Origin of the sequence: Rhodococcus sp. IEGM 1305, assembly GCF_030058635.1 — a bacterium.
Taxonomy (GTDB): domain Bacteria; phylum Actinomycetota; class Actinomycetes; order Mycobacteriales; family Mycobacteriaceae; genus Rhodococcus_F; species Rhodococcus_F opacus_D.
In genome coordinates, this window is sequence record NZ_JASHKX010000002.1 from 288,214 (window position 1) to 403,054 (window position 114,841).

The 114,841-nt window shown below is 68.0% G+C and carries 99 protein-coding genes and 3 pseudogenes (1 of these 102 cut by a window edge); 46 read left to right on the top strand and 56 right to left on the bottom strand.

Annotation, left to right across the window (positions count from 1 at the left end):
• The 5 genes and pseudogenes from QM693_RS04970 to QM693_RS04990 form a co-directional block, all read right to left on the bottom strand.
• Positions 1-256 (bottom strand): annotated as a pseudogene (locus QM693_RS04970) (aldo/keto reductase) (it extends 757 nt beyond the left edge of the window).
• Positions 253-684 carry a MerR family transcriptional regulator gene (locus tag QM693_RS04975; RefSeq protein WP_283351598.1) on the bottom strand — a complete coding sequence of 144 codons (432 nt, stop codon included), beginning with the start codon at positions 682-684 and terminating at the stop codon, positions 253-255. The pseudogene QM693_RS04970 and the gene QM693_RS04975 overlap by 4 nt, the downstream one beginning before the upstream one ends.
• Before the next feature lie 66 nt (positions 685-750).
• The gene (locus tag QM693_RS04980) at positions 751-2,154 is read right to left on the bottom strand and encodes an amidase (RefSeq protein ID WP_283351599.1); all 1,404 of its coding nucleotides are present in this window, start codon (positions 2,152-2,154) and stop codon (positions 751-753) included.
• A gap of 31 nt (positions 2,155-2,185) precedes the next feature.
• On the bottom strand, positions 2,186-3,532 hold the full coding sequence (locus tag QM693_RS04985; RefSeq protein ID WP_283351600.1) for an MFS transporter: 1,347 nt from the start codon (positions 3,530-3,532) through the stop codon (positions 2,186-2,188).
• 43 nt (positions 3,533-3,575) lie between these two features.
• A complete protein-coding gene (locus QM693_RS04990; RefSeq protein ID WP_283351601.1) occupies positions 3,576-4,784 on the bottom strand; it encodes a CaiB/BaiF CoA transferase family protein in 1,209 nt (402 codons plus the stop codon).
• A 106-nt stretch (positions 4,785-4,890) separates the two neighbouring features.
• Here QM693_RS04990 and QM693_RS04995 point away from each other — a divergent pair, with 106 nt between their 5' ends.
• Genes QM693_RS04995 through QM693_RS05005 form a run of 3 tightly spaced genes read left to right on the top strand, consistent with a single transcriptional unit; the run spans position 4,891 to position 6,286 of the window.
• Positions 4,891-5,550, top strand: coding sequence for a TetR/AcrR family transcriptional regulator (locus tag QM693_RS04995; protein ID WP_283351602.1), 660 nt, complete (start codon positions 4,891-4,893; stop codon positions 5,548-5,550).
• A gap of 53 nt (positions 5,551-5,603) precedes the next feature.
• Complete coding sequence (locus QM693_RS05000; RefSeq protein WP_283351603.1) at positions 5,604-5,939, top strand: YidH family protein; 336 nt, start codon at positions 5,604-5,606, stop codon at positions 5,937-5,939.
• Entirely contained in the window at positions 5,936-6,286 is a 351-nt protein-coding gene (locus QM693_RS05005; protein ID WP_283351604.1) for a DUF202 domain-containing protein, read from the top strand. The genes QM693_RS05000 and QM693_RS05005 overlap by 4 nt, the downstream gene beginning before the upstream one ends.
• A gap of 22 nt (positions 6,287-6,308) precedes the next feature.
• Here the strand turns inward: QM693_RS05005 and QM693_RS05010 are convergent, their stop codons facing one another.
• Genes QM693_RS05010 through QM693_RS05020 form a run of 3 tightly spaced genes read right to left on the bottom strand, consistent with a single transcriptional unit; the run spans position 6,309 to position 10,288 of the window.
• Positions 6,309-7,736, bottom strand: coding sequence for an amidase (locus QM693_RS05010; protein WP_283351605.1), 1,428 nt, complete (start codon positions 7,734-7,736; stop codon positions 6,309-6,311).
• A 55-nt stretch (positions 7,737-7,791) separates the two neighbouring features.
• Positions 7,792-9,048: an amidohydrolase gene (locus QM693_RS05015; protein WP_283351606.1), complete on the bottom strand. Its 1,257-nt coding sequence runs from the start codon at positions 9,046-9,048 to the stop codon at positions 7,792-7,794.
• The gene (locus QM693_RS05020; RefSeq protein WP_283330853.1) at positions 9,026-10,288 is read right to left on the bottom strand and encodes an MFS transporter; all 1,263 of its coding nucleotides are present in this window, start codon (positions 10,286-10,288) and stop codon (positions 9,026-9,028) included. Before QM693_RS05020 ends, QM693_RS05015 begins: the two co-directional genes overlap by 23 nt.
• A gap of 55 nt (positions 10,289-10,343) precedes the next feature.
• Here QM693_RS05020 and QM693_RS05025 point away from each other — a divergent pair, with 55 nt between their 5' ends.
• Complete coding sequence (locus QM693_RS05025; RefSeq protein ID WP_280784563.1) at positions 10,344-11,417, top strand: Lrp/AsnC family transcriptional regulator; 1,074 nt, start codon at positions 10,344-10,346, stop codon at positions 11,415-11,417.
• A gap of 60 nt (positions 11,418-11,477) precedes the next feature.
• Entirely contained in the window at positions 11,478-11,957 is a 480-nt protein-coding gene (locus QM693_RS05030) for a nucleoside deaminase (RefSeq protein ID WP_280784562.1), read from the top strand.
• Between the two features lie 41 nt (positions 11,958-11,998).
• Here QM693_RS05030 and QM693_RS05035 read toward each other — a convergent pair whose 3' ends face one another.
• On the bottom strand, positions 11,999-13,597 hold the full coding sequence (locus QM693_RS05035) for an ABC-F family ATP-binding cassette domain-containing protein (protein ID WP_283330854.1): 1,599 nt from the start codon (positions 13,595-13,597) through the stop codon (positions 11,999-12,001).
• A gap of 141 nt (positions 13,598-13,738) precedes the next feature.
• Complete coding sequence (abmR, locus tag QM693_RS05040) at positions 13,739-14,305, bottom strand: ATP-binding transcription factor AbmR (protein ID WP_280784560.1); 567 nt, start codon at positions 14,303-14,305, stop codon at positions 13,739-13,741.
• A gap of 95 nt (positions 14,306-14,400) precedes the next feature.
• Between abmR and QM693_RS05045 the strand changes: the two genes are divergently transcribed.
• From QM693_RS05045 to QM693_RS05055, 3 genes are all read left to right on the top strand, one after another.
• Positions 14,401-16,209 carry a penicillin-binding transpeptidase domain-containing protein gene (locus QM693_RS05045; protein WP_283351607.1) on the top strand — a complete coding sequence of 603 codons (1,809 nt, stop codon included), beginning with the start codon at positions 14,401-14,403 and terminating at the stop codon, positions 16,207-16,209.
• Between the two features lie 96 nt (positions 16,210-16,305).
• A complete protein-coding gene (locus QM693_RS05050; protein WP_283351804.1) occupies positions 16,306-17,985 on the top strand; it encodes an NTF2-like N-terminal transpeptidase domain-containing protein in 1,680 nt (559 codons plus the stop codon).
• 90 nt (positions 17,986-18,075) lie between these two features.
• Complete coding sequence (locus QM693_RS05055; RefSeq protein ID WP_283351608.1) at positions 18,076-18,813, top strand: sulfite exporter TauE/SafE family protein; 738 nt, start codon at positions 18,076-18,078, stop codon at positions 18,811-18,813.
• 43 nt (positions 18,814-18,856) lie between these two features.
• Here the strand turns inward: QM693_RS05055 and QM693_RS05060 are convergent, their stop codons facing one another.
• Entirely contained in the window at positions 18,857-20,329 is a 1,473-nt protein-coding gene (locus QM693_RS05060; RefSeq protein WP_283330856.1) for a peptide MFS transporter, read from the bottom strand.
• Positions 20,330-20,385: 56 nt separating this feature from the next.
• Positions 20,386-20,766: a DUF3054 domain-containing protein gene (locus tag QM693_RS05065; protein WP_280784556.1), complete on the bottom strand. Its 381-nt coding sequence runs from the start codon at positions 20,764-20,766 to the stop codon at positions 20,386-20,388.
• Positions 20,767-21,076: 310 nt separating this feature from the next.
• Between QM693_RS05065 and QM693_RS05070 the strand changes: the two genes are divergently transcribed.
• The gene (locus QM693_RS05070) at positions 21,077-22,411 is read left to right on the top strand and encodes a DUF1254 domain-containing protein (RefSeq protein WP_283351609.1); all 1,335 of its coding nucleotides are present in this window, start codon (positions 21,077-21,079) and stop codon (positions 22,409-22,411) included.
• 73 nt (positions 22,412-22,484) lie between these two features.
• On the opposite strand, the gene QM693_RS05075 is transcribed toward QM693_RS05070, so the two are convergent.
• Both QM693_RS05075 and QM693_RS05080 read right to left on the bottom strand, forming a co-directional pair.
• Entirely contained in the window at positions 22,485-23,039 is a 555-nt protein-coding gene (locus QM693_RS05075; RefSeq protein ID WP_009476977.1) for a YceI family protein, read from the bottom strand.
• Positions 23,040-23,187: 148 nt separating this feature from the next.
• Positions 23,188-23,766 carry a TetR/AcrR family transcriptional regulator gene (locus QM693_RS05080; RefSeq protein WP_283330860.1) on the bottom strand — a complete coding sequence of 193 codons (579 nt, stop codon included), beginning with the start codon at positions 23,764-23,766 and terminating at the stop codon, positions 23,188-23,190.
• Between the two features lie 87 nt (positions 23,767-23,853).
• On the opposite strand from QM693_RS05080, the gene QM693_RS05085 reads away from it, so the two are divergent.
• Positions 23,854-24,684, top strand: coding sequence for an alpha/beta fold hydrolase (locus QM693_RS05085; RefSeq protein WP_283351610.1), 831 nt, complete (start codon positions 23,854-23,856; stop codon positions 24,682-24,684).
• A gap of 21 nt (positions 24,685-24,705) precedes the next feature.
• On the opposite strand, the gene QM693_RS05090 is transcribed toward QM693_RS05085, so the two are convergent.
• Positions 24,706-26,409, bottom strand: a complete 1,704-nt coding sequence (locus QM693_RS05090) for a 2-isopropylmalate synthase (RefSeq protein WP_283351611.1) — start codon at positions 26,407-26,409, stop codon at positions 24,706-24,708.
• 168 nt (positions 26,410-26,577) lie between these two features.
• On the opposite strand from QM693_RS05090, the gene QM693_RS05095 reads away from it, so the two are divergent.
• A complete protein-coding gene (locus QM693_RS05095) occupies positions 26,578-27,249 on the top strand; it encodes a FadR/GntR family transcriptional regulator (protein WP_283351612.1) in 672 nt (223 codons plus the stop codon).
• Between the two features lie 32 nt (positions 27,250-27,281).
• Here the strand turns inward: QM693_RS05095 and QM693_RS05100 are convergent, their stop codons facing one another.
• On the bottom strand, positions 27,282-28,415 hold the full coding sequence (locus QM693_RS05100; RefSeq protein WP_283330864.1) for a lysylphosphatidylglycerol synthase transmembrane domain-containing protein: 1,134 nt from the start codon (positions 28,413-28,415) through the stop codon (positions 27,282-27,284).
• Positions 28,416-28,443: 28 nt separating this feature from the next.
• Complete coding sequence (locus QM693_RS05105) at positions 28,444-29,901, bottom strand: adenylate/guanylate cyclase domain-containing protein (protein ID WP_005258596.1); 1,458 nt, start codon at positions 29,899-29,901, stop codon at positions 28,444-28,446.
• Between the two features lie 188 nt (positions 29,902-30,089).
• On the opposite strand from QM693_RS05105, the gene QM693_RS05110 reads away from it, so the two are divergent.
• From QM693_RS05110 to QM693_RS05130, 5 genes are all read left to right on the top strand, one after another.
• On the top strand, positions 30,090-31,340 hold the full coding sequence (locus tag QM693_RS05110) for an AI-2E family transporter (protein WP_283330865.1): 1,251 nt from the start codon (positions 30,090-30,092) through the stop codon (positions 31,338-31,340).
• Entirely contained in the window at positions 31,324-32,526 is a 1,203-nt protein-coding gene (gene macS / locus QM693_RS05115; protein ID WP_283351613.1) for a MacS family sensor histidine kinase, read from the top strand. The genes QM693_RS05110 and macS overlap by 17 nt, the downstream gene beginning before the upstream one ends.
• Complete coding sequence (locus QM693_RS05120; RefSeq protein ID WP_280785234.1) at positions 32,519-33,187, top strand: response regulator; 669 nt, start codon at positions 32,519-32,521, stop codon at positions 33,185-33,187. The genes macS and QM693_RS05120 overlap by 8 nt, the downstream gene beginning before the upstream one ends.
• Positions 33,188-33,248: 61 nt before the next feature.
• Positions 33,249-33,899, top strand: a complete 651-nt coding sequence (locus QM693_RS05125; protein ID WP_283351614.1) for a DUF1707 SHOCT-like domain-containing protein — start codon at positions 33,249-33,251, stop codon at positions 33,897-33,899.
• Positions 33,900-33,965: 66 nt separating this feature from the next.
• Positions 33,966-35,846 carry a DUF2339 domain-containing protein gene (locus QM693_RS05130; RefSeq protein ID WP_283351615.1) on the top strand — a complete coding sequence of 627 codons (1,881 nt, stop codon included), beginning with the start codon at positions 33,966-33,968 and terminating at the stop codon, positions 35,844-35,846.
• Here QM693_RS05130 and QM693_RS05135 read toward each other — a convergent pair.
• The 3 genes from QM693_RS05135 to trmB are packed head-to-tail and all read right to left on the bottom strand — an operon-like array spanning position 35,821 to position 40,344.
• A complete protein-coding gene (locus tag QM693_RS05135) occupies positions 35,821-38,829 on the bottom strand; it encodes an MMPL family transporter (protein WP_283351616.1) in 3,009 nt (1,002 codons plus the stop codon). The two genes, QM693_RS05130 and QM693_RS05135, sit on opposite strands and share 26 nt — an antisense overlap.
• Before the next feature lie 10 nt (positions 38,830-38,839).
• Positions 38,840-39,571, bottom strand: coding sequence for an NYN domain-containing protein (locus QM693_RS05140; RefSeq protein WP_009478204.1), 732 nt, complete (start codon positions 39,569-39,571; stop codon positions 38,840-38,842).
• The gene (gene trmB, locus QM693_RS05145; RefSeq protein WP_283330871.1) at positions 39,568-40,344 is read right to left on the bottom strand and encodes a tRNA (guanosine(46)-N7)-methyltransferase TrmB; all 777 of its coding nucleotides are present in this window, start codon (positions 40,342-40,344) and stop codon (positions 39,568-39,570) included. The genes QM693_RS05140 and trmB overlap by 4 nt, the downstream gene beginning before the upstream one ends.
• A 121-nt stretch (positions 40,345-40,465) precedes the next feature.
• Here trmB and QM693_RS05150 point away from each other — a divergent pair, with 121 nt between their 5' ends.
• The 5 genes from QM693_RS05150 to QM693_RS05170 all read left to right on the top strand — a co-directional run bounded on the left by QM693_RS05150 (position 40,466) and on the right by QM693_RS05170 (position 45,953).
• On the top strand, positions 40,466-41,335 hold the full coding sequence (locus QM693_RS05150; protein WP_283351617.1) for a hypothetical protein: 870 nt from the start codon (positions 40,466-40,468) through the stop codon (positions 41,333-41,335).
• Positions 41,332-42,780: a GTPase Era family protein gene (locus QM693_RS05155; RefSeq protein ID WP_283351618.1), complete on the top strand. Its 1,449-nt coding sequence runs from the start codon at positions 41,332-41,334 to the stop codon at positions 42,778-42,780. The genes QM693_RS05150 and QM693_RS05155 overlap by 4 nt, the downstream gene beginning before the upstream one ends.
• Positions 42,781-42,885: 105 nt before the next feature.
• Complete coding sequence (locus tag QM693_RS05160) at positions 42,886-43,197, top strand: DUF6802 family protein (protein WP_280780629.1); 312 nt, start codon at positions 42,886-42,888, stop codon at positions 43,195-43,197.
• A 274-nt stretch (positions 43,198-43,471) separates the two neighbouring features.
• Positions 43,472-45,301, top strand: coding sequence for a phosphoenolpyruvate carboxykinase (GTP) (locus tag QM693_RS05165; protein WP_009478209.1), 1,830 nt, complete (start codon positions 43,472-43,474; stop codon positions 45,299-45,301).
• A gap of 151 nt (positions 45,302-45,452) precedes the next feature.
• Entirely contained in the window at positions 45,453-45,953 is a 501-nt protein-coding gene (locus QM693_RS05170; RefSeq protein WP_283351619.1) for a hypothetical protein, read from the top strand.
• Between the two features lie 29 nt (positions 45,954-45,982).
• Here QM693_RS05170 and QM693_RS05175 read toward each other — a convergent pair whose 3' ends face one another.
• The 6 genes from QM693_RS05175 to QM693_RS05200 all read right to left on the bottom strand — a co-directional run bounded on the left by QM693_RS05175 (position 45,983) and on the right by QM693_RS05200 (position 52,530).
• Entirely contained in the window at positions 45,983-46,942 is a 960-nt protein-coding gene (locus QM693_RS05175; RefSeq protein WP_280780631.1) for a cation diffusion facilitator family transporter, read from the bottom strand.
• Between the two features lie 73 nt (positions 46,943-47,015).
• A complete protein-coding gene (locus QM693_RS05180; protein ID WP_283351620.1) occupies positions 47,016-48,464 on the bottom strand; it encodes an aldehyde dehydrogenase in 1,449 nt (482 codons plus the stop codon).
• A 28-nt stretch (positions 48,465-48,492) separates the two neighbouring features.
• Entirely contained in the window at positions 48,493-49,638 is a 1,146-nt protein-coding gene (locus QM693_RS05185; RefSeq protein ID WP_283351621.1) for an Rv3169 family protein, read from the bottom strand.
• The gene (locus tag QM693_RS05190) at positions 49,635-50,804 is read right to left on the bottom strand and encodes a phosphotransferase family protein (protein ID WP_283351622.1); all 1,170 of its coding nucleotides are present in this window, start codon (positions 50,802-50,804) and stop codon (positions 49,635-49,637) included. Before QM693_RS05190 ends, QM693_RS05185 begins: the two co-directional genes overlap by 4 nt.
• A gap of 80 nt (positions 50,805-50,884) precedes the next feature.
• Positions 50,885-51,772 carry an ROK family protein gene (locus tag QM693_RS05195; protein WP_283351623.1) on the bottom strand — a complete coding sequence of 296 codons (888 nt, stop codon included), beginning with the start codon at positions 51,770-51,772 and terminating at the stop codon, positions 50,885-50,887.
• A 2-nt stretch (positions 51,773-51,774) separates the two neighbouring features.
• Positions 51,775-52,530, bottom strand: a complete 756-nt coding sequence (locus tag QM693_RS05200; RefSeq protein WP_283351805.1) for a class I SAM-dependent methyltransferase — start codon at positions 52,528-52,530, stop codon at positions 51,775-51,777.
• A 174-nt stretch (positions 52,531-52,704) separates the two neighbouring features.
• On the opposite strand from QM693_RS05200, the gene QM693_RS05205 reads away from it, so the two are divergent.
• The gene (locus tag QM693_RS05205; RefSeq protein WP_280780861.1) at positions 52,705-53,925 is read left to right on the top strand and encodes a glycosyltransferase family 4 protein; all 1,221 of its coding nucleotides are present in this window, start codon (positions 52,705-52,707) and stop codon (positions 53,923-53,925) included.
• Here the strand turns inward: QM693_RS05205 and QM693_RS05210 are convergent.
• Entirely contained in the window at positions 53,866-55,587 is a 1,722-nt protein-coding gene (locus QM693_RS05210) for an MmpA family trehalose lipid delivery protein (RefSeq protein ID WP_283351624.1), read from the bottom strand. The two genes, QM693_RS05205 and QM693_RS05210, sit on opposite strands and share 60 nt — an antisense overlap.
• Before the next feature lie 54 nt (positions 55,588-55,641).
• On the opposite strand from QM693_RS05210, the gene QM693_RS05215 reads away from it, so the two are divergent.
• On the top strand, positions 55,642-56,850 hold the full coding sequence (locus QM693_RS05215; protein WP_349307482.1) for a polysaccharide biosynthesis protein: 1,209 nt from the start codon (positions 55,642-55,644) through the stop codon (positions 56,848-56,850).
• 133 nt (positions 56,851-56,983) lie between these two features.
• Here the strand turns inward: QM693_RS05215 and pgfA are convergent, their stop codons facing one another.
• Complete coding sequence (gene pgfA / locus QM693_RS05220) at positions 56,984-58,138, bottom strand: cell envelope lipid trafficking protein PgfA (RefSeq protein WP_280780638.1); 1,155 nt, start codon at positions 58,136-58,138, stop codon at positions 56,984-56,986.
• A 220-nt stretch (positions 58,139-58,358) separates the two neighbouring features.
• Here pgfA and QM693_RS05225 point away from each other — a divergent pair.
• Positions 58,359-59,405, top strand: a pseudogene (locus QM693_RS05225) (acyltransferase family protein); the annotation flags it as partial.
• Between the two features lie 23 nt (positions 59,406-59,428).
• On the opposite strand, the gene QM693_RS37570 reads toward QM693_RS05225, so the two are convergent.
• From QM693_RS37570 to QM693_RS05245, 4 genes are all read right to left on the bottom strand, one after another.
• Entirely contained in the window at positions 59,429-63,748 is a 4,320-nt protein-coding gene (locus QM693_RS37570; RefSeq protein ID WP_349307483.1) for an alpha-(1->3)-arabinofuranosyltransferase domain-containing protein, read from the bottom strand.
• A gap of 46 nt (positions 63,749-63,794) precedes the next feature.
• The gene (locus QM693_RS05235; RefSeq protein WP_005258546.1) at positions 63,795-63,968 is read right to left on the bottom strand and encodes a DUF2613 domain-containing protein; all 174 of its coding nucleotides are present in this window, start codon (positions 63,966-63,968) and stop codon (positions 63,795-63,797) included.
• Positions 63,969-64,095: 127 nt separating this feature from the next.
• Positions 64,096-65,187, bottom strand: coding sequence for an isochorismate synthase (locus QM693_RS05240; protein WP_283351626.1), 1,092 nt, complete (start codon positions 65,185-65,187; stop codon positions 64,096-64,098).
• Between the two features lie 29 nt (positions 65,188-65,216).
• The gene (locus QM693_RS05245; RefSeq protein ID WP_005243718.1) at positions 65,217-65,684 is read right to left on the bottom strand and encodes a universal stress protein; all 468 of its coding nucleotides are present in this window, start codon (positions 65,682-65,684) and stop codon (positions 65,217-65,219) included.
• Positions 65,685-65,802: 118 nt separating this feature from the next.
• On the opposite strand from QM693_RS05245, the gene QM693_RS05250 reads away from it, so the two are divergent.
• Positions 65,803-66,978, top strand: coding sequence for a glycoside hydrolase family 3 N-terminal domain-containing protein (locus tag QM693_RS05250; RefSeq protein WP_283351627.1), 1,176 nt, complete (start codon positions 65,803-65,805; stop codon positions 66,976-66,978).
• Positions 66,979-67,080: 102 nt separating this feature from the next.
• Positions 67,081-67,680 (top strand): TetR/AcrR family transcriptional regulator, encoded by a 600-nt coding sequence (locus QM693_RS05255; RefSeq protein WP_280780642.1) that lies wholly within the window; start codon positions 67,081-67,083, stop codon positions 67,678-67,680.
• Between the two features lie 48 nt (positions 67,681-67,728).
• On the opposite strand, the gene QM693_RS05260 is transcribed toward QM693_RS05255, so the two are convergent.
• Positions 67,729-68,592 (bottom strand): MaoC/PaaZ C-terminal domain-containing protein, encoded by an 864-nt coding sequence (locus QM693_RS05260; RefSeq protein ID WP_283351628.1) that lies wholly within the window; start codon positions 68,590-68,592, stop codon positions 67,729-67,731.
• A complete protein-coding gene (locus tag QM693_RS05265) occupies positions 68,592-69,938 on the bottom strand; it encodes a 3-oxoacyl-ACP reductase (protein WP_283351629.1) in 1,347 nt (448 codons plus the stop codon). Before QM693_RS05265 ends, QM693_RS05260 begins: the two co-directional genes overlap by 1 nt.
• 130 nt (positions 69,939-70,068) lie before the next feature.
• Here QM693_RS05265 and QM693_RS05270 point away from each other — a divergent pair, with 130 nt between their 5' ends.
• On the top strand, positions 70,069-71,403 hold the full coding sequence (locus QM693_RS05270; RefSeq protein WP_061700443.1) for an acetyl-CoA C-acetyltransferase: 1,335 nt from the start codon (positions 70,069-70,071) through the stop codon (positions 71,401-71,403).
• A gap of 330 nt (positions 71,404-71,733) precedes the next feature.
• Complete coding sequence (locus tag QM693_RS05275; RefSeq protein ID WP_283351630.1) at positions 71,734-74,031, top strand: VanW family protein; 2,298 nt, start codon at positions 71,734-71,736, stop codon at positions 74,029-74,031.
• A gap of 72 nt (positions 74,032-74,103) precedes the next feature.
• On the opposite strand, the gene QM693_RS05280 is transcribed toward QM693_RS05275, so the two are convergent.
• The 4 genes from QM693_RS05280 to QM693_RS05295 form a co-directional block, all read right to left on the bottom strand.
• On the bottom strand, positions 74,104-75,087 hold the full coding sequence (locus QM693_RS05280; RefSeq protein WP_283351631.1) for a hypothetical protein: 984 nt from the start codon (positions 75,085-75,087) through the stop codon (positions 74,104-74,106).
• Between the two features lie 229 nt (positions 75,088-75,316).
• On the bottom strand, positions 75,317-77,152 hold the full coding sequence (locus tag QM693_RS05285; protein WP_005243698.1) for an acyl-CoA dehydrogenase: 1,836 nt from the start codon (positions 77,150-77,152) through the stop codon (positions 75,317-75,319).
• 82 nt (positions 77,153-77,234) lie between these two features.
• Complete coding sequence (locus QM693_RS05290; protein WP_283351632.1) at positions 77,235-77,858, bottom strand: class I SAM-dependent methyltransferase; 624 nt, start codon at positions 77,856-77,858, stop codon at positions 77,235-77,237.
• Positions 77,859-77,879: 21 nt separating this feature from the next.
• Entirely contained in the window at positions 77,880-78,995 is a 1,116-nt protein-coding gene (locus tag QM693_RS05295) for a glycoside hydrolase family 183 protein (protein WP_283330890.1), read from the bottom strand.
• A 285-nt stretch (positions 78,996-79,280) separates the two neighbouring features.
• Here QM693_RS05295 and QM693_RS05300 point away from each other — a divergent pair, with 285 nt between their 5' ends.
• Complete coding sequence (locus QM693_RS05300; protein ID WP_105417277.1) at positions 79,281-80,300, top strand: beta-ketoacyl-ACP synthase III; 1,020 nt, start codon at positions 79,281-79,283, stop codon at positions 80,298-80,300.
• A 34-nt stretch (positions 80,301-80,334) separates the two neighbouring features.
• Positions 80,335-80,958, top strand: a complete 624-nt coding sequence (locus QM693_RS05305) for a DUF3060 domain-containing protein (RefSeq protein ID WP_283351633.1) — start codon at positions 80,335-80,337, stop codon at positions 80,956-80,958.
• Here QM693_RS05305 and QM693_RS05310 read toward each other — a convergent pair whose 3' ends face one another.
• The 3 genes from QM693_RS05310 to QM693_RS05320 all read right to left on the bottom strand — a co-directional run bounded on the left by QM693_RS05310 (position 80,959) and on the right by QM693_RS05320 (position 84,386).
• A complete protein-coding gene (locus QM693_RS05310; protein ID WP_283351634.1) occupies positions 80,959-81,720 on the bottom strand; it encodes an HNH endonuclease family protein in 762 nt (253 codons plus the stop codon).
• 74 nt (positions 81,721-81,794) lie between these two features.
• Entirely contained in the window at positions 81,795-82,955 is a 1,161-nt protein-coding gene (locus tag QM693_RS05315) for an alkaline phosphatase family protein (protein ID WP_283351635.1), read from the bottom strand.
• 72 nt (positions 82,956-83,027) lie between these two features.
• Positions 83,028-84,386, bottom strand: a complete 1,359-nt coding sequence (locus tag QM693_RS05320) for a cytochrome P450 (RefSeq protein ID WP_283330894.1) — start codon at positions 84,384-84,386, stop codon at positions 83,028-83,030.
• 86 nt (positions 84,387-84,472) lie between these two features.
• On the opposite strand from QM693_RS05320, the gene QM693_RS05325 reads away from it, so the two are divergent.
• Both QM693_RS05325 and QM693_RS05330 read left to right on the top strand, forming a co-directional pair.
• Positions 84,473-85,090 carry a TetR/AcrR family transcriptional regulator gene (locus QM693_RS05325; protein ID WP_283351636.1) on the top strand — a complete coding sequence of 206 codons (618 nt, stop codon included), beginning with the start codon at positions 84,473-84,475 and terminating at the stop codon, positions 85,088-85,090.
• A gap of 49 nt (positions 85,091-85,139) precedes the next feature.
• The gene (locus QM693_RS05330; protein WP_011597417.1) at positions 85,140-86,069 is read left to right on the top strand and encodes an alpha/beta fold hydrolase; all 930 of its coding nucleotides are present in this window, start codon (positions 85,140-85,142) and stop codon (positions 86,067-86,069) included.
• A gap of 33 nt (positions 86,070-86,102) precedes the next feature.
• On the opposite strand, the gene QM693_RS05335 is transcribed toward QM693_RS05330, so the two are convergent.
• Complete coding sequence (locus QM693_RS05335) at positions 86,103-86,876, bottom strand: VOC family protein (RefSeq protein WP_283351637.1); 774 nt, start codon at positions 86,874-86,876, stop codon at positions 86,103-86,105.
• Positions 86,877-86,980: 104 nt separating this feature from the next.
• Here QM693_RS05335 and QM693_RS05340 point away from each other — a divergent pair, with 104 nt between their 5' ends.
• On the top strand, positions 86,981-88,267 hold the full coding sequence (locus QM693_RS05340) for an alpha-hydroxy-acid oxidizing protein (RefSeq protein ID WP_283351638.1): 1,287 nt from the start codon (positions 86,981-86,983) through the stop codon (positions 88,265-88,267).
• A gap of 5 nt (positions 88,268-88,272) precedes the next feature.
• On the opposite strand, the gene QM693_RS05345 is transcribed toward QM693_RS05340, so the two are convergent.
• Positions 88,273-88,569, bottom strand: a complete 297-nt coding sequence (locus tag QM693_RS05345) for a response regulator transcription factor (RefSeq protein ID WP_280780657.1) — start codon at positions 88,567-88,569, stop codon at positions 88,273-88,275.
• A gap of 107 nt (positions 88,570-88,676) precedes the next feature.
• Positions 88,677-89,771: a GmrSD restriction endonuclease domain-containing protein gene (locus QM693_RS05350; RefSeq protein WP_283330898.1), complete on the bottom strand. Its 1,095-nt coding sequence runs from the start codon at positions 89,769-89,771 to the stop codon at positions 88,677-88,679.
• A gap of 172 nt (positions 89,772-89,943) precedes the next feature.
• On the opposite strand from QM693_RS05350, the gene QM693_RS05355 reads away from it, so the two are divergent.
• The 3 genes from QM693_RS05355 (at position 89,944) to QM693_RS05365 (ending at position 92,002) form a co-directional block, all read left to right on the top strand.
• Entirely contained in the window at positions 89,944-90,936 is a 993-nt protein-coding gene (locus QM693_RS05355; RefSeq protein WP_283351639.1) for an alpha/beta hydrolase, read from the top strand.
• Entirely contained in the window at positions 90,933-91,394 is a 462-nt protein-coding gene (gene arfB / locus QM693_RS05360) for an alternative ribosome rescue aminoacyl-tRNA hydrolase ArfB (protein WP_164062823.1), read from the top strand. Before QM693_RS05355 ends, arfB begins: the two co-directional genes overlap by 4 nt.
• A 125-nt stretch (positions 91,395-91,519) precedes the next feature.
• Positions 91,520-92,002 carry a sigma factor-like helix-turn-helix DNA-binding protein gene (locus QM693_RS05365; RefSeq protein ID WP_283351640.1) on the top strand — a complete coding sequence of 161 codons (483 nt, stop codon included), beginning with the start codon at positions 91,520-91,522 and terminating at the stop codon, positions 92,000-92,002.
• A gap of 6 nt (positions 92,003-92,008) precedes the next feature.
• On the opposite strand, the gene QM693_RS05370 is transcribed toward QM693_RS05365, so the two are convergent.
• The 4 genes from QM693_RS05370 to QM693_RS05385 are packed head-to-tail and all read right to left on the bottom strand — an operon-like array spanning position 92,009 to position 93,929.
• The gene (locus QM693_RS05370) at positions 92,009-92,359 is read right to left on the bottom strand and encodes a VOC family protein (protein WP_280780662.1); all 351 of its coding nucleotides are present in this window, start codon (positions 92,357-92,359) and stop codon (positions 92,009-92,011) included.
• A 41-nt stretch (positions 92,360-92,400) separates the two neighbouring features.
• Positions 92,401-92,964, bottom strand: coding sequence for an SRPBCC family protein (locus QM693_RS05375; RefSeq protein WP_280780663.1), 564 nt, complete (start codon positions 92,962-92,964; stop codon positions 92,401-92,403).
• Positions 92,961-93,278, bottom strand: coding sequence for an ArsR/SmtB family transcription factor (locus tag QM693_RS05380; RefSeq protein ID WP_009478258.1), 318 nt, complete (start codon positions 93,276-93,278; stop codon positions 92,961-92,963). Before QM693_RS05380 ends, QM693_RS05375 begins: the two co-directional genes overlap by 4 nt.
• Before the next feature lie 33 nt (positions 93,279-93,311).
• Positions 93,312-93,929, bottom strand: a complete 618-nt coding sequence (locus QM693_RS05385; RefSeq protein WP_283351641.1) for a TetR/AcrR family transcriptional regulator — start codon at positions 93,927-93,929, stop codon at positions 93,312-93,314.
• A 125-nt stretch (positions 93,930-94,054) separates the two neighbouring features.
• On the opposite strand from QM693_RS05385, the gene QM693_RS05390 reads away from it, so the two are divergent.
• From QM693_RS05390 to QM693_RS05435, 10 genes are all read left to right on the top strand, one after another.
• Positions 94,055-94,981 (top strand): AurF N-oxygenase family protein, encoded by a 927-nt coding sequence (locus QM693_RS05390; protein ID WP_283351642.1) that lies wholly within the window; start codon positions 94,055-94,057, stop codon positions 94,979-94,981.
• Positions 94,978-96,789 carry a DUF4873 domain-containing protein gene (locus tag QM693_RS05395; RefSeq protein ID WP_283351643.1) on the top strand — a complete coding sequence of 604 codons (1,812 nt, stop codon included), beginning with the start codon at positions 94,978-94,980 and terminating at the stop codon, positions 96,787-96,789. Before QM693_RS05390 ends, QM693_RS05395 begins: the two co-directional genes overlap by 4 nt.
• 51 nt (positions 96,790-96,840) lie before the next feature.
• Positions 96,841-97,983 carry an XdhC family protein gene (locus QM693_RS05400; RefSeq protein ID WP_283351644.1) on the top strand — a complete coding sequence of 381 codons (1,143 nt, stop codon included), beginning with the start codon at positions 96,841-96,843 and terminating at the stop codon, positions 97,981-97,983.
• A gap of 76 nt (positions 97,984-98,059) precedes the next feature.
• Positions 98,060-98,965: an FAD binding domain-containing protein gene (locus QM693_RS05405; RefSeq protein ID WP_283351645.1), complete on the top strand. Its 906-nt coding sequence runs from the start codon at positions 98,060-98,062 to the stop codon at positions 98,963-98,965.
• Positions 98,966-98,967: 2 nt separating this feature from the next.
• On the top strand, positions 98,968-99,552 hold the full coding sequence (locus tag QM693_RS05410) for a (2Fe-2S)-binding protein (protein ID WP_105417316.1): 585 nt from the start codon (positions 98,968-98,970) through the stop codon (positions 99,550-99,552).
• Entirely contained in the window at positions 99,549-101,951 is a 2,403-nt protein-coding gene (locus tag QM693_RS05415) for an aerobic carbon-monoxide dehydrogenase large subunit (RefSeq protein ID WP_283351646.1), read from the top strand. Before QM693_RS05410 ends, QM693_RS05415 begins: the two co-directional genes overlap by 4 nt.
• Before the next feature lie 29 nt (positions 101,952-101,980).
• Positions 101,981-102,874 (top strand): XdhC family protein, encoded by an 894-nt coding sequence (locus tag QM693_RS05420; protein WP_283351647.1) that lies wholly within the window; start codon positions 101,981-101,983, stop codon positions 102,872-102,874.
• The gene (locus QM693_RS05425; RefSeq protein WP_283351648.1) at positions 102,871-103,758 is read left to right on the top strand and encodes an AAA family ATPase; all 888 of its coding nucleotides are present in this window, start codon (positions 102,871-102,873) and stop codon (positions 103,756-103,758) included. Before QM693_RS05420 ends, QM693_RS05425 begins: the two co-directional genes overlap by 4 nt.
• 12 nt (positions 103,759-103,770) lie before the next feature.
• Positions 103,771-104,412 (top strand): SRPBCC family protein, encoded by a 642-nt coding sequence (locus tag QM693_RS05430; RefSeq protein ID WP_280780671.1) that lies wholly within the window; start codon positions 103,771-103,773, stop codon positions 104,410-104,412.
• Positions 104,409-105,626, top strand: a complete 1,218-nt coding sequence (locus QM693_RS05435; RefSeq protein WP_283351649.1) for a vWA domain-containing protein — start codon at positions 104,409-104,411, stop codon at positions 105,624-105,626. The genes QM693_RS05430 and QM693_RS05435 overlap by 4 nt, the downstream gene beginning before the upstream one ends.
• Before the next feature lie 413 nt (positions 105,627-106,039).
• Here the strand turns inward: QM693_RS05435 and ligD are convergent, their stop codons facing one another.
• The 8 genes and pseudogenes from ligD to QM693_RS05475 form a co-directional block, all read right to left on the bottom strand.
• A complete protein-coding gene (gene ligD, locus QM693_RS05440; RefSeq protein WP_105417328.1) occupies positions 106,040-107,011 on the bottom strand; it encodes a non-homologous end-joining DNA ligase in 972 nt (323 codons plus the stop codon).
• A gap of 115 nt (positions 107,012-107,126) precedes the next feature.
• Entirely contained in the window at positions 107,127-107,561 is a 435-nt protein-coding gene (locus tag QM693_RS05445) for a PAS domain-containing protein (protein WP_283351650.1), read from the bottom strand.
• Positions 107,562-107,618: 57 nt separating this feature from the next.
• A pseudogene (locus tag QM693_RS05450) lies at positions 107,619-109,243 on the bottom strand (serine/threonine-protein kinase).
• A 99-nt stretch (positions 109,244-109,342) separates the two neighbouring features.
• Positions 109,343-110,575, bottom strand: coding sequence for a class I SAM-dependent methyltransferase (locus QM693_RS05455; RefSeq protein WP_283351651.1), 1,233 nt, complete (start codon positions 110,573-110,575; stop codon positions 109,343-109,345).
• Positions 110,559-111,368: a glucose-1-phosphate cytidylyltransferase gene (rfbF, locus tag QM693_RS05460; protein WP_283330915.1), complete on the bottom strand. Its 810-nt coding sequence runs from the start codon at positions 111,366-111,368 to the stop codon at positions 110,559-110,561. The genes QM693_RS05455 and rfbF overlap by 17 nt, the downstream gene beginning before the upstream one ends.
• Positions 111,365-112,555 carry a DegT/DnrJ/EryC1/StrS family aminotransferase gene (locus tag QM693_RS05465; protein ID WP_283330916.1) on the bottom strand — a complete coding sequence of 397 codons (1,191 nt, stop codon included), beginning with the start codon at positions 112,553-112,555 and terminating at the stop codon, positions 111,365-111,367. Before QM693_RS05465 ends, rfbF begins: the two co-directional genes overlap by 4 nt.
• Complete coding sequence (locus QM693_RS05470; protein WP_349307484.1) at positions 112,552-113,604, bottom strand: NAD-dependent epimerase/dehydratase family protein; 1,053 nt, start codon at positions 113,602-113,604, stop codon at positions 112,552-112,554. The genes QM693_RS05465 and QM693_RS05470 overlap by 4 nt, the downstream gene beginning before the upstream one ends.
• A 24-nt stretch (positions 113,605-113,628) precedes the next feature.
• Entirely contained in the window at positions 113,629-114,558 is a 930-nt protein-coding gene (locus QM693_RS05475; protein ID WP_283330917.1) for a hypothetical protein, read from the bottom strand.
• Positions 114,559-114,841 lie beyond the last annotated feature (283 nt).

Consider the following 114,841-nt stretch of genomic DNA (forward strand, 5'->3'; position numbering starts at 1 on the left):
TCCCGAACTTGGTTGCCAGCGTGACTTCCTCGCGCCGGTCCCTCAGTAACTGCGCGATCAACCGCTCGTTGTCGCCGGCCCCGTACACGTCGGCGGTGTCGAGGAAACTCACTCCGAGATCCACCGCGTGATGCAGCGTCGCGAGCGCCTTCCCCGGTTCCACCCCGCCGTAGACGGGTGTGAGAGCCATTCCTCCGAAACCCATGTCGGAGACGGTGAGCGAGTCACCCAGGTTTGTCGTACCGATGTCGGTCATACTTCTCCTCGTCGTTGTCGGGCGGGGTCTTCGTCGGTCCCTGCGATGAGGGCCCGGTAGTGATCGACCTTGGTGTCGAGGGCCGCCAGGGCGTCGTCGAGCCTCGCCTGCTGGGCGAGGATGCGTTCGCGATGCGCGAGCAGCAGCGCCAACCGCCGCTCGTGGGTCTCGGCGCCCCCGGCCAGCAGCACCGCGAAACGCTGCATGTCACTGGTCGGCATGCCCGTCGTCCGCAGCTTCACCAGCAGTTCGATCAGCCGCACGTCCCGCTCGCTGTAACGGCGGCGACGGTCCGAACCCCGCGCGATCGTCGGGATCATCCCCTCGCGCTCGTACCAGCGCAGGGTGTCCTGCGTGAGGCCCGTGATCGCCGCGACCTCCGAGATACTCGCGAACGTTCCGGTCGACTGCTCCAACTGGGTGGCCATGACTGAACCGTACGACTTGGAGTGCACTCCAACGCAACAGCCGGGCGACTCCGTACCCTTGCTACGTCACAGAGGGGGTCGCAGCTGACCTGCTTCCCTTTCGAGTGCTGCGCCGACCTGGAGGAGGAGGTCGTCGCGGTGGTGTGGGGCGATGAGTTGGACCGCGCAGGGCAGCCCGTCGGCGCTCAGGCCCATGGGGATGCTGATGGCCGGATTGCCGGTGTCGTTGAATACCGAGGTGTAGGTGATGGGTATCGTCCGGTCGCGCAGCGCCGCGCTCATGTCCGGTCCTTCGGCGGGCCAGGCGGTGGTGGGTGTGGTGGGCGTGAGCAGCAGGTCGTACGGCTCGAACAGGTCGGCCGCCCACACATCGAGCCGGCTGCGGTATTCCCAGTAGCGGGCGAGGTCGTCGAGGGTGGTGGCGCGACCGCGGTCGAGAATCGCCGCGAACCATGGTTCGAAATCTTCTGGACGTGAGTCGAACTCGTCCCGTACCGCAGTGAACCTGATGTACGCGAGGATCTGCTGGCGCAGTTGGAGCGATGCGGGGAACGTTTCCGCGCCGGGGAGTGCAGTGTTGTCGTCCATGACTTGGTGACCGAGTGAGCGCAGCGACTGGGTGGCACGCTCGACCGCGTGCAGGATGTCCGGGTGCGGATTCGCGACGCCGAAGGTCCGGTTGACGCCGACCCGCAGCCGCGGCGACGGCCGATCCAGTGCACCGCGGTAAGAGTATCCAGGATCCGGCACCGAGAACGTGTCTGCGGGATGGTATCCGGCGACGATGTCGAGGTGCAGTGCGGTGTCACGAACGCTGCGACCCATCGGGGTCGGGCAACTGTGATGGGTCCAGGCAGGTGATGCTGCGGGAATGCGGCCACGGGTGGGTTTGAGGCCGACGATTCCGCACAGAGCTGCGGGGATTCGGGTGGATCCGCCGCCGTCGCCCGCGGTGGCGAGCGGTGCGAGGCCGGCGGCGACTGCGGCGGCCGATCCACCGCTCGAACCGCCGGCCGAGGCCATCGGGTTCCACGGGTTTCGGGTGGTTCCGAAGGCGTCGTTGTCGGTGTGGATGGCGGCGCCCATCGGGGGCGCGTTCGTCTTCCCGATCACGATGGCTCCCGCACTACGAAGGCGGGCGACGTGGATACTGTCCGCGACGGCGTCCGGCCCGAGGCAGAACGCCTTTGTCCCTCTGCTGGTCGGGAATCCGCGCGCGTTCTCGAGGTCTTTGACCACGACCGGTATTCCGGTGAGTGGTCCGACCGTGATTCCGCGGGCGATGTTTCCGGTTGCGGTGGCGGCTTCTGCCCGTGATCGATCGGCGTCGAGGGAGACGACCGCATTGATGTCCGGGTTGTGCTTGTCGATCCGGTCGAGAAAGTGCTCGACAAGTTCGGTCGGGGAGAGGGCCTTGGCATGGATCATGGCGGCGAGATCGCTGACCGCGGTGAAGGCGAAGTCGGACATGCTGATTGTGGCTCCTGCTGTCGAATGTCGGTCACTTCGGACTGGATGCGGCGAGTCGGTGGGCGTCCCGCGGGGGATCGACCGTGACGATCGCGACGAGGCCGCCGATCACCATCACCACGGCGGCGGTGAGGAAGGCGTTCTGGTACCCGGCGTGCACGGAGTCCGACCAGCCGATGATCTTGCCCGTCAGAAACGGCGCGATGACCCCGGGCAAGGTGCTCACGGCAAGAGTGATTCCGAAAATTGCGCCGCGCTGATGGGCGGGCATGATTTCTGCCATGGTCAGATAACCGAGGGGGTAGGCCAGCGTGGGTGCACCGAAGGCGATGACCGCCAAAGCAATACACAGGGGCGTGGAATCGACGAACGGGAACGCCAGCATGCAGATGCCGGCGACGGTCACCGCGGTGCCCTGCACGACTCCTCGCATCCATCTACTCGACACACCGCGGCGGATCATCACCCCGGTCAGCGGGACGACGGTGAGCACCAGGACGAGCGACAGCGCCGCCTTGCCGCTGATGACCGACGCCGCACCGCCGGGTGTCATGTCGACCTGAGACTCCAGGTAGGCCGGCACCCACGCCACGGCAATGGCCATGGACCAGTACGCCCCGAAACTGCACGCCAGTCCGCCGAGCACCGTCCCGTTTCCCAGTAGCGTGCGGTACGGCAGTCGCGGGCGGGTCGGGTCACCGTCCGCAGACGCTGCCGGGTCGGCGGTGAACGGTCCGTCCTGGCCGAACCGCAACCACAGAACCGACCACACCATGGCGACGACGCTCAGCGCGATGAATGCGGCGCGCCAACCGTAGTTGGTGATGATGAAGGCCAGGACTGGTGCCGCGAGTAGGAGTCCGATCGAGCCGCCGGCGATTTGCAATGCCGTAGGCAGTGCGCGTTTCCCCTCGGGGAACCACTTGTACAGGGCGTGCATGGACATCGGTGACGCGGGTCCCTCGGCGGCGCCGAGCAGCATGCGGCTGACGACCAGCGTCGGCACTGCCGCCACGAGGAGTACCGGAATCGGTGCGAGTGCCCAGCCCACCGCGAGGGAGAACAGGATCATGCGGCTCGACATCCGAGTGGAGATCAACCCCACCAGGAGTCCGGTGAGGTTGAACAACAGGTAGAAAGCGCTGGCAACCAGGCCATAGGTGCTCTCGCTCATGTTCAACTCGTCCATGAGGGGTATCGCCGCGAATCCGAGCACTGCCTTGTCGGCGAAGTTGATCAGCATGAACACGACGATCAGGCCGAGAACGGTCCAGGAGCGCCGTCGGTCGAATACAGGTTCATCCGGCTGTCTGGGAGTGGGCGGGTGCGGTGTCTTCGTTGTGGCCGCGGAAGTCCGTTGGATCCCGGTGTCGGTCATGGCAGTGTCCTCGAAGTCGTGGGATGCGGTGCGCCGGTCACGTTCAGATGACGCCGTCGGTGCGTAAGCGGGCGAGGTCGTCGCCGGACAGGCCCAGCATCTCGGTGAGGACCGCGTCGGTATGCTCCCCCAGATCGGGGCCGAGGGTGCGGATCCGGCCGGGAGTGCCCGTCATGCGCGGCAGCGGTGCGGCCATCGGCAACACGCCGTGCTGCTCGTCGTCGACGGTGACGACGGTGCCGCGTTCGCTGTAGTGCGGGTCGGCGGCGATGTCGGCGATGTTCATGATCGGAGCGGCCGGAATATCTGCGTCGTTGAGGAGTTTGACAGCGTGGTCGGCGGTCTGGTCGGCCACCCAGTCGGTGATGATCGAATACAGCGCATCCTGGTGGACGACGCGGTCGGTGCGGGTGGCGAAGCGAGGATCGGTGGCGAGGTCCGGTCGCTCGAGGACCGCGGCGAGCTTGCGGAACAGCGGGTCGGTGCCGGCGTGCAACGAGATCCGCCGTTCGTCGGCGGTGTCGAAGTCGCTCGCCGGCACGATGCCCAGATTCTTGTTGCCCAACCTCTCGCGGATCTGACCGGCGGCCCCGTAGGCGAGCAGTGCGTTCTCGCTGGCCCGGAAGCCGGCCTCGTAGAGCCCGAGATCGATGATCTGCCCGGTACCTCCGCGATGGTCGCGGTGGTAGAGCGCGGTGACGGTGGCGAACGCTGCGAGATACGCCGACATGTAGTCGACCACCGAGTATCCCGAACGCACCGGATCCCGATCCGGCTCACCGCTCACATAGGTCAGGCCCGCGAAGGCACTCGAGATCCGATCGAACGCACCGCGGTCGCGGTAGGGCCCGGTCAGGCCGTACCCGGTGATGAACACCAGAACGGCTCGAGGGTTGAGTTGCTGCAGTGTCTCCGGTCCGAGTCCCCACTTCTCCAGAGTCGGTGGCCGATAGTTCGACACCACCACGTCGAACTGCGGGATCAGCTGCCGGACCAGGTCCCGGCCGCATTCGGTGCGCAGGTCGATCGTCACCGATTTCTTGTTGCGCCCCTCCTGGACCCATTGGAGTGAACGGTGACGACCGTCCTCGCTGCCGAGCCCGGCCCGCGTGAAATCCCCGGTGCCCGGCTCCTCGACCTTGACCACCTCGGCACCGAAGTCGCCCAGGAAGGTCGCGGTGACCGGCGCGGCCAGCACCGTGGACAAATCCAGAACCCGAATGCCTTCCAACGGCAACTGAGTGTCCGTCATACCCGCCCCACCTTCTAACGAAGTGTTATTAACGTTTGGTAGTAACGGACTGTATATTGTGAGTGAGGTCACCACAAGGTGCCGAGGAGAAATCGGAGGACGGTCGATGACCGAGGCGGGTGCAACGCAGAAGAAGCCGCGTAGGCGGCGTGGAAGCCGCGAAGACACCGAGAACGAATTACTCGACGCCACACTGCGATTACTCGAACGCGACGGTGTACTCGCCGGCATCACGCTGCGGGAGGTCGCGCAGGAGGCCGGTGTCAATCACGGGCAGATCTACCAGTATTTCGGCAGCAGACAGATGCTGCTGCGGGCTGCGATCAGCCGCCTGGTCGACCAGAACCGCCTCGACCCCGACGAGCATTGGAGCCTTCCGTTCAGTGACCGCCGGCGGGTGATGTGGCAGCGAGCCCGACAGCATCCCGATTTCGTCAAACTCGAGGCATTGCTCGCCCTCGACGGCGACCCCGACTTCACCCTCTTCCCGCTACTCGACCGGACCCGTGCCGCGCTCGACCGAGACAAGGACACCGGGGCGCTGCCACAGGGCGCCGACGGAGAAGTCATGCACGCCTTGACCGCCGCCACCTATCTCGGATACGGCATATTCCGCGACACCATCGCCAGGGACCTGGGCATCTCGCTCGACGAACTCGACGAACGCGCCGGAGCCGTATTCGACCAGATCCTCGACGGACTGCAGAACGCTGACACCCCAGCACGCACCTCCGACCGTGCAACCACACCTCGCGCGGGCAAGTAGGCGACGCCCGTCGCCGCGGCGCCATGTCCAACCGGAAGAATTGGAGGGCGTCCATGCCTGACCACCCCGAACCCGACTACCGCTTCACCCTCGCGAACGAGCGCACCTTTCTCGCCTGGATCCGCACCTCACTGGCACTGATTGCGGGGGCGGTGGCCGTCACCCATCTCGCACCGACATTCGGCAACTCGTCTACCGGCGCTGCCCTCGCGATCGGCTCCACCCTGCTCGCCGTCACCATTATCATCGGCAGTTACTTCCACTGGCGCTCAGTCCAACTCGCCATGCGTCGAGGGCTGCCATTGCCCACGTCCCCGCTGATGCGGATCCTGGTCTGCGGCACCACCGGCCTCGCGGTCCTCACGATGACCACCCCGCTCCTCGGATGACCGATCCGACCGAACGCGATCAGGGTCTGCAACCCGAGAGAACCGCATTGTCGTGGCGCCGGACTGCCCTGTCGTCGGCCACGGTGGCCGGCATCCTCACCCACGCTGCAATACGGACGCAGCACACCGCCGCGATCGTTCCCGCTGCCGCAGCATTGATGACCATGAGCACCATCGTCGTCGTCGCGGGGCTGCGCGGCCGTGCTCTACGTCGGCACACTGCGCGTCTCCCCGACAAGGTCCCCGCCCTGACAAGCCTGGCGGTGCTCACTACCGCACTCGCAGAACTAGTGACGCTCGACCTCCCCCCCATGACACCAACCGATCCGGCGAATGAGGTTGAGTGATCGGGCAAGTCACCTGCGTACCTCACACTCTGGGACGATGCTCTCGCGTGTAATCCCACGGTCGCAGCTGTTCGACGGCCTTGCCGACCCGGAAGACGGTGGCGTCGTCGTAGGTGTGCCCGACGATCTGCACCCCGGTGGGGACGCCGGATGACGTGTGACCGCTGGGGACGGCCAGGACCGGACACCGGTTGTTGATGTTGAACGGGAGGGTGAGCAACGCCTCCGCGGCGTGATCGAGCCGCTGACCGTCGACGACGATCCCGTCGAGCATGTCGTCCCCCGCGGGGTAGGCCGATACGCCGGACGTCGGGCACAGCAGGGCATCGAACCCGGACATCGCCTCGGCGAGCTGTCGGTGCATCCGGGTCTCGATTCGCAAACCGTCGACGAAGGTGGCCCCCGTGCGGGCGCTCGCGGTTTGGGTCGCGAACGCGCGGGTGTAGGGGGCGAGAAGATCCTCGTTCCCGGCCGCGACCTGCGCCACGATCGCACCCATGATCGTGCCGAAATGTGTTGTCACTGCCAGTCGGATCTCCTCGGCGGTCCACGGCAGCTCGATCTCCTCGACGATCGCCCCGGCGGTCTCGAGCGCACGTGCCACCGCGCGGGTGTTGGCCTCGATCTCCGGTTCCACCACGAAGCAGCCCAGCCGGATACTCAACGCCACGCGCATGCCCTCCACCGAGGGGTATTCGGTGGGCAGCGTGATCGCAGGACGTAGTGAGGTGTGGTCGCGGACGTCCGGCCCGATGAGCATGTTCGCCAACAGGATCGTGTCGTCGACGGTGCGTGCCATGGGACCGTCGCCGCGATAGAAGTCCATGCTCATCGGGGGCATCCCGGGGATTCGCCCGTACGGGGCCTTGTATCCGACGGTCCCGGTGAACGCCGCCGGGCCCCGGGTCGAGCCCCCGATGTCCGACGCGGTCGCCAGCGGGGTGGTTCCGGCGGCCAGCGCCGCCGCGGAGCCGCCGGAGGATCCGCCCGGGCTGTAGGCGAGGTTCCAGGGGTTGCGGGTCACGCCCCACATCGGGGTGTGGGTGAACCCGGCGACGCTGAATTCGGGGGTGGTGGTGCGGGCGTGGATGATGCCGCCTGCGGCGTGGATTCGCTCGATCACCGGAGCGCTCTCGGCCGCGACAACGTCCTTGTTCACCAGCGAGCCCTCGGTGAGGGATCGCCCGGCGATAGCGTGCTTTTCCTTGGCGGCCACCGGAATGCCCTCCAGCGGACGCGGCGCCGGGCCGCGTCCGAGATAGCGCTGCTCGGCTTCCTCGGCCTGTACGAGTGCCTCGTCGAAGAGTTGCTCGCAGAACGCGTTCACGTGGGGTTCGACCTGCTCGGCACGGTCGATGAGGGCGTGCATCAGCTCTACCGGGGACAGTTCGCGCGAGTCGAAGAGTGCTCGCGCTGCGGTGGCGCTGAGGTACGGGAGATCGGTGGTCATATGTTCCTCGTCTTTCGTGAACCCGATGGGTTGTCGAAGCTGTTGTAGCGCAGTGCTAACGGGACGCAGCGTGCGGTGAGCGCTCCGTGGCGAGCGCGTGCGTCGCCGCCGCGTGCATTGCTGCGGTCGCGGCGGGCAGCACGGATGCCGGGTCGGGCGCGAATCGTGGTGAGTGGTTCGGTGGGATTCCGGCCGGTGGTTGCCCCGCTGCCAGGGCCGCGAGATCTGCTTCACTGAAGCGCTCGTGTTCCATCCCGCCGATGTGCCAGAACACCGAAGGACACCGCGCCGCGGTCCCGAGTTCGCTGAAGTCCTCGCTGCCGGTCAGTGGATGGGGCAGACGATGTACGGGCATTCCGGCCTCGGCGATTGTCCGCAGCACGGACCCGGTCACGTCCGGAGTGTTGACGGTCAACGGAAAGCTGTTGAACTCCTCGATATCCGGAGACTTCGGCGCATCGGCAGCGGCCGCCTCCGCTTCGGCCAGTCGCCTGATCGCCGTCAGCATCCGCTCACGCGACGCCGGTGTGAACGTCCTGAGGCTGAGGAGCAACTCGGCATCGTCGGCGATGATGTTTGCGGCGGTGCCCGCATGCAATGCACCGGTGGTGAGCACCGGCGCCGGCCGGGCGGAGGCCTCACGGGCGGCGAGAGTCTGGAATCGCAGTGTCAGTGAGGCCGCCATCAGCAACGGATCGACCGCGCTGTGTGGCGTCGACGCGTGGCCACCGCGCCCGAACAGTGTCACTCGGATGCTGTCGGACGCGGCCATCACGGTACCCTCCCGGGAGACGACGACGCCCGCGGGCAACGGCGCTACGTGCTGGCCCAGGCAGATCGCGGGCGTCGGAAACCGTTCGAACAGGCCGTCGTCCAGCATGGCGCGCGCACCCTGCCCCGTTTCCTCCGCGGGCTGGAACACCGCCAGAACCGTGCCGTCGATCGTCGGCGCGCCGGCGAGTCGCGCGCACACCGCGAGGAGCGCAGCGACGTGCACGTCGTGTCCGCACGCATGCATGACCCCGGGCACCCTCGACGCGTAGTCCAAGCCTGTGTCTTCCTGCACAGGCAAGGCGTCCATATCCGCGCGCAGAAGCACCACCGGCCCGGGGCCGCCCCGCAGAACACCGACGACGCCGGTGCCACCGACGCGCTCGGTCACCTCCCAGCCGCCGAGGGCGCGCAACTCGTGCGCCACGAGACCCGCGGTGCGGTACTCGCACGCTGAAAGCTCGGGATGCGCGTGGAGATCGTTGTAGACGTCCCGCCAATGGGACTGCTGTGCGGCATCATTCGACAGTGGAATGCTCATGGGTTTCCTCTCGGTCGGGGGTGCGGTCGAGCCGGACGGCGGCGAGCATGTGGTCGGTGGTCTGGGGTGCGGCGAGAACGGCGGCGATCGCGATGAGCGGGCCGACGGCCAGCGCACCGAAAGCAGTGGTCCAGGACGCGGCGTCGACGATCGCTCCGAAAGCCAAGGGCGCCGCGATGCCGGCGATCATGCCGCCGAACAGGATCATCGAGGACGCGGCCCCGGAAACCGAAGCCGGGAGGCTGCGCAGCGGCACCGCGAACGCGGGCATGTAGCACAGTGCACTGATGCCGCTGAGGACGGTTCCGACGACGACGAACATGGTCACCGATTCCGTGTGGGGCAGGACGATCACGAGTGCGGCACTGACGATCATCGCGGGGACGATGATGCGGCTGGGTCTTCCCTCCCACCGGTCCGACAAACGGCCGCCGACGATCACGGCGATGGCGGCCACGAGGGTCGGGGCGATCGAGAGCAGACCCGCGGTGCCGATCGACACGCCCCGCTCCTCGTGGAGATACGAGACGGTCCAGGAGCCGATGCCCCACACGATCACGTCGTATCCGAAGAACACCAGCGCGAAACACCACATCGCGGGCGCTCGGAGCACGATCCCCACGCCACTCGAACTGCTGCTTCGGTGTGCCGTGGCGGGGTCGAGTGCGGACACGTCCGAGGGCAGTGCCTCGGGCATCCAACGCTTGATCGCAACCACGACCACAACCCCGAGGACGGCGATGACGGCGAACATCGGCCGCCATCCCCACAGTGGCAACAGAATCGACGCGATGATCGCGGCGGCGAACGAGCCGAAGGCGTTCGAACTCAGCATCCACCCGTTGGCTGTCATCCGCTGCTCGGGCACGCTGCGTTCCGACAACAGCTTGATCGCGGCTGCGGGGAACGCGCCCTGCGCGAAGCCGAACAGCAGCCGGATCGCCAACAGTGCGGTGAACGACCAGGCGATCGCCGTGAGCCCGGTGAACAGGGACCACGCGATGAGACCGGCGAGGGCGATACGCACAGCACCGAACCGATCGGCGAGCAGCCCGCCCGGGATCTGCGACAGCGCGTAGGCGACGAAGAACGCCGACACGATCAGGCCGCGCTGCCCGTAGTCGAGTGCGAATTCCGTACCGATCGCGGGCAGGGCGAGATTGATGACGAGTCGGTCGATGTAGTCGACCGCCCACGCCGCGAAGAGCAGTAGCACGGTGATGCGAGTGGAACGCAGCACGATAAATCTCCTCACAAGACGAACTCGATGGGTGGGATGACTCACAATGGACCGCGTGGCACTCGAAACCCCTGACGCGCAGCATTCCGGCGCAGAACACCCCTTCGTGCCGGATTCCGGCGGCGCCTCGTTCAGCGAGTTCGACCTGACCCTGCTCAACGCGCTCCAGATCAGCCCACGCGGGTCCTGGGCCCAGATCGGCACTGCCCTCGGTGTGGACGCCACCACCGCCTCCCGGCGCTGGCGCCAGCTATCCGACGACGGACAGGCGTGGATCACCGCGTACCCGGTCGGGCAACACCACACGAACGCCTACGTGACGCTCGAGTGCACTCCCGAGGCCGTTCACCGCGTCGGCTCAGCACTGTGCGGGCTGAACTGCGCTTATCAGGTCGAACGCACCGACGGCAAGGCGCAATACTTCGCCGCCGTCGCCACCGCCGGCCCCCAGGCCCTCGACGATCTGGTCCACGACCATCTGAGCCGGATACCCGGAGTGGTCTCGATTCGGGCCGAGCTGTGTCTGCACGTCTACCACGAAGGCGGCGGATGGCAGCCGCGGACGTTGGACAGTGCCCAGCGCGCCCAGCTCACCACGCCACCGAGTGATCCGTTCCCGGTTCCGCTGAAGGCGTCCGACCGTCCGTTGCTGGACGCATTGAGCGCCGACGGGCGCTGCAGCTACGCCGAATTGGCCGACCGGTGCGGAGTCAGCGAGACGACCGTCAGGCGCAGGCTCGGCAAGCTCACGCGATCAGGCCAATTGGCCTTCCGATGTGACATGACCCAGCAGGCAGCAGGCTGGCCGCTCAATGCAATATTCGAGGTCGACGCGGGTGCCGATCTCGACCGTGTGGGCCGTGCCGTGTCCACGTGGCCCGAAATCCGGCTGTGCGCCTCGACCAGCGGGCGATACAACCTGCTCGTGTACCTGTGGCTGCGCTCGGCGCAGGACTGCCGCCGCATCGAGGAACGGCTCGTTGCCCTGTCCGACAACGTTCGCGTCGACAGCCGCCGGGTGACGCTTCGACCGCTCAAACGGATGGGGCGGTTGCTCGGCCCGCACGGCGCCGCAGTCGGCCACGTTCCCTTGGATGTGTGGCGCGACAGTTCGCCGAGATCGGCGTAGACGAACAACCCACACGATTTCGCTGTTGTGGTGGCCGCGTCCCGCAGGGAAGGTAGAGGCATGTCGATTCCTCTGAACTCCGCGCGGGCGGCGCTCGACCCCGAGGAACTGCTGGCCGTGGCGATCGCCGAAGCCGAACTCGGCAAACGTGAGGGCGGAATACCGATCGGGGCTGCATTATTCGCCGGCGACGGAACCCTGCTGGGCAGCGGTCGCAACCGACGAGTCCAGCACGGCGACCCGTCCGTCCACGGTGAGACGGACGCCTTCCGCGCGGCCGGGCGCCAACGTGACTACCGCTCGACGATCATGGTGACGACCCTGTCACCGTGCTGGTACTGCAGCGGTCTGGTCCGGCAGTTCAACATCGGCGCGATCGTGGTGGGGGAGAGCGTGACGTTCACCGGCGGTCACGAATGGCTCCGCGAGAACGGCGTGGACGTGACCGTCCTGCGCGATCAGCACTGCATCGACCTGATGGCCGAATTCATCGAGACCCAGCCCGAACTCTGGAACGAGGACATCGGCGTGGCCGAATGACCGGCGCCTCCGGCACCCGTGCGCCTTTCCGGTAGCGGGGGCTACCCGAAAGGCGCACGGGTCCGAAGGGCCTCGTCGGTCAGTTCCAGCCACCGGGTGACGCCGATGTCGTGGAGGAACTGCCGGTCGTGGCTGACCACGATCAACGCGCCGCGGTAGCTGCGGAGCGCCTGCGTGAGGTGAATGAGACTCGGCAGGTCGAGGTTGTTCGTCGGCTCGTCCATCAGCAGCAGCCGCGGGGCGGGTTCGGCCAGCAGGATGGTCGCGAGCGCGGCCCGCAACCGTTCCCCACCCGACAATGCCGCCGCGAGCACATCGGAATCGTTGCCGCGGAACAGGAACCGGGCCAGTTGGGCACGGATCTGTTCCTGCGACGCGTGAGGCGCCGCCGCGGCCACGTTCTCGGCGACCGTGAGCGATTCGTCAAACACGTCGAGTCGCTGCGGCAGCGCCTTGAACGGAACTCGCGGTCCCGCGGCCACGACGGCGTCGAGCAGGGTCGTCTTGCCGACGCCGTTGCGTCCGACGAGGGCGATCCGCTCGGGGCCCACGACGTCCAGCGACACCTGCTGTCCGCTGAGCAGGCTCACGTCCCGGACGGAGACCACCTCCTGGCCCGAATGCACTTCCGTGGCCGGGAGGTCGATGCGCACCTCGCGGTCGTCCCGCAGGGCACTTTCCGCTTCCGTCAACGACTCCCGCGCTTCGTCGACCTTCGCGATGTGGTTGTTCCGCAGCTTCCCCGCGGATTCCTGCGCCTGACGCTTCCGCAGCCCCATCACGATCTTCGGTTCGCGCTTGTTCTCGAACATCTTCTGCCCGTACCGCTTACGACGGTCGATCTTGATGCGGGCCTCGACGAGTTCCCGCTTCTGCTTCTGCACATCGCTGCGGGCATCGCGCACCGCGGCCCGCGCAGCCTCCTGCTCCGCCTCGACGATCTCCTGGTAGGCACTGAAGTTCCCGCCGAACATGCGGATCTCACCACCACGCAGCTCCGCGACGGAATTCATGAGATCGAGCAGGTCGCGGTCGTGGCTGACCACCAGCAGGGTGCCCGGAAACTGTTGCACCACCTCGTAGAGCTTGCTGCGGGACGCGCTGTCGAGGTTGTTGGTGGGCTCGTCGAGGAGCAGCACCTCCGGTTCCTTCAACAGTTGCGCGGTGAGGCCGAGCAACACGGTCTCACCGCCGGACAGGGTGCCGACGGTGCGATCGAGGTCGGACGTGCTGCCGAGCACGCGTTCGAGACCGAGCCGGTGCAGGGTCGAGACCGCCCGCTCCTCGATGTCCCAGCGGCCGGTCGCGGCATCGAAATCGTCTGGTGTGCCGTCGCCGGACTCGATGCGGTGCAACGCCGCCCGGAGGTCGGCGATGCCCAGGATCCGGTCGACCTTCAGTGTGGGATCGAGCGTGATGTCCTGCGGCAGGTACGCCACCTCGCCCTGCGCCGTCACCGACCCGCGGTCGGGGTGCAGGCGCCCGGCGATCAGCCGGAGCAGGGTGGATTTACCGGAACCGTTGAGACCGACCACCCCGGTGCGTCCGGGGCCGAAGACGGCATCGAGGCCGTCGAAGACCGGCTCGCCGTCGGGCCAGGTGAACGTGAGGTCGGACAGGGACAGATATGACTGGGCCATGGGGTACTCCCGAGGTGTGTGCGGATGAAGACTCGCGTGACTACCTCGTCAGGAGCAATGGACCGTTCCCCTCTGTCTGACACGCCCGGTGCGCATCGGTGACGTCCACGATAGGACGCCGCCGATGCCCGCGCAATCGAATTAGATCTGAGGGCCGTCGGCCCGGAGTTCGTCCACCTTCGCCATGGCGTCGCGGAGTTCGGCGAGCCACTGTTCGCTGTGCTGGCCGGCCAGGCGCACCGTCCACATCAGGGCGTCCGACCGCGACCGCGCCACACCGGCGTCGACGAGCGTGTCGAGAACCTTGCGTTCGGGTTGGCGCAGCCGGGTCATCACCGGAACGGCGAGGTGGGTGAACAACGTCTTGTGGCCGTCGAGGCTGACGCCCCACGCGACCTTGCGTCCGTAACGCCTCTCGGCCTCGTCGGCGATGCGCATCCGATCGCCCCGGGTCGTTTCGCGGAACCGGGAGATGCGTCCGTCGATCGCGGCCTCCGAACCGGAGTCGGCGGACTCGACGGGCGGCAATTCGCCGACCACCACGATCTCCTCGCGGTCGACCTCGACGGTCGCGGGGCCGGTGAACCAGTCGTCGGGAAGACGGCCGGTGAACCATTCGGCCGCGTCGCTCGCATCGGGGACATCCGCCTGCTGCCATCCACCGGGCCGGCCGAAGCGGCGCGGGCCCGGACCTTGTGTGTTCCTCATGGCGTCCTCCTGGGGACCCTGGTGCCGCGATCACTGTGATGCAGCACTGATTACATGATTACACCGATTATTCGAAGCGCGCCACCACGTCAGGCATGATCGAGTCCGTGCGCACCTCAACCGTTCGTCACAGCCCCATCCGTCCCACCCCCACCCGGAAGGCAGCGGCCGGAATCGCCGTCCTCGCGTCCGTGCTCTCCGCCTGCGGACTCTTCGGGCCGGACCAGCCCGACACCGTCTCGCAGCAGTTCGCCGACGCCCTCAACAGCGACGACGTGCAGGCCGCCGCCGAACTCACCACCGATCCGGTCGCCGCAACCGCCGCGATCACGGCGATGTACGACGGGCTCGGAAACAAGGACGGGACGTTCACCCGCACCGACGTGCAGGAGGCGGGTGACAACGGCGGCACGTTCACGATGGACGTGTCGTGGCCGTTCGCGCCGGGGCAGGAGTGGAAGTACAGCACCACCGGCAACGCCACCAAGGAAGGCGACGACTGGAAGATCGTCTGGGACCCGGCCGTCCTCGCACCCGGCCTCACCGACGACACCACCGTCCGGTACACCACCACGACCGGGGCGCCGCCGAAGGTCCTCGCGGCGGGCGGGGCACCGATCCTCGAGCAACAGGTCGTGACGCTCGTCAACCTCGAACCGGGTGCGGACACCGCGGCGGTGGCCGCGTTGCTGTCGCCCATCGCCCCGACGATCACCGCCGCCTCGCTCCAGCAGGATCTGGCCGGCGCCCAGGGCAAGCCGGTGACGGCCATCTCGCTGCGCGCCGAGGACCTCGCGCCGATCGAACCGCAGTTGCGGCAACTCGCCGGCGTGACACTCGCCCCGCAGACCAGACTGCTCAGCACGGACAAGGCGCTGGCCTCACCCACCCTGGCGGGCCTCGGCGACCTGTGGCAGGAGGGACAGGACGCCTCCGCCGGCTGGGCGGTGCAGCTGGTCGGCCAGGACGGCGCGGCCAAGAGCATCGCCGGCGAGCAGGGCCCCGACGCCCCCGACATCGCGACGACCCTCGACCTCCCGATGCAGATGGCTGCCGAGCGGGCGCTCGCCGACGTCCCGCAGCAGGCCGCGATCGTCGCCCTGCGACCGTCCACGGGCGAGGTGCTGGCGGTAGCGCAGAACGCCCCGGCCGACGCACTCGGGCCGATCGCGCTGACCGGCCTCTACCCACCGGGATCCACGTTCAAGACGGTGACGACGTCCGCGGCCCTGCAGGCCGGCGCCGCCACACCGGACACCGTTCTGCCCTGCCCCGGCACCGAGAACATCGAGGGCAGGCAGATCCCCAACGACGACGAATTCGACCTCGGCGCGGTCCCGCTGCACACCGCCTTCGCGCGGTCGTGCAACACCACCATGGGACGGCTGGCGGTCGGCTTGCCGCCCGACGCCCTGCAGCAGGCCGCGCTGCAGTTCGGGCTCGGCGTCGACTACGTGACGCCCGGGCTGACGACCGTGACCGGCAACGTGCCCGTCGCCGACAGTCCGGCGGCCCGCGTCGAGTCCGGGATCGGGCAGGGGCAGGTGACCGCGACGCCGTTCGGGATGGCCATGGTGGCCGCCTCCATCGCGAACGGTTCGACGCCGTCGCCTATGATCGTGCAAGGCCAACCGGGAACCGCCGACAAGGCGGCGCCCACCGTGCCTGCGAACGTCACCTCCGACCTCCGGACGATGATGCGCGAAACTGTGACGGGCGGTACCGCTACTGCGCTGCAGGACATTCCGGGACTGCTCGGCAAAACGGGGACGGCCGAGTCGGGAAATGGTCCAGCGCACGGCTGGTTCGTCGGAATCAAGGACGACCTAGCATTTGCCGTATTTATAGCAACAGGTGACAGTTCGGCCCCTGCTGTGCAGGCTGCGGGGCGTTTTCTTCGATAAACCCGTTCGCGCTTGGCTGTTCGGGGATAAGTTGTGGCTCAACCGTAACTCCTTCGTAGGCAAATGGTGCTTGTTACGCATGTGACTGAAAGCAAGATGGTGGACATGGGGAATGGACGATCGCTTGGCCGCCGCAACAGATACGTGATCGCCCTGACGTCGGCTGTCGTTCTGGCGGTGATTCTGGCGTCGTGTGTGCTGTCGAAAGAGGAGGCGACCGCTCAGTCGGTCGTCGACGACTTCGTCAACGCACTGAACGAGGGCGACGCCGCCGCTGCTGCAGCGCAGACCTCTTATCCCAACGCCGCGGAGACGGCGATTCAGCAGATGTTCGACGGTCTCAAACCCGAGGACGCCAAGTTCGACCTGACCCAGTTCATGGATCTCGGCTCGGACTCCGGCTTCTTCACCGTCGGTGCCGCTTGGCATTTCGGTGAGGGCAAGGATTGGACCTACCAGGTTCAGGGTGGCGTGCGGAACCTGTCCGTCGGCTGGCGGATCTCCTGGGATCCGTCGATCCTCGCGCCCGACCTGGGCAACGGACGGGTCGTCCGCTACGACCGGACGGACGCCGCTCCGCCGCGGGTCTTCGACGCGTTCGGTGCGTTGCTCATGAACGAGCAGACCATCAACTCGGTCACCCTCGATCCCGCCACGATGCCCGATCCCGTCGCGACCACCCGGCGGCTCGCGGAGGTCCTCGAGCCGGTGGCGCCCCTCGTGACGTCCGACACGATGATGGCGGAGATGGCCGAGAAGCCCGGCCAGCAGGTCACCGCCGTGCTGCTGCGCGACCAGGACTGGGAGTACCTCGAGCAGGATCTCGCGATCCCCGGCGTCGTCACCATCAAGACGCCGAAGCTCATCACGGCGGATCGGCGCATCACGACGCCGCTGCTGGATCCGCTGCGCAAGGTGTGGCAGGCCAACCGGGACGCCACGGCCGGCTGGGCCGTCCATCTCGTGGACCCCGACGGCACGCTCATCCCGCAGGCAGGCTTCCAGGGCCCGCCTGGACCGGACATCGTCGCAACCATGGACTCCCGCCTGCAGCTGGCAGCCGAGGAAGCCGTGGTCAGTGTCGGCACCCCTGCGACGATCGTCGCGATCCAGCCGTCCTCCGGCGCCGTGCTGGCCGCCGCACAGAACAATCAGGCGATGGAGCAGGGGCCGATCGCGTTCCAGGGCCTGTATCCCGCCGGGTCGAACCTCGACCTGGTGAAGAAGGCCGCCGGACTGCAGAAGGGCGTCGACCCGTCGTCGCTGTCGATCGAGGACATCGAGAAGGTGGGCAATCAGCTCGGGCTCGGCATGAACTACAAGATCCCGGGCCTCGACCATCAGACGGCCGTCTTCACCGCCGACCAGTCGGGCATGAACCAGGTGATGAACCGTAAGGACAGCGACCTGCCCGCCGTGACGCCGTTCGGGATGGCCATGCTGGCCGCGTCGATCGCGCGGGGCAGTGCGCCGGCCCCGATGATCGTCCAGGGACAGCCGGGCACCACGGATGTGGCCGCTCAGCCGCTTCCGGCGAACGTCAACGACCAGCTCCGCGGCATGATGCGCGACAACGTGGTGCGGGGCGGAGCGTCGTTCCTCAACGGCTACCCGGACCTCATGGGCATGAACGGGGCGAGCGGCGACGACCGCTGGTTCTACGGCTCACGCGGCGACCTGGCCTTCGCGGTCTTCGTCGCCGACGCCGATGGTGGCGACCGGGCGGTGAAGATGACCGACATGCTGTTCCGTGAGATGGCGAAGCCGGCGAACTGAGGACACGGTGATGGCGAAGCCGGCGAACTGAGGACACGGCGGGACCGTCCGCGCTGAGGGAGTAAGTGAGCAAGGGTAAGTTTCTACCTTGTGTCCCTGCTTGATATCGGTCTTCTCGTCGTAGCGGGGTTCTTCGCGGGACTGGTCGGCTTCGTCACCGGCCTGGCGTCCATCGTGTCGTATCCCGCACTCCTCGCGGTCGGTCTGCCGCCGGTGACCGCGAACGTCACCAACACGGTCGCGATGGTGGCGGTCGGCGTCGGCGCCCTGTCCAACTCGACGCGGGAGGTCGCCGACACCGGTCCCAAGCTGTGGCGCTGGGCGCTGTACTCGGCTGCGGGCGGCCTGGTCGGCGCGGGAATCCTGCTGGTGGCCCCGGCGGGGTCGTTCGAGGCGATCGTCCCGTTCATGGTGGCGTTCGCCGCGCTGGCGCTGCTGCTGCAACCCCGGCTCCGCGCGCTCGCGGGCGAGCGCGACATGCCACGCGCGTATTCGGTGTCGCTGTTCGTCGTCGCCATCTACGGCGGGTACTTCGGCGCCGGCGCCGGCGTGATCTTCCTGGCGATCGCCTTGATCCTCACCTCGGAGAAGATCTGGCGCGCGACCATCCTGAAGAGCTTTCTCCTCGGCGTCGCGAACCTGGTGGCGGCGATCGGGTTCGCGGTCTTCGGTCCCGTCCACTGGGGCGCCGCCGCCGCGATGGCGGTCGGCGCCCTGGCCGGTGGCTGGTGCGGGCCGCCTGTCGTCAGGCGGATACCACCGTCCGTCCTCCGCGTCGTCATCGCGATCGCGGGATTCGGGTTGGCCGCGTGGTTGTGGGTGCGCTGAGACGACGCTCAGTGCATCGTCAGTGTCGTAATGCCGCCATGCGTCAGTGCACGCCCTTCATCAGACGCCGGATCCACGGTGAGCCGATGGCGAGGAGCACCCCGACTGCGATCGAGCCCAGCCCGACCGCGGTGAAGTACGGGACTTCGTTGTTCTCGTCGTAGTAGCCGGCCAGTGTGCCCGCCATGGCGGTGCCCAGGGCGACGGACAGGAAGAACAACGCCACCATCTGGGTGTGGAAGGCCTCGGGCGCCAGTTTGGTCGACAGCGACAGCCCGACCGGGGACAGCAGCAGTTCGGCGAACGTGAACAGCAACAGGATTCCGGCCAGGCCCAGCAGCGGTGCACTGTTCGCGCCGCCACCCGACATCGGGATGAACGCCAGGAACGCGATACCCATGATGACGGTGCCCGCCGCGAACTTGATCGGCGACGACGGCTGGCGGGGTCCGAGCTTCGTCCACGCGGCTGCGAAGACGCCCGCGAAGATGATGATGAAGACCGGGTTGATGGACTGCACCCAGGACGGCGGGAAGTCCCAGCCGAACAGATTGCGGTCGAGTCGCTTGTCGGAGTACACCGCGACGGTGGTGAACTGCTGCTGGAACAGCGACCAGAACACCGCGCTGGCGATGAACATCGGGATGAACGCGTAGACGCGGCTGCGCTCGACGGCCGTGATGCGGCGGCTCGACAACATGATCGCGAAGTAGCCGATCGCCGCGACGATGGTGAGGCCGACCACGATGTCCGACATGTTGGCCGCGGTGATCACCCCGGTCAGGGACAGGGCCGCAATGACCACGACCGCGGCGGCGCCGATCGCGATCCACTTGGGTCGCTGGGCGCGGGGGAGGGGATTGGGCGGTTCCGCGCCGATGCCGCGGAGGTGCTTGCGGCCGAGCGTGTACTGGATCAGTCCGAGCGCCATGCCGATTGCGGCGAGCGCGAAGCCGGCGTGGAAGCCGATGGAATCCTGCGCCCAGCCCGTCAGCAGCGGGCCGACGAGGGCGCCGAGGTTGATGCCCATGTAGAAGATGGAGAATCCGGCGTCCCGGCGCTCGTCGTTTTCGTCGTAGAGATCACCGACGAGGGATGTGGCGTTGGCCTTGAGCCCGCCACTACCGAATGCGACGCAGACCAGGCCGATTCCCACACCCCACAGTCCTGGGAACACGGCGAGGGCGATGTGGCCGAGCATGACGAGGATGGCGCTGTAGAACAGGGTCCGTTCGGAGCCCAGGAGCCGGTCGGCGATCCAGGCTCCGAGAATGGTGGACAGATACACCGTTCCGCCGTAGGCGCCGACGATGCTGGTCGCGGACGATTCGGCGATTCCGAGGCCACCGTCGGCGGCCGAATAGTAGAGGTAGTAGATCAGGATGCCTTGCATCCCGTAGAAGGAGAATCGCTCCCACATCTCGACGCCGAACAGGTTCGCGAGGGCGAACGGCTGGCCGAAGAAGCCGCGGTCGGACCGCTTCTCGTCCCGGGCCGGATCGATGGTGTCACTCATGGGAAAACTGTCTCACCTCGAGCGGGTGTGCGTGTGCCGTCGGGGCGGATTCGCCGCTATCGGGTGGTGGCGCGCGACTTCGTCACGATCTTCGCGACGGCACGCCAGCCGAGGAGGAACACGGCGAGCACCGTGCCCGCCACGAGGACGAAGCTGAACGCCGTTCCCTGGCCGCTGACGACGCGCAACAGCATGCCCACCGCGAGCGTCGACAGCCACACCACGATGCCCGTCGGGACGATGAGGAACGCGTCGAACTTGTCGCGGTAGAGCGCGACGGTGGCCAGCCAGCCGACCGCCAGGCCGGTCAGGAACGGCCACGCCGTGGTGGCCAGACCCGTCAGTGCGTTGGCTTCGTCGTGACTGCGGCGGCCGATGGCGCAGAACACGATCACGAGGACGACGTCCAGGACGAGCGCGGGGAGGTACTTCTTCACACGGCCAGCCTAGAGGTGGTGCCTTCTCGCAGTTCCGGCCGATCGACTTCGCGAGACCGCGCTGGCCGGAACGCGTCGCGAGCTGACGGTCGTGCGGTTCACCGATCGTGGAAGGGCACGGCGTTCATACGATGACGCGGTGCGGGTCGGTACGTGGGAACGTTCGCAGGTTCCTCATCCGCATCGGGTGATGCGGACCGGGGCTGATCACCGCAGTGTTGTCAATCGTAGGGCTCGCCCACAGTCGGGGCCGGTATGGAGACCCGACGCGTATCCGAGACGAAGAACAGGGACGAAGAAAAGGATTGCCGTGACGAACCAGACGTTGTCCGATCTGGCATCTCATGCCTACATCTACGGATTTCCCCTCGTCTTCAACGTGGACCAGGTCCACCGGTATGTCCACGAGGGAGTCGGAGCGAATCCCGCAGCAGGGTTCAACACCTTCAGCCACGCGCGAGCCTTGGCCGGCCCGGCAGACACGTTCGTGACCATCAACAACGACACCGTGTACTCGATGGCCCAGATAGATCTGTCCGTGGGACCTGTCGCCCTGCACGTTCCGGACACTGCCGGCCGGTACTACGTGCTGCAGTTCGTCGACGCCTGGACCAACAACTTCGCGTACGTGGGCCACCGCGCCACCGGCACCGCCGCCGCCGATTTCCTGCTGGTGCCGCCGGGCTGGAACGCCGGCGATCCGGGCGACGCCACCGTCATCACGTTCCCTACGACGGTTGCCTCGATCGTCGGCAGGTGGGGATGCTCGGGCGACGACGACCTTCCGGCTGTTCATGCGTTGCAGGATTCGACCACTCTGACCGTGCTCGACCCCGGCACCCGACCCGCGGGTCTCCCGTCGCCGGATCCGACGGTCGGCACCGACCTCCTGTTCTTCGAGAAGCTACGGCTGTGGTCACAGGCCTTCCCGCCGGCTACACGCGATCGCGCATTGCAGGACTCGTTCGCACCGCTCGGAATCGACCGATCCGGCCCCACTCCCTACTCGTCACCGGACGACGAGACGGCGGCAGCTCTGCGCGCAGGCTTGGCTGCCGGTCGTCAAAACCTGGACACGGCACTGACAAAGGGGTCGAGTCCCGAAGTCAACGGCTGGAAGCTGACGTTCCACGCCTTCGACTACAACCTCGACTTCTTCGAAGTCGGGGCGCTCGACGACGCACGATTCAAGATCGAGGACCCGACCTTGCGGATCATCGAGCGGGCTGCCGCAGCCAAGGGAGGGCTCTGGGGGAATCACCCCTACGAGGCGGCATACATCATGACCTACCTCGATGATCGGGGCCGGCAGCTCACCGGTTCGAATACGTACACACTCCGCCTCGATCCGACTCCGCCCGTTGACGCATTCTGGTCGCTGACCATGTACTCGGTGCCGGACTTCTTCCTGGTGAGCAACCCGATCAACCGCTATTCGATCGGTGATCGCACTCCCGGGATCGTGCGCGACGAGGACGGGTCGTTGACCATCACCATCAGCCACACCAAACCCGCGAGTGATGCCGCAACCGCGAACTGGTTGCCCTCTCCCGCAGGAGACTTCCGGCCCGTACTCAGAATGTACGAGCCCGCACCATCAGTGCTGGATCAGACGTACGTCGTCCCACCGATCACCAGGATCTGAGACTGCGAGCGAACGACAGTCCCAGGTTGGAACGGGCACTCGTTTCAGTACCACTGATATCGACGCCCATGGGTCAGGCCTGCAGGCCGGCCTCGATCTCGAGGGTGATGGTGATCTTGTCGCCGACGACGGCTCCGCCGCCTTCGAGGGGCATGTCGATGGTGATGCCGAAGTCCTTGCGGTTGAGGACGGTGGTGGCTTCGAAGCCGGCGACCGGGCCGTTGCCCATGCCGGGGTTGACGCCGTTGAACTCGAGGGCGAGCTCGACGGGGCGGGTGACGCCGTGGAGGGTGAATTCGCCTTCGACCACGTAGTCGTCGCCCTTGGCGCGGACGGCGGTGGAGGTGAAGGTGGCGGTGGGGTACTGCTCGGCGTCGAAGAAGTCGGCGGACTTGATGTGGGCGTCGCGGTCGGTGTTCTTGGTGTCGATGGACGCGACCTGGATTTCGGCGGTGACGGCGGCGGTGCCGTCCTCGGCGACGGTGATCGCGCCGGTGAAGTCGTTGAAGGTGCCGCGGACCTTGCTGACCATGAGGTGGCGGACGGAGAAGCCGACGGTGGAGTGGACGGTGTCGATGGCCCAGGTTCCGGCGGTGAGGTTGGGCAGGGTGGCGGTGGCGGTGGTCATGTGAACTCCTCGGATCGTCGACTCAAGTAGTTGAATGTTCAAGTTCTTGTATCTTCAACTATGAACCCGGTGAATTTCTTCCGCAACCCGAATGTGTTGCCTGTCACATGACGCACGTGAGTGGCACGGTGTGCCCGGGGGCGCTTTCTCACTCACGTGGGGGAAGGCAGGCGCGTGCCGCGGCGAGGACCGTGGCGCCGGCGGCGTCGAGCGGTTCGGTGCTGCGCAGTGCACGGGCGAGGACGAACGCCCCCTCCAGGCTGGTGACGAAGCCGAGGATCAGGCGCCTCGCATCGGCCTCGTCGAATCCGCGCTCGCGCAGCAGGGCGCTGCCTGAGTCGATCCAGCTCGTGAACACGTCGGCCGTGGCCACGCGAAGCACCTCGTTGGTGCTCGCGACCTCGAGTGCGACCGTGGCTATGGGGCAGGCGTCCGCGTAGTCGGTGGCCACCAGGGTCTCGCCCGCCAGCCGGAACCCGACCTCGATCCCCTCGAGGATGTCGGAATGTGCGTCGAGGATGGAGAAGACCAGCCGGGCGTACTCCTCGCCCGACGAGCGGATGACCTCTTCGCCGAGTTGCTGCTTGCCGCCGGGGAAGAAGTGGTAAATCGACCCGAACGGTGCGCGGGCCTCCGCGGCGACCTGCTTGAGTCCGGTCCCGGTGTAGCCGTTGCGGCGGAAGAGGTCGCTGCTGGTGCCGAGGATCCGGGCCTTCGTGTCGTTCACTTTTCTGCCCTCCGACCGTTGCGCTCGGTGCGTACCTCATCGTAACCTGATTCTCAGTAGAACGATCTATCAAATGGAGTGAGTGCCATGAAGCAGATCGAGCTCTCCGCAGGCACCGTCGAGTATCGGGACACCGGGGGCGACGGCCCCGTCCTCGTGTTCATCTCCGGCCTGACCATCGACGGCACCGTGTGGCGACACGTGGTGGAGCAACTCGCCCCGGACTTCCGCTGCATCGTCCCGAACCTCCCGCTCGGCGCGCACCGCATTCCGATGCGCGAGGACGCCGACCTCTCGTTACGCGGGCTCGGACTGCTCATCGGCGAATTCCTCGAACGCCTCGACCTCGCCGACGTCACCCTCGTGCAGAACGACTGGGGTGGCGCGCAGGTGCTGATCGCCCTCGGCGACTCGAGCCGCATCGGGGCTCTCGTCCTCACCCCGTGTGAGGCGTTCGACAACTACCCGCCCGGAATTCCCGGTCGCGCAATCGGTCTCGCGGTGGCGATCCCCGGTGGTCTCACGTTGGCCATGCACGCGCTGCGATTCCGGGCGATGCGACGGGCGCCCGCAGGCTGGGGCTGGATGAGCAAGCGACCCGTACCGAAGTCGGTGATGGACGGCTGGTTCCGGCCCGCGACCACCGACCGCCTGGTGCGACGAGATCTGCGCAAGTACACGACCTCGGTGCCGCCGAAATCGACGCTGCGGGAGTGGGCGGAAGCGAACCGCAGCTTCGACCGCCCGGTCCTCGTGCTGTGGGCTGTCGAGGACAAGGTGATGCCCCGCGACCACGGCCGGCGCCTGGCCGAGCTGTACCCGCACGCCGAACTGCAGGAGGTCGAGGACAGCTACACGTTGATGCCCGAGGATCGCCCGGACGTGGTCGCGGAGGCTTTGCGGCTTCGCCGCCCGTGAGTACTTATTAACCGCGGGAGGTTAACAAGTACTCACGGCTCGATACACCGCCCGGATCGCGGAGGCCGTCACCGACTGGTGTGAGCCCATGCCCCACACCGTCCGATCCCCGACGCGGCACTCCGCCAACGTAATCGCCGCGCTGTCGCTGCCCGACCTCTGCGAGTGCTGGGTGAGGGAGAGGACGTCGACGTCCATGCCCTTCGACGTGAGGACGTGGGTCATCGCCTCGACGGGGCCGGTGGCGACCGCCTCGCCCGACACTTCCACGCCGTCGACGTCGAACACGACGAACAGCCGGTCGCCGTCGGGGCCGTGCTCGACGGACCAGCGGCCGATGCCGCCCCGGTAGCCGTACTCGGCGCAGAACAGCGTCCACAGTTCCTCGGCGGTGATCTCGAGCCCCGACGAGTCCGCCGCTTCCTGCACCTTCGCAGCGAAGTCGATCTGGAGCCGCCGTGGCAGCGTGACACCGTATTCGCTCTGCAGCAGGTGCGCGATGCCGCCCTTGCCGGATTGGCTGTTGATGCGGATGACGGCCTGGTAGTCGCGTCCGACGTCCGCCGGGTCGATCGGCAGGTACGGCACCGCCCACGGTGCGGTCTCCGCATCCAGCCCGGCTGCCGCCGCGGACGCCCGATGCTCCGCGAATCCCTTCTTGATCGCATCCTGATGGGTGCCGGAGAATGCCGTGTACACGAGGTCGCCGCCGTAGGGGTGCCGCTCGTGAACGGGAATCCTGTTGCAGTACTCCACGGTTCGCCGTACCGTGTCGATGTCCGAGAGGTCGATCATCGGGTCGACGCCCTGTGCGTGCAGATTCAGTGCCAGCGTCACCAGATCGACGTTGCCGGTCCGCTCACCGTTGCCGAACAGGCAGCCCTCGACCCGCTGCGCACCCGCCAGCACCGCCAGTTCGGCGCAGGCGACGCCGGTGCCGCGGTCGTTGTGCGGGTGCACCGACAGGATGACCGAATCCCTCCGCTCCAGATGCCGGTGCATGTACTCGATCTGGTCGGCATACACATTGGGCGTCGAGACCTCCACCGTGGCAGGCAGATTGTGGATCACCGGACGGTCGGGGCTCGCGTCCCACAGCCGGGTCAGGCTGTTGCACACGTCGAGCACGAAGTCCGGCTCGGTCAGGTTGAACACCTCGGGTGAGAACTCGAAGCGCCGGCCCGAATGGTCACCGGCGCCGCGTGCCACCTCCTGTGCTGCATCGAAGATCAACCGGTGCAGCGCTTTCCGATCCTTGCCGAGAACGACGGAGCGCCACGTCGGCGCCGTCGCGGTGTACATGTGCACCACGACGTTCCGCAGTCCCTCGACCGACTCGTACGTCCTGGCGATCAGATCGTCGCGGGCCGCGGTGAAGACGACGATCGTCACGTCCTCGGGCACCAGGTCCAGACGCACGAGGTCGCGGACGAAGTCGAAATCGGTCTGGCTCGCTGACGGGTATCCGACCTCGATCTCCTTGTAGCCGATCGAGATCAGCAGTTCGAAGAATCCGCGTTTGCGCTCCGGATCCATCGGCTCGGCGAGGGCCTGGTTGCCGTCGCGCAGATCGACGGGCACCCACAGCGGGGCGGTGGTGGTGCGTTGCGTCGGCCAGGTGCGGTCGAGGTCGGGGACGGGAACGCGGTCCCAGATCGCGCGGTAGCGATCGGAGGGCATCGGTGAGGGTTGCTGGGTGTTCCACGTGGGGGCGGTGCCGGTCATGACGGTCTTCTCCTCGGAAATGGGATGCACGAGACGACCGACGCGGTGAAACCCCGCGGCAGGGTGCCGGCCTTCAGGCCCCGCCGCGGCAGTGGAGGAGAAGTCCACGGAACGCCACGGCGCTAGACTAGGAGAAATTCACTCATCAGACAACCTGAGGAGTTCTGCGTGACTTCGTCGATACGACGCCACCTGCTGACGGACCAGGCGGCGGATCTGCTGCGCGCGCGGATCGCGAGCGGAGAATGGGAGGTCGGTGCCAAGCTCCCCGGCGAGACCACGCTGGCGGCCGAACTGGGCGTCGGACGGTCGACGGTGCGTGAGGCCGTCCGGATGCTCGCGGGCCTCGGCATGGTCGAGTCGCGGCAGGGGGCCGGCGTGTTCCTCCGCAGGTCGTCGCCACGGCAGGACTGGGACCGGGTGCTCCGGACCGAGGAGATCCGGCACGTCGTCGAGGTGCGCCACACCGTCGAGATCGAGGCGGCCCGACTGGCGGCGTCCCGGCGCGACGAGGCCGATGTCGCGGCGCTCCGTCGGGCGCTGGACGCACGGTCCGCGGCGTCCGGGGCCGGTGCTGCCGCGTTCGTCGACGCAGACATCGCCCTGCATCGCGCGGTCGTGGTCGCCGCGCACAACCCGGTGCTGACCGAGTTGTTCGAGACGTTCGTCCCCCGGCTGCGGGAAGCGATGCTCGATCTGACGGCGGCGCTGGACCTGAGTGCGGGCAACGAGCCCGACGCGGACGCTCACCGACTGCTGGTGGAGGCGGTCGCCGACGGCGACGCCGAGGAGGCCGTCCGGATCAGTACCGCGCACCTCGAGCGGCTTCGCCCCCCGTGAGTACTTATTAACCACCGGCGGTTAATAAGTACTCACGGCTGGGAGTCGGGCTCGGGGTCCCCGGTGTGCTTCGTGCGCTTGGTGGTCGGTGACGATTGCTCCCGGCGCTCGAACTCGAGGTCCATCTCCAGGTCCTCGTGTTGGTTGTGCCGGAACAGGATGAAGAAAACCACCCAGCCGACGATCGCGACGAGGATGTAGCTCACGACGCGGTAGACGAACACGGCCGCGAGGGCCTGCGACGCGGTGGCTCCCGCCGCCGTCAGCGTCGCGATCAGGGTGCCGTCGACGAACCCCAGCCCGCCCGGGGCGAGTGGAATGCTGCCCACGGCCTTGGCCGCGGCGAACGCGATGAGCAGACCCGCGAACGACGGTTCCGCGCCCACCGCCCAGCACGCGAAACCGAGGCAGGCGACGTCGGCGAGCCGGTGCACCGCCGACCACCCGAACGTGATGACGGAATCCTTGCGGCTCAGCTCGACCGAATCGAGCTGGCTCAGGATTTCCTTCCACCGCTCGACGCCCGTCTCGGGGGGATTCTTGCGGAACTTGTTGTACCGGGTCAGCACCCAGTGTCCGATCGACTCGATCGAGTCGGGATTACGTGAGATGTAGCGCAGCCCGTAGAACAGGGCGAACGCGGCCACCAGCGACAGTGCCAGCGTGACCGGACTCACCTTCGTGCCCACCGCGAACGCGCCTGCGGCGCCGAGCAGTGCGAGGCTGCCCGCGGCGATCACTCCGGAGATCGCCAGTTGCCAGGACGCGACGATGGGGGTGGCACCCCATTTGCGGGTCTGCTTGTAGGTGAAGGCGGTGGAGAACACCTGACCGGCCGGCAGGCTCACGGCCATCGCGGTGCTCGCGTAGATCACCGACACCGACTTCAGCTGACTGACGACGACACCGCCCGCCTGCAGCAGGCGCTGCTGGACCGCGCCGTACCCGCTCAGGGAGACGGCCTGGGCTGCGATACATGCCGCGACCCACCCCCAGTGGATCTCGGTGAGTGCTTTCCACGAGTCGCTGAGCGTGGGCCACAGGTAGATGCCCTCGACGGTCAGCAGGGCCAGGAGGCCGGCGCCGAGTAGCCATTTGATCCACCAGTATCGGCTTCGCTGCCGAGGAGGCTCGGCAGTGGGCGGGTCGGATCGAGGCTGGGCCACCTGGCCAGCGTAACCAACGGGTAGCGGATTACTCCGGATAGTCCTCCGGCCAAGCCAGATGGGTGTTGCGGCGGCGGCCCCGCAACTGGACCTGTTCGCCGAGTTCCCAGTGCGCCTGTTCGTCGTCGTCTGCGAAATACAGGGCGCTCGTCGAGGCCAGCACGCGGCTGGGGTGGAGCTTGGCCAGTTCGGTGAGCCGCGACGCCTCGTTGACGGGATCGCCGATCACCGTGTACTCGAAGCGTTCGGCGGCGCCGATGTTGCCGGCGACGGCGAGGCCTGCGGAGACGCCGATACCGACGTCGAGGCCGGTGATCTCGTTCAACGCGAACCGCAGTTCCCGGGCCGCCGCCAGCGCCGCCGTCGGTGCGTCGGGGCGGTCGAGCGGGGCGCCGAAGATCGCGAGCGCCGCGTCACCCATGAACTTGTTGACGAAGCCGTGGTGCCGGTCGATCACGTCGACGACGACGCGGAAGAACTCGTTGAGCAGGTTCACGACTTCGCCGGGGGGACGCTCCGCGGCGGCACCGGTGGAGCCGACCATGTCGACGAACAGCACCGCGACGAACCTCGTCTCTCCGCCGAGTTCGGTACCGAACTGCAGTGCCCGCCGCGCGACGTCCTCACCGACATGCTGGCCGAACAGTTCGCGCAGCAGCCGCCGTTCGTCCGATTCGCGCATCATGCGGTTGAACCCGACCTGCAGTCGCCCGATCTCACTGCCGTCGAACACCTCGACGCGGACGTCGGTGGCACCGCGCTGGACGCGTTCGATGGCCCGCCGCAGCTGTTTGATCGGGTCGGAGATCTGGCTGGCCGTCAGCATCGACAGCGCGAAGGCCTGCGCGATCGCGATGATCGACAGCAGCATGATCGCCCACGCGAGCGCGTTCGGGGAGAACACCAGGTCGGTGGTTATCTGCGTCACGCACAGCAGGATGATGCCGATGACGGGCATCAGCGTGCCGAGCCCCCACGTCATGGCCATCCGGGTGCCGACGCCGGGCGCCATGGTCCGGTCGAACTCGCCCTCGCTGAGCGCGCGGGCGGCCACGGGACGCAGGATGCGTTCGCCGAGCATGTACGTGAAGCCGAACGTCGTGGTCGCGGCCATGCAGACGGTGACAATCACCGCCACCGCGAGTTCCGGCATCTCGGTGATGGTGAGCAGCACGAAGATGATGCCGCCGAGGATCCACAGCACCAGGTGCACGATCGCCTGCCGCAGCGGTGCGTGCAGCGCCGACATCTGCTCGCTGCGCGTCGGCGGACCCCCACGCAACTGCCAGCGGACGACCGACCTCAGCATCATCGCGGCGGCCGTGAGACTCACCACGGCGGCGAATGCGAGGTAGCCACCGAAGATCGCGACGTTGCGCACCCGGTCGGCGATGATTTCCTGCGATTCGGGGATCGGCACGCCGTACCGCACGAACGCGAAGACGAGGATGGCGCCGATGAAATTGGCGAGGAGCATCGAAACCATATAGAGCGGCCATCTGCTGCGGACCGTCGCCGCGATCGCTCTATAGGATTTCCGCACGCCGTTCAATTTAGCGGGGGGTGTACCGGGTGGCGTAGGACACGTCCCCTAAAGGGCGCATATGCGTGCCCCGCGTGCGTGTTTCCCACGCGAATCGCCCGGCACTGTCCGAACCTCGATACGCTCCGCACGTGAACGCGAACGAGCAACGCTCGGACACTGCCGCGGTAACACAGGGCGGGGGCCATCCCTCGGCGTCCGTGCACCCGGTGGTGCGGGTGGCGGCCGAATGGACGTGGCGGCTCCTGGTCATCTTCGCGGGCCTGCTGACCCTCGGCTACATCGTGACCAGGCTCGACACCGTTCTCATCCCGGTGGGTCTGGCGCTGCTCTCGTCGGCGCTGCTGCTGCCGCTCGTCGACTGGCTGCAGGCCAAGGGCGTGCCGCGGTCGGCTGCCGTCCTGGTCGTCCTCATCGGTTCGATCGGCATCGTCGCCGGGATCATGACGTTCGTCGTCGAGCAGTTCATCGAAGGTCTCCCCGGCCTCACCGAACAATTCGAGGCGAGCGTCACACAGATCCAGGGATGGCTCACCGACGGCCCGTTGCACTTCAGCGAGGATCAGATCCGGCAGGCCGGCGACTCGGTGGTGAAATCCATCCAGGACAACCGCCAGCAGCTGACGAGCGGGGCACTGACCACCGCCACCGTCGTCGGCGAAATCTTCACCGGTGCCCTGCTGACGCTGTTCACGCTCATCTTCTTCCTCTACGGCGGATCTCAGATCTGGGAGTTCGTCACCCGCCTCGTCCCCACCGCGTCACGGCGACGGGTCCGGCTGGCGGGGAGTCAGGGGTTCGGCTCGCTGATCGGGTACGTCCGGGCGACGGTGGCGGTGGCCGCCGCAGACGCCATCGGAATCGGCGCGGGACTCGCGATTCTGGGGGTTCCACTCGCCCTGCCGCTGGCGTCGCTCGTGTTCATCGGTGCGTTCATCCCGATCGTCGGTGCGTTCCTCACCGGGTTCCTCGCGGTGCTCGTCGCCCTCGTCACCAAGGGATTCCTCACCGCGCTGATCGTGCTCGGCATCATCATCGGGGTGATGCAACTCGAGGCCCACGTGCTGCAACCCCTGCTGCTCGGCCGCGCGGTCCGATTGCACCCGCTCGCAGTGGTGCTGGCGATCACCACCGGCATCGTCCTGGCCGGGATCGTCGGCGGCCTCCTGGCGGTGCCGATCGTCGCGCTGCTGAACACGGCGGTGCGCTCGCTCATGTCCGAGGATCCCGACGCCACCTACGACGCACTCGAGGTCGACGACCCGGCAGTCCCGCTCTATCCCGCCGAGGCCGACGGCCCGCACCCGCCGCATCCCGCCGACCCGCATCTCGACGACCCGCATCTCGACGGCACAGCGCAGACCCATGACCGACCGGAATGAGCACCGCACCCGCCTGCACTACCGGCCGCGGGCCGCGACCGAGCTCGACACCCAGCCGGACGCACCGCTGTGGCGGGCGGCGCAGGCCTTCCGCCTCGTCACGCTGGTGTACGCGATCAGCTACCAGATCGTGTCGGTGCAGTACTACACCCATCAGCGGCTGAGCTGGTTCCTCGTCGCCCTGATGGCGGTGTGGTCGGGACTCTCGGCCGTCCTGCTGTCCCACGGGAAGGTCCCGCGCTACCAGGTGGTGATCGCCGACCAGCTGATCGTCATCGCCCTCATGGCGTCGACTCGCCTTGTCTCCGATCACGATTGGTACAACCACCATCAGACGCTGCCGACGACGCTGTGGGTCACCAACGCGGTGATCTCCGCCGCCGTGTTCGGCGGTCCGTGGCTCGGGATGGCGTCCGGTGTGCTGATGGCGACGGTGAGCGCGGTGGTGCGCGACCAAGTCAACCTCGACCTCTGGCGGGACGCGACGGCGCCCGTTCTGGTGTCGGTGGGTCTGGCACTCGGGCTCGCCACCACCACCGCGAGGCGTGCGCAGGCCCAGCTGGAGCAGGCCGTGCGGTTGGCCGCCGCCACCGAGGAACGGGAACGACTCGCCCGCGAGGTACACGACGGCGTCCTGCAGGTGCTCGCGCTCGTCCGTCGCCGCGGCAACGAGATCGGGGGACCCGCAGCCGAACTCGCGGATCTCGCCGGCGAGCAGGAGGTGGCGCTGCGCATGCTCATCTCCGAGCAGGGCGCCGGTGTGGTGTCGGATCTGGGTGGAAGCGCGATCGATCTGCGACTGCTGCTGGGCACGCGGGCGAGCACCACCGTGTCCGTGTCGACCCCGGCGGATCCGGTGACGATCGAGCGCGGCCGGGCGACGGAACTCGTCGCAATCGTCGACACCGCACTGTCCAACGTCGCACTGCACGCGGGGACCGGTGCCCGGGCGTACGTGCTGCTCGAGGATCTGGGCGGCGAGGTGATCGTCAGCGTCCGCGACGACGGCAGCGGAATCGCTCCGGGACGGCTGGCCGAAGCGGAGGCCGAGGGTCGCATGGGAGTATCGAAATCCATTCTGGGTCGCGTCGGTGCGCTCGGCGGCACCGCCGAACTCGACACCGATCCCGGTCAGGGCACCGAATGGGAGATCCGCGTGCCGAAGGGAGACGAAACGCATGGGTGACACGGAGACTGACGAGCAGATCACCGTGATGGTCGTCGACGACCACCCGATGTGGCGGGACGCCGTGGCCCGCGACCTCGAAGGCGCCGGGTTCACCGTGGTCGCCACGGCCGACGGCGTCGCCGCCGCGGGACGTCGGGCGGCGGCGACCCGACCCGCCGTCGTGCTCATGGACATGCAACTGCCCGACGGAAACGGTGCCGCGGCCACCGCCGCCGTCCTCCAGGTGTCGCCGGACAGCCGGGTGCTGGTGCTGTCGGCGTCGTCCGAGCGTGACGACGTCCTCGACGCCGTCAAGGCCGGTGCGTCCGGGTACCTCGTGAAAAGCGCGTCCGTGGAGGAGCTGCTGGACGCGGTGCGGGCCACCGCGGCCGGGCAGGCAGTCTTCACACCGGGGCTCGCCGGACTCGTGCTGGGGGAGTACCGCCGGATGTCGAGTGCGCCCGCCGACGAGCAGGGTCCCGCCGTCCCCCAACTCACGGAACGGGAGACCGAGGTTCTGCGGTTCGTCGCGAAAGGGCTCAGCGCCAAGCAGATCGCGACCAAACTGTCGCTCAGTCACCGCACCGTCGAGAACCACGTCCAGGCGACCCTCCGCAAGCTGCAGCTGGCCAACCGCGTCGAGCTGACCAGGTACGCCATCGAGCAGGGCCTCGAGTAGCCGTGAGTACTTGTTAACCGCCCGCGGTTAACAAGTACTCACGGGCGCTAGCCTTGTAGGTATGGAGGCACGGGACCTACGCGTATCGGATGCGGAGCGCGAACACGTCGGCGAATTGTTGCAGCGGGCGGTGGGCCAGGGGATGCTCTCGCTCGGTGAGTTCACCGAGCGGATGGACACGGCACTCGCCGCGAAAACACGCGCGGAACTGAACGTCGTCCTGGTGGATCTGCCGGGAATCCAGCTGATCTCCGAGTTCACGCCGCCGCCGTACCCCGACCAGCCGTACGTGTCTCGCCCGGCGCCGCCGGTTCCGCCGGTCGCGCACCGGTTGCCCGCGCCGCCGCCGGGCGACGTCATCCGGGGCCGGATGTCGTCAGTCAGCCGCACCGGCTCCTGGAACGTTCCCCCTGCCCTCGAGGTGAACACCCGGATGTCGACGGTGACGCTCGACTTCACGCGGGCCGTCATGTCCACGCAGGTGGTGCACGTGACGATCGACGACTACGCGAGCACGATCTCGCTGGTCGTGCCGGAAGAGGCGACGGTCGACCTCAACGGCGTCGAAACGGTCGGTGGTTCCGCGACCAACAAGGTGCGGACCGGCCCTCCCATCGGCCCGCTGCACGTCGTCGTCCGGGGCAAGGTCAGGTTCGGGAACGTGACCGCCAAACACCCGTTCGGCACCTCGATTCGCCGAATGTTCGGGTAGCACGACGCAGGCCTCTCGAGTAGGCCTACTCATGTGTGGGGGCCGTCGCCGCAGGACGATTGATCCATGTCCACACCTGGTACTCCTTCGATCGACCCGCGGCTGGTCGCGCAGCTTTCCGGCGACTTCTCGGCGCTCGGGCAGCAGATGCGCCACGTGGGTGAGAACCTCGCGGTCCTGCAGGCTCAGCTCGCAACCATCCAGAGGCCCCAACCGCAGCCCCAGCCCCAACCGCAGCCGGCGCCGCAGCCGATGTACCGACCACCGGTGCCGCAGGCACCCCAGGTCGCCCAGCCGCCGCCACCCGTACCGGCCGTCCCGTACCGTCCCGCTCCGCCGCCACCGCCCCGGGCGGCTCGCGAACCCTGGTGGCAGCGCGACGGGGTGATCAGCCGCGTGCTGGCCGTCGCGGGTGTGGCCGTCACTCTGATCGGTGTCGTGATGCTGCTCGTGCTGGCGGCGCAGGCCGGCTTCTTCGGTCCGGAACTGCGCGTCGTGGCGGGCGGGTTGTTCTCGGCCGGTCTCGTCTACACCGGTGCCCGTGTTTTCGGACGGCCCGGCGGCCGGGTCGGCGCGATTGCGCTCGCAGCAACGGGTATCGCCGGCGCCTACCTCGACGTCGTGGCCGTCGCGGTCGTCTATCACTGGTTGCTCCCGGTGCTCGCGATGGTCGTGGCACTCGGGATCGCGGGAGCTGGTGTCGCACTCGCGGTGCGGTGGGGTTCGCAGCCCCTCGCGCTGCTCGTGGTGACCGGCGCTGCCGTGCTCGCACCCGTCCTCACCGACGGCATCACGCTCACCCTCATCGGGTTCCTGTTCGTCATCCAGGTCGCCAGCTTCCCCGCGCAACTCGGTCGCGACTGGCTGTACCTGGCGGTCGCGCGGACGTGCCCGGTGGTGATCGCGTTGCTGATCGCGATCGCGAGTTCCGGACTGTCCGACCGGCCGGAGAGATTCTGGCTGCTCGCGTCCGCCGCGCTGGTCGCCCTGTTCGGGCTCGTGTCGTCGATCATCCTGTTGCGCAGCAATTCTCGTGACGTCACCGCGACCGCGATGATCGTCACGACGGCCGTCCCGACGCTGGTGATCGGCCACCTCTTCGACCGGCTCGGGTCCACGGTGATCGCGCTGGTACTGGCCGCAGCGACGTTCGCCGCGTTCGCGGCGGCGCGGTCGTTGCCGCGACACGCACGGATCGCGCTCGCGGGCGTGGGTGCCCTAGCTCTGCTCGAGGCCTGCCTCATCGGATCGAGCGAAGACCTCGCGCCGCTCGTCCTGCTCGGGGTGGCGGCACTGTTTCTCACCATCGGCGGGCAGGCGGAGTCGCGGATCGCGTACGCCGTCGGCGCGGTCTTCACCGTCGTCGGCGGATTCGCCTTCGTGATCACCGCGCCGCCGTTCGTCCTCGTCGACGAGTACAGCGCGCTCGACTCGCTCGGGGTGACCACGGTGCTGTCCTCGCTGGTGCTGGCGGGAACCGTGTTCCTGTTCGTCTGGTATGCGCACACGCTGAAACTGTTGAGCGACAGCACCGCCCAGCCGTGGTGGGTGCTCGCCGGACTGGTGATCCTGTACGCTGTCACCACTGCGACGGTGTCCGCGGGCACGGCGCTCACCGGGACGTCCGCAGGATTCATCGCCGGACATTGCGCCGCGACCATCGCGTGGATGGCGGCGGCGACGGCGGCACTGGTGTTCGGACTGGCCCGCCGCGACTACGCGCACACGGCACTCGGCGTCGGGCTCGGACTGACCGCTGCGGCGCTGGCCAAACTGTTCCTGTTCGACCTGGCCACCCTCGACGGCCTGTTCCGCGTCCTCGCGTTCCTCGTGGTCGGCCTGCTGTTGCTCCTCGCCGGCACCCGCTACGCGCGTGAATTCGCGGAGCGGGAGGCCGGACGGGGAACGCCGAACGGCTCCGTCAGCGCCGGTTCTGCCGAGCGATGAGTTCGCTGACGCTGACGGCGTTGCCGTCGTCCGCGCGGTGCCTGCCGCTCGCGGCGTCGTCCGGATCGACGGGCGGCTCCTCGACGCTGCGGCGGCGCGAGCCGTTGGCCGGCGTTCCATTGGCAGGGGCGCCGTTGGACGGGGTTCCGTGCGCAGGCGAGCCGTTGCTGCGCCTGCCGCCGTTCACGGGTTCCGAAGGCTCGGCGGCACGACGCCTCGACGGAATCGGCGGCACCGGGCGGGCAGGAGACGACTGGGGGGTCTCCTGCTCGTACGGTGCAGGCACCGAGCGCGGCGAGCGGGTCGGCAGTGACGGCGCCGACGCACTGGGTCGCGGTTCGGCGGGCGAGGAGATCGGCCGCGGTTCGGCGGCCGACGTGGACCGGAGGTCCGCGAGCCAACTCTCGATCGGACGTGACTCGGTGGCCGGACCCGGACCCGGGGCCGGGGCGGGGGCCGCCGGACGGGGCCGCGGAGCAGGACGCGACTGCGGCGCGGGCCGCGACGGGGGTGCGGGGCGCGACTGCGTCGGGGCCGGACGCGGCGGAGCAGCCTGCGGCAGCACCGTGGTCTGCGGTTCCGCGGTAGGCGTGTCCTCGATCTCCTCCGGTGCCCGGGCGGGGCGGCCGGTCGCCGAGCGGCGGGCCTCGTTCTGCGCCCGGCGTGCCTTCGCGTCGTCCTCGGACATCTTCGCGGCCAGCGCCCGCGCGGTGACCAACGGGATCGGCTCGGTGAGCGGTTCCGGTTTGCGGGGTGCGGGCGGCGCCGCGAGCTTGCGCTGCGGCGGGACGGCACCGATCGGGGTGAGCTCCGGGACGTCGGTGGGCATCAGCTCGTTGTCGAGGATGGGCTCACCGAGACCCGTCTTCTCCTGGATTCGCTTCATCCACGCCGGCGCCCACCAGCAGTCGTCGCCGAGGAGTTTCATCGTGGCCGGCACGAGGAACATACGGATGAGGGTCGCGTCGATGATCAGCGCGGCGATCATGCCGTAGGAGATGTACTTCATCATCACCAGTTCCGAGAACCCGAACGCACCGGTGACGACGATGAGGATGAGTGCGGCCGCGGTGATGATGCGGCCCGTGTGCGCCGTGCCGATGCGGATCGACTCCGTCGTACTGGCCCCCTGCGCCCGCGCCTCGACCATGCGCGAGAGCAGGAACACTTCGTAGTCGGTGGACAGGCCGTAGACGATCGCGATGATCAGCACCAGCACCGGCGACATGATCGGGCCGGGGGTGAAGTTCAACCACTCCGAACCGTGACCGTCGATGAAGATCCACGTCAGGATGCCGAGCGTGGACCCGAGGCCCAGCGCGCTCATCAACGCCGCCTTGATCGGCAGCACCAGCGAGCCGAACGTCAGGAACATCAGCAGCGTCGTCAGGACGAGGACGGAGATCACCATCGTGGGCAGGTGGTCGAGCAGCGCGGCGATACTGTCCTGCTCGATCGCCGGGGTACCGCCCACCAGCACCTGCACGCCGTCCGGACTGTCCATGGCGCGCAGATAGTCGATGGTCGGCTTGGACTCGTTGCGGTCGACGAGGCCCGCCTTGAGGACGACCACACCGTCCTTGGCCGCACCCTCCGGAGTGAATCGCTCGATCAGCCCCGGCGCGCCGCTGGCTTCTTTGATGATCTGGCCGAGCGCCTTGTTGTCGGCGTCGGACACAACCAGCTTGACCGGTTCGGTGCGCAGGTTCGGGAAGATCTCGTCGAACTGTTCCTGCGCGGCTCGCGTCGAGCTGTCCGGGGGAAGGTAGGTCTCGTTGATGCCACCGAACTTGATGCCTGTGAGGGGCACGATCAGCAGGAGCAACCCCACGACGATGGGGATGGTGACTTTGAGCGGGTTACGCATCACCCATCGGGTGAGCCGGCCCCAGATGCTCGCCTCGATCTCTTCGGTGTTCTTGGTCTGACGGAAACGGTCGAGGCTGAGGGCGTCGATGCGCTTGCCGAGGATGCCGAGGATCGCGGGCAGGATCGTGATCGACGTCAGCGCCGCCAGGCCGACCGTGGCGATGGCGCCGTAGGCGACGGACTTCAGGAAGCCCTGTGGGAACAGCAGCAGACCGCCGAGGCTGGCGACGATCATCGTCGCCGAGAAGACCACGGTGCGGCCCGAGGTCATCACCGTTCGGCGGACGGCGGAGCGGGTGTCGTACCCCTCCGCCATCTCTTCTCGGAACCGGCTGACGATGAACAACCCGTAGTCGATGGCCAGACCGAGCCCCACGAGGGAGACCACGGGCGCGACGAACGAGTTGACCTCGGTGAAGTTGGTGATCAGCCGGACGACGCCGTTGGCCCCGACCACGGTCAGGCCGCCGATGATCAGCGGCAGCGCCGCCGCGACGACACCACCGAACACGAAGAACAGCAGGATGCCGACGGCCGGGATCGCGAGGATCTCCATTCGCCTGATGTCCTTGGCCATCGTGTCGTTGAGCGCACCCGACACGGGCTGGAGGCCGGCGAGCTGCACGTCGACGCCGTCGATGTAGAACTCGTCCTTGACGTCGCGGAAATTGGCAGTGACCTCGGTGTCGTTGTCGCCGACGATCGCGATGCTCTCGATCGCGTGCTGCTTGTCGGCGTCCGCGGCGGACGCCAACTGTGGTGCGTTGCCGACCTTGAAGTAACCGCCGTTGATCTTGAGGATCTTGTCCGGGTGTTCCGCGGCCAGCCGCTCGAGGTTCTCGACGACCTTCGCCTGGAACTCGGGGTCCTCGATCGTCTTGCCCTCGGGCGCCGTGTAGAGCGCCACGACGTCGCTGTTGGTGTCGCGACCGAAGGTGCCGTCAGCCAGCTTGGCCGCGGCGACCGACTCCGAGCCCGGATCGTCCCAGCCGCTCTGGCTGAGATGCTTCTCGAGGCCCAGGCCGTACGCGGCCGAACCGAGCAACAAGGCAACCATGATGCCGATGACGGTGAATCGGGCCCGGTAGACGACGCTTCCCCAGCTCGCGAACACTGATCAACTCCTACTCGGCAGCACTCTTCCGCCCGACGAGCAGGGCGGAAAGCGGTCGGAACGGCTGCAACCAGGCACCCTCGTCGGGCAGTGTGTCGAGGCTGACCCGAGGGAGTGGCTCCCGGAACACGCCGGGGATGTCCTCGAGATCGACGAAGTCCAGAAGGTCGGACGCGACCGCCCAGCTGGCGTGCTCGCGGAACCCGAGTATCTGGACCGGAATGCCGGTCGCGGCGATGTCTTCCAACGGTTCGCGAAACGCTTGACCGTCGGCGGAGGCGACCATGACACCGGCCAGCCCCTCGCCGTGACGAAGGGCGATGTGGTCCAGCATGTCGGAATCGACGTCGCTGTCCTCATCGATCTTCGGCTTGGCGAACACCGCGAAGCCCACATTACGCAAGGCTTCGACCCACGGTCTCACGACATCGGCGCTGCCAGCTGCGATGTTGGTGAAGACCGTCGCCTCGGGTTCGAGTGTGTCGGTGCCGGACGCGGACAGTTCCGCGGTCCGGGAGAGCAGCCAGCGGCCGAGTGCGTCGAATCGTGGCCGGTAGGCAGCCGTGGGCCGGCCGCCGAGGATGGCGCCGAGACCCATGTCGAGGTTGGGTGCGTCCCAGACGAGAAGGACCCGCTTCTGGTGGCGTCCGTCACGTGCACCCACCACGGGAGATCCTGACGACACCGCGGTGCCTGCCGGGGCCGCACCGGCTATGTCGGAGTACTGCTCGCTGACGCTCATGACCTGATCTTCCCCCAAATCAACTCGGTGATCGCACTGCCGACCTGGTGGGCCTTGTCCTCGAACTTCGTCACCGGGCGCTCGTGCGTCATCGGCGATTCCCAGTCGAGGGAGGTCAGGAGGGGTTCCGCGTTGCCTGCCTCGGCGATGGCCTCGGCGTACTCCGCGTGATCTGTTGCGACATGCAACACACCACCGGCCTTCAGGCGGCTCGCGATCAGGGCGAAAGTGGGGGACTGCAGCAGGCGCCGCTTGTGATGGCGGGCCTTCGGCCACGGGTCCGGGAAGAAGACACGGACTCCGGTGAGCGATTCCGGTTCGATCATGTTCTCCAGGACATCCATGGCGTCGCCGCGCAGGACCCGGATGTTCGGGATCTCGTCCCGTTCGATCTGTTGAAGCAGCTGTGCGAGCCCGGGCCGGTAGACCTCGACGGCCATGAGGTTCACGTGCGGTTCGGCCTTCGCCATCGCCGCGGTGGCGGTGCCCGTTCCCGAGCCGATCTCGAGGATCAGAGGGGCGTCACGGCCGAACCACGACGGCGCATCCAGGAGATGGTCCGAGACGTCCGCGCCGATCCGGGGCCATTGCCGGTCCCACGACTCCTGCTGCGCAACGGTCAGAGCGCCCCTGCGCGAGCGGAAACTTGTCACCCTCGGGTGGAGACGGGACCCCTTCGAGTCCTTCGTCTGCCCCTCCTCGGGGACGGCGGGTGCATCCTGATCAGCGTGGTTCACCGGACCATTGTCACGCATGAGGGGCGTTTCTGGCATACGGGTCTGAAGTTCACCTTGAGGCTTTTTCGGTAATCCGGTGCCCAGCCTGCACGGTTGCCCACGCCGATTCGGGGTCGGTCTGACAGAATCGGCGCGGGACGAAGGGGGTGACTGCGTCATGGGCACTGCAGATGCCGGGGGCGGGGAACTGGCGGATCTCGCCGAACTTGTGGCGGCACTGGACGGGGTTTCCGGCGACCGTGTGCGCGACGCCGTGGCCGCGTTTCGGGCGCCGATCCGGGTCCAGACCGCGGGTCGAGCGGGTGTGGGCAGGTCGACCGTCGCCGCGGCACTGACCGCGAACGGGATCGCCGGCGCCGTCGTGGAGGAAGCGGACGCCGTCGACGTGCCCGGCGCACCCGACCCCACGCTGGACGGCGACGTCGTGGTCTACGTCCTCGTCGAGTCGGTGCGCGACGCCGACCGGGACGCCGTGCGGACGCTGGACCCGGCGCAGGCACTGTTCGTCCTCAACAAATCCGACACGTTGGGCGCGTCGCGCGCGGCGGCCGACGCCTGGGCGACGGCGACCGCGCGTGCCGCCGAGTGCTCGGACGAAGGCGGCCTCCCGACTCTGCCCCTCATCGGAACGCTCGCAGGAACGTCACCGGAGTCCGGAATCGACGCGGTGTCGGCTGTCGTCACCGACCGGGTCGCACGCACCCGGGCGCGCCGCGGCGAGACCCTGCTGAACGCGCTGCGGTCGCAGGCGGCGCGCAGCCCCGCGTCCCGCGACGCGCTGGAGCGGTACCTCGCCGGCGACCATGCCGTCGCGCTCGCCGCCGCCGCGGCCCGGCTTCATCTCGACGACTGCGCCGCGGAGGCGCCGGAGCCACCGCGCAGCGCCGCGGACGCCGCCCGGTGCGCGGACTGGTGGAGGGCGCAACTCGCCCGGCAACCGACGGCCCGCCGCCGCCGGGCGGTCGTCGACGTCCGGCGTCACTACGTTCGCATCTGGCAGCAGCTGAGCGGCAGCCCCGGAACGTGACGACGCAACAGCTGTCGGATCTGCCCGCCGAAACCGTCGACGTGGTGACGCGATGGAACCCGGACGGCGTCGCCCGCCTGAAGTCCGGTGAAGCCCCGCAGCCCGGTGTCTTCGTGGCGGGGCCGCGGCGCGCCGGGAAGTCCACGCTCGTCGGCGGGCTCCGCGCACTGGACGCATCCGCGCTCGCGTTCGTGGAGGACCCGATCGACGCCCGAGTGATCCTGATGGTGCTCGATGCCGCGGCACCACTCGGACGGGAGGAGCTGTCCGTTCTCGACGTCGTCGCGCGACCGGCCCGTCCCGTGGTCTTCGCGCTCACCAAGACCGATGTCCACCGGAACTGGGCAGGTGTGAGCGAACGCGACCGGGCCCTGCTCGCCCGGCACTCGGCGCGATTCGCCGACGTGGAGATCCACCCGGTGGCGGCGGGTGACTCCGGGGCCGAGGCGCTGCTCGCGGCACTCCTGCGCGCCGCCCGCGCCCACACCCCCGACCCGCGCTCCGCCACCGAGACCGTGCTCGAGCAGACCCGGCGGATGATCGTGGCCACCGCCCGGTCCGTGCGGGAGACCGAACCCGGCGCCGAACTGCGCGCCGAGCGGGTTCGCGCGCTGACGCTGCGGGACGGCAGGCGCACCGAACGGGTCGCGCAGCTCCGCGGTCAGGTCCAGCTCGCGAAGGTCGAGTTGATGCACGAGGTGGCCGCCCAGTGTCGCGCGGCCGGCACGACCGCACGCGCCGAGATCGACCGCGCCGGCCGCGGGATGCTCGAGGGTTACCCCGACCGGCTCGCCGAGATAGTGCGCGAGAGAAGTGGTGCGGTCGATGCCGCGGTCACCGCGCGCCTCGACGACCTACGGTCGCGGGTCGGCGTCACCGTGGCCGCGCCCGAAAGCGACGTTCCGCTGCCGGAGCCGGTTGCGCCGGACGGTCTCGAACCGCGACACCGCGGACTCGAAGACCGGATGACGATCCTGATCGGTGCGTCCGCCGGGCTCGGTCTGGGCAGGCTGGTGGTCTCGCCGCTGTCGATGGTGCCGGCGCTCGACATCGCGACCATCCCGCTCACCCTCGCGCTGGGAGCCGTGGCGGCGTGGTGGCTGACGCGGGCGCGCGGGCACGTCGCCGAACGTGCCCACGTGCGGCAGTGGGCCGCCGAGGCGCTGGTGCACGTGCGGTCCCAGTGGGAGCAGTTCGTCCTCGGCCGGCTGCTGGCGGCCGAGGCTCAGGTGAGTGAGGCGATCATCGCCGAGAGCCGGGTGTGCGCCCGGGACGTGGACGAGCGGGTCGCGCGGATCGACGGCGAACTCCGCCGCCTGGCCGCGAGACGCAACGGGCAGCTGTCGTCCTGCGAACGCGACCTCGGGGCCGTCGATCGGGGTCTGCGGGAGGTCCGCCGGCAGCCGGGGGAACCGAATCGCCGCAGCGAACGTCTGAATACATAGATGCCTGACCGAGGTTCGCCCGCTTTTGTGTGGAATCGTGTTGAATTATCTTGATATGTCTTGATTTGTGCGGGAAACTGGTCCGAAATGCGAAGGGAGACCGCGGTGGCGACGACTGAGAGTTTTCTGGTCCCGGACGTGCCGGACCTCGATACGGACACTTTCGGTCCCGATTCCGGGGCGGTCGCGCTCACCGGTCCGACCCACGACATCGACGGAGACGGCGTCCTCGACACCCAGACCTTCGACGCGGGCGACGCCGTCGTCATCGCCTCCGACCTCGACTCGGACGGCGACGCAGACCATCTGACGATGATCCACGAGGACGGCGCGTACGCGTCTTGGGAGTTTCGCCGCGACGGCGACGGCGTCGTGCACTGGCAGCAGACCGATGGTGGGACTCTCGGTAACGGCTGAACACCTCCGAAATCCGCACTGCAGACGCGGGAAAGGCCCCTGGTAGCTCTACTGAATCGTTTCTGTGACCATTCCAACCGCACCCGATTCCCCGAGACGGGACTCGCGGCGTTAACCTCTAGGGATAGGACACCCGGCGCCCGCGTCTTCCATGTGGCATGGACGGCCTGGCTGGACCCCGCCGAGAGGGGAAATCGGACCGTCTGGCACTCGCTGCGAGGTTCTCTCAGCGGACGGCAGATGGTCCGGTTCCGGCTCACCCCAGGAGAGTTTGATGACCTCAGCGACCATTCCCGGTCTGAACGGAACTGACGGCACGCCCCCCACGGAGCACAGTGAGCTGCTCGCCTGGGTTCGAGAGGTTGCCGAACTCACTCAGCCCGACCGCGTCGTCTTCGCCGACGGCTCGGACGCCGAATGGGATCGACTGACCGAGCAGCTCGTCGAGGCCGGCACGTTCACGCGACTCAACGACGAGAAGAAGCCGAATTCGTTCGTCGGCAACTCCGACCCGTCGGACGTCGCACGCGTCGAGTCCCGCACCTACATCTGCTCGCGAGAGGAGATCGACGCCGGGCCCACCAACAACTGGATGGACCCGACCGAGATGCGGTCGCTCATGACCGACCTCTACCGCGGCAGCATGCGCGGACGCACCATGTACGTGGTGCCGTTCTGCATGGGTCCCCTCGGTGCCGACGACCCGAAGCTGGGTGTCGAGATCACCGACTCCGAGTACGTCGTCGTGTCGATGCGCATCATGACGCGCATGGGTACCGCCGCGATGGAGAAGCTCGGCACCGACAAGCCGTTCGTGAAGGCACTGCACTCGGTCGGCGCACCTCTCGAAGAGGGCCAGGCCGACGTCCCGTGGCCGTGCAACGACACCAAGTACATCACCCACTTCCCCGAGGATCGCGAGATCTGGAGCTACGGGTCCGGCTACGGCGGAAACGCGCTGCTCGGTAAGAAGTGCTACTCGCTGCGCATCGCGTCGGCGATGGCCCACGACGAGGGCTGGCTGGCCGAGCACATGCTGATCCTCAAGCTGATCTCCCCGGAGGACAAGCCGTACTACATCGCGGCCGCGTTCCCGAGCGCCTGCGGCAAGACCAACCTCGCGATGATCCAGCCGACCATCCCCGGATGGCGCGCCGAGACCCTCGGCGACGACATCGCGTGGATGCGCTTCGGTGAGGACGGCCGCCTGTACGCCGTCAACCCGGAGTACGGCTTCTTCGGCGTCGCGCCGGGCACCAACTACGGGTCGAATCCGAACGCGATGAAGACGCTCGAGGCCGGCAACTCGCTGTACACGAACGTCGCGCAGACCGACGACGGCGACGTCTGGTGGGAGGGTCTCGAAGGCGACCCGCAGCACCTCACCGACTGGAAGGGCAACGAGTGGACGCCCGAGTCGGGGGAGAAGGCCGCGCACCCCAACTCGCGCTACTGCACCCCGATGTCGCAGTGCCCGATCCTCGCGCCCGAGTGGGACGACCCGCAGGGTGTTCCGATCTCCGCGATCCTGTTCGGTGGACGCCGTAAGACCACGGTTCCGCTGGTCAGCGAGTCCTTCGACTGGCAGCACGGCACGTTCCTCGGTGCGACGCTGTCGTCCGAGCAGACCGCTGCCGCCGAGGGTGCCGTGGGCACCGTCCGCCGCGACCCGATGGCCATGATCCCGTTCATCGGCTACAACGCCGGCGACTACCTGAACCACTGGATCAACCTCGGCAAGCACGCGGATTCCGAGAAGCTGCCGAAGATCTTCTACGTCAACTGGTTCCGTCGCGGCGACGACGGCCGCTTCCTGTGGCCCGGTTTCGGCGAGAACTCCCGCGTGCTGAAGTGGATCGTCGACCGCATCGAGCACAAGGCCGGCGCCGAGTCCACCCCGATCGGATTCGTTCCGACCGCAGCCGATCTGGAGCTCGGCGGCCTGGACGTCGACGCCGACGACGTCGACGAGGCGCTGAAGGTTGACGTCGACGAGTGGAAGCAGGAGCTGCCGCTCATCGAGGAATGGTTCGAGTTCCTCGGCGAGAAGGTTCCCTCCGGCATCCGTGACGAGTTCGAGGCCCTGAAGCAGCGCCTGAGCTAGTCCCTCCCCGGTGACCGAATGTCACAGTGGTTCAGTCCGACTGAACCACTGTGACATTCGTCGTTTCAGGGGAGGATTCTGCAGTAAACGCATACCATTCGGTTTGTAAAGCCTCGATTCTCGAAGCTCGCACCCGACGAAAGGATTGCAGATGCAGACAGGGACCAGCAGGGGCATGAAACGACTCGCCGGAGGTGCCGCACTCGCTGCCGCTGCCGCCGCCACCGTAGCCGTCGCAATGCCGGCGACCGCTTCCGCAGCGCCGGAAGTCCAGCCTCCCACCGTGGTGACCGCGGTCGACGGAAACACCCTAGACATCACCGTCACCAACCCCAACGTCTTGAATCTGCTGGACGCCCAGTCCTGCGGTGCCGTGGCATTCGACGCCACCAAGCTGCCCGCCGTCCTCGCCGATCCCGCTGTTGTCCTCGAACCGGGATTCGTCGCGTGGGCCACCAACCCGATCGAGCGCGTCGTCGCGAACGCCGCAGGCAACGCGGTCAAGACGTTCACCACGCCGGAACTTCCCGACGGCGCGTACGCGGTCCTCGGCGAATGCCTGTCGCTGACCACTGTCGCCAACCCCCAGACCACGATGCCGCAGATCGTCCTCGTCGGCGGTCCTCTGGGCGGGATCCAGTTCGGCAGCTAGACCGCAGAAACGGCGACGAGCCGGCGATCTCACACGGTGATCGTCGGCTCGTCCTCTGTCGACAGGGTGAGTATCGCGCGGACCACGTGCGAGCTCCGTTCGAGCCGGGCCTCGAGGTCGCGGAGGGTATGGGCGACACGGGACTCCGCGTAGTCACCGACCAGGTCGACGCTCGCCACCAGGTACGCCTGTCGTGGTCCCAGGTACTCCATGCGCAGAAACGTCACCCGGTCGACCTCGGGCAGCGCCTCGAGCGCCTCGATGCCGGCCTGGCGCAGGGCGGGGGATGCCTCCTCGCCGATCAGGAATCGCCGGTTGCGGTCGATCAGAATCAGCGCGATGACGCCGAGCAGGATCCCGACCAGGATGGAGCCAATTGCGTCGGGGATCGCCGATCCCGTGATCTGGTGCAGCAGAACGCCCAGGAACGCGATGACCAAACCGATGAGCGCCGCGGCGTCCTCCGCGAACACGGCCCGGGTGGTCGGATCGGACGTGCGGAGTGCGTGGGCCAGGACGTCGCGGTCGATGGCGATGGCCTCGGCGCGCAACTGTCGGTACGCCTGCTGGAAGGAGATGGACTCGAGCACGAACGAGACACCGAGCACGACGTATGCGACGGCGAAGTTCGTAGCCGGCTCGGCGTGCACGAGCTCCTGGATGCCGTGCGTGACGGACACCCCCGCGCCCAGCGCGAACAGCCCGAGCGCCGCGAACATCGACCACACGTAGGCCTCGCGCCCGTACCCGAGCGGATGGATGCGGTCCGGCGTGCGCTTGGCCCGCGAATTGGCGATCAGGAGCAGGATCTCGTTGCCCGAGTCGGCCCACGAGTGGGCGGCCTCCGCCACCATCGACGCCGAGCCGGTAACCACGGCGGCGACGGTCTTGGCCAGTGCGATCAGAATGTTCGCGCCGAACGCGAGAACGACGGTGAGTGCACTCTCACCGTCGGCGTCGCGGGTGGTGTCCGGGGTCGATGCGGTCACCCGATCACGCTAACGCCTGTGCGCCTTTCTGGTAGCTGCAGCAACCAGAAAGGCGCACGGGCGGCGAAGCCGCCTACCCCGTGTAGCCGGGCGGCATGAGGACGGACTTGGTCTCGCAGAACGCTTCGAGCCCCTCCGGTCCGTTCTCGCGACCGATGCCGGAGGCCTTGTAGCCGCCGAACGGTGAGCCGGGGTCGAACGCGTACCAGTTGATGGCGTAGGTGCCGGTGCGGATCTGCTTCGCGACGGCGAGACCGTGATCGATATCGGTGGTGTACACCGAGCCGGCGAGTCCGTAGTCGGAGTCGTTGGCGATCTTGATCGCCTCGTCCTCGGAGTCGTAGGGGATCACGGACAGGACGGGTCCGAAGATCTCCTCGCGGGCGATCGTCATCGAGTTGTCGACGTCCGCGAAGATGGTCGGCTCCACGTACCAGCCCTTGTCGAGGCCTTCCGGACGGCCGCCGCCGAGCACCACGCGGGCGCCCTGTTCCTTGCCCTTGGCGATGTAGCCCTCGACGCGGTCGCGTTGCTTCTCGGAGATCAGCGGACCGAGTTGCGCGGCCGGGTCGGACGGATCGCCGACGGTCATGAATCCGGCACCCGCCACGAGGGCGTCCAACACCTCGTCGTAGCGGGAACGCGGGGCGAGGATCCTGGTCTGCGCGACGCATGCCTGCCCGGTGTTCATGAGTCCGGACATCACCAGCATCGGCATCGTGGACGCGAGGTCGGCGTCCTCGAGGATGATGGCCGCCGACTTGCCGCCCAGTTCGAGGGAGCAGCGCTTGAGGTTCTGTGCGGCGATCGCCCCGATCTTGCGGCCCACGGGACTGCTGCCGGTGAACGTGATCTTGTCGATGCCGGGATGCGACACCAGGTATTCGCCGGTCTCGGCGCCGCCGGGCAGGACGGAGATGACACCCTCGGGAACCCCCGCCTCCGCGAAGATCTCGGCGAGAAGGTGCGTGGAGAGCGGGGATTCGGGTGCCGGCTTCAGCAGGACGGTGCAGCCCGCGAGCAGCGCCGGGGACAGCTTGTTGACGGCGAGGAACAGTGGCACGTTCCAGGCGAGGACCGCGGCCACCACACCGACGGGCTCCCGCAGCACCTTCGTCTGCCCGAACGCGCCGGTGCGGGTCTGCTCCCACTCGAACTCGTTCGCGAGACCGGCGTAGAAGTTGAGGGTCGCGAGCGACGGCGTCTGCTGCATCATCCCGACCATCGCGGGCGGCTGACCCATCTCGGACGAGATCAGCGCGTTGAGGGCGTCGCCGCGCTCCTCGATGAGTTTCGCCGCCTTCGCGAGGATCTCGCCGCGCTCGGCGGGAGTGGTCTGCGGCCACGGACCTTCGTCGAATGCCCGCCGGGCCGTGGCGACGGCGTCGTCGATGTCGGCCGGCGACGCGACGGGACAGCTGCCGACGCGTTCCTCGGTTGCCGGGGAGAACACTTCGAGCACCTGATCGGTGGCCGGGGCCACCCACTTGCCGCCGATGTAGAGCTTGTCGTAGTCGGTCATGAGTCCATTCCTCGTGTCGTTCCCCCGGTCAGGAGGCGGTGTCGGTGAAACTGTCGAATCCGTACCGTGCGTGTGGGCCGATCGCCGCGACCTCGAACAGCCCTGTCCCGACGACGGTCTCGCCGCCGTCCTCGAGCCGGAAGCGGGTGAGATTGTCGACGGGGCAGAACATCCGGAGTCCCGGTTCGATCTCGGACGCGCGTTTGCGCAGTCCCTGCACCACGAGTTCGCCCTGCCACATGCCGTGACGCCAATCGGCTTCGAGGCCGTACCCCGTGCCGATACCGATGTAGTTGGGAACCAGCAGGTCGCAGGTGACGGTGACGACCTCGCCGGTCGGGCGGTGGAAACTCAGCGACGCCGACGTGACGTCGCGTGTCCCCGGTTCGAACTTCAGCTCGTGTTCGGGTCGGCCCAGCCATTCGGGTTCGCGGTCGGCGTCCGGCCAGACGCGGACGGCTTCCTCGACGATGCGCCTGCCGAGTTCGTCCTCCTGCAGGACGACGGAGACGGAGTAGTCGTCGAACTGCATCACCGAGTAGATCCAGAAGAAGTTCTGGATCCCGTCGACCGCGCGCCGTCCGGGCGGCTCGGACTCGCCGACGGGGCGCACCCCCCACGACCGGTCGCGGTTGCCGCGCCAGGTGTCGGGGGTGACGGGGCGCCTCTGCCCGTCGATCGTGAGTTCGCCTGCCCAGGTGCCGGTCTGGACGAATCGGCTCGTATCGAACGTGACGCGCTCGAGTTGCCTGCGGAAGTGGCGGGGCTCCAGCGTCGCGGGGATCGCGCCGTCGAAGGTGAGATCGAAGGAGAGGTCGTAGTCGCCGGGCTCGAGCACCACCCGCAAGCGTTGCAGACCCTCGAGGACCTCGACGCGGAACGGACCGACGGTGCTGACGGCGCGGTCGTGACCCAGCGCCGCCGACCCGCGGACGACGATGTGGTCGTCGCCGCGGCGGAGCACCGCGAACGCGTCCGTCACCCCGAGATTGGGGTACTGACCGAGACCGATGATGAGGAAGAGGTCGGACTCGGCCGAGGGATAGCAGTTGAAGTAGTAGCGGTCGTAGAAGTTGCGGTCGGACGTGGCGACGCGCCGGATGGGTTCGGCCACCTGATGGATGGGGTAGTCGTCCATCGGGGAGAGCGGATTTCCCGCGTAGTCGGCGGTCATCGGATCTTCTCCCAGTACGTGCCGTCGAGCATCGCCTCCAGCGACGCGCGGTGCATGATCATGTCGTCCGGGTCCTCCGGAGCGACGGCCTGTCCGAAGTGGATGGCGCGCTCCTGGATCCGCAGCATGATGGTGGCCTGCCGCAGTGCCGCGTAGGCGGTGTAGTACTCGAGATCGCGGGGCGTGTGGCCCGTCAGCTCCTCGTACAGGGCGGCGAGGTCGTCGAGGCGCAGGAAGTCGGGCATCCCGTCGAGTCCGGCGGCCGCGGCGATGTCCTCGAAGAACCGGTGCAGGTACGTCATCCAGCCCAGGTCGAGTTCGCGGGGCCCGAGTGCGACCATCTCCCAGTCGAGTACGGCCACGGGCCGGAAGTCCTCGAACATCATGTTGCCGATACGGGCGTCGCCCCAGCAGAACACGGCGGGGGAGGGGTCGTCCGGGAGGTTCTCCTCCATCCACGCGAAGCCGCGTTCGATCAGCGGGGACCGGGGACCGGACAGCGTCGTCCATTCGTAGTAGTCGCGTTGCTGCCGGATGTGCGCGGCGAGCGCCTCGGTGACGGTGGGACCGGAGCCGGGCAGTCGCAGGAACGCGAACCGCTCCCACGGTCGGTCGATGTCGTGCAGCTGCGCAAGCACATTCACCGCACTGTGCTGCAGCAGCGCGCGCTGCTCCTCGGTCGCCTCCGTCACCCACGACCCGAAGTTGTAGGGCATCACGTCCGGCGGGACCTGCCCGGAGACGCGGGCCATGACGAAGAACGGGGCGCCCAGCGGACCGGGATCGGATTCGGACCAGTAGACGACCGGGACCGGGACGGCGGAGTGTTCCCGGACCTGTGCCATCACCTGGAACTGTCCGTCGAGGTCGTACTCCGGGAAGACGGGCATCGTCGTGTCGGCAGGCGCGACCCGCGCGACCAGTGGGTGAACCTCTCCGGACCAGGTGGCGTCGAACAGGATGGTCTCGCTCGACATGCCGTTGGCGTCGGGGAGGTGGACGTGCGTGACCTCTGGTGCGGCGTCGGCGGGCAATTGGGCGGCGAGCCAGCGTTGCAGCGCGTCTCGCAGCACCTCCGGATCGCGGCGGGAGTCAGTGGGCCGGGCGACTTCGGACGAGTGATCGGAGTCGTCGGCGGATCGGGCAGTGCTCGCGCTCACGGTCACCTCCTCTCCTGAACGTGGTGTGACCCTGAACACTAGAACACGTTACAGAATTTCGGAACAGGTGAGGAGATCCCGCTGCGTCAGCCCTCGTCGACGGCCAGGACTCCCGCCCCGACGAGGGTTCCGGAGGCGCCGAGTTCCGCCGGGACCACCCGCAGATCCGCGACGAACGACAACCGGGCGTGGCGGGCGGCGGCCCTGCGCATCGGGTCCCACAACGCGGGTCCGGCCTGCGCGAATCCGCCACCGATCACCGCGAGATCGACGTCGAGGAGGGCTGCCGCGGACGCGATGGCCTGCCCCAGTGCGGTCCCCGCGCGGTCGAGGGCGGCCACGGCGACGTCGTTCCCGTCCGCGGCGGCCCTCGCCAATTCGACGCCCGTCGTGCCGCGCCATCCCCGGGAGCGGGCCCAGCGCACGGACGAGGGTCCGCTCGCCACCGTCTCCAGACACCCCACCCCGCCGCACGTGCACGGCTCGGTTCCGCCGGGGACCACCAGGTGACCGATGTGACCCGCGTTTCCGGTCCGGCCGGTGGCGATGCGGCCGCCGAGGACCACTCCGCCGCCGATACCGGTGGACACGACCAGGCTCAGCAGGTCGGGGGCACCGCGCCCGGCACCGTGGTGATGCTCGCCGAGAGCGGCGGCGGCACCGTCCATCGCCAGCCTCGCGGGGACGCCGGGAAAAAGTTCCTGCACCAAGCCGACCAGGCCGAATCCGCCCGACCACTCGTCGATGTTGATGGGTGACGCGGTGCCGGCGACCGTGTCGACCGGTCCCGCGCACGCGATGCCGACCGACGTGATCGTCGCCGCTCCCGCAACCTCGCGCAGCAGCGCGGCGCACGCGTCCGCGACGCCGGTCTCCGGCGTGGGGGTGGTCGCCGGATGCGGCACCGTGCCGGCCGCGTCGACGATCCCGGCGGCCATCTTGGTGCCACCGATGTCGAGAGCCAGCGCGACCACGGTCAGTGCTTCCGCAACACGAGAACGAGGTTGCTCACCAGGAACTCCCGCAGTCCGGGGACGCGCACCATCCACCACGCCCAGCGCGGGTGGTAGCGGGGGAAGGCCGCCAGGAAGTCCGCGCCCGGGGCGCGCCGGGCCCACCGAAGTCCGTCGGCCGCACCCACTTTGAACAGCGAGACACCGTAGCGGTTCTTGGGTTCGCGGCCGTTCTTGCGCAGGTAGCGGCGGGCGGCGTACTCACCGCCCAGTACATGCCACGGCCCGGTCTCGTGGCCGCCGAACGGGCCCCACCACAATGTGTAGGACAGCACGATCAGGCCGCCGGGTTTCGTCACCCGGACCATCTCGTCCGCCATTGCCCACGGTTCGCTGACGTGTTCGGCGACATTGGAGGAGAAGCAGATGTCCACCGACGACGTCCGGAACGGCAGCGCCAACCCCGACCCGCGGACCGCGCCGCCCACGGCGAGGCCCGCCGCATGCATCTCGGACGGATCCGGCTCCACCGGGACGTACCGGGCGCCGGCCTGCTGGAACACGTCCGCGAAGTAACCGGGGCCGCCGCCGACGTCCAGGACCGTCGTCCCGGTGAGATCCGAGTCGGTGAGACCGCCGTACAGGTCACCGATCAGTTCGACGGAGTCGCGGGCGAGGGCGCCGTAGAACAGGTCGGGTGCGGTCTGTTCGTGCCGGAAGTCGCTGAGCAGGCCGAACGACCGCTTCAGCGTTGCCCGTCGACCGAATCGCCGGGTCACGGGAGGCGTCGTCACGAGACTGAACCTTAGCGAGTGCAGCCGCCGGGGCCGCAATCCGTTCGCGGTGGCTGCAACATCCGGTGGAACGCGACCGATAGGGTGTTCGGGGACTACAGCGCGGAACGTCCCGCCCCGAGACCACATGTACCGCACCGACCACAGGAGTATATGAACGTGCGAGAGGTTCTGCTGCTCTGCTGGCGCGACACCGGTCACCCGCAGGGCGGCGGCAGTGAGCGGTACCTCGAGGAGGTCGGCGCCCAGCTCGCGGCGCGGGGAATCAAGGTCACCCTCCGCACCGCCGGTTACCGCGGCGCCGCCAAGAAGGAGACCGTCGACGGCATCGAGATCAGCCGGGCGGGCGGACGGTACAGCGTCTACCCCCGCGCCCTCGCCGCGATCGCCGCGGGCCGGCTCGGCTTCGGGCCGCTGCGAGGCATCCGGCCCGACGCCGTCATCGACACCCAGAACGGCATCCCGTTCTTCTCCCGCGTCGTCGCCGGTGCACCCGTGACGCTGCTCGTGCATCACTGTCATCGCGAGCAGTGGCCCGTGGCGGGCCGGTTGATGGGCAAGATCGGCTGGTGGGTGGAATCACGGTTGTCGCCGCGCACCCACCGGGACGACCAGTACCTCACCGTGTCGCTGCCGTCCGCCGACGAACTCGTCGAACTCGGTGTCGAGCGCGAACGGATCGCGGTGGTACGCAACGGCGCCGACGACATTCCTGTCGGCGTGGACATCGGCGGCGCCGACACCCGTACCGTGCACCCCAGTGTGTGCGTCCTGTCCCGGCTGGTGCCGCACAAGCAGATCGAGGACGCCCTCGAGACCGTCGCGGCGTTGCGTCCCACGATCGCCGATGTGCACCTCGACGTCATCGGTGGCGGCTGGTGGGAACAGAATCTCCGCGACCGCGCGCACGAACTGGGCATCGGCGACGCCGTCACGTTCCACGGGCACGTCGACGAAACCCGTAAGCACCAGTTGCTGTCGCAGTCCTGGGTGCACGTCATGCCGTCCCGCAAGGAGGGCTGGGGTCTGGCCGTCATCGAGGCCGCACAGCACGGGGTCCCGACCGTCGGTTACCGCAGCTCCAAGGGGCTGACGGATTCGATCGTCGACGGCGTGACCGGTGTGCTGGTCGGCAGTGCGGAAGCGGCGACGGCCGACGTCGGCGAACTCACCGCGGCCGTCAACACCCTCCTGCTCGACCCCGAGACACGCATGGTCCTCGGGGAGAAGGCGCGGGTCCGCGCGGGTGAGTTCTCCTGGAAGCACACCGGTAACGGCGTCCACGAGGTGCTGGCGGGCACGGCCGCGGGCCTGCGGACGTCAGGGCTGGTGTCGCCGGCGCTGGCGCGTCCGGGCCTCGAGCACGCCCGCGCCGAGTAGACCGCCGGCCAGCAGCAGCGCCCACAGCACGTGGGCCGCGACCACCGTCGCACGCGCGCGGTCGGACGCCTCGTGCCGCGCGACGTCGCCGACGACGCGGTACAGCTCCAGATGCCCGTCCGAGAACTGTCGCTCCAGACCGGCCAGGGTGGTCGCGGATTCGCCGCGCGGCCCGGGCGTGTCGCGCTCGACCAGGACCCACCGGACGCCCAGCGGCGCGAGTTCGGCGGCGGAACCGCCGGTGAGCAGCACCCGTTCCACCTGCTGCGCCCGGGACCCCTCGCCCGTCACCGTGCCACCGGCCACCACCAGCTCGCCCGTCTGCAGCACGTCATCCGGCAGCATCCTCGGGGCGGGGTCCAGAACGGGAGCGGCACCGCTGTAGGAGAACTTGCGGAACATGCCGGTGGGCAGCACGGCGACGTCCCCGCTGTCCGACTCGTGCGCCACCTCGGCGGCCACCTGCTCCCACGACGGCGGATAGTGGACCGGGCGCAGCGCGCCCCCGACGCCCCACGCGAGGTCGGGGAGGGCGAGCAGCACGACCAGGACGGCCGAGACGGACCACGTGCCGGGGCGTCGCAGCACCGCGGCCGCGGCGGCGAGCGCATACAGCGGCGCCGCGAGCGCCACCCACTTCTGCGCGTCCCGGAGCAATCCCGCGCCGGGCACGTTCTGCACCAGCCAGCGGCCGACGTCGAGTCCCCACGCGGTCGCGCCGAGTGCGGGCAGCAGCACCGCCACCAGCGCGAGCGCTGTCAGTGCGGCCACCACGGGATGCCGTCGCCGCCGCCACAGCGCCGGGAGTCCGCACAAGACGACCCCGAGCAGCAGGACCGTTCCGACGAGGGCGAACAGTGTGGTCCGGGTGTCCGGGACGGCGGTCTCGTTCCACACGCCGCCGAGTCCGGCGAGACTGCCCAGCGTCGCCAGCCCCGGCTCGGCGCGCGCCGCGAACGCCGCGACCCCTGCGGGATCGGAGCCGTCCCCGCCGCCGCCGGCCAGTGCCGTGGCCGCCAGCCACGGCGCGCTCGCGACGACGAACAGGCCCAGCGCGCCCGTCACCCGGAGCCACGCGGCCGATCGTCCGCCGAGGAGCGCGAGGACGGCCACCGCCGTCACCGCCGCGAGCAACGCCCCGGTGGGGGTCAGACCGGCCGCGGCGAGGCAGGCCGCGAGGGCGAACCACCCCCGGCGGTGACCCCGTCGAATCGCGACCGCCGCGCACACCGTCCACGGCAGCGCCGCGTACCCGGTCAGCAGGCTCCAGTGCCCCTGCAGCAGTCGCTCGGCGACGTACGGGTTCCACACCGTCACCGTCGCGGCGACGAGCTGCGGTCCGAGCCCCGCCGTCGGCAGGACGGTGCGGACCACCCGGGCGGCACCCCAGCCCGCCGCCCACAGCGCCAGCAGCAGGATCGCCTTCACCACCAGGCCGCCGTCGACGAAAACGCTCAGCGTCGCGAGCAGAGCGTCCTGCGGCACGGCCCGCGCGGCGGCGTCCGTGAGGCCGAGCGCCGAGTCGGTGAGATACGAGCGGGGAGTGCTGACCGCGTCCCGCAACAGCAGATAGCCCGGACCGAGCAGCGGCCCGAGGATCAGCAACGCCAGAAGGAGGCTGTAGACCGGCGCGACGAACGATGCTCGGCGCCGGGCGGTCATGGGCCGTCACGATACGTGGTGCATCGACCCGGCTCGCAGGGCACGTAGTGCATCATGGGGCGCATGCCACGCCAGACCCTCACCAGCTCGGCGGTCGCCGGGGTGACGATGGTGACGGCGGGCTCGATGATCGCGAACATCGCGTCCTACCTGCTGCATCTGCCGGCGAGCCGCTGGCTCGGCCCGGCCGGCTACGGGGAGTTCGCGAGCCTGCTCGCGGCCCAACTCGTCCTCGCCGTCCCCGCTCTCGCGCTGCAGACCGTCGTCGCCCGCGAGGTGGTCCGGGGCAAGGGAGCCCACGCGGTCCGCCTGCTGGGGTACCGCTGCGCGGTGATCGTCGCGGTCGCCGCGATGCTGCTCGCCCCCCTCGTGTCGTGGGCCCTCGACACCGGCATGCTCGCCACGTTCTCGGCGCTCATCACGGCGCCCGTCCTGGTCCTGCTCGCCACCGAGCAGGGACTGCTGCAGGGCGCGGCACGGTTCGGTCCGCTCAGCGTCGTCCTCGCGGCCGCGGGTATCGCGAAGGTCGTACCCGCGGTCGTGGTTCTGGCCGTCGGCGCCGGGCCGGGCCTCGCCCTCGCCGCGAGTGCGGTCGGCACGGGGCTGGTGGCCCTGTGTGCGCGCCTGTTCGCCGATTCCGCGATCACCGGGGAGTCGAGCACCCGGATCGGCGTCGCGGCCGTGCTGAAGGCGTCGCAGGTGCAATTGGCGCTGATCGCGTTGTCGTCGATGGACCTGGTGATCGCCCGGATCGTGCTCAGCAACGACGACGCCGGCCTGTACGCGCTGGGCGCCGTCGCCACCAAGGCCGCGTTCTGGCTGCCGCAGGCCGTCGGGGTGGTGCTCTATCCGCGGATGGCGAATCCCGCGCACTCCGTCCAGGCGATCCGGTCGGCGCTCGCCGTCCTCGTCGGACTCGGTGCGGTCCTCGTCGCGGCCGTCGCGGTGGCCGCCCCCCTCGTCCCGCTCCTGGTCGGCGACGCATACCGGCCCGTCCAGTCGCTGTTGTGGCTGTTCGCGCTCCACGGTGCCTGCCTGGCCGTCCTGCAGGGCGCCCTGCTGTCCGCCATCGCGGGGGAGCGGACGCACCTCGCCGTGATCGCCTGGATCGGCTTCGCCGTCGAGATGACCGGCATGCTGACCCTCGCGTCCACGATCGGGCAGTTCATCGCCGTCGCCGTGACGGTCGCGTCGAGCACCGCACTGGTCGCCAGCGTCCTCGCCGTGCGCAGCGCGCGGCGCGATGCCCCGCGCCCGATGTGACATCCGTTCGGTCCGACGAGCCGCCTGTGGCATCGGGCGACACAGCACAGGCCCCCGGGAACGACGAAGGGGACCTCGGTGCACTACCGCGGTCCCCTTCGCACCGGACTACGTGGCGTCCGGCTCCTTACAGCTAGCGCTCGTCGTACCTGCGCGGATCTTGCACGGGAATCTCTTCCGTCTTGTCCGTGGTCCAGTCGTGCTGCTCGGTGGGAGCCTCCGACTTGTCCAGGTCGACGTGGCGGCCACCGTCGCTCGGCGGGTAGTCGTCGCCAGCGGTGTGCGCGGGCTGCCTGCCCTTGCCGCCGCGCAGACCCAGGACGAGTCCCGCGATCAGTGCGATGACACCGAGGATGCCGGCGATGATCGGCACGGTGCGACCGAACGTGCTGATCTTGTCCATGCCGTCCTTGGCCTGCTGGACCTGGTATTCGATGGTCTGCTCGTTGAACGGCAGTTCCACCTTCAGGACGTCGATCTCCGGCTTGTCCTTGTTGCGGGCGTAGTACTGGTGCAGCTGCTCCTGGCCCTTGACGACGACACCGGTCTCGGGCTCGACCCACAGGTCGCGCACGTTGGTGTACCAGCGGGTCATCGTGACGGGGAGGGTGCCACCGGGGACGCCCCACGCCTCGGCGGGCAGCGTCAGCTTGTTGGTGGGCGAGCTGACCACCTTCGACAAGTCGACCGGATCGATCGTCTGGTTGTAGTGGTACACCTTCAGGCCGTTGATCTCCGTCTCCTCGACGAAGTTGATGTCCTGGGTGGCGCGCGCGTTCAGGTCGAAGTAGGGGTAGCTCTGCTTCTCCGAGTTGAACGGGAACTTGTACTGCAGTCCGTCGCGCGGAACTTCCTCGGCAGGCTGGTTGGGCTGCGTCTGGATGGTGCCCACCGGGTCGTTGGTCGGCATCGACGTCTTGCGGTCGACGGTGTTGCGGTCGACGATCGCGGACAGCAGTCCGGTGTCGCCCTGCTTGTCGGTGCGACGCAGCGTCTGCCCCGCCTGGAGAGTGACGACGTCCGCGTCCGCGGGGTCTTCGGTGGTGACGTAGCGCTGTGACACCAGTGGAACGTTCGTGTTGACTTCGGCCTTGCCTGCGAGAAGAGCCTGCGAGTTGAGCACGCTGCCGGAACCTTCGGCGATCGTGGTCACTTCGAGGTCCAAGGGCGTCTTCTCCAATTTGCCCACCGTGTAGGTGGGAATGAGAATGGCGACGGCCAAGAGGAAGGCACCGAGGCCCACCAGAATGCAAGCAAGTATCCGGCTCGGCCCTGAGCGCTCCGCCATGCTTTCTCTCCTAACCCAATTCTGTCGATTGAGATTCCCCCACCGGCAGCACGGCTGCACGGATCGCATGGAGCCCACATCGACACCACGTGAGGCAAAACACTAACAGTCTCGAATGCGCATTTGCCCCATCGGATAGTAAACGCATCGGCCGTTCGCCAGCGAAGTGACTCGAACGGAGTTTTCCGTCACAGCCCCCGGACCAGGCACACTGTTGGTGATGAGCACCTCGGCCACCACCACGAGCACGACCGCACCGCCGCGCAGTTTCATTCCCGCACTCGAGGGAATGCGCGGTCTCGCGGCGCTGGGGGTGCTCGTGACGCACGTCGCGTTCCAGACCGGTGCGACGCACGTGCCCGTTCTCGGGCGCATCTGGGGACGATTCGATCTGGCGGTGGCGGTCTTCTTCGCGCTGTCCGGATTCCTGTTGTGGCGCAGCCATGCCGGGGCGGCGCGGGGGATGGGCCCCGCCCAGGGAATCGTCCGGTACTGGATCTCGCGGGCGACGCGCATCCTGCCCGCGTACTGGGTCGCCGTGGCGGTGGTGTTGACGTTCCTGCCCACCGCGAACGCGAGTTACCGCACGTGGTGGGCGAATCTCGGTCTCGTGCAGGTGTTCGTGCCCCTTACGCTCACCGACGGTTTGACCCAGATGTGGAGTCTGTCGGTGGAGGTGGCCTTCTACCTGGTGCTTCCGCTGCTGGCGTTCGCGCTGGTCCGGTTGCGGGGTCCGGCTGCGCGGCTGCGGGTTCCGGCGATTCTCGCGTTGATCGCGGTGAGTCTGACGTGGGCATTCGTGCCGGTGTCGACGCCGGGTGGCATTCATCACGACAACTGGTTACCGGGGTACCTGCCCTGGTTCGGAGCCGGGATGTTGCTCGCCGAGCTGGCGGTGAGTCCGCCCGGGCGAATGCACCGCTGGGCGCATCATCGCGTCCGGATGTTTCTCGTCGCCGCAGTGGCATTCGCGCTCACCGCGACCGATCTGGCCGGCCCGGAGGGGCTGGTGCGTCCCGAACCGTGGCAGTACGCCGTCAAGATGGCGCTCGGCGCCGTCATCAGCTTCGCGCTGATGGCCCCGCTGGTGCTGTCCGACACGTCCACCCACCGTTACCTCGCGAGTCCGCTCGCTCTCGCAGTGGGCCGCTGGTCGTACGGCATCTTCATCTGGCACCTCGCGGTGCTGTCGATCGTCTTTCCGGTGTTCGGGCTCGTTCCGTTCACCGGCCACTTCGTCTACATCCTGTTCCTCACGACCGTGATGAGCGTCGCGGTCGCGTCGGCCAGTTACGCGTTGGTGGAGGAACCTGCTCGCCGCGCCGTCAAGCGCTGGGAGGCGCGTGCCAGGAGCACGGACCGTCCGAGCGGCAGCACCGCCAGCCCGGTGGCGACGAGCGCCAGCAGCAGCGGGAACTGAACGAGGAACGAGTGCCCCACGTACCCGCCGGGTGCGCGCCACGGGCCGGTGGAGAGCATCGCCATGCCGAGCATCGTCGACGCTCCGGCGACCCCCACCAGCACGCGCGCGGTGGTGGCGGTTCCGCGTAGGCGGACGAGGGTGACGGCCAGTAGCGTCACCACGACCGTCGTCGCCGCGCCGACGGGACCACCGATCACGGTGGCGGCAGCGAGGATTCCCAGCCACCCGACCGTCGCGCTGCCCCAGGTCCGCGGTGCCGGGCCGGGATCGCGCTCGCGTGCGCGGCGCGGCCACAGTGCGGCGGCGATCAGCGGAATCAGCAGGAGTAGACCGCCGAAGATCCCCAGGCGGTACCAGTGGTCGGTGGGGAAGTCGAGGGTCACCGTCCCCTCGGTTCCCGCGGGCAGGATCCACCCCTGCTGCCAGCCGTCCACGACGATCGGTGTCAGTTCGCTGCCGTCCGGTGCGGTGGCCACCCAGCCGACGTTGGTGCTCTCGGGGACGACGACGACGCGCTCGGCGTCCGAGCGGGGCACCGTGAGTTCCCGGTGGTTCTCCGTCCATGCGGTGGTCGACACCTGCTCGGTCGGAATGGCCTTGGCCTGCGGTCCGGCGTCGAGGCGGAGACTGTCGACGAAGAACGCCGACCCCGGGTCGACGGTCACGTCCTGGGATCCGGCTCCCAGCGGGACGGGGCCGGGGGTGTCACAGAGGGTTGCGGGAACCGGGTCACCGGAGAGCACTTGCCCGACGGTTGCCGTGACGCTCGTGCGCACCGGCTGCCCGCCGATCGTCACGACCGGCCCCTCCTCGCAGGGCACCGTCACCGGGCGGGCGCCGGCGTCGTCGGCCGGACCCGAACCGGGCAGCAGGACGCCGTCCTCGCCCAGCACCCCGACCTCGGCGAGGCCCGCCGGCTGCAGCTGGGCGAAACCCAGCGCGTTCTGATCGAGGGTGCTCTTCCAGGACACGAGGCTGAGCACTATCCGGTCGGTCACCCGGGGTTCGACCGTCACGGTCCCGTCGTCCTCGTCCTCGTCGACGTCGCGCACCTGCGGTCCGTTCCCGAGGTCGACGGCGACCCGGTCGGGGGCGGCGGGCACGGCGCCCGCGCTGGGCGTCAGTTGCAGGCCGGTGACCAGCGTGGGTTGGGGAAGGTCGATCGTGAGGGTCGGTTTCGCGCCCTTGCCGCTGGTGGTGTCCTGCTTCGCCGACCAGCTGGTACGCGGATCGTTGTCGGTGGCGGCGAACGCCGACCCACGAAGGTCGGTGATGTTGCTGGTCCCATGGGCGGACGGCGAATCCCGTTGAGTGAGAATCTCTTCCAGTGGTGCGCCATGCCGTGCCCGCAGCACGAGCTGCGGCGTGACCGCGGTGGGTTCGGGCACCGACAACGTTCTCTCGAACGTGCCGACCTCCTCGGGCGGCAGGACGAAGGCGTTACTGCACCGCACGCGGTCCGGGGACTCGGCGCACGAGTTGCGGCCGGGGAGTTCCTGGCTGAGATCCCAACCCGAGACGGACGCACCCTGAGGAGTGGAAGGCAACACGGTCCGGTACCGGATCGGCACGGTTACCGGGGCGTCACGCTGGGAGAAGTCCTCGACCGACACCTCGCTGATGCCGAACTGCGTTCCCGCGGAACCGTTCTCGGTTCGGGTCGCGGTGATCCGCACCCACGGGGTGACACCGCCGGGAACGGACACGGCGATCGGTTTGCCCGGGGCATCCACCTTCACGGCCGTGCTGCCGTTGGGGGTCGACACCTCCATCCAGCGGACGGGGGCGCCGATCGCCGCCGGGCTGGTCGTGATGTGCAGCAGAGAACTCGTGGGTGGGGTGTCGAAGTCGATCTGGAGCCACTGGCCCAGCGCCCGCTCGATGCCGTTGCTGAACCAGCCCGTCGCCGGGTCACCGTCGACGGTCGCGGCGGCGCTGCTGGCCGGGGAGGTGCCGCCGAGTTGCGTGGCGTCGGACGCCGCACTCGACACGCTCAGCGTCGCGCCCTCCCACTGCCCCTCCACCAGCGGGGTGTCCGCCACCGGATAGTCGGGGACGAGATTGAACGTGCGGCGGGCGTCGTCCGCGGTGCGCAGTGCCGAACTGTGATTGTCGACCTGGCCGTAATCGGTTTCCCGGTTCCGGGGCGTGTCCGTGACGGTGACGTCGTCGACCGGTAGTCCGGCGCGCGTCGCGTCCGCGGCCAGCAGTACCGGTCCGGCTCCGGGCAGGGCGCCGTTCTCCCGCAGGCGTTGCAGCGATTCGGGCCCGCCCTGCACCCGGGGGATGCCGTCGAGGTTCGCGGTGTACGGCCCGCTCGTCGTCGGCGAACCGTCCGGCATCGACACCTCGAAGATCTCGATCGCCGGGTACCGGGGACGCAGGTCGCTGTCGATCACCAGGCCTTCGACATCGCCGGGACCGATGTCCTCGCCGAATTCCGCGACCTGCGTGAATCCGGGCGAGCCGGTAACGGCCTGGTGCGCGAGCAGTGGGCGCGTCGACCGCGACGTCTCGGGGTCGAGGTCGTTGCGGAGGACGAGGTAATGGATGCCCTGGCCGAGCAGGGTCTGCGCCATGCCATCCGACGGGCGGCCGTCCGTGATCAGCCGCTGGATCGAGTCCATGGCCCGGATGGTGCCGGGCGGGGTGAGAGGGACGGCGTCGCGGGACGCCCACGGCGTGGACGCCAGCGCCTGCATCGGCTCGTCGCGGGTGAGACCCCAGAGCTGGCTGCCGAACGGTGCGCCCGGCACCACGAGCGCACGCTCCGCGTCGGAACCGTCGGGGCTCGTGCCCCCGGCGTTGTCCTCCAGCCACGAGGCGGCCTGCTGCCAGTAGTCGGGGACCTCGGAATACGTGCCCCGCGGTGCGAGCTTGCCCGTCCACGCCAGCGACGTCGCCAGGGTGAGGGCGACCAGCACCAGGCTCGTCACCGCGACCATCGGTTCGCGCTCGGGGTGCGCGAACGCGCTGCGCCACCGCGCGACCGGCACGGACCCGGGCAGCGGCACCTTCGCCAGCAGGTGCGCCAGCCCGAGCACGAGGGGCAGTCGGACGAGCGGCTCGAGTTTGTGGACGTTCCGGAGGGGTGCCCCGGTGGAGTCGAGGAACAGTCGCACCTGCTCGGCGAACGGGGAGCCCAGTTCGCCGATGTACCCGGCCGCGAGTCCGGCGACACCGACGAACAGGATCAGAGTGAGGCGACCGCGGGCCGGCATCGACCGCATACACAGTCCGGCGAGCCCGGCGGCGGCGATCAGCCCGGTCGCCGCGACCGCGGCGGGCTGGGTGACGAGGACCGCGCCTGCGATGCGCTCAGGGGAGACGAACGGCGTCCAGCTGTCGGTGCCGCGGAGGATCTCGGCGAGGGACGTCCACTGCGTGGTCACCCCGGACGACTCGATGTAGTCGAGGAACGGCGGGCTCACCTTGCCGAGCAGCAGCAGCGGCACGATCCACCACAGCGTGGCCAGCGCCAGGAATGGGAACCACCAGGCGGTGAACACCCACCACCGACGGTTCGGCCGGTGCGCGATCCACCACAGACCTGCGACGAGACACGCGGCGACGGTCGCGACGGCGTTCACCGCACCCATCAACGCGACGGCGAGCGCCGACTGGGCCGCCAGCCGTGCAGGTGAGTGCCACCGTGTGTCCCGGGACGCATTGTCACTCACATGGGCGAGGGCGACGACAACGGGCAGAAGGACCCACGGCGCCAGCATCATCGGGAGGGTTTCCGACGAGATCGAACCGAGGGTGGTGAGGACACGGGGGGAGAACGCGAACGCGACACCGGCGATGATCCGGGACGAACGGCTGCCGACGCCGAGCGCCTCGGCGAGACGGACGATGCCCCAGAATCCGGCGACGAGCAGCAGGGCCCACCAGATCCGCTGGGTGATCCACGGCGGGACGCTCAGGATGTCGCCGAGCGCGAAGAACGCGCCGTGCGGAAAGAAGTAACCGTAGGCCTGGTTCTGCACCTGACCCATGGGGGCCTGGCTGCTCCACTGATGCGCGGCCCGTTCCAGGAATCCGATCGGATTCTGGGACAGGTCGTACTTGGTGTCAGCGGCGAGCCGGCCGGGGGTTTGGAGAAATGCGAGAAGAAACGCTACGACAGAGGCGCCGAACAGCCACCGCCGTGACAGAGGCTCCGCCGAGGGCGCCATGGACGACATGGCCGCCGACTCGGGGGAAGTGCGGGAACTTGTTGAGCCGGCGCTCTCAGCGGCTGCCGTACTCAACCTGGTTCAGGAGCGAGGAATCCGCGTTGCCGCTGCGGTCGATCTCGGGACGCGTGTTGTCCTGTGCGGCTGCGGTGATGCCGAGCGTCGCCACGGTGCCGAGAGCGACACCGACCACGGCGCTGACCACACCGGGCACAAGGAACTTCCCCATCAGACATCTCCCACCGTCGTGCCATCGACGCACACGGCTACTCCCGCGTACGAATTGCTCGGGTCAAGGTATCACCCACGGGCCGCCGAACTGCTGATTGGTGCTCGTGGGCCACCGTTTCTGCAGTTCACAGGCTCTGCTGCACTCCGAGCGCCCGGAGCAGCGTGCGCAGTTTGGTGGTCGTCTCGTCGAGTTCGGACTCCGGGTCGGACTCGGCGACGATGCCCCCGCCCGCCGTCGCCCGTGCCTCGAGTCCGTCCGCGGCGATCTCGGCGCAGCGGATGGCCACCACCCAGTCGCCGTCGCCGTCGCCGTCGCACCACCCGACGGCGCCGCCGTAGAACCGCCGATCCTCCTCGGCGTCCCGGATGGTCGCGAGGGCGAGGTCGGTGGGGGTGCCGCACACCGCGGGGGTCGGGTGCAACCGGGTGGCCAGGCTCAAAGCGCTGGTCGACGCGTCGCGCAGCACGCCTTCGATGGGGGTCGCGAGATGCCACACCTCGTGCGTGCTCGTCAGAACCGGGGAGTCCGGGACGGTCAACTCGGTGCAAAGCGGCGCCAGGACCTCCCTGATCCAGGCAGTGACGAACGCGTGCTCGGCCAGGTTCTTCGTGGACTCTAGGAGGCCGCGACCTTCCTTCTCGTCGGCCTCCGGATCGGCGCGCCGCGGGGCTGTTCCGGCGAGGGGACGGCAGGTGACGCGTCGCCCGCGCCGACTGAGCAGCACCTCGGGGCTGGCGCCGACGAGGCTGCGTCCGCGGAAGCCCTCGCCGGCCGCGGAGAGGTCGACGGCGAACCCGTTCGCGGTGGGATTCTGGTGAATCATTCTCGCGGCCAACGCTTCTGCGGAGATAGGGGTGTCCGAACGGAGAGTGACGCTGCGTGCGGCCACCACCTTGCCGAGGATGCCCTCGCGCAGGCGGTCGACGAGGGACCGCACCCGCACCACGTGCTCGGCGGGGTCGGGGATTTGTCGCGTGAGGCGTACGGGCGGGAGGTCGGGAACGGTGCCGGGCCGCCACGGACCGTCCGTGAACTCCCACGATTCCGGGGCGGTCAGCGCGGCAGGACGCTGGGGATCGAACGGCAGCGCTCCGACGATCAACTCGGTATCACCGTTCGCGAGGGCCGCGACAGCGGCTGCCGCGGTGTCGTACCCGTGCCGCGCACCGGACGTACGCAACGTCCGGTCGGCGCGGGAGAGAAGGAAGCCGTCCATGGTCACCCGACAGTAGTCGGGCGTCCGGACTACTTCCCGGGAGGCACGATCAGCACCGGGCGGTGACTGTGGCGCAACACGTGGTCGGCGACGCTGCTCTGCAGCAACGACCGCAGGCCGGTGGTGCCCCGGGTGCCGGTGACGATGATGTCGACCGCGAGTTCGTCGGACGTCTCGACGATGGCCGTCCAGATCGTGCTGGTGCACTCGATGCAGCGACCCTCGGTGGCGAGTCCGGCGGCCTCGGCGAGTTGGACACCCTCTTCGTTGGTGACCTTCGCGTCGGAGAACGCGACGTCCTCGGTCTCCTCGTCGGGCACCCACTCGGGTTGCATCACACCGGACAGACCTGACATGCGGGCGGCCTGACGGACCATCGGCTCCCACACCGTCACCAGCACAGCGCGATTGGAGGCGAGGAAACGACCTGCGCACTCCACCGCACGCTTGGCGTTGTCGGATCCGTCGTAGGCGATCAACATCAAACCACCGGGCACTACGACCTCCTGAGTACGGGCTTCCTCTGTGTCCAGATTACCAAGACGGGCGGCAGCGGTCGTCGATTCGGCGCCTGCCGCGGGGGTGCCGACGGCGAACTGGGCTACCGTCGAACCCATGCGGATCAAGTATGCACTCGCGCTCGCTGCCTGTACCGGCCTCGTCGCCGGATGTTCGTCGGGTGGTGGCGGGACGGTCGCGGAGTCGTCCTCGACGGCACCGTCGCCGTCCTCCGTCGAGCCGGCGTCGCACACCGGCACCGCAGCGCCCGCCGCCGCGCCGGCGTCGTGCGAGACGGAGTTCCTGCAATCTTTGCCGTTGCGGCGCAAGCTCGCTCAGCTGCTGAACGTCGGAGTGACCGGGACGGCGGATGCGGCTCAGGTGGTCCGTGACGAGCAGATCGGCGGCATCTTCGTCGGAAGCTGGACCGACGAGGCCATGCTCGCGAACCGTGAGATTCCCCAGGTGGCGTCGGCTTCGTCGCTGCCCCTGATGGTGACGATCGACGAGGAGGGTGGGCGCGTGTCGCGCGTCGAGAACCTGCTCGGAGCCGATCCGTCCGCCCGGCAGACCGCAGCCACGATGACGGAGGAACAGACGTACCAGATGGCGCTCGAGCGCGGTCGCGGACTGAAGGACCTCGGTGTCACCGTGAACTTCGCCCCCGACGTGGACGTGAGCAGCCAGCCGGACGACAGCGTGATCGGCGACCGCTCCTACTCCGACGATCCCGCCGTGGTCACCCGCTACGCCGACGCGTATGCGCGCGGAATGCGGGACGCGGGAATCCTGCCCGTCATCAAGCACTTCCCCGGACACGGATCGGCGTCCGGCGACTCACACACCGGGGCCGTCACCACCCCGCCGCTCGAGCAGTTGCAGACGAAGGACCTCGTCCCGTTCCGGAACCTGGTGTCCACGGGTGTCGGCGTCATGCTCGGCCACCTCGAGGTGCCGGGTCTGACCGCACCCGGGATTCCCGCCAGCATCAGTCCCGACGCCGTGGCGCTGCTGCGCGGCGGCGCCGGATACGGGGCGCCGCCGTTCGCCGGCCCGATCTTTACCGACGACCTCAGCGGCATGCAGGCGATCACCGACCGCTACGACATCACCGTCGCCGTCGAGACCGCGCTGGAATCCGGTGTCGATGTCGCCCTGTGGCTCACCACCGACGACGTCCCGCGGGTGCTCGATCACCTCGAAAGCGTTGTGGCCTCGGGCAAGCTGCCGCAGCAGCGTGTCGACGAGGCGGTCCTGACCGTCGCGCGCGCCAAGGGCGTCATCGCCTGCTAGTGCGGAGTCCGCGACCGGGTGCTGGTATTCTTCTCGTCCGCCGGTCGGGCCCACTTTATTACCGTAGAGTAAGATAGCGGGTTCGACGATGATGGAGGACGAATGGCCGGCGGCACCAAGCGACTGCCGCGCGCAGTGCGCGAGCAGCAGATGCTCGACGCTGCTGTCGACGTCTTCTCCGACAGAGGTTTTCACGAAACGTCCATGGACGCGATCGCGGCCAAGGCGGAAATCTCGAAGCCGATGCTGTACCTCTACTACGGTTCCAAGGACGAACTGTTCGCGGCGTGCATCCAACGCGAGGGCCTGCGCTTCGTCGAGGCGCTCGCTCCGGCGGGCGATCCGGGGCTGAGTCCGCGCGAACAGCTGCGCCGGGCCCTCGAAGGGTTTCTCGGATTCGTGGGCAAGCACCGCAAGTCGTGGATGGTGCTGTATCGCCAGGCGATGGGGCAGCAGGCGTTCGTGGGGTCGGTGCAGTCGAGCCGCGACCGGCTGATCGAGCTGACCGCGCACCTGCTCGAGTCCAGCACCAAGGATCCCCAGCCTGGACAGGATTTCGAACTGATCGCCATCGCCCTCGTCGGTGCGGGTGAGGCCGTGGCCGACCGCGTCGCCGGCGGCGAGATCGAGGTCGACGCCGCCGCCGATCTGCTGGAATCCCTGGCGTGGCGCGGCCTCGCGGGCAAGAAGAAGCCGGAGTGAACGGGACGTTCGTTCGATCAGATCGAACGAACGTCCCGTTCGTCCCCGTCAGCGCAGTGTCGCGGTGAGGTGCGGGTACCCCTTCTTCGGGTGCTTGATCGACAGATCCCAGCCGTCGCCGGTCTGATCGGCGTACACGTTCAGCGTGGACGGCAGCAGGATCGGCTTGCCGAAGCGCACGCTGTACGTGACGGCGTCCGGGATCCGGCCCTCCACCGACCCGAGGACGGCGGCCGCACTCCACATGCCGTGCGCGATGGTCTTCGGAAACCCGAAAGCCTTGGCGCCCAACGTCGACACGTGAATCGGGTTCCGGTCACCGGACACCGCGGCGTACCTGCCGATCGTCTTCTGATCAACCCGCAGCGTCCGCAGCGGGCGCGGCGGCTCCTCCTCGGCCTTCGGCTCGGGGCCGGGCTGACCGGACAGCGACGTCTTCTGCTGACGCAGGAACGTCGACGTCTGCTTCCACACCAGTTCGCGTCCGACCCGGATCTCGCTGATCACGTCGATCAGGAGTCCCTTGCGGTGCTCACGCAGATTCTCCGCGTGCACCGACACGTCCAGGGGCTCGATCACCGAGATGGGACGGAACTGTTCGATGACGTTCTCCGCGTGCACCGAACCGATGGCGGGGAAGGGGAAACCGTCGGACACCATCAGCTTCATCACGACCGGAAACACCAGCGTGAACGGGTACGTCAGCGGCAGGTGGTCGCCGAACCGCAGCCCCGTCACCCGGTCGTACGCCGCCAGGTTGTCGGGGTCGACGCGCACCCCGTTCAAGACCAGCGTCGTGTCCGGGGCACTGTGCCCGCTCGCGCCGATGACCGGCAGCGCGCTGCGCACGGCCCGGGTGTAGATGTCGAGCGTGCCCGGCTTCTCCGTGAGTTGCACGACCTTGCCGGACATCACGCCCCCAGCAGGCTCTGGCCGCAGACACGGACGATCTGTCCGGTGACGGCGTTGGACGCGGGGCTCGCGAAGTAGGCCACGGTCTCGGCGACGTCGACGGTCTCGCCGCCCTGCAGCAGGGAGCTCATCCGACGTCCGGCCTCGCGGGTGGCGAAGGGGATCGCCGCGGTCATCGCCGTCTCGATGAAGCCCGGTGCGACGGCGTTGATCGTGATCTTCTTCGCCGCGAGCACCGGCGCGGAGGCCTGCACGAGTCCGATGACACCGGCCTTGGAGGTGCCGTAGTTGGTCTGGCCCCGGTTGCCCGCGATACCGGCGATGGAGGAGACGTCGATGACGCGGCCACCTTCCTTCAGTGCACCCTTGGCGACGAGGGCATCGGTGATGCGCTGCGGTGCAAGGAGGTTGACGCCGATCACCATGTTCCAGCGGCCTTCGTCCATGTTGGCGAGGGTCTTGTCGCGGGTGATGCCGGCGTTGTGGACGATGATGTCCGCGCCGCCGTGCCGTTCGAGGACGAACTCGGCGAGCTTGTCGGCCGCGTCGTCCGCGGTCACGTCCAGCGCGAGGGACGTGCCACCGACCTTGTTGGCGGTTTCCGACAGCGCCTCACCGGCGGCCGGAATGTCGGCGCAGATGACGTGCGCGCCGTCGCGGGAGAGGACCTCGGCGATGGTCGCGCCGATGCCGCGGGCCGCACCGGTGACGATGGCGACCTTCCCGTCGAGCGGCTTGTCCCAGTCGGCGGGTGCGACGGAATCCTCGGCGCCGACCCGGATGACCTGGCCGCTGACGAACGCGGACTTGGCCGACAGCAGGAACCGCAGCGTGGATTCGAGACCCGACAGTCCTGCGGAGGCCTTCGGCGAGACGTAGACGAGCTGAGCCGTGGCGCCGCGCTTGACCTCCTTGCCGACGCTGCGGGTGAAGCCCTCGAGCGCGCGCTGGGCGATGTGCTCGTCGACGCCGGACGTCTCCTCGGGGGTGGTGCCGATGACGACGACGCGCGCGGACGGCGCGAGGTTGCGGACGACCGGCTGGAAGAACTCGAACAACTGCTCGAGTTCGGTGACCGAACCGATGCCTGTGGCGTCGAACACCAATGCGCCGTACGTGTCGTCACCCGATCCCGCGGCGGGGTAGTCGGACAGCAGTTCGCGCAACGGCTCGACGAGACGGCCCTTGCCGCCGATCAGGACCGGGCCGGCGAGCGGCGGTTCGCCGTGCTTGTATCGCCGCAGGTTCTCGGGTCGCGGCAGTCCTGCTTTCGCGGCGATGAATGCGCCGGGTGCGGATGAGAGGAACTGGGAATAGAGGTCGGGAGCTCCCTTGCTGGCTGCCACGGTCCTACCTTCTGTCGTCGTTTGGCGGTCAGTCACCGAGCACCGAGTGAAGTGCGGTGTCGACAAGTAACTTACTCCTGAGTAAGAATAGTAGCCAACAGGTAATCGCACCAGATCCTTGGAGACGTCAGTGACCAGCAAAGCTCGCACCAACTCGAACTCCGCAGCGGCGCCGAAGCCAGGCGGAAAGCAGCAGCGTCCCGTCGCGATCGTCGGCGGAAACCGCATTCCGTTCGCCCGCTCCGACCGGAAGTACGCGCAGGCGTCCAACCAGGACATGTTCACCGCCACCCTCGACGGACTGGTGAGCCGCTTCAACCTCCAGGGCGAGAAGCTGGGCCTCGTCGCAGGCGGCGCCGTGCTCAAGCACAGCCGCGACTTCAACCTGATGCGCGAATGCGTCCTCGGCAGCGCCCTCAGCCCGTACACGCCGGCCTTCGACCTGCAGCAGGCATGCGGCACCGGACTGCAGTCGATCGTCGCCGTCGGTGACGCGATCGCGGCCGGCCGCATCGATGCGGGTGTCGGCGGCGGCGTCGACACCACGTCGGACGCGCCGATCGGCGTCAACGACGAACTGCGCGAGTTCCTGCTGTCGCTGAACCGCGCGAAGAGCACCGGCGACCGCATCAAGCTCCTCGGCAACGTCCGCCCGTCCATGCTCGGCATCGAGATCCCCCGCAACGGCGAGCCCCGCACCGGGCTGTCCATGGGCGAGCACGCCGCCATCACGGCCAAGGAATTCGGCGTCCGCCGTGAGGACCAGGACGAACTCGCCGCCGCCAGCCACCAGAACATGGCCGCCGCCTACGACCGCGGATTCTTCGACGACCTGGTGACGCCGTTCCTCGGACTCACCCGCGACGACAACCTGCGGCCCGACTCCAGCGCCGAGAAGCTGGCCAAGCTGAAGCCGGTCTTCGGGGTGAAGGCGGGCGACGCCACGATGACGGCGGGTAACTCCACCCCGCTCACCGACGGCGCGTCCGCAGTCCTGCTGTCCACGGACGAATGGGCCGCCGAGCGCAAGCTTCCGGTGCTCGCACATCTCGTCGACTCCGAGACCGCGGCCGTCGACTACATCCACGGCAAGGACGGGCTCCTGATGGCGCCGACGTACGCCATCCCGCGCCTGCTGGCCCGCAACGGCCTCACCCTGCAGGATTTCGACTACTACGAGATCCACGAGGCGTTCGCGTCCGTCGTGCTGGCGACGCTGCAGGCGTTCGAATCGGACGAGTACTGCAAGGAACGCCTGGGCCTCGACGGCGCACTGGGGTCCATCGACCGCAGCAAGCTCAACGTCAACGGGTCCTCGCTGGCGGCGGGGCACCCGTTCGCCGCGACCGGCGGCCGCATCGTCGCCTCGCTCGCCAAGATGCTGGCGGAGAAGGGCTCGGGCCGCGGCCTGATCTCGATTTGCGCCGCCGGCGGCCAGGGTGTGACGGCAATCATAGAGGCGTGATCCGACTGGCCTTTCCGGTAGCTGGGAGACCGGAAAGGCCAGCGTGCGCGCAGTGCGAGCGGGGATCCGGCAACGAGGGGTGGCCGGATCCCCGAAGTCTTTTCCGACAGGTGTAACGCTGGAGATTAGCTGGCGATATCCCTGTCAGCCCCGTGTTGCTGCCTGACCCCCGACCTGGCAGCAGCGCGGGGCTCTTGCATTTCCGGCGGCCGGTACGCTGACGTGGGGGTCTCGACCGGGCCTCGCTCGGATCGGATCGCGCTTGAAATGCAACGAGCACCGACGGCAAGCTGAGGCCCGCACGAAGGACAACTCGGTGAGAGGGCCACGGTGAACGACGAAGACGGCGACAAGGGGAGCAAGGCACCCGAACGGTCGACGCCGGACCCTTCCGCGACGCCCGAGAGTGTCGAACCCGAGAATGTGGCCGACCCGGCCGCCGAGGTCCCCGCTCCCGACGATGCCCCGGAACCCGAAAACGCTCCGGCTCCCGAGGACGCTCCGGCCGTCGACGATGCCCCGGCTCTCGAGGATCAGGCGGAACAGCCGAGTGCCGACGACGCCCCGACGGCGCAGCTGAACCTCGGTGACCTCGGGGAACGCTCCGAGGAGCAGGCTCCCGACGCGCCGTTGTGGGTGGAGCCCCCGGCCAACGAGGACGTCACGCAGGTGATCCCCGCGATTCCGCCGGGACCCGTCCCCGGGCCCACGGCGGCGTACACCACACCGGCGGACGAGCCGACCGTGGTGGCTCCGGCTGCCGCGGCGCAGGTCCCGCCGCAGCCGGCACCGGAAACTTCCGCGCCCGCCGAGCCGTCAGCGGAACCGACCAAACCTGCCCGTGCTCCCTGGGTGAAGATCGCAGCGGTCACCGGTGGTGTGATCGCCCTGATCGGCATCGCGTACGCCGCGGACCTCGCGGTGTCCTCCGGGAACGTCCCGCGCGGGGTGACGGTGGCAGGCGTCGACGTGGGCGGTTCGTCCCGCGAGGAGGCCGAGGCCATTCTGCAGGCGCAGGTCGGCCCGCGCGCCGATCAGCCGCTGACGGTGACTGCCGGCGACGTGTCGACGCAACTCGTTCCGTCGGCCGCCGGGCTCGGTGTCGACTGGGAGGCCACCCTCGACCGGGCCGATTCGCAGCCGCTCAACCCGTTCACGAGGCTCACGTCGTTCTTCACCACCGACGAGATCGGTGTGGTGTCGACCCGTGACGAGGCCGCGCTGGCCTCCGCCGTCGACGGCCTCCGCAGTGAGACCGATCGCGCGTCCCGTGAGGGGACCGTCGTGTTCGAGGGCCCGACCCCGGTTCCGGTGGACCCGTCGACCGGGCAGAACCTGAACGGCGAGGGCGCCGAGGCGGCGTTGACCGAGGAATGGGCGTTCGGCCGGACCGTGGACCTGCCTGTCGACGTCGTGCCCGTGACGGTGACGAAGGAAGGCGTCCAGCGGGCGCTCGCCGAGGTGGCGGTGCCAGCTGCCTCCGCCGATCTGGTGGTGACCGGTCGTGACGGCAAGGTCGCGACCGCGGCGCGTCAGCAGATCGGTGCCATCGTCGGCTTCGAACCGGACGGCAACGGTGGGCTGAAGCCCACCTACAACACCGAGGCTGCGATCGGCATCCTGGCGCCGCAGCTCGTCTCGACGGAGATCGCACCGAAGGACGCGACGATCACGCTCGACGGCGGATCGCCCGCCGTCGTCCCCGCGGTCGTCGGCGACCTGGTGCAGTGGCCCAAGACGTTGGAGACGTTGCCCGAGTTGTTGCGCGGCAACGGTTCTCACGCCACTGCCGCGGTGTACGGACCTGTCCCGCCCGCCCTCACCACGGAGGCCGCGCAGGCGCTCGGCGTGAAGGAAGTGATCGGCGAGTTCACGACCGGCGGCTTCTCTGCGGCGTCGGGTACCAACATCCGCCTCGCCGCCAGTGAGATCAACGGGGCGCTCATCAAGCCGGGCGACACGTTCTCCCTCAACGGGTACACCGGCCCGCGCGGCACGGCCCAGGGCTATGTGGAGTCGGGCATCATCAATAACGGTCGCCCGGACACCGCGGTCGGCGGCGGTGTGAGCCAGGTGGCGACGACGCTCTACAACGCCGCGTATTTCGCCGGCATGGAGGACGTCGCGCACACCGAGCACTCGTACTACATCTCGCGTTACCCCGAGGCGCGTGAGGCCACCGTCTTCGAAGGCGCCATCGACCTGCAGTTCCGCAACACCGCCAAGACGGGCGTGATGATCCAGGCCATCGGCGGCGCCTCGGATCTGACCATCCGGTTCTGGGGAACCAAGACGGTCGACGTCGAGTCGATCACCGGTAACCGGACCAAGCCGACGGAGCCCGACACGGTCACCCTGCCCGCCGGCGATCACTGCATCGCCTCCAGTGGCGCACCGGGATTCACCGCCAGCGACACCCGGGTGATCTCCGATCACGCGACCGGTCAGGAAATCTCCCGGAACACCAGGACGGTCCGCTACGACCCCGTCCCGATCGTCAAGTGCGAGGAACCCGCCGCCGCACCCAAACCCGACGAGCGCACCCCCGCCGCCTCGCCGGCCCCCTCCGCCCCGGCGGAAAGCCCGAAGCCCACCACCCCGAAGCCGAATCCGAACGACGGCGAGTAGCCGCACCACTTCTCGGTTCGCGCACCGCTTTTCGGGCCCGAAAAGTAGAGCGCGAACCGAGAAAGGGTGCGACTACAGCGACCGCACCGTAAGCCGCTGGGCGGACGGGAGCGGTGCCTGCGTCACCCAGCCTCGTGGCGACCCGGCACGCGCGATCGCGCGGCGGACACGCTCCGCCACCAGCCGCGGTGACCCGAGGTCGTCCCAGATCCACCGCACCACCTGGAATCCGAGGTCGCGCAGCGCGTCCTCGCGTTGCTTCTCGGCGAAGACCGCGTCGCCGGGGGATTGCCCGGGTTTCAGCAGCCGTCCGTACTTGACGCGTCCGTCGAACTCCCCGAGCACGATGCCGTCGAAGTGGAAGTCGACGCGTCCGATTCGGCGCCCGCCGGGTTCGAACACCTCGCCTTGCTGGGACGGGGCGGGCAGCCCGGCACGCGACAACATGACCCGGCTTCGAGATTCACCGACGCTTTCGCTGTGCCCGCTCACGAAGCGGACGACCCTCCGCGCCGCATCGACGCCGTGACGACGCGCAGCGCGGGCGATTTCGGCGTCCAGGTCGTCTCGGCTGATGCCGAACCTCCGGACGGCCGCGTCACCCACCACGACGGCCTGCTCGAACGGCAGAGTTCTCGCGAGGTCGATGAGGGTCCGCACCGGGAGGGTCAGCGAATGCCCGTCCACCACTGCCACACGCTCTCCGATGGGCGCGCAGTGCACCGTGGTCCGCCGCTTGATCCGGCCACCTCCGCGTCGGTTTCTGGTGACGTGCACGCGGTCGAGGGGCGTCTTCCACAACGGCAGCCCGTACACGACGGCCGCGGATTGGTGGCTGAGCACTGCGTCGTCCGACACGGCGTGAATTGTCGAGTCGATGAGGAAGCGATGACGTTCCTCCTCGCCGAGCGCCGAGTACATCGACGCGGAGAGATATGCGCCGCGCCCGATGCGCTGCCATTCGCCGCGTGTGTACAGGCGTCGGATCTCGTCGTCGCTGTAGCCGCGGTCCAACGCCTCCTGGCGTCGCAGCATCGCCCCCGGGTCATGTTCCATGGGAACGATTCTCGCCGGAGCCGCCTGAAGAATCCGGTCCGAAGGACCCGGCTGTGGATGAACTGAGGCTTGTGGACAACTCCCGCACTCTCTCTCGGCTCGCGCACTACCTATGGGAGCCGAAAAGGGGTGCGTCGACCGGGAAAGAGTGCCGGAGTCCACATGGTCGGGACACGAAAAAGCCCGGCGGCCGGGGAGCTACCCCGGCCGCCGGGCCGTCTGAAGCCGATCAGAACGCTGCTTCGTCGAGCTCCATGATGTCGTTGTCGATGTTGGCGACGATGCTGCGGGTGGCGGTCAGTTCCGGCAGAACGTTCTTCGCGAAGAAGGACGCGATGGCGACCTTGCCCTCGTAGAACGCCTTGTCCTTGTCGGAGGCACCCTCGTCGAGGGCCTTGATCGCGATCTCGGACTGGCGGAGGAGCTGCCAGCCGATGAGCAGGTCGCCGACGGACATCAGGAAGCGGACGGAACCGAGGCCGACCTTGTACAGCTCGGACGGCTGCTCCTGCGCACCCATGAGGTACCCGGTGAGGGTGGCGGCCATGGTCTGGACGTCCTCGAGGGCGGTGGCGAGCAGGGCGCGCTCGGCCTTGAGGCGACCGTTGCCTGCCTCGCTGTCGATGAACTTCTTGACCTCGCCTGCGACGTGGGCGAGTGCCACACCGCGGTCGCGGGCGATCTTGCGGAAGAAGAAGTCCTGCGCCTGGATGGCGGTGGTGCCCTCGTACAGCGAGTCGATCTTGGCGTCGCGGATGTACTGCTCGATCGGGTAGTCCTGCAGGAAGCCGGAGCCACCGAAGGTCTGCAGGCTGTCCGTCAGGTACTGGTACGCCCGCTCGGAACCGACGCCCTTGACGATGGGGAGCAGCAGGTCGTTGACGCGGAACGCGAGGTCCTTGTCGGCGCCGGACACCAGCTTGGCGGTGGCCTCGTCCTGGTGCGCTGCGGTGTACAGGTACACGGCGCGCAGGCCCTCCGCGTACGCCTTCTGCATGGCGAGGGCGCGACGGACGTCGGGGTGGTGCGTGATGGTGACGCGCGGCGCGGCCTTGTCCGTCATCTGCGTGAGGTCTGCGCCCTGGACGCGTTCCTTCGCGTAGTCGAGGGCGTTGAGGTAGCCGGTGGAGAGGGTGGCGATGGCCTTGGTGCCGACCATCATCCGGGCATGCTCGATGACGTCGAACATCTGCGCGATGCCGTTGTGGACCTCGCCGACGAGCCAGCCCTGGGCGGGAATGCCGTGGCCGCCGAAGGTGACCTCACACGTGGCGGAGACCTTCAGGCCCATCTTGTGCTCGACGTTGGTGACGAATACGCCGTTGCGCTCGCCCAATTCGTTGGTCTCGAAGTTGAAGTGCGTCTTCGGGACGAAGAACAGCGACAGTCCCTTGGTGCCGGGGCCTGCGCCCTCGGGGCGGGCCAGGACCAGGTGGAAGATGTTCTCGAACAGGTCGTCGGAGTCGGCGGAGGTGATGAACCGCTTGACGCCCTCGATGTGCCAGGAGCCGTCGTCCTGCTTGATGGCCTTGGTGCGGCCTGCGCCGACGTCGGAGCCGGCGTCGGGTTCGGTGAGGACCATGGTGGCGCCCCAGCCGCGTTCGACGCAGGTGGCGGCCCACTTCTTCTGCTCTTCGGTGCCGTTGTGGAACAGCACGTCCGCGAACGCGGGTCCGGCCTGGTACATGTGCGCGGCCGGCTGGGCGCCGAGGATCAGCTCACCGATGGCCCACACGACGGACCGGGGGACGGGTACGCCGCCGATCTCCTCGGAGAGTCCCATGCGGTACCACTCGGCGTCCCACAGTGCGCGGAACGACTTCTTGAACGATTCCGGCAGGGTGACGGTGTGGTTTTCGGGGTCGAAGACCGGAGGGTTGCGGTCGGCGTCGGCGAAGGACTCGCCCAGCGGTCCCTCGGCGAGGCGGGCAACTTCGCTGAGCATGTTGCGGACGGTGTCGGCGTCGAGATCGCCCCACACGCCTTCACTCAGCGGCTGCTCGAGACCGAGTACCTCGAAGAGGTTGAACTCCAGGTCGCGGACGTTGCTCTTGTAATGGCCCATGTCTTCTGTCTCTCCCAGTGAGATGGTGCGGTCTATCCGTTAGTACCGCCCAAGTTATTACTCGTCGGTAACATCAGCGATATTACGCCCGATTTACCTGACTGCCAAGACTCGGGCGGTGGGCGACGACGAGCGCGTCGATCGCCGTTCCGGCGTCCGTCTCGCGGAATCGTCGTTCGGCGACGTCGACGGAGAGTTGCCCGCCGAGCGTGTTCACCAAATCGTCTGGTGTGTATAGGATTTCAGCGTCCTGGGGACCCCCGACTCCCTGCGACAAGTTAACGGCGTCATGCCCCAAAATCATGAGGATTCCATCAGGTTTCAGCGCAGATATGGCGCGGTTCACAACCTGCAGACGCTCCTCGGGGGCGAGATGGAGGTAGATCATGAGCACGAGGTCGTACTCGCCGCCGAGGTCCGTATCGGTGACGTCGGCGACGCGGTAGTCGAGCCTTTCGCGGACCGAGCGGGGTGCCTCGGCGGCCACCCGGCGGGCCTTGTCGACGGCCACGGCCGAGTAGTCGAGCCCCGTCACCTCCCAGCCGCGGGTGGCGAGCCAGTGCGCGTTGCGGCCCTCGCCGCATGCGAGGTCGAGTGCGCGGCCGCGGGGGAGCGAGGTGACTCGCTCGACCACGACGGCGTTGGGTGGCGCGCCCCACACCAAGTCGCTCTGTGAATACCGTTCGTCCCAGGCAGCTGCATCCATGCCCCGACGCTAGTACGCGGGCTACGGAGTGAGTGTGGTCCGCATGAGGAGCACGTTGTAGTTGTTGTGCACCGTCGTGAGGAAGTAGAGGTCGCGGCCCGACGACCACGGGTGGATGTAGGCGCCGTACGCCGTGGGCAGCTCCCGGGTGTCGACGAGCACCTCCGGTGGGCCCCACGGTCCGGTGACCGACGGTGAGCGGCGCATGACCACGGAGTTGTACTGGTCGGTGGTCAGCATGAGGTATTGGCCGAGGTACTCGTTGTACGCGACGGACAGTTCGCCGACTCCGCCCGGCATGATCGGCTTGGCGACGTCGGGGTTGCCCTTGATCCACTTGGCGCCGTCGAAGTATTCGTACGCGCCGAGGTCCATGATCTGGGGTTCCGGAACCCGCGCGATGTGGACGAGTCCGCCGCGGCCGGCGGGTGTTCCGTACTGGTAGACGAAGCCGTCGGCCTTGACGAAGGCGCTCATCTGGAAGTTGGCGTTGCCGCCGACGTTCGGGCGCTGCGTCTCGGGGGCGACGGTCCAGTTCTCGCCGTTGTCGTGTGAGTACACGAGACCGGAGTAGTTGGTGTCCCACGTTCCCGCCGGTCCCCAGTTCTTCACCGACATCATGCTCAGAACCTGGGTGTTGCCGACGGCGACGCCGGCGGTGGGGATGCGGCTGATTTCGACGAACGGGATCTTCGGGCTCGGGACGAGCTCCTTGGACTGGCCGAAGATGTCGCGGGGAGAGCTGTCGAAGTTCATCCCGTCGGCAAGGATGCCGTCCGTGCTGCGGAACAGTGTGCTGCTGCGCCAGGCCCACAGGCTGCCCGACAGCAGGTTGGGCAGTCCGAGCCCGGCGGAGTCGCCGAACGCCGTGAGGACCTGCCCCTGGCCGTTGTCCCACATGATGCCGAGGTCGGTGCCGAGGACGTTGGCGTCCTGGGTGCGGTTCGGGCTGAGCATGCCGGTCTGCTGTGCGACCGCCTGGGTGCGTCCGGTGAGGTGCGGAATCCCGTTGGTGCCGTTGAGTCCGGGGATCGGATTGATGGCGTTGGGATTCGCGGCGGCCGGGCCGGCGAATGCGATCAACGTCACGGCCGCGCCGACGAGTGACGCTGCTGCAAGAGCTCTGGTTCGCTTCACGAAGGACACTCCATCTCTAGCAGCAGGCGGCACTGCGTGGCCCGAAGAGACCACTCCCCCTACCGGTGATCAACTGCTGGAAATCGCCAGAAGTCTAACAAGTCTGTTCTTACGAAAGTGTCGGTTTGACCGCAGTGTTCGTTTCATCGGCACCCCCGCCGAACCGATATTACCGACGAGTAACAGGAACCGGTGCTACCCGCTGGGCGGTCGCCGACGTAACGTGTGCTGGCGACAAGTCCACACTGCGCGTAACCACGCGGGACCTGATGAGGAGATCGATCGATGGGAAAGCAGATTGCCACCGTGGCTGGAGGTCGGCAGTCCGCCCTTCTCGGGCTCGGCGTGTACCGGCCCGAACGGGTCGTCACCAACGACGAGATCTGTGAACTGATCGACTCGAACGACGAGTGGATCCAGTCGCGCTCGGGTATCCGCAACCGGCGGTTCGCGGCGGAGGACGAGAACGTCGTCACGATGTCCATCGAAGCCGGGCGTAAGGCGATCGAAGCGAGCGGGATCGATCCCGAGCAGATCGGCTGCGTCATCGTCGCGACGTCGACGTACCTCCTGCTGACCCCGCCCGCCGCGGCGGTGGTGGCCGACGCCCTGGGCACCAACGGGCCCGGAGCGTTCGATCTCGGCGGTGGCTGCGCGGGCTTCTGCACCGCGCTGACCGTGGCGTCGGATCTGGTTCGCGGAGGGTCCGTCGACTACGCCCTCGTCGTGGGCGTCGAGAAGATGAGCATCACCACCGACCCCACCGACCGCTCGACGCGATTCATCTTCGGTGACGGCGCCGGCGCCGTGGTCGTGGGCAAGAGCGACGTCGCCGGCATCGGTCCGGTGGAGTGGGGTTCGGACGGCGCCCAGGCCGACGCCATAGTGCAGGACCTGGATTGGTACGAATACATCACGACGCCGGGTGCCACGCGCCCGTACATCAAGATGGCCGGTACCGCGGTGTTCCGCTGGGCCGCCTTCGAGATGGGCAAGGTGGCCCTGCGGGCGATCGAGAAGGCCGGCATGTCGGTCGACGATCTCGACGCGTTCGTCCCGCACCAGGCCAACTCGCGGATCACCGAGGTGATCGCCCGCAGCATGAAGCTCCCCGAGAACGTGCCCGTGTCCGACGACATCGCCGAGAGCGGCAACACGTCGGCCGCGTCGGTGCCGCTCGCCATGGAGGAGATGCTGCAGTCCGGCGCAACCAAGCCCGGCGACACCGCCCTGCTGCTCGCCTTCGGAGCCGGGCTGTCCTACGCGGCCCAGGTCGTGACGATGCCGGTACTCGCGAAGAACTGACCCGGGCCCGTCGGGGTCAGGAAAGCAGGGGTCGATGAGTGTCACCCGGCAGTCGGTCGCCGTCGCGGTGCTGATGTCCGGCGCCGTGGCCCTCGCGGGCTGCGGCGGCGGGAGCACCGGCGGCGGCAGCACCTCGACGGTGTCCGGCTCCGCGGTGGAACTGAACTCGGGCGGTGACTGCGCGGGCCGCGACGTGATCGTCGACAGGGACGGTGCCGTGGTCGTCCTCGACGGCGAGTGCGGCACCGTCACCATCGAGGCCAACGGCGTCTCGGCGAACGTCGCGACGTCGAACGCGGTCGTCGTGAACGGTCAGGACACCAACGTCGTCGGCGGGCAGACCGGAACGCTCACCATCTCGGGACGCAGCAACAGTGCCATCATCGACGTCGTCGAGTCGATCGACGTGCAGGGCAACGCCGTCACCGTGCTCGGCAAGCAGGCGGGGCGGATCTCGGTCGGCGGCAGCGGGAACTCCGTGACCGTGGACGACTCCGGTGCGATGACGGTGAGTGGCAACGACAACTTCGTGCGCGCCGTGTCCCTCGACTCCCTCGAACTCACCGGGTCCAACAACTCCGTCGACTGGGATTCCGGTGCGCCGGCCCCGTCGGTCGACACGGGCTCCGAGAACCGGCTCACCCCGCCCGGCGCGTGATCACCGGGCTCCGCAGCCGGTGAGCACCGCGGACATCGCATCGCGCTCGGGCGGCGTCACCCAGAGCCGGTACGCCACTTTCACTTCCACCTGCCGCGCCACGTAGGTGCAGCGGTACGCCGCCAGCGGGGGCAGCCATGTCGACGCGTCGGCGTCGCTCTTGCGCTGATTGGTGGGTCCGTCCACCGCCTGCAGATTGCGGGGATCGTTCGCGAGGTCCGCCCGGGTCTGCGCGTCGAGGAGCTGAGCGCCCTTCTGCCACGCGTCCGAGAGTGCCACCACGTGATCGATTTGCACGGCGTCCGACGTCTTCGTGCCCCGGGTGAACGCAATGATGGTGCCCGTGTAGAGATCCCGCAACGTGCCCGACTGCACCACGCAGTTGCGGGTGCGGTCCCGTGACGTGATGTCGACGAGGTCGCGTCGCAGGATGTCGTTGCGGGTGTCGCAGCCGTTGCGTCCGAGTTCGACCGACACGTTGTCGGTCCAGCTGGCGCCGAACAGTTCCCGGTCGTAGCCCGTCTTGGGTGCCCGGCCCTTCACCTCGAGGGTGGACAGTTGCGTGAACGCCGTCTGTATCTGTTGTGCGTCAGTGACTTCCGAGGGTGCGACCGGTCCGGTTCCGGCGGCAAGGGTGTCGTCGGGGTCCGGAGTGAGCATCGTGACGAGCACGACGACGAACAGCCCGGCGAGGATCCAGGCCCACTTCGTGCGGATGGTCGTGATGATGGAGCCGGTATTCGGTACCGCAGAGCGGGGCATGAATCTCTCCTGAAATCAACGCTGTTCGTCATTTCTATCAGGAGTGGTCGCGCGGACCGGTGAGCGACCCGGGTTTACGTGGTGGCGCCGTGCAGCAGAGGAATCAGCAACTCGTCGTCGCTGAGTGCGCCGTGCTGCCCGGGCAGGGCGGACAGCCTCGACTCCGCCTTGCGGCGGACCACCGCGACCCCGCCCTGGGCGATGGCGACGACGTCCCCGATACGGCCCTGCACCTCGGACCGCACGGCCGGGCCGAACAGTCCCGCCGTGACGGCCTCGTCCCTCGTGCCGATCCACATTCGGTGTCCCAGTTCACTCCTCCACCGGTCGGCGACGTCGTGCCCGGCTCCGGCGCGGGTGTGGACGTGCCTGCACCGCGGTTCGCCGGCGAGCGCCACCACGTCGTCCGACAGGACGGGAGTGGCGTCGAAGTCGATCTTGTCCGCGTCGTCGACGATGACCATGCCGTGGTCGGCGGTGACGTACAGGTGGGTGTCGGGTTGTGCCGCCGCGAGTCCCGCGGCGAGCCTCTCGACGAGCCGGTCGACGAGGGCGACCTGGTGCAACCAGGATTCGGATCCCGGTCCGTAAATGTGACCGAGCGTGTCGATTTCGCTGAGGTAGCAGTAGGTGAGGGTCCGGTCGCCTGCCCGGGCCGCGGTGACGACGTGCGCGATCAGGTCACCGTATGCGTGTATTCCTGCGAACGTGCCGCCGCGGAGGACGGCGCGGGTGAGCCCGGACCCGTCGAACTTCGCGGGAACCACCGTCGTACACGTGATACCGGCTGCCGCGGCGCGTTCGAACACGGTCGGAGCGGGCTGGACGACCTCGGGCACCAGCCGGGTGAGTTCGTCGCCCTTGTGGCCCGCGCGCCACGACAACCAGTTGAGCGTGCCGCGAACCTCACGAACGTATGACTGGTAGCCGGTGATGCCGTGACTACCGGACGGCAACCCCGTGCCGAACGACGCGATGCTGGTGGCGGTCGTGGTGGGGAAGCCGGCCCGGATCGGCCGTCCCGTCAGGCTGTCGAGAAACGGGGCGTGTTCGCGGTGGCGACGCAGCGATGTCCAGCCGAGGCCGTCGATCAAGAACACCACGGTGTGCCTGCTGTCCGGCAGGTGCAGCCGGTTGGGTTCGCCGGCAACGCCGAGTGCGGCGAGGACGGACGGCATCAGGGCGGACAGCGTCGGCTGCGAATACACGTCGAGCGGGGGCGCCGTAACGGTCATGACTTCCACTATGGTGTATCGGCTCAGGCTGCACTTGGGATATCGGCTCAGCCCGCAATGTGGAGAGTCGGCTCAGCCGACACGGTGGTACAGGTCCACGGGCTGGCCGTCGGAGGGAAACGGCAGCGAGGTGTAGTTGAGCGGGGCGACGTAGCCGGGGCTCACCTGCCAGTCGAATCGCCGCAGCAGGTGGTGCATGACCGTCTTGATCTCGGCGCCCGCGAAGTGCATCCCCAGGCATTTGTGCACGCCGCCGCCGAACGGCTCCCACGCGAACCGGTGAACCTTGTCCTCGCGGCGTTCGGGTGCGAACCGTTCGGGGTCGAACCTCTCCGGATCGGGCCAGTACTCGGGCATGTGATGGGTGAAGTGCACGACCACCGACATGTACGTGCCCCGGGGGATGTAGTGGCCGAGCACCTCGGTGTCCTCGACCGCGCGGCGGGCGACCACCGGGACCGGCGGAACGAGGCGCAGGCATTCCTTCATGACGAGGTCGAGGTCGGTCAGTTCGTCGAGTTGACCGTAGGTCGGGGTGGACGTGCCCAGTGCCGCCGACTGCCGTCTGCACCGCTCCTGCCAGTCGGGGTGCTGACCGAGGTACTGCATCATCGTCGACAGCGTGATGGTGGACGTGTCGTGCGCCGCCATCAGCAGGAAGATCATGTGGTTGACGACGTCGTCGTCGCTGAACCGTTGCCCCTCTTCGGATTCGATGTGGCACAGCGCGGAGAACAGGTCGTCGCCGGCGCCCGCTCGCCGCGCGGGCAGGTAGCGGCGGAAGAACTCCTCGAGTCGTGCGCGCCCGTCGATGCCGCGCTTCCACCGCGTTCCGGGCAGGGGATACCGCACCACCGACGTGGCGGCCTGCACGCTGTCGATGAACGCCTTGTTGATCTCGGCCATCTCCCGGGGCGTCGACCCCTCGGCGCCGCCCATGAAGATGCTCGTGGCGAGATCGAGCGTCAGCTCCTTCAGCGCGGGGTACGCGGCGAAGCCCGGGGTGGGCTGCCAGCCGTCGAGCCCCTTCTCGACGGCCGGATGGAGTGCCTCGGTATAGCGCGACAGCCGGTCGCGGGTGAAGGCCTGCTGCATGATTCGCCGGTGGGCGAGGTGTTCGTCGCCGTCGAGCAGCATCAGCCCGCGGTGGAAGAACGGCCCGATCAGCACGCTCCATCCGTCGCTGTTGACGAAGGCCCGGTCCTTGTTCTGCAGCACCGTCTGGCAGCCGTCCGGTCCGAGCACGGTGACCCACCGTTTGCCTGCCATGCTCAGCCACGACACGGGGCCGTAGCGATCCCAGCGACTCTGCAGCAGTCCCATCGGGTCGCGGAAGTAGTCCAGTGAGTGTCCGATGACGGGGAATCCGGCATTGCCCGAGATGGGTTGCAGGGTGCTTTGTGGTGGGGGAGCAGCGAGAACTTTGGGCATCGGCCCTCCTCGTGGCGTATGTGACAGGACTCTCTGTCAGATGTGTGTAGTGTGCGTCACACCTGTAGGTCTGTCAACATCGAGTCATGAGTTCACCGGCGCGCCAGTACCGCGGTCGAAGTTCGGAGGAACGCGCCGCGGACCGGCGCGCGCGACTGCTCGAGGCAGGACTGCAGGTGTTCGGCACCGTGGGTGGCGAGAAGGCGACCATGACCGCGATCTGCGCCGAGGCGAAACTGACGGAACGCTATTTCTACGAGGGCTTCCGCGACCGGGACGACCTGCTGGTGCAGGTGATCGAGGGCATTGCCGCGGAGATCGCGGAGGCGACGCGGGTCACCCTCGAGACCGTGACCGGCGACCCCGAGGTGCGGGCGCGGGCGGCGATCGCGACGTTCGTCGACATCCTGACGGCGGACCCGAGGAAAGGGCGGGTGTCGATCATCGAATCGGCGGGCGCCGAACCGCTGCGGACGCGACGGCGTGAATTGTTGCGGGCGTTCGCCCTGCTGGTCGCGGAGGAATCGAAGGAACTCTACGGCGACCGGGCGTGGTCGTCGCCGCAGGACGAGATCACCGCGCTGCTGTTCGTGGGCGGGCTCGCGGAGCTCATGACGGCGTGGCTGAACGGCGAGATCGAGGTGTCTCCCGAGCAGATCGTCGATGCCGCGACCTACCAGTTCACGTCCACCGCACACCGCTGATCGGGTCCCGGGCGGAAACGTGACGGGTGTCACGTGCGAAGCTGTGGGCATGGTGGATATCGCACGCCCGCAGTTGGAGGGCACGGTCGCGGTAGGCGAGGGGCGTCGGCTCGGCTTCGCGGAGTTCGGTTCGGCACAGGGCAGGGCGGTGTTCTGGCTGCACGGCACACCCGGTGCGCGGCGTCAGGTGCCGATGGAGGCTCGGGCGTTCGCCGAACGCGAGCACGTCCGGCTGATCGGGATCGACCGGCCGGGGGTCGGGTCGTCGACGCCGCACCGCTACGGCGCCGTGATCGACTTCGCCGAAGACCTGCGGACGGTCGCCGACACGCTGGGCGTCGACCAGATGGCCGTGGTCGGCCTGTCCGGTGGCGGGCCCTACACACTGGCCGCGGCGTACGCGATGCCCGACCGCGTGGTCGCGACCGGAATCCTCGGGGGTGTCGCGCCGACGAAGGGTCCCGACGCGATCCGCAGCGGGCTGATGGATCTCGCCGTCCTGGCGGCTCCGGTGCTGTCGGCGGGCGGTGTCCCCGTCGGGTTGGCGGCGAGTTCCGTGATCAGGCTGGCGAGACCGTTCGCGTCGCCGATCATCGACCTGTACGGGCGGCTGTCGCCGGAGGGCGACCGCCGTCTGCTCGCGCGGCCGGAGTTCAAGGCGATGTTCCTCGACGATCTGCTCAACGGCGGCCGTAAGCAGCTCAGTGCACCGTTCGCCGACCTCGTCCTGTTCGCGCGGGACTGGGGATTCCGGGTGAATGCGGTGAAGACCCCGGTGCGGTGGTGGCACGGCGACTGCGACCACATCATTCCGCTCCGGCACGGGCAGCACATGGTGTCGCTTCTTCCCGACGCCGAGTTCCACACGATGCACGGGGAAAGCCATCTCGGGGGTCTGGGCATGTCGGAGGAGATTCTCCGCTCGCTCCTCGACATCTGGGACGCCAAGGAGGCGCAGGCGCCGTTCGGCCCGGTGTGACGGTGGCGCGTTCTGCGCGCCACCGTCACCGGATCAGGACTGCAGCGTCGTGATCTGAAAGGTGGCGCCGAGCGGGTCGGCGACGGACGCGAGCCGCCCGAACGGGGTGTCCTCCGGTTCGCGCCGGACGCTGCCGCCCAGTTCGGTCACCTTCGCGACCGCCGCATCCGTGTCCTCGACGCCGATGTAGAACTGCCAGAACGAGGGGACGCCTTCGGGCAGGAACGAGTCGGCGTCCATGACTCCGGCCACGGTGCGGTCGCCGAGGTTCGCCTGCGAGTACCGGAATTCGTCTGTGTCGCCGAGGGTCCGGAAGGTCCAGCCGAAAACGTCCGCGTAGAACGGGAGCGCCGCCGCGTAGTTCCGCGACAGCGTTTCGTGCCAGACGGGCGCGCCGGGCTCGTCCACGAGACCGAATCCGTCGTGCTGATCGGCCTGCCACACGCCGATCACGGCGCCGGCCGGATCACCGAGGATGGCCATCGTGCCCTGGTCGCCCACGACCATTGCGGGCATCATCACCTGGCCGCCCGCCTCGGCGGCCTTCGCCGCGGTGGCCTCCGCGTCCTCGGACGCGATGTACGTGGTCCACACGTTGCCGTACGGGTTGCCCTGCTGTTGCGGGCCAAGGCCCGCAATGGGTTTGCCGTTCATGCTGAAGATGGAGTAACCGCCGTACTGCGGATCCTCGTTGGTGTCCGACCTCCACCCGAGCAGTCCGGTGTAGAACGGAATGACCTGTCGTGGGTCGGAACTGGTGAGATCGATCCAGCAGGGAGCGCCGGTGAGGGACGGGCGGTCGGGCATCTCGGTCTCCTGGGATGTCTGGGGTTCGGTGTGGTGCCGGTCACAAACCTACGCGTCCCGGCGACCTGCCGTCGGTTCGTGCCGGCCTGTGGAAGACTCGGCGCATGTCTGCGAGCGAGAACCAGGACAGTCCGGGCCGGGCCCGCCAGAATCTGATCTACCGCGACGGCGTCCTCGGCCGCACACCCTCCGTTCCCACCGACTTCGACACGCTGGAGCGACGCGCGAAGAGGAAGATGAGCGCGAAGGGGTGGGCGTACGTCCACGGCGGCGCGGGGCTGGGTCGCACGATGCAGGCCAACCGCGATGCGTTCGACAAGTGGCAGATCGTTCCCCGGGTGTTGCGCGACGTCTCGAAGCGCGACATCGGGGTCGAGTTGTTCGGGCGCAGGATTCCGGCCCCGGTGCTGCTCGCCCCGGTGGGCGCGGCCGAACTGGCCAGGCCGGAGGCGGATGTGGCGATCGCGGCCGCGGCCGCCGAACTGGGTGTGCCGTACATCTTCTCCAACCAGGGCTGCGCACCGATGGAGGAGAGTGCGGCGGCGATGGGCGACGCACCCCGGTGGTTCCAGCTGTACTGGAGCACCGACGACGATCTCGTCGACAGCCTGCTCCAGCGTGCCGAGAACATTCGTGCGGACGCCGTCGTCGTCACCCTCGACACGACCATGCTCGGCTGGCGCCCGGAAGACCTCAACCTCGGCTCGCTGCCCTTCGCTCAGGGGCAGGGGATCGCGCAGTACACGTCCGATCCGGTGTTCCGCCGGATCGTGCACGAGCGGATCAAGGCCGCCGCAGGCAAGGCGGACGTCGAGGTGACGCTCGGCGCGATCCGGTCGCTGGTGTCGATGACCCGGCGCTTCCCGGGCCGCTTTCTCGACAACCTGCGGTCGCCGGAACCGCGGGCCGCCGTGGAGACGTTCCTCGACATCTACTCCCGGCCGTCGCTGAGCTGGGCCGATATCGAGACCCTCCGCAGCAGGACGTCGCTGCCGATCCTCCTCAAGGGTGTGCTGCACCCCGACGACGCCAGGCGCGCGCTCGACGCCGGGGCGGACGGTATCGTGGTGTCGAATCACGGTGGGCGGCAGGTGGACGGCAGCGTATCGTCGCTGGACGCGCTCGTGGACATCGCGCCCGTCGTCGACGGCAGGCTGACGCTGCTCCTCGACAGCGGAATCCGCACGGGAGCAGACGTCTTCAAGGCCCTCGCCCTCGGTGCGGACGCGGTGACGCTCGGCAGACCCCACCTGTACGGCCTGGCCCTCGCAGGTCAGGCCGGTGCGCGGGACGCCACCGCCAACGTGATCGCCGAGTTCGACCTCACGATGGGTCTCAGCGGCCTGACGTCGGTGGCCGAGATCGACCGGAACGCCCTGCGCAGGGCGTAGACACGTCAGAGTTCGGCGATCGTGATGATCCCGTCCTGAAGGGCCCGCACCAGCAGCGCCGTCTTGGTGGACGCATCACGTCCGACCAGCGCGTACTTCTCGCGGATGCGGGTCAGGTGCGTGTTGACCGTTCCGAGCGCGATGTGGAGGTCGGCGGCGACGGCGAGCTTGGAGTCGCCGCGCAACCAGTGGCGGAGAACCTCGATCTCGCGCGCCGACAACGCCGGCTTCGAATACGTGCGGGCGACTGCCGGTTCGTCGGTATGTGGGGGGTGCCCGAGTGCGTCGGGTGCAGTGGTCATGCCGATCTCATCTTTCTGACATGTACGAATGCGCTACAGGTACCCGACGTCCCTGCAGGCAGTTCAGGTTAACTGGTGGCGGAGGTGCTTGTCGCGTCAGGCCCGGATCAGCTCTCACAGCCGACGCCGTCGCCGTCGCGATCGAGGTGGGTGCCGTAGCCCGGCTCGCCGATGCGGACCGGCGCGGCACCGGCCGCCTTGGCCGCCGAACAGTTCTTGTAGTAGACGTCGCTCGGCGGTGCCGTGTCGACGAACGGGACCGGTGCGGGTGCCGGAGCGGGAACGGGAGCGGGAGCGGGCGCAGGTGCTGCTTCCGGGACCGTGCTGGTAGTCGGAGCGGGCGCGACCGCAGGCGTCGCCGCCCCGCAGTCCTGGAGAACCCGGGCGATCGCATCGTGCTCGGCCTGGGTCACCCACAGCCCGTACGCGGCCTTCACCTCCACCTGATCGGCCACGTAGGTGCACCGATAGCTCTTGTTCGGGGGCAGCCAGGTTGCGGCGTCTCCGTCCGACTTCTGCTGGTTGGTGGGGCCGTCGACGGCTTTCAGGTTCCGCGGATCGTTCGCGAAGTTCGTCCTGGTCGCGGTGTCGAGCTGCTGCGCCCCCTTCTGCCAGGCGTCGGACAGCGCGACGACGTGATCGATCTGCACGGCATTCGACGTGCCCTCACCGCGAACGAAGGAGATGGTGTTGCCCGTGTACGGGTCGAGCAGCGTTCCGGTCTGTACCGCGCAGTCGCGGCTGCCCGGCTTGAACACGATCTGTTCGAGGTCGCGCCCGAGGATGTCGTTCCGCGTGTCGCACCCGTTGTGACCGCCGTCGACCGTGACGTCGTCGGTCCACGCCTGGCCGAAGAGATCCCGGTCGTAGCCGGTCTTCGGTGCGCGTCCCTTGACCTCGAGGCCGGCGAGTTGCTGCAACGCGGCGGTCGCGTCGGCGCCGCCGGCCGCGGCGGGTTCGACGGGTGAGAGGGCGAGCGCAGACGAAACCGGCACCGGTGGCGACGAACTCCACGCGGCACGCGCCGTCGTCGAATCGGCGACCGTAGGCGTCACGGACGCGGATACCGCTGTGGCCTGGGCCGATTGGTCGTCCTGTCCGGGGCTGAGGAACGAGACCGCGGCCACGACTACGACGATCCCGCCGGTGATCCAGGGCCACTTCTTACGAGTGGCAGGTGATGAGGGCGGGGGAAGCGTCATGCCGGTCCTTCAATGAACGTGGGGGGTCGGATGTTCATCGCGCGGAAGGGCTCTTCCGTTACTCGGCATTGCGGGAACTGTTAGCATGCCCGGGACCGGAATTCGTGCGGGTGGAGGGCGGTACTCGGTCGTGACACGACAGATCTTTCGGGGGAAATTGCGAACAGCGGCCGTGACGGCTGTGACCGTGGTCTCTCTCTGCCTCGGCGGCACCGTCGCGGCGGCCGCCGATCCGATCGTCGACACCGGTCAGGCGCTAGGTTCCGCGGTGGCGCCGAACGGGTCGACGCTCGATCACGTCACCGTGATCGATTCGAGACACCTGACGTTGCACGTCTTCTCGGCGTCGATGCAGCGGGTCGTTCCGGTGTACGTGCAGCGCCCCGCCGACACCAGCGTGCCGAGGCCGACGCTGTACTTCCTCGACGGTCAAGTCCGTCGGGAGAAGACCGATGTCGAAGAGTTCCTGGACGACCAGAACGTGAACGTCGTGAGCCCGTCCGGCGGCGAGAACGCGTATTGGACGGACTGGAAGAGCCCCGACCCGGTGATGGGGGTGAACAAGTGGAAGACCTTTATGACTCAGGAACTTCCGCCGGTCGTCGACGCGGCCCTCGGCACCAACGGAGTCAACGCGCTCGCCGGCATGTCACGGGTGGGTACTGCCGCTCTGCAGTTGGCGATTGCCGCTCCCGGCCTGTTCCGCGGTGTGGCCGCCTACAGCGGTTGCGCTCTGACCAGTGATCCGCTCGGTCAGCTCTTCATCAAGATCACCATGGACAACTACGGCTACGGCAACCCGGCCAACATGTACGGGAAGGCGGACGATCCGGCGTGGGCGGCGAACGATCCCTACGTTCACGCCGCCGAACTGCGCGGAACGGAACTGTTCCTCTCCAACGGCAACGGTCTGCCGGGGCGCCACGAGACCCTGGACGGCCCCGGGATCGACGGGAACGTCGCGACGCTCGCGCGTCAGATCTACGCGGGTGGTCCCATCGAAGCGGTGACCAACTACTGCACCCATCGATTTACGGATCGCCTGGGGGAACTGGGAATACCTGCAACCGCAAGTTTCCGTAACTCGGGCACACACTCGTGGGGATACTGGCAGGACGACCTGCACGATTCCTGGCCGGTGCTCGCTCGGGCGCTGGGAGTGTGAGCGAAGTTCCTCCGGTGTTTCCCGGCGGCGAGGTCACCGACGACCTCGAGATCACGCGGTCGCTCGTCGTTCCGGCCGCCGAGTTGCAGTGGCGGTTCTCCCGCGCCGGCGGTCCCGGCGGTCAGGGCGTCAACACCACGGACTCGCGGGTGGAGTTGCGGGTGAACCTGTGGACGTTGTCGACGCTGTCGCCGTCCCAGCTCGAACGCATGCAGGTTCAGCTGGGACACAGGCTCATTGACGGGGTGGTCACCGTGACGGCGTCCGAAACCCGTTCGCAGCTGCGCAATCGGCGCGCTGCCCGGGCCCGGATGGCGGCGTTGTTGCGCGCGGCGGTCCTCGCCGAAACCCGCACTCGGCGTCCGACCAAGGCGACCAAGGGTTCGCACCGACGAAGACTCGACGCCAAGAAACAACGCGGCCAGACCAAGAACCTGCGGAGGAAGCCGGACATGTAAGGGGTTTCACGCACCGGGAAATGGGGAACCTCCCGGATGTGCTGACCCCTGGTGTGCCGGAAGATGAGTACGGGAGCGCCGTGACGGATGACCGGAGGCGGCGAGGTCGGGGGATCGAGGGCAACATGAGTGTGCTTGACGAGGAATTGCATTCGGCAGCGACGGCTGCCGCGGCGGGGGATCGCAAGGCCGTCGAGCGAGTGATGACGACGCTGTGGCCGCAGGTAGTGCGCTATTGCCGTACCCGCGTGGGGAATTCCACGCAGGTCACGCGGCCGGCGGACGAGGTGGCGCACGAAGCGCTGCTCGCAGTGGCGCGCGAACTTCCGGCTCTCGCTCGCAGTGACCATCCGGTCCGCGAGGTGTATCGCGTCGTGAGCCGGACCGTCGCGGACGCCCACGGCAGCGCGGTCGGAAGTCCGGACATTCCGGCGGAAGTGGCCGTGCTGCTACGCCATCTCGACGCCACCGCCCGGGAGATCGTCCTGCTGCGGGTCATCGACGGGCTGTCCGTGCACGACACCGCGGGCCTGCTCGGGCTCCCGGTGGGCCGGGTCCTCGTCGTGCAGCACGAGACGCTGCGGACCCTGCGGGCGAAGGTGGCCTGATCGGCGTCAGCGCCGGCTGGACAGGACGCAGAACTCGTTGCCCTCGGGATCGGCGAGCACCACCCAACTCTGCTCGCCCTGACCGACATCCGCGTGCCGGGCGCCGAGCCCGAGAAGCCGCGCGACCTCGGCCTGCTGATCGTCGGGCTGGAAGTCGAGATGCAGGCGGTTCGGTATCTGCTTCCGGTCCGGAACCGCCACGAACAGGATCTCCGGGTGGCTGTCGGCCCGGGGCCGGATGTGGACGTCGCCGTCCGAGTCGGTCACGGCGCCCCAGCCCAGGGCCTCGGCCCACCAGCGTCCCAGGGCTGTCGGATCGAGAGCGTTGACCACCACGGCTTCCCATTGCAGTCCCATGCGTCAACGGTACGGGGAGCGGCGGACGCCCGTCTCCGATTTCACTGCAGCGTTGGATCGATCGGTTCGACGCCGAAGCGTTCGGAGTACTGCTCGTTGAGTTCGCGCCAGCCGTAGTTCATCGCCTCGGCGCCGACGATCGGTCCGATCGGATTGCCGCCGAGTAGGGCCTCGGCGACGTCCAGGCACATGTGCCACCCGGCGGCCGTCATCGCCGCGGTTCGCTGGTCGTCGACCGTGTGGCGCAGGGTCAGTCGGGTGCCCGCGTCGGTTTCCTCGATCGTCCAGAGCAGGACGTCGTCACCCCAGGCGTGTTCGAGGGCGTGAGGTGAGTCGGCCCGGGTCACGGTGCCGTCGAGTTCGGTGCGGTTCTGCCCGTCGACCATGATCAGGGTCGCGGGACCGACTGTTCCGAGGTTCCGGTCCGCGGTGTACGGCGCCCACTGTGGAAGTTCGCCGGGGTCCGTGAGCGCGGTCCACAGCGCCGCCGGCGAGTGGGTGAAGTCGCGAACGAAGGTCAGAGCCCATCGAGTGCCGTCGGGTCGTGCTTCGACGTGCCGCAGTGGGCCGGGGCGGTAGTCGCGGCGTGCGTCTGATTCGGTCATGACGGGGTCTCCTTCGATTCGAGGTGCCGCTCGAGCGCATCGAGGTGATTCGCCCACAGCCGGCGGTAGGGCTGCAGCCACGCGTCGAACTCGTCGAACGGTTCGCGGTGCAGGCTGTAGATGCGTTGCTGGGCCGCGGTGCGGCAGGTGACGAATCCGGCCTGCCGCAACACCCGCAGGTGTTTGGACACGGTCGGCTGGGGCAGGGCGAGTTGGTCGACGAGTTCGCCGACGCTGGCGTGGCCGGCCCGCAGCCGTTCGAGGATTCTGCGGCGCTGTGGTTCGGCGACCACGGTGAACACGTCCGGTGCCATGACCCCGAGTATGCGCCTACGTGTATATACGCGTCAAGGAATATGAACGTCCGGTTGTGGCATGAATGCGATCGCCAGAAGGGACCGGACGAACTCTCGCAGAGCCCGCTCGTCGGACGTGTCCACGATCCCCTCCGTGATGATGAGCGAGCCGATGATGCGGAACGCCCACTCGGAGATGGCGGTGGGGCTCACTCCCGACAGTTGCTCGGGAGCGAAAAGGCGCTCGAAGTGGGGGGTCAGAAGTTGCGCCCCGAGTTCGATCATCGGCTTCGCCTTGATCGTGAACCAGCGGAGCACCACGTCGGGGTCGTCGCGCAATCCCTTCTGTAGCAACCGGTGTCCGCGTGCGTACTGGACGGCGAACACGACGGCGTCGACGAATCGCACCTGGAGTTGGCTCTGCCGTCCCCGCAGCACCGGGTCGAGCACGACGAAGAACCGCGAGATCTCCCGTTGGAAGAGGGCCTCGAGGATGGCGGACTGATCGCCGACGTGTTTGTAGAGCGTCGGCCGGGACAGTCCCGCTCGCTCGGCGATGACCGCGTGAAGCCGGGTGCTGTAACCGAGTTCGATCAGGCATTCCTCGGCCGCGTCGAGGATCCGTTCCCGGAGTTCGCCGGGGGTCGGTGTCGTCGGCTGCGTCCTCACGGCCCTGATTGTGCTGTTCGGGTGTGGTGGGCGCAAACAGAAGCCACAAATGTGAACTCGGGTCACAGATAACCATTGACCTGCGTCACACCCGGGTTTACGTTTTACCTATAAACGGCAACGAGATGGAATCGCGCTCGACGAAGGGATCAGCGATGTCTCAGCGTTCACACACGATCGGTCGGGAGGAAGTCGCCGGCCGGCTCCTCGCAGGCTCCGTCAAGCGTTCGTACGCCCCCGTGGTCGATATCGACTGGGACGCGCCCCTCGAGGACGGCAAGTACTTCCTGCCGCCGCAGGTCCTGTCCCTGTGGGGAACCGAGATGTGGGACCGGATGAGCGAGGCGCAGCGCATCGAGCTGTCCCGGCAGGAATCGGCGAACATCCTCAGTGTCGGAATCTGGTTCGAGAACATCCTCAACCAGGCGCTCCTGCGTGCGCTGCTGCACAACGACCCGAGCTCGCTGCACACCCGATACACGCTCACCGAGATGGGCGACGAGTGCAGGCACATGACGATGTTCGGGCGCGCCATCGAGCAGATGGGCGCCAAGCCCTTCCAGCTCCGGTGGTATCAGGCAGTCGTGGTCAACGTGCTGCCCAAGACATTTCGCGGGACCATGCTGTGGGTGGCCGCGCTGATCGGTGAGGAGATCTTCGATGCCACGCAGCGGCGCGTCCTCGAGGACCCGCAGTTGCAGCCGATGATTTCCCGGCTGATGCGGATCCACGTCACCGAGGAGTCCCGGCACATCCGATTCGCGCGCGAGGGGGTGCGTCGCCGCGTCGCGGAAGGCCACCGGATCGACCGGCTGTGGGTCGGAACGCTGCAGGGGATCGGCGGCCCGCTGTTCCAGCGGCTGTTCACCAACCCGGCCATGTACGAGCGGGCCGGGCTGGATCCGAAAGAGGCACGTCGACAGGCACTGGCAAATCCTCACTTTCGCGAAAATCAACGACGCGGGTTCGAGTCGCTGGCCGCGTTCCTCGAGGAGAACGGGCTGATGCGAGCGACGTCCCGCGCGCTGTGGCGGCGCGGGGGATTCCTGTGACAACCGGAATCACCGAGCCGGACGTCCTCGTCGTCGGCACCGGATTCGCCGGACTGTGCATGGCGATCAAGCTGAAGGAGGCGGGCGAGGAGAACTTCGTCGTTCTCGAGAAGGCCGATCGGGTGGGCGGAACGTGGCGGGAGAACACGTATCCCGGATGTGGTTGCGACGTGATGTCGCTGATGTATTCGTTCTCCTTCGCGCCCAACCGGAAATGGACCCGGATGTACGCGCGGCAACCCGAGATTCTCGACTACATCGAACGGGTGGTCCGCGACTACGATCTGGCACCCCACATCCGGTTCGGCTCCGAGGTGATCTCCTACGAGTTCGACGACACCACCGACCGGTGGCGGGTGGAGACCCGGTCGGGTTCCGTCTATCACCCCCGCATCGTGGTCGCCGGTCCGGGACCGCTGCACAAACCCAGCGTCCCGGATTTTCCCGGCCGGGAGTCGTTCTCGGGTGTGGCATTCCATTCCGCCGAGTGGGATCACTCGGTCGACATGAGCGGTAAGCGGGTGGCGGTGATCGGCACCGGAGCGAGTGCCGTGCAGTTCGTCCCGGAGATCGCGAGGACGGCCGCGCACGTCGACGTCTTCCAGCGGACGCCGCACTGGATCCTGCCGAAGCTGGACCGTCCGATCACCGCCGGGGAGAAGGCGGTGTTCAAGGCTGTTCCCGGAGTCCAGAAGGCTTACCGCGGTGCGATCTACTGGAGTCACGAATCGCTGATCGCCGGGTTCCTGCACCCGCGACTGATGACGGTGCTGGAGTCGGCCGCCCGGGGTCTGCTGCGCAGGCAGGTGCGTGATCCCGAACTGCGTGCCACACTGACCCCCGACTACATCATCGGCTGCAAGCGGATTCTGGTGTCCAGCAATTTCTACCCGGCCCTGCAACGCGGGAACGTCGATCTGGTCACTTCGGGTATCTCGGAGGTCACCGAACGCGGGATCCGCACCGAAGACGGAACGATGCACGAGGCGGACGTCATCGTCTACGGCACGGGATTCGCGGTCGGCGACCGGTTCGAGAACGAGCACATCGTGGGACGCCGCGGCCTGACGATCCAGCGGGCCTGGCGCGACGGCATGGAGGCGTACCTGGGCGTCGCGGTCGCGGGGTTCCCGAACTTCTTCCTCATGATGGGGCCGAATTCCGGTGGCGGCAACCAGTCGATCGTCTTCGTCATCGAGGCCCAGGCGCACTACATCACCCGATGCCTGGCGCTGATGAAGAAGCGCGACGCGACCCGGATCGAGGTGCGCGCGGGCGCGCAGCGCGAATTCAACCGGGTGGTCCACCGCAAACTCGCGGGCTCGGTGTGGAATTCGGGGGGTTGCGACAGCTGGTACCTCGATTCCACCGGCCACAATCGGGCGGCGTGGCCCGGGTCGAGCGCATCCTACTGGCGGCACACGCGCACCCCCGACGACCGGCACTTCGAGCTGAGTTCGCTCGCCGAGCGCGAGGACGACACCGAGTACCTCGGGCCCGGCGTGCTCACGTCCGGCGACCTGACCGTGGCCGTCGAGGTCTTCCTGAACGGTCATATCGAACCACTGGACGGCCTCTACCACTGGTACGGCCGCGTCGTCGGCGCCGGCGTCGACGAGGCGAAACGCCGCAACCGCGCCCCGTTGTTCCTCACGATCGGGGACGGTCCCGAAGTGCCCGCGGCGCTCGCCGAGCGCGACCCGTGGGGCCACTTCCGGATCGCCGGGGTGGGCACGCCCCCGTTCCCGCTGTCGCCGGTCGAAGTCGAGGTTCCCGTCTCCCGGGCCAAACTCGCCTCGGCGGAATAAGCTTGGTGCTGAGCGTGTATCACACGTCGGACTCGAGCGGGAAGGGTGCTGATGCGCGACGTGCTGGCGGACCTGATGGCGGTGTGGACCGCCGGCGGAACGGCGGGTGTCGGGACGGTGGTCCGCACGTTCCGCTCCGCGCCGCGACCGCCGGGGGCGTCGATGGTGGTGGCGCCCGACGGCAGCGCGTCCGGTTCGGTGTCCGGCGGGTGCGTCGAGGGAGCGGTCTACGAACTCGCATCCGAGGTCACGGCGTCCGGCACGCCGGTGCTTCAGCGGTACGGGATCAGCGACGAGAACGCGTTCGAGGTGGGTCTCACCTGCGGTGGAATCATCGACATCTTCGTCGAGCCCGTGTCGCGGGATAGTTTTCCGGAGCTCGGTGAGATCACCCGGGACATCGACAATCACCTGCCGGTCGCGGTGGCGACCGTGGTGGCGCATCCCGATGCGGCTCGGGTGGGGCGCCGGCTGGTCGTCCGGCCCGAGAGCGTGAGCGGTTCGCTCGGCTCGGACCGGGCCGATTCCGCGGTCACCGACGACGCCCGGGGCCTCCTCGCGGCGGGCGGCAGCACCGTCCTGACGTACGGCACCGACGGTCAGCGACGCGGCGAGGGCATGGAGGTGTTCGTCGCCAGTTACGCGCCGAGGCCGCGCATGCTCGTGTTCGGGGCCATCGACTTCGCCGCCGCGGTGGCCCGGCAGGGTGCTTTCATGGGATACCGGGTGACGGTCTGCGACGCCCGTCCGGTGTTCGCGACACACGCGCGGTTCCCGACGGCCGACGAGGTGGTGGTGGACTGGCCGCACCGGTATCTCGCTGCGCAGGCCGATGCCCAGGCCATCGACGGCCGGACCGTGATCTGCGTACTCACCCACGACCCCAAGTTCGACGTCCCGCTCCTCGAGACGGCGCTGCGCCTCCCGGACGTCGCGTTCATCGGCGCCATGGGCTCCCGCAGAACGGACCTGGACCGGCGTGAACGCCTACGTGAGGCCGGTCTGACCGACACCGAACTCGACCGGCTGTCGAGCCCCATCGGCCTGGACATCGGCGCCCGGACACCCGAGGAGACTGCGGTGTCCATCGCCGCCGAGATCATCGCCCGCCGGTGGGGTGGCACGGGGCGCCCGCTGGCGGAGTCGAGTGGCCGGATCCACCACGAGGAACCCGTCGATTCTTACGTCGACTAGGGCGGTTCAGCCGGGGTTGACGGACCACCGGTTCTTGCGCAGGCTGAGAGGATCCACGTTTGTGAGGTAGGTCACAATGCAAGTACCAGGATCCTTCGAATACGAGCGTGCAACGGGCGTCGAGGACGCCATCGCCCTGCTCGACCGGCTGGGCGACGAAGCCCGCCTCGTCGCAGGCGGCCACAGCCTGCTTCCCATGATGAAACTTCGCCTCGCCAATCCCGAGTACCTCATCGACATCAACGATCTCGAGGGCGAACTCGGCTACATCACGACCGAGCGGTCGAGGCTGCGGATCGGTGCGATGACACGGCACCGCCGGCTGCTCGAATCGGACGAACTTGCGGCGGCGTTCCCCCTCTTCCGCGACGCGGAGAAGGTGATCGCCGACCCGGTGGTCCGCAACCGCGGGACCATCGGCGGATCGCTGTGCCAGGCGGATCCGGCCGAGGACCTCACCACTGTCTGCTCTGTTCTCGACGCCACCTGCGTGGTGCGCGGGCCCGGCGGACGCCGCGAGATCCCCATGTCCGAGTTCCTCGTCGGGCCGTACGAGACGGCGCTCGCACACAACGAGATGCTCATCGAGATAGTGGTACCCGTCCACGGCCACAGCTCCAGCGCGTACGCCAAGGTCGAACGGCGGACCGGGGATTGGGCGGTCACCGCGGCCGGAGCGGCCGTCACGGTGGAGGGCGGCGAGATCGCCCGGGCGGCGGTCGGCCTCACGGCGGTCGACCCGGATCCGTCCGGACTTTCGGATGTCGCCGACTACCTGATCGGACGTCCCCCGTCCGAGGAGGCGTTCGCCCAGGCCGGGCGGATGGCCGCGCAGGCCTGCAAACCCGTCGCCGACGCCCGCGGCACCGTCGACTACAAACGCCATCTCGCATCCGAACTCACGATCCGCACACTCCGTACAGCGGTCGACCGGGTGCTCCGCAGCGACGTGGAGCACGAGCCGACCGGAGAAGAGGCATAGCCATGCAGGTGAACATGACCGTCAACGGTGAGGCAGTGAGCGCCGAGGTGGAACCGCGCATGCTGCTGGTCCATTTCCTCCGCGACCAGCTCGGCCTGACCGGAACCCACTGGGGCTGCGACACCAGCAACTGCGGCACGTGCGTCGTCACCGTGGACGGCGATCCGGTGAAGTCGTGCACGATGCTCGCCGCGATGGCGAGCGGACACGACGTTCGCACGGTCGAGGGCCTCGAACACGACGGCGAACTCGATCCAGTCCAGCAGGGCTTCATGCAGTGCCACGGACTGCAGTGCGGGTTCTGCACCCCCGGCATGATGATGACGGCGCGGGCACTGCTCGACCGGGAGGAGAGCCCCGACGAGGCCACCATCCGGGAAGCGATCTCCGGGCAGATCTGCCGCTGCACCGGGTACACCACGATCGTGCGCTCGATCCAGTGGGCTGCCGACCATCGGGCGGGCGAGGCCGCCGAGCCGGAACCGGCAGGCGACTTCGACGCGGACGTGCAGGAGGACAAGACGCGGGGCGCCGAGGGCGCACCGATGACAGTCGAGGAACACGCGACGACTGGAAGTGCATCATGACCACCGTCGAATCCCGCCCGCCGTCTGGCGGCGCGGATATCGTCGACAACGACAAGAAACCCTGCGGCCACGGCCGCATGCTGCGCAAGGAGGACCCCCGCTTCATCCGGGGGCTCGGAAATTACGTCGACGACATCACCCTCCCCGGCATGCTGCACCTGGCGATCCTGCGGTCGCCGGTCGCGCACGCGCGGATCGTGAACATCGATACCACTGCGGCACAGGAACACCCGAAGGTGATGGCAGTGGTGACGGGCGCCGACCTCGCCGCGAAGAACCTCGCCTGGATGCCGACGCTGTCCAACGACGTGCAGGCCGTGCTGGCCACCGACAAGGTGCGATTCCAGGGCCAGGAGGTGGCGTTCGTCATCGCCGAGGACCGTTATTCGGCCCGGGACGCACTGGAACTGATCGACGTCGAATACGACATGCTCGATCCCGTCGTCGACGCACGCGCCGCGCTCTCGCCCGACGCGCCGGTGATCCGCGACGACCTCGACGGCAAGACGGACAATCACTGCTTCGACTGGGAGACAGGCGATGCCGCCGCGACCGAGGCCGTGTTCGCGAAGGCGGACGTGGTGGTGAAGCAGGAGATCGTCTACCCCAGGGTGCATCCCGCGCCGATGGAGACGTGCGGTGCGATCGCCGACGTCGACAAGGTGTCCGGCAAGCTCACCCTGTACACCACGTCGCAGGCACCGCACGCGCACCGAACGATCTACGCCTTGGTCTCGGGGATCCCAGAGCACAAGATCCGGGTGGTGTCCCCGGACATCGGCGGCGGATTCGGCAACAAGGTCCCGATCTACCCGGGATACGTGTGCGCGATCGTGGCGTCGCTCGTGACGGGCAAACCGGTGAAGTGGATGGAGGATCGCAGCGAGAACCTGATGAGCACGGGCTTCGCCCGCGACTACATCATGGTCGGCGAGATCGCGGCGACCAGCGAGGGCAAGATCCTCGCGATCCGCACGAAGGTACTGGCCGATCACGGTGCGTTCAACGGCACGGCGGCCCCGGTGAAGTATCCGGCCGGTTTCTTCGGCGTCTTCACCGGCAGCTACGACATCGAGGCCGCGCACTGCGCGATGACGGCGGTCTACACGAACAAGGCGCCCGGCGGGGTGGCGTACGCCTGCTCGTTCCGCATCACCGAGGCCGTGTATCTGGTCGAGCGGCTCGTCGACTGCCTGGCGTTCGGCCTGAAGATGGATCCGGCGGAGCTGCGGCTGAAGAATCTGCTCAGGCCGGAACAGTTCCCGTACACCAGCAAGACCGGGTGGGTGTACGACTCGGGCGACTATGAGACCACCATGCGCAAGGCCATGGACATGATCGGCTACCAGCAGTTGCGGGAGGAGCAGAAGGAACGCCGCGAACGCGGCGAGCTGATGGGAATCGGCATGTCGTTCTTCACCGAAGCCGTCGGTGCCGGCCCCCGGAAGGACATGGACATCCTCGGCCTGGGCATGGCCGACGGCTGCGAACTGCGCGTCCACCCGACGGGCAAGGCTGTCGTGCGGTTGTCGGTGCAGACCCAGGGACAGGGTCACGAGACGACGTTCGCGCAGATCGTGGCGGAGGAGCTGGGGATCCCACCGGACGACATCGACGTCGTGCACGGCGACACCGACAACACGCCGTTCGGGCTCGGCACGTACGGCAGCCGGTCGACACCGGTGTCGGGGGCGGCCGCGGCGCTGGTGGCCCGTAAGGTCCGGGACAAGGCGAAGATCATCGCCTCGGGCATGCTCGAGGCCTCGGTCGCGGATCTGGAATGGGAGAAGGGCGAATTCCATGTGAAGGGCGATCCCTCGGCGAAGGTGACCATCCAGGACATCGCGATGCGGGCGCACGGCGCCGGCGACCTGCCGGAGGGAATCGAAGGCGGACTCGATGCGCAGATCTGTTACAACCCCGAGAATCTGACGTACCCCTACGGCGCGTACTTCTGCGTCGTCGATGTCGATCCCGGCACCGCGGTGGTGAAGGTGCGGCGGTTCCTCGCCGTCGACGACTGCGGCACGCGCATCAACCCGATGATCATCGAGGGGCAGGTCCACGGCGGCATCGTCGACGGCATCGGTATGGCGCTCATGCAGATCATCGAGTTCGACGAGGACGGCAACTGCCTCGGCGGATCACTGATGGACTACCTGATCCCCACCGCGCTCGAGGTCCCGAAGCTCGAGACCGGTTTCACCGTGACCCCGTCGCCGCATCACCCGATCGGCGCGAAGGGCATCGGCGAGTCCGCGACGGTCGGATCGCCCGCGGCCGTGGTGAACGCGGTCGTGGATGCGCTCGCCCCGTTCGGTGTCCGGCACGCCGACATGCCGCTCACCCCGTCCCGGGTGTGGGAGGCCATGCAGGGCCGCGCGACACCCCCGATCTGAATGTCGCCCGTCGGCTGCGAGGAGGCCCGATGGATCTGAAAGAGCGTGCGGCGCAACTGGCGCGCGACCGCAGGCCGTTCGTCCATGCGACCGTGGTGCGGGCGCAGCCGCCCACGTCCAGCCACACGGGCGACGAGGCGATCCTCCTGCAGGACGGGACGATCGAGGGGTTCGTCGGTGGTCAGTGCGCGCAGAATTCGGTGCGTTTGGCCGCCCTGGGCGCGCTGGCAACCAACGAGAGCGTGCTGTTGCGGGTCCTTCCCGACGGGGCGGTGCAGTTCCCCGAGACTCCGGGCGCGTCCGTCGTGGTGAATCTGTGCCTGTCCGGCGGTGCCATGGAGATCTTCCTGGAGCCGCAGCTGCCACCGCCGTTGGTGCGGATCTTCGGCACCACGCCGATCGCGCAGGCGTTGGGGGGCATAGCGGAACTGCTGGGATTCACCGTCGAGCACGACGACGCCGGTGTCGAGCAGTTCTCCGGCACCACGGCGGTGGTGCTCGCCGGTCACGGCGGACCCGAAGCGGAGGTCATCCGTGCGGCGCTCGACGCCGGGGTCGGGTATGTCGGACTCGTCGCCAGCCGACTACGCGGTGGGGCCATCCTCGACACCCTGGGTCTCACCGAGTCCGAACGGTCGCGGGTACACACCCCCGTCGGTCTCGACATCGGGGCGCGGACGTCGGCGGAGATCGCGGTGTCGATCGCGGCCGAGTTGGTGCAGGAACTGCGAACCGCGGGACTTCACGCGCCCGAAGATGATTCGACTCCGCGAGCGGCGGCGACGGAGGTGATCGATCCCGTGTGCGGGATGCGCGTCGTCGTGGGGCGGGACACCGCCCACCTACGGCGCGGCGGTGACGACTTCTGGTTCTGCGGGCCGGGTTGCCGGGCATCGTTCGCGCAGGAGACGGGAGCGGTATGACGGCGGCATTCGAGGACGTGGCGGACGTGGTCCGGCGCTTCGATGCCGAGGACTACCTCCTGGACTTCGGAACCGCGTCGGCCCTGTATCTCGCGGCGGCCCTGCGCCGCCCGCTCCTGCTCGAAGGCGAACCCGGAGTCGGCAAGACCACCGCGGCGAAGGCTCTCGCGACCGTCCTCGGCGCCCCGCTGATCCGATTGCAGTGCTACGAGGGCCTCACCGCGAACGAAGCCCTCTACGACTGGAACTACCAGCGGCAGTTGCTCACCATCCGGCTGGCCGAATCGCGGGGCGACGGCCTCACCGAGGACGACCTGTTCGCCGAGGAGTTCCTGCTGGAACGTCCGATCCTCCATTGCGTGAGATACCGAGGACCGACCCCGCCCGTACTGCTGATCGACGAAATAGACCGAGCCGACGACGAGTTCGAGGCACTCCTCCTCGAATTCCTGGGGGAGGCATCGGTCACCGTGCCGGAACTGGGAACGTTCACGGCCAAACAGCACCCCGTCGTCGTGCTGACGTCCAACCGGAGCCGCGACCTCCACGACGCGCTGCGCAGACGATGCCTCTACCACTGGATCGACTATCCGGAGCCGGCGCGGGCGGCCGCCATCGTGCGCCGCACGGTGCCCGTGGCGGCGTCGCCCCTCATCGAGCACGCCACCCGCTTCGTCGGCCGGGCCCGCGAACTCGATCTCGACAAGCCGCCCGGAATCGCCGAGACGATCGACTGGGTGTCCGCACTCGCGGCGCTGGGAGTTGCCGATCTGGTGCGCGACGACGCGATCCAGAGCCTGAGTGCCCTCGCGAAGACCCCGGACGACCGCACAATAGTTCAGGACGCATTCACCGACTACGCGCACGGCCTGGCCACCGGATGAGAGGCAACTGCCATGAAGATCGCCAACGAGTTCACCGTCAGCGCCCCGATCGAGCAGGCCTGGGAGGTGCTCAGCGACCTCGAGGAGGTTGCTCCCCTGCTCCCCGGAGCTCAGATGACAGGGCGGGAGGGTGACGATTACCTGGGGAAGGTGAAGGTCAAGGTCGGCCCGGTGACCAGCGAGTTCAAAGGCAAGGCCGCCTTCGTCGAGCGTGACCCGAAGGAGCATCGCGCCGTGATCGATGCCCGCGGGAGGGACTCGCGCGGGTCCGGCAACGCGTCCGCGACGATCATCGCCCAGTTGCACGAGGTCGGCGACCGCACACGCGTCACCGTGGACACCGACATGAAGATCGTCGGCAAACTCGCGCAGTTCGGCAGCGGAATGATCCAGCAGGTGTCGGAGAAACTCATGGGGCAGTTCGCGGAGTCGCTGGAAGCGAAGCTCGCCGGGGGACCCGCCGACCAGCCCACGGCCGCGCCCGAGGCGGCCGGCACCACGAACCTTTCCGTGGCCCGGCCTGCCGCCGAACCGGCGCCGCTGGACCTGCTGGCGCTGTCCGGTGCGGGTGCGTGGAAACGGTACGCCCCGATCTTCGCTGCCATCCTCGCCGGGATCGTGGTCGTCCTCGTGGTGGGCCGCCGCAGGCGATGAGCGCGTCGGGCGTCCTGCGGGGCGTCGATCTCGCGGCGTTCGCGGTGGCACTCGTCGCCCGGTTGCGCTCACGTGGTGTCGTCGTCTCGGCGAGTGGCCCCGCGGTGTTCGTGCAGGCACTTCATCTGTCGCCGCCGGCTTCGCGGTCGCGGCTGTACTGGTCGGCACGTCTGACGCTGGTCAACCGCGTCGACGACCTCGCGTCGTTCGACGCGGTGTTCTCCGCGGTCTTCGAGGACGCCGTGCTGTCCGTGGATCCGCACGCGCGACGCGGCGCTGCGGGACGAGAGACCGCCCTCGCCGGTGTCCGAGACGGCCGCGACCGGCCCGGTGAGGCGCAGGACGTCGAGGGCGTGCCGTGGATGACACGACCAATGATGACCGGCGGCGACGACAGCGGCGAGGACGACATTCACGACGCGCTCACCGCCGTGCCGGACACCCTGCCCAGCAGGCTCGTGGCCCGCGCCGACGAACCCTTCGCCCGATTCGACGCCGGCGACCTCCGGCTCCTCGGGTCCTGGCTGGAGCAGGCCACCGCCGCGTGGCCGTCCCGCCGCACCCGACGTCGCGAAGTGCATCGCCGCGGCCGGCGTATCGACCTGCGCGCCACCATGAACCAGTCGAGGGCCACGGGCTGGGAGCCGGTGGTCCTCGCGCGCAGCCGTCCGCGGAGCCGTCCGCGGCGCATCGTGATGCTGTGCGACGTGAGCCGGTCGATGCAGCCGTACGCCGCGATCTATCTCCATCTGATGCGGGCGGCGGTGCAACGACAGACCGCGGGCAGGCCGGAGGTGTTCGCGTTCTCCACGTCGCTGACGAGGCTCACGCCCGTGCTCGCCCACCACAGCGCCGAGACCGCGGTCCGTAAGGCGAACGACAAGGTGGTCGACAGATTCGGTGGCACCCACATCGCGGGCAGCGTGAGCGAACTGCTGGCGTCCCCGCACGGCAACGCGCTGCGCGGCGCAGTCGTGGTCATCGCGTCCGACGGCTGGGACAGCGACGACCCGACTCGCCTGGCGCAGGCCCTCACCCGGGTCCGGCGCCGCGCCCATCGACTGGTGTGGCTCAACCCCCGCGCCGGTGATCCCGACTTCCGGCCGCTCGCCGGATCGATGGCGGCCGCGCTGCCCCTCTGCGATGCTTTCCTCCCCGCGCATTCCGTGTCGGCGCTCCGCGACGTGCTGGACGTGATCAGCCGGATGGGATAGCGGGTGCGCGATTTCCACCCCCAGGGTGCCTGGCCGCCGTCATGTGTTTCGCCGAAGCTCTATGGACGGTGCACACCGTTCTTCAGCTCACAGGAGGAACCCACATGTCGACTTCCAGAACTTCCGCCAGAATCGTGGCTGCCATCGGGGCGGCCCTCGCAGCCCTCTCGATCTCACTGGTGGGGACGGCCGAAATCGCCGGCGCCAGACCATGTCAGAACGATTGTCACGCACCGGTTCCCAAGCCGCCGGTCGACGGCTGCCAACTCTGCAATCCCAACCCACCACCGCCTCCGCCGCCACCGCCCCCGCCGCCACGGTAGGGAAGAGTCCGGCATGCCAGACACGCGCCTCGGCCGCACGGTCGGGGCGCGTGTCGCTTTGTGGGGACGCCCTCGGTCAGTTGTCCGCGATCAGTCCTCCGCGCCACCGGGATCCGATTCGCCTTCGGCCTCGTCGCGGTCGGCCCACTCGAGCAGCGGTTCGAGCGAGAACACGGCGTCGTCGATTCCGGCATGCAGGTCACCGAGTTTCGCGAAGCGGTCGGGGACGGTGGCGATCGTGAACTCGTGGGGGTCCACGTCGTCGATCTCGTCCCACGTCACCGGTGTGGACACGGTCGCGTCGGGCACACCCCGCACCGAGTACGCGCTGGCGATGGTGTGATCGCGGGCGTTCTGGTTGTAGTCGACGAACAGCTTGCGCGGATCCCGGTCCTTCCGCCACCAGGTGGTGGTGACGTCCTGCGGGGCCCGGCGCTCCACCTCGCGGGCGAAGGCCAGCGCGGCCCGCCGGACATCGCCGAAACTCCAGTCGGGCCGGATCCGGACGTAGACGTGCATGCCGCTTCCGCCGGACGTCTTCGGCCAGCCCGTCGCACCCAGTTCGTCGAGCACCTCGTGCACCACCCCGGCCACGCGCCGCACCGTATCGAAACCGCACTCGGGCATCGGATCGAGATCGATCCGCCACTCGTCGGGGCGTTCGACGTCCGCGCGGCGTGAATTCCACGGATGGAACTCGACCGTGGACATCTGCACCGCCCAGATCACGTCCGCCGGGTGCGTCACGCACAGTTCGTCGGCGTGACGGTTGTACCGCGGAAACGTCACCCGCACCGTCTGGACCCAGTCCGGTGCACCGTGCGGCAACCGTTTCTGGTGCACCTTCTCGCCGCTCAGGCCGTCCGGAAAGCGGTGCATCATGCAGGGACGTTCGCGCAGGGCGCGGACGATCCCGTCGCCGACGCTCAGGTAGTAATTCGCGAGGTCGAGCTTCGTGGCACCGGTGGCGGGGAAGTAGACGCGTTCCGGGTGCGAGATCCGCACGGTCCGGTCGCCGACCTCCAGTTCGACAGCGGGAGCCTTGCTCTTGCCGGTCGCCATGCAGTCAACCTAACCCGCACTCGATCCCTCCCGCGCTGTTTGCAGACGGTTTCGCCGGAATCCCAGGCAAATTGCGTGTGAAGCTGGCAAATGTCCGTGCGTCTGTGGGGCGGGGTCAGAAGCCGGGCGCCCGGCCGCCGTTCCACAGTTGTTCGGTGACGTCGTGGAAGCAGACGAGGGTCACCGGATCGTCCTGCCGGCGGAGGATGGGCCGGCTGACGAGTGCGCGCACTCGGGATCCGTCCTGATGTGCGAGGTCGACGAGTGTGGTGGCGGACTCGCGGAGGTGCTCGACCGCGCCGGCACCCGTCGGTGCGTCGTCCAGATCGAGGAGTTCGGACACCGGACGTCCGCGCAGTGACGAGACGGGATGACCCAGCATCTCCTCGAAAGCACTGTTCGCGTGGACGACGGTGCCGTCGCTCTCGACCGCCAGGACGGGAACCGGAAGGCGTTCGAGCAGGACGAGGGCGGGTAGCTGCTCGAGGTAGCCCAAGGGAGTTTCCGGGGTCGGGCGACGTCTCTCCTCATGCTCTGCCTGTGCGCTCACAGCCCTATACTCTCACCGATTCCGACCGCTCGTCCCGTTGTCGTCGTAGACGGCGGTTCAGCGGTGTGCGGACTCGACCATCGGTTCGGTCGCGAGGATCCGTCCGTCGCCGCCGACGATGGTCAGGGCGGACGGGGTGAGCCGGTACTGGGTGCCGCCGTCGCCGGTGGCCACGAAGCCGGAACCGCTCGAGATCGGGTCGTCGACGGAGATGGCGGCGCCGTCGCTGATGCGCACGCCCTGGTAGTAATAGCGCCCCACTCCGGTCTCGCAGACCACGACGAGAGACTTCGTGGTGCGACCGACGAACACCGCCGGGTTGGTGTAGTTGCACCGTGCATCGGACGGGGGCAGGAAACCCTGCCCGTCGGCGCCCGACACCTCGCCGGCGATCGGCGGTGGGGGAGCCGTCGTCGTTCTGGGTGTCGTCACGGCAGGCGGGACCGTCGTCGGCGCCGCCGACGTGACGGGTACGTCCTCCGTGGCCGGGATGCGGACCCGACTGCTGGTGGCGGCGGCGTCAGTGGACGCGTCCGGGGTGTTCCGATCCAGCACGAGCCATCCGACCACCCCGCCGAGTGCCAGCAGCGCGATCACCAGCACGGTGACGATCACCGGCACGGCCACCGACCGTCGAGCCGGCGGCGGGGCGGCGTAGGGAGTCGCGGGGTAGTACAGCGCCGCCGGGGGTGGCGCGGGTGGCCCGCTGTGGAACGCGGTCGGCGGGTAGACGGGGGGCCGGCCGCGGTCGTCGACGCGCGTCGGTTCGGACCGCATGCCCGGCGAGGGTTCCGGGCGGGTCACGATGTCGGTTTCGGTCTTCCGCTCGCGAGCGGTCAACGCGGACCGGGCGGCAGCCGCGAAGCCGCCGGCCGTCGGGTACCGATCACGGGGGTCCTTGGCCAGACCTCGGGCGATCACCTCGTCGAACGTGGCGGGCACGTCGGGTCGAATCGAGCTGGGGCTGGGCACCGGCGTCGTGAGGTGGGCGCGGATCGCGCTGCTGATGCTGGTGGACGGGAACGGGATGGACCCGGTGAGGCATTCGTAGAGGACACATGCCAGCGAGTAGACGTCCGCGCGCGCATCGACCGGCGCATTGTCGAACCGCTCGGGCGCCATGTACGCGTAGGAGCCGACAGCGCTGCCGAGGGTGGTGAGGCGCAGGTCGGAACTCGAGTGTGCGATACCGAAGTCGACGAGGTACGCGAACTCACCCGCCGTGACGAGAATGTTCTCCGGCTTGACGTCGCGGTGGATGAGACCGTCGGTGTGCGCGGCGTCGAGTGCCGCCGCGATCTGGTCGACGATCGCGACCGCGTGTGCGGGACCCATCGGGCCCCGTGTGCGGGACCCATCGGGCCCCGTGTGCGGAGCAGCGAACGCAGGTCCTGTCCCACGACCAGGCGCATGTCGATGTAGAGCACGCCGTCGATTTCGCCCCAGTCGTGAATCGGAATGACGTGCGGCTCCTGCAACCGGGCCGCGGCATGCGATTCGCGACGAAACCGCTGCTGATAGGTGGGGTCTTTCGCGAGGTCCACGTCGAGGATCTTGAGGGCGACGGTGCGATCCTTGGTGGTGTCGTACGCCTCGTACACCTCACCCATTCCACCTCGGCCGAGCAGCGCCCTGAGATGGTATTGCCCGAACTGCGAGCCGACCCGTGTACCTGCCGCCATTGCCGTTTCCCCTCGAAGCCGGAAACAGCACGATACACGCAGGTGTCGCGCTGTCCGGTCCGGGGTGACGAATTCGGTTCCCGCAGTAAGGATCTGGGCTCAGTCGAGCACGGCCAGCTCGGGGACGGGGACGACGAATCTGCCACCCCAGTCGCGGATGTACGACATGTCCCGAATCACCTCGTCCCGCAGGTTCCACGGGAGGATCAGCAGGTAGTCGGGGCGGGTGTCGCGGATGTGGTCGGGCGCGTGGATGGGAAGGTGGGTTCCCGGCAGGAACCTGCCCTGCTTGTGGGGGCTCCGGTCGACGGTGTAGTCGAGCAGGTCGTCTCGGATCCCGCAGTAGTTGAGCAGGGTGTTGCCCTTGGCCGGCGCGCCGTAGGCGGCCGTCGACAGTCCGCGGTTGCGTGCATCGACAAGGAATTCGAGCAACGCTCGTTTGGTGCGCTTCACTCGCTCCGGGAACGCGGTGTAGCCCTCCGGAAGGTGGAGGCCGGCGGCCTGTTCGAGTTCGCCCAGCTCCCGCAGTCGCCGGGACGTGATGTGACGGGGATACTCGGCGTGACAGGCGTAGATCCGCAGGGAACCGCCGTGGGTGGGGAGTTGTTCGACGTCGAACAGCCGCAGGCCGTGGGCCGCGAACACGCGTGTGACGGTCAGCAGCGAGAAGTAGGAGAAGTGCTCATGGTAGATCGTGTCGAACTGGTTGTGTTCGATCAGCTGGAGTAAGTGAGGGAATTCCATGGTGATCACGCCGTCCGCCGCGAGCACGGTCGCCATTCCGGCGACGAAGTCGTTCAGGTCGGGAACGTGCGCCAGGACGTTGTTGCCGATCAGGAGGTCTGCCTGAATGTCCTCCCCGACGAGTTTGCTCGCCATCGAGGTTCCGAAAAACCCTATCCGGGTGTCGATCCCGCGTCGTATGGCGACCTCGGCCACGTTCTCGGCCGGCTCGATGCCGAGCGACGGGATACCGGACTCCGCGAAGTACTGGAGCAGATACCCGTCGTTGCTGGCGATCTCGACGACCTGCTTCGAACTGTCGAGGTGGAACCGTGCCGTCGTGTCCCGGACATACGCATGGGCATGATCGAGCCAGCTCTGCGAATACGACGAGAAGTAGAGGTAGTCGGTGAAGATGAACTCGGCCGATTCGAACTCGGCGAGTTGGACGAGAAGGCACTTCGAGCACACGTACGCATGCAACGGGTAGAACACTTCTCGTCGATCCAGTTGATCGGCGGCGAGGTACGAGTTGGCGAGTGGCGACATCCCGAGGTCGCAGAACGACTGCTCCAGAGGAGTACCGCAATGCCTACAGGGAGTACTCATGATCGTCCCCCTCGCAGCCTAGTCCGTCGTTCCAGATCTTCCAGGGGGCCTTGTCGTTGTCCCAGAGTTCGTTGAGGTAGATCTTGTCCCACAACGTGTCCATACCGCGCCAGAAACCGGGGTGCTGGTACGCGGAGAGTTCACCGTCGGATGAAAGGCGCTCCAGCGGGGCACCTTCGAAGACGGTGTCGTCGCCGTCGATGTAGTCGAGGACGGACGGGTGGGCCACGAAGAATCCGCCGTTGACCCAGCCGCTGCTGCCGCGGGGCTTCTCCTCGAACTGCACCCGGTCTTCCTCCATCAGGAGTGCGCCGTAGCGGCCGGGCGGTTGCACCGCGGTGACCGTCGCGATCGAACCGGACTCCCGATGGAACTCGGCGACCCGGCGAATGTCCACGTCGGTGACGCCGTCGCCGTACGTGAACGAGAAGACGTCGTCGCCGATGTGCTCTTTGGCCCGCAGCAGGCGTCCACCGGTCATGGTGGAGGCGCCCGTGTCGAGCAGTGTGACGGTCCACGGCTCGGTCTTGGACGAGAGCGTCTTGGTCGTGTCGGTGGCCAGATCGATCGTCACGTCGGACATGTGCAGGAAGTAGTTGGCGAAGTACTCCTTGATCATGTAGCCCTTGTAACCGAGCAGGATGATGAATTCGGTGACGCCGGCTTCGCCGTAGATCTTCATGATGTGCCAGAGGATCGGTCGCCCACCGATCTCGACCATGGGCTTGGGCCGACTCTGCGACTCCTCGCTGATTCGAGTGCCGCGTCCACCGGCGAGAATGACGGCCTTCATGACAATTCCTTACGTGGTCGAAGAATGGTGTGTAGTACGTCGCACACCCGGTCGACCTGCGCTTCGGTCAGCATGAGCGCCGAAGGCAGATTGATCGAGCGCGACGCGATGTCGTAGGCGGTCTTGTTTCGACGCGCCGCTGTCACCGCGGTGTGGTATCCCGCGAACGCGGGCAGTGAACTCAGGGGCGGCAGGAAGGGGCGGGTGTCCACCGAATGCAGATCGAACAGCTCCATCATCCGGCGGGCACGCAGCCGGTAGTCCGGGTGGAGAACGGCGGTGACCATCCAGAACGTGTTGGTGAGCCCGTCCCGCCGGTGATTCAGATCCAGGCCGGGAACGTCCGCGAGACGCTCCTCGTACCACGCGAAGATCTGCTGCTTCTTGTCCAGGAGTTCGTCGATGCGGGCCAGCTGGGCCCGGCCGAACGCGGCCTGCAAACTGCTCATCCGGTATTTGAAACCCAGCTCCTCGGTGGTGAAGAACCGGTGGTCCGCCGGTGTGCGACCGTGGTCCCGTAACCGCTGGATCCGTTCCGCGAGGTCGCTCCGATTCGTTACGACCATTCCACCCTCACCGGTCGTCAACGTTTTCGTGCCGTGGAAGCTGAAGGTTCCGATGTCGCCCAGCGTGCCGGCGAGTCGCCCGTCCAGCTTGCCGCCGATGGCCTGGGCTGCGTCCTCGATGATCGGAATGCCGGCCGCGACGGACCGGACGTCCGCCATGTCCGGTATGCCGCCGTACAGGTCGACGGTGACGATGGCCGCGGTCCGGGAGCTGACGCACCTCGCGAGCGATTCGGGTGACAGGCACCAGGTGTCGGCGTCGATATCGGCGAAGACGGGGGTCGCGCCGACATAGGTGACGGGGGCTGCCGTCGCCACCCACGTCGATTCCGGCACGATCACCTCATCGCCCGGTCCCAGGCCGAGGGCGAGCATCGCGAGATGCAACGCGGAGGTGCAGTGCGGCACGGCCGCTGCGAAGTCGGTGCCGAGGTAGTCGGCGAACTCGGTCTCGAAGAGGCCGACCGATTCGCCGGCGTGGGTGTACCAGTCGTTCGCCGCGGCCTCGGCGACGTACCGGACCTCGAGGTCGGTCACCCACGGCCCGGCAACGGGAATACGGTCCCGCTCGCGCAGGGCCGCTCGCTCCTCGACATCCGGGACCGTCTTCGGCTCGATCATGTTGCCACCCAGCGCAGATCGCAGTCGAGTCGGCCTCGGTCGAGGTGCTGCTGGATGGTCCTCAGCCGGAAGAACCGTGGTCCTTCGAAATGCTCCGCGGTCATGCCGCCGTCGGAATACGCCACCAACAACTCCTCGATTCCCTGGCGCAGGGTCCACTGGGGCCGGTAACCCGGCAGCTCCCTCTCGATCTTGGAGAAGTCGACGCGGTAGTCGCGGATGTCGGCCGTGGCACCCTCGGAATGTCCGACGACGCAATCGGGCACGACATCGGCGACGAGTCGCGCGATGTCGAGCACCTGATAGTTCTCGCCGACCCGTCCGACGTTGAAAGCCTGATCGTGGACGATCTGTCTCGGCGCTGCGAGCACCTGTGCGAATGCGTGCGCGATGTCGAGGACATGGACGAGAGGCCGCCACGGCGTGCCGTCGCTCTGCAGCAGTACCTTGCCCGTGGTCACCGCGTGCCCGAGTAGGTTGTTGACGACGACGTCCGCACGCAGTCGCCGTGAGAAGCCGTACGCCGTGGCGTTCCGCAGGTACACCGGCGAGAAGTCGTCGTCCGCGAGCCGGGACAATTCCTGCTCGACTCGCACCTTCGATTCCCCGTACGGTGTCACGGGGTTGAACGCCGCCCCCTCGTCCAATTCGAGATCACTGCCCGCGCCGTACAGGCTGCACGAGGACGAGAACACGAACCGGCCGACGCCCGCCGCCTTGGCCGCCTTCGCGAGCCGGACGGATGCGGCGAGGTTGATGTCGTACGTCAGGTGCGGATCGATGTCGGACAGTGGATCGTTCGACAGGGCGGCGAGGTGGACGACGGCATCGAATCCTTCGAGGTCCGCCGGGGTGACGTCCCGGACGTCGAGATCCAGCGTCGGCACCGGATCGGGAGGCGCGAGGAAGTCGCAACCGTCGAAGTAGCCGGTGTCGAGGCCGACGACCTCGTGTCCGAGGAGGACGAGCAGCGGAGTCATCTCGGCGCCCAGGTAACCCAGGTGTCCGGTGACCAGAATTCTCATGGGTGATGATGTGCTGTCGGTCATTCCACCGGCTCCTCGATGATCGTTCTACGTGACTTCGAGTACGGACGGGTCGAACACGAGGACGCCGTCGGTGCTGCCGCCCCGGTCGTACAGCGCAACGATCTCGTCGGGTACCCGGTCGTAGGTGTCGGCGCGCAGGTAGTCGCGGACGGAAGTTCCGGTCGAATGGGAATCGACGTTCGGGGGGCCCGCTTTCGCGATCAGATCGTCGAGACTGATCGTGCGGAAATCGAAACTGAATCGGGCCTGACCGGTCGTGTTCGGCACCGTTGCGTGCAGTTGTGCGCCCGAGAACGACAGGATCGATCCGACCTCACCGACGATCCGGACTTCGCTGCCGGGACCCTGTCCGCTGAGCCGGGGGTGCGGCCGCGGGTCCTCCTTGATGTAGAGCGCGGCGTCGCGACGGGAGGAGCGATTCCATTCGTAGGCGTCGAACTCGGCGCTCGAATTGTCGGTGGGTCGCTGCCAGAATTCGGGGTGGAACGCCATGCAGCTCTTGTCCGTCACGCCGAGAATCGGTGCCCACCAGTTGTTCTGGCATTGCGGTGAGGAGTACCAGGTGTCGCGGTGCGGTGTGTAGTTGTATCCGAGGCCTGCCGTGAGATAGGAGGCCGGGGGGACGGCGCGCAGTTTGGGCACGTCGAAGTAGGTCCGGGTGATGTCCGCTCCGAGGTCGACGAGTACGTTGCGCAGGAGTTCCTTGGAATGGGGATGGTGGGTGAAGCCCGTCTTCAGCGGCCCGAGGATGCGCACGTATTCCTCGACTGGAAGGTCGTCGTGCGCGGTCAGCGGATTGTGCGCGCCGAAGGCGGCTTCGATCAACTCCCAGGCGAATTCACTGAAAGCGCGGATGGAGTCGCGGGGCGGGAAGCAGAACACCTCGCCCGAGAAGATTCGCTCACGTCGGGCCTCGTCCGTGACGTCGGACTCGGTGGAAATAACGAATGCCATGGGTCTGTCCTCACATCGTGTCGATACTCGGTTACTGTCGGAGGCCGCGTCGAATTTTGCTCGCCGGCATCGCCGTCCGCCGCCTGGTGTGCTCTGGCGCGGACTGGCCCGCCAACGTCAGGGTCTCGCGCTTCGCGGTGAGCGCGGCATCCGATTTCGCCATCGTGTTGATCTCCCGCCCCGGCCCCTACCGGCCGACTCGCCTCGAAGGGACGTTGCCAGCTCGGGTTCCGATCAGACCAGTCTTCCACATTTGTGGACTAAAACAAACCTATGCCCTGTT

What these genes read in the sequence shown, in the direction of transcription:
- QM693_RS04975 (WP_283351598.1), bottom strand. Translation starts at nt 684, where the DNA reads ATGGCCACCCAGTTGGAGCAGTCGACCGGAACGTTCGCGAGTATCTCG.
- QM693_RS04980 (WP_283351599.1), bottom strand. Translation starts at nt 2,154, where the DNA reads ATGTCCGACTTCGCCTTCACCGCGGTCAGCGATCTCGCCGCCATGATC.
- QM693_RS04985 (WP_283351600.1), bottom strand. Translation starts at nt 3,532, where the DNA reads ATGACCGACACCGGGATCCAACGGACTTCCGCGGCCACAACGAAGACA.
- QM693_RS04990 (WP_283351601.1), bottom strand. Translation starts at nt 4,784, where the DNA reads ATGACGGACACTCAGTTGCCGTTGGAAGGCATTCGGGTTCTGGATTTG.
- QM693_RS04995 (WP_283351602.1), top strand. Translation starts at nt 4,891, where the DNA reads ATGACCGAGGCGGGTGCAACGCAGAAGAAGCCGCGTAGGCGGCGTGGA.
- QM693_RS05000 (WP_283351603.1), top strand. Translation starts at nt 5,604, where the DNA reads ATGCCTGACCACCCCGAACCCGACTACCGCTTCACCCTCGCGAACGAG.
- QM693_RS05005 (WP_283351604.1), top strand. Translation starts at nt 5,936, where the DNA reads ATGACCGATCCGACCGAACGCGATCAGGGTCTGCAACCCGAGAGAACC.
- QM693_RS05010 (WP_283351605.1), bottom strand. Translation starts at nt 7,736, where the DNA reads ATGACCACCGATCTCCCGTACCTCAGCGCCACCGCAGCGCGAGCACTC.
- QM693_RS05015 (WP_283351606.1), bottom strand. Translation starts at nt 9,048, where the DNA reads ATGAGCATTCCACTGTCGAATGATGCCGCACAGCAGTCCCATTGGCGG.
- QM693_RS05030 (WP_280784562.1), top strand. Translation starts at nt 11,478, where the DNA reads ATGTCGATTCCTCTGAACTCCGCGCGGGCGGCGCTCGACCCCGAGGAA.
- QM693_RS05035 (WP_283330854.1), bottom strand. Translation starts at nt 13,597, where the DNA reads ATGGCCCAGTCATATCTGTCCCTGTCCGACCTCACGTTCACCTGGCCC.
- abmR (WP_280784560.1), bottom strand. Translation starts at nt 14,305, where the DNA reads ATGAGGAACACACAAGGTCCGGGCCCGCGCCGCTTCGGCCGGCCCGGT.
- QM693_RS05045 (WP_283351607.1), top strand. Translation starts at nt 14,401, where the DNA reads ATGATCGAGTCCGTGCGCACCTCAACCGTTCGTCACAGCCCCATCCGT.
- QM693_RS05050 (WP_283351804.1), top strand. Translation starts at nt 16,306, where the DNA reads ATGGTGGACATGGGGAATGGACGATCGCTTGGCCGCCGCAACAGATAC.
- QM693_RS05060 (WP_283330856.1), bottom strand. Translation starts at nt 20,329, where the DNA reads ATGAGTGACACCATCGATCCGGCCCGGGACGAGAAGCGGTCCGACCGC.
- QM693_RS05075 (WP_009476977.1), bottom strand. Translation starts at nt 23,039, where the DNA reads ATGACCACCGCCACCGCCACCCTGCCCAACCTCACCGCCGGAACCTGG.
- QM693_RS05085 (WP_283351610.1), top strand. Translation starts at nt 23,854, where the DNA reads ATGAAGCAGATCGAGCTCTCCGCAGGCACCGTCGAGTATCGGGACACC.
- QM693_RS05090 (WP_283351611.1), bottom strand. Translation starts at nt 26,409, where the DNA reads ATGACCGGCACCGCCCCCACGTGGAACACCCAGCAACCCTCACCGATG.
- QM693_RS05105 (WP_005258596.1), bottom strand. Translation starts at nt 29,901, where the DNA reads ATGGTTTCGATGCTCCTCGCCAATTTCATCGGCGCCATCCTCGTCTTC.
- macS (WP_283351613.1), top strand. Translation starts at nt 31,324, where the DNA reads ATGACCGACCGGAATGAGCACCGCACCCGCCTGCACTACCGGCCGCGG.
- QM693_RS05120 (WP_280785234.1), top strand. Translation starts at nt 32,519, where the DNA reads ATGGGTGACACGGAGACTGACGAGCAGATCACCGTGATGGTCGTCGAC.
- QM693_RS05125 (WP_283351614.1), top strand. Translation starts at nt 33,249, where the DNA reads ATGGAGGCACGGGACCTACGCGTATCGGATGCGGAGCGCGAACACGTC.
- QM693_RS05130 (WP_283351615.1), top strand. Translation starts at nt 33,966, where the DNA reads ATGTCCACACCTGGTACTCCTTCGATCGACCCGCGGCTGGTCGCGCAG.
- QM693_RS05140 (WP_009478204.1), bottom strand. Translation starts at nt 39,571, where the DNA reads ATGAGCGTCAGCGAGCAGTACTCCGACATAGCCGGTGCGGCCCCGGCA.
- trmB (WP_283330871.1), bottom strand. Translation starts at nt 40,344, where the DNA reads ATGCCAGAAACGCCCCTCATGCGTGACAATGGTCCGGTGAACCACGCT.
- QM693_RS05150 (WP_283351617.1), top strand. Translation starts at nt 40,466, where the DNA reads ATGGGCACTGCAGATGCCGGGGGCGGGGAACTGGCGGATCTCGCCGAA.
- QM693_RS05165 (WP_009478209.1), top strand. Translation starts at nt 43,472, where the DNA reads ATGACCTCAGCGACCATTCCCGGTCTGAACGGAACTGACGGCACGCCC.
- QM693_RS05170 (WP_283351619.1), top strand. Translation starts at nt 45,453, where the DNA reads ATGCAGACAGGGACCAGCAGGGGCATGAAACGACTCGCCGGAGGTGCC.
- QM693_RS05180 (WP_283351620.1), bottom strand. Translation starts at nt 48,464, where the DNA reads ATGACCGACTACGACAAGCTCTACATCGGCGGCAAGTGGGTGGCCCCG.
- QM693_RS05185 (WP_283351621.1), bottom strand. Translation starts at nt 49,638, where the DNA reads ATGACCGCCGACTACGCGGGAAATCCGCTCTCCCCGATGGACGACTAC.
- QM693_RS05210 (WP_283351624.1), bottom strand. Translation starts at nt 55,587, where the DNA reads ATGACCGCCCGGCGCCGAGCATCGTTCGTCGCGCCGGTCTACAGCCTC.
- QM693_RS05215 (WP_349307482.1), top strand. Translation starts at nt 55,642, where the DNA reads ATGGGGCGCATGCCACGCCAGACCCTCACCAGCTCGGCGGTCGCCGGG.
- pgfA (WP_280780638.1), bottom strand. Translation starts at nt 58,138, where the DNA reads ATGGCGGAGCGCTCAGGGCCGAGCCGGATACTTGCTTGCATTCTGGTG.
- QM693_RS37570 (WP_349307483.1), bottom strand. Translation starts at nt 63,748, where the DNA reads ATGTCGTCCATGGCGCCCTCGGCGGAGCCTCTGTCACGGCGGTGGCTG.
- QM693_RS05235 (WP_005258546.1), bottom strand. Translation starts at nt 63,968, where the DNA reads ATGGGGAAGTTCCTTGTGCCCGGTGTGGTCAGCGCCGTGGTCGGTGTC.
- QM693_RS05240 (WP_283351626.1), bottom strand. Translation starts at nt 65,187, where the DNA reads ATGGACGGCTTCCTTCTCTCCCGCGCCGACCGGACGTTGCGTACGTCC.
- QM693_RS05250 (WP_283351627.1), top strand. Translation starts at nt 65,803, where the DNA reads ATGCGGATCAAGTATGCACTCGCGCTCGCTGCCTGTACCGGCCTCGTC.
- QM693_RS05255 (WP_280780642.1), top strand. Translation starts at nt 67,081, where the DNA reads ATGGCCGGCGGCACCAAGCGACTGCCGCGCGCAGTGCGCGAGCAGCAG.
- QM693_RS05260 (WP_283351628.1), bottom strand. Translation starts at nt 68,592, where the DNA reads ATGTCCGGCAAGGTCGTGCAACTCACGGAGAAGCCGGGCACGCTCGAC.
- QM693_RS05280 (WP_283351631.1), bottom strand. Translation starts at nt 75,087, where the DNA reads ATGGAACATGACCCGGGGGCGATGCTGCGACGCCAGGAGGCGTTGGAC.
- QM693_RS05285 (WP_005243698.1), bottom strand. Translation starts at nt 77,152, where the DNA reads ATGGGCCATTACAAGAGCAACGTCCGCGACCTGGAGTTCAACCTCTTC.
- QM693_RS05290 (WP_283351632.1), bottom strand. Translation starts at nt 77,858, where the DNA reads ATGGATGCAGCTGCCTGGGACGAACGGTATTCACAGAGCGACTTGGTG.
- QM693_RS05300 (WP_105417277.1), top strand. Translation starts at nt 79,281, where the DNA reads ATGGGAAAGCAGATTGCCACCGTGGCTGGAGGTCGGCAGTCCGCCCTT.
- QM693_RS05305 (WP_283351633.1), top strand. Translation starts at nt 80,335, where the DNA reads ATGAGTGTCACCCGGCAGTCGGTCGCCGTCGCGGTGCTGATGTCCGGC.
- QM693_RS05310 (WP_283351634.1), bottom strand. Translation starts at nt 81,720, where the DNA reads ATGCCCCGCTCTGCGGTACCGAATACCGGCTCCATCATCACGACCATC.
- QM693_RS05315 (WP_283351635.1), bottom strand. Translation starts at nt 82,955, where the DNA reads ATGACCGTTACGGCGCCCCCGCTCGACGTGTATTCGCAGCCGACGCTG.
- QM693_RS05320 (WP_283330894.1), bottom strand. Translation starts at nt 84,386, where the DNA reads ATGCCCAAAGTTCTCGCTGCTCCCCCACCACAAAGCACCCTGCAACCC.
- QM693_RS05325 (WP_283351636.1), top strand. Translation starts at nt 84,473, where the DNA reads ATGAGTTCACCGGCGCGCCAGTACCGCGGTCGAAGTTCGGAGGAACGC.
- QM693_RS05330 (WP_011597417.1), top strand. Translation starts at nt 85,140, where the DNA reads ATGGTGGATATCGCACGCCCGCAGTTGGAGGGCACGGTCGCGGTAGGC.
- QM693_RS05335 (WP_283351637.1), bottom strand. Translation starts at nt 86,876, where the DNA reads ATGCCCGACCGCCCGTCCCTCACCGGCGCTCCCTGCTGGATCGATCTC.
- QM693_RS05340 (WP_283351638.1), top strand. Translation starts at nt 86,981, where the DNA reads ATGTCTGCGAGCGAGAACCAGGACAGTCCGGGCCGGGCCCGCCAGAAT.
- QM693_RS05345 (WP_280780657.1), bottom strand. Translation starts at nt 88,569, where the DNA reads ATGACCACTGCACCCGACGCACTCGGGCACCCCCCACATACCGACGAA.
- QM693_RS05350 (WP_283330898.1), bottom strand. Translation starts at nt 89,771, where the DNA reads ATGACGCTTCCCCCGCCCTCATCACCTGCCACTCGTAAGAAGTGGCCC.
- QM693_RS05365 (WP_283351640.1), top strand. Translation starts at nt 91,520, where the DNA reads ATGAGTGTGCTTGACGAGGAATTGCATTCGGCAGCGACGGCTGCCGCG.
- QM693_RS05370 (WP_280780662.1), bottom strand. Translation starts at nt 92,359, where the DNA reads ATGGGACTGCAATGGGAAGCCGTGGTGGTCAACGCTCTCGATCCGACA.
- QM693_RS05375 (WP_280780663.1), bottom strand. Translation starts at nt 92,964, where the DNA reads ATGACCGAATCAGACGCACGCCGCGACTACCGCCCCGGCCCACTGCGG.
- QM693_RS05380 (WP_009478258.1), bottom strand. Translation starts at nt 93,278, where the DNA reads ATGGCACCGGACGTGTTCACCGTGGTCGCCGAACCACAGCGCCGCAGA.
- QM693_RS05390 (WP_283351642.1), top strand. Translation starts at nt 94,055, where the DNA reads ATGGAATCGCGCTCGACGAAGGGATCAGCGATGTCTCAGCGTTCACAC.
- QM693_RS05400 (WP_283351644.1), top strand. Translation starts at nt 96,841, where the DNA reads ATGCGCGACGTGCTGGCGGACCTGATGGCGGTGTGGACCGCCGGCGGA.
- QM693_RS05405 (WP_283351645.1), top strand. Translation starts at nt 98,060, where the DNA reads ATGCAAGTACCAGGATCCTTCGAATACGAGCGTGCAACGGGCGTCGAG.
- QM693_RS05410 (WP_105417316.1), top strand. Translation starts at nt 98,968, where the DNA reads ATGCAGGTGAACATGACCGTCAACGGTGAGGCAGTGAGCGCCGAGGTG.
- QM693_RS05415 (WP_283351646.1), top strand. Translation starts at nt 99,549, where the DNA reads ATGACCACCGTCGAATCCCGCCCGCCGTCTGGCGGCGCGGATATCGTC.
- QM693_RS05420 (WP_283351647.1), top strand. Translation starts at nt 101,981, where the DNA reads ATGGATCTGAAAGAGCGTGCGGCGCAACTGGCGCGCGACCGCAGGCCG.
- QM693_RS05425 (WP_283351648.1), top strand. Translation starts at nt 102,871, where the DNA reads ATGACGGCGGCATTCGAGGACGTGGCGGACGTGGTCCGGCGCTTCGAT.
- QM693_RS05430 (WP_280780671.1), top strand. Translation starts at nt 103,771, where the DNA reads ATGAAGATCGCCAACGAGTTCACCGTCAGCGCCCCGATCGAGCAGGCC.
- QM693_RS05435 (WP_283351649.1), top strand. Translation starts at nt 104,409, where the DNA reads ATGAGCGCGTCGGGCGTCCTGCGGGGCGTCGATCTCGCGGCGTTCGCG.
- ligD (WP_105417328.1), bottom strand. Translation starts at nt 107,011, where the DNA reads ATGGCGACCGGCAAGAGCAAGGCTCCCGCTGTCGAACTGGAGGTCGGC.
- QM693_RS05455 (WP_283351651.1), bottom strand. Translation starts at nt 110,575, where the DNA reads ATGAGTACTCCCTGTAGGCATTGCGGTACTCCTCTGGAGCAGTCGTTC.
- rfbF (WP_283330915.1), bottom strand. Translation starts at nt 111,368, where the DNA reads ATGAAGGCCGTCATTCTCGCCGGTGGACGCGGCACTCGAATCAGCGAG.
- QM693_RS05465 (WP_283330916.1), bottom strand. Translation starts at nt 112,555, where the DNA reads ATGATCGAGCCGAAGACGGTCCCGGATGTCGAGGAGCGAGCGGCCCTG.
- QM693_RS05470 (WP_349307484.1), bottom strand. Translation starts at nt 113,604, where the DNA reads ATGACCGACAGCACATCATCACCCATGAGAATTCTGGTCACCGGACAC.
- QM693_RS05475 (WP_283330917.1), bottom strand. Translation starts at nt 114,558, where the DNA reads ATGGCATTCGTTATTTCCACCGAGTCCGACGTCACGGACGAGGCCCGA.